Annotated in this window: 106 protein-coding genes and 1 riboswitch (1 of these 107 running past the window's edge); of the genes, 57 read left to right on the top strand and 49 right to left on the bottom strand. The window is 77.6% G+C overall.

What is annotated here, in order from left to right:
* The 4 genes in view from ACI781_RS02040 to ACI781_RS02025 are tightly spaced (each overlapping or abutting the next) and all read left to right on the top strand, a layout consistent with a single transcriptional unit that may run on beyond the window.
* Positions 1 to 491: the 3' end of an FAD-dependent oxidoreductase gene (locus ACI781_RS02040; protein WP_456564410.1), read on the top strand. It extends 1,168 nt beyond the left edge of the window; the window shows 491 of its 1,659 coding nt (coding positions 1,169-1,659); its start codon lies off the left edge, out of view; it ends in the stop codon at positions 489 to 491.
* Positions 488 to 1,933: an ATP-binding protein gene (locus ACI781_RS02035; protein WP_456564409.1), complete on the top strand. Its 1,446-nt coding sequence runs from the start codon at positions 488 to 490 to the stop codon at positions 1,931 to 1,933. Before ACI781_RS02040 ends, ACI781_RS02035 begins: the two co-directional genes overlap by 4 nt.
* Entirely contained in the window at positions 1,930 to 2,412 is a 483-nt protein-coding gene (locus ACI781_RS02030; protein WP_456564408.1) for a GNAT family N-acetyltransferase, read from the top strand. Before ACI781_RS02035 ends, ACI781_RS02030 begins: the two co-directional genes overlap by 4 nt.
* Complete coding sequence (locus tag ACI781_RS02025; RefSeq protein ID WP_456564407.1) at positions 2,409 to 3,065, top strand: nucleotidyltransferase domain-containing protein; 657 nt, start codon at positions 2,409 to 2,411, stop codon at positions 3,063 to 3,065. The genes ACI781_RS02030 and ACI781_RS02025 overlap by 4 nt, the downstream gene beginning before the upstream one ends.
* Before the next feature lie 44 nt (positions 3,066 to 3,109).
* On the opposite strand, the gene ACI781_RS02020 is transcribed toward ACI781_RS02025, so the two are convergent.
* Complete coding sequence (locus tag ACI781_RS02020; RefSeq protein ID WP_456564406.1) at positions 3,110 to 4,303, bottom strand: GAF domain-containing protein; 1,194 nt, start codon at positions 4,301 to 4,303, stop codon at positions 3,110 to 3,112.
* Positions 4,304 to 4,391: 88 nt separating this feature from the next.
* Between ACI781_RS02020 and ACI781_RS02015 the strand changes: the two genes are divergently transcribed.
* The 3 genes from ACI781_RS02015 (at position 4,392) to ACI781_RS02005 (ending at position 8,514) form a co-directional block, all read left to right on the top strand.
* Complete coding sequence (locus ACI781_RS02015) at positions 4,392 to 6,215, top strand: NAD(P)-binding domain-containing protein (protein WP_456564405.1); 1,824 nt, start codon at positions 4,392 to 4,394, stop codon at positions 6,213 to 6,215.
* A 95-nt stretch (positions 6,216 to 6,310) separates the two neighbouring features.
* Positions 6,311 to 6,664, top strand: coding sequence for a VOC family protein (locus tag ACI781_RS02010; RefSeq protein WP_456564404.1), 354 nt, complete (start codon positions 6,311 to 6,313; stop codon positions 6,662 to 6,664).
* A 194-nt stretch (positions 6,665 to 6,858) separates the two neighbouring features.
* A complete protein-coding gene (locus ACI781_RS02005; RefSeq protein ID WP_456564403.1) occupies positions 6,859 to 8,514 on the top strand; it encodes a DUF222 domain-containing protein in 1,656 nt (551 codons plus the stop codon).
* A 689-nt stretch (positions 8,515 to 9,203) separates the two neighbouring features.
* Here ACI781_RS02005 and ACI781_RS02000 read toward each other — a convergent pair.
* Entirely contained in the window at positions 9,204 to 11,054 is a 1,851-nt protein-coding gene (locus ACI781_RS02000; protein ID WP_456564402.1) for a glycosyltransferase, read from the bottom strand.
* Between the two features lie 46 nt (positions 11,055 to 11,100).
* Complete coding sequence (locus ACI781_RS01995; RefSeq protein WP_456564401.1) at positions 11,101 to 12,336, bottom strand: glycosyltransferase; 1,236 nt, start codon at positions 12,334 to 12,336, stop codon at positions 11,101 to 11,103.
* A gap of 285 nt (positions 12,337 to 12,621) precedes the next feature.
* Between ACI781_RS01995 and ACI781_RS01990 the strand changes: the two genes are divergently transcribed.
* From ACI781_RS01990 to sigJ, 8 genes are all read left to right on the top strand, one after another.
* A complete protein-coding gene (locus ACI781_RS01990; protein ID WP_456564400.1) occupies positions 12,622 to 13,686 on the top strand; it encodes a glycosyltransferase family 9 protein in 1,065 nt (354 codons plus the stop codon).
* Positions 13,683 to 14,834, top strand: coding sequence for a glycosyltransferase family 4 protein (locus tag ACI781_RS01985; RefSeq protein WP_456564399.1), 1,152 nt, complete (start codon positions 13,683 to 13,685; stop codon positions 14,832 to 14,834). The genes ACI781_RS01990 and ACI781_RS01985 overlap by 4 nt, the downstream gene beginning before the upstream one ends.
* A 25-nt stretch (positions 14,835 to 14,859) precedes the next feature.
* Positions 14,860 to 16,533 (top strand): glucose-6-phosphate isomerase, encoded by a 1,674-nt coding sequence (gene pgi, locus ACI781_RS01980; protein ID WP_456564398.1) that lies wholly within the window; start codon positions 14,860 to 14,862, stop codon positions 16,531 to 16,533.
* 97 nt (positions 16,534 to 16,630) lie between these two features.
* Positions 16,631 to 17,659, top strand: a complete 1,029-nt coding sequence (locus tag ACI781_RS01975; protein ID WP_456564397.1) for an ATP-dependent 6-phosphofructokinase — start codon at positions 16,631 to 16,633, stop codon at positions 17,657 to 17,659.
* 84 nt (positions 17,660 to 17,743) lie between these two features.
* Complete coding sequence (locus tag ACI781_RS01970) at positions 17,744 to 18,109, top strand: thioredoxin family protein (RefSeq protein WP_456564396.1); 366 nt, start codon at positions 17,744 to 17,746, stop codon at positions 18,107 to 18,109.
* A gap of 80 nt (positions 18,110 to 18,189) precedes the next feature.
* Positions 18,190 to 19,701: an MFS transporter gene (locus ACI781_RS01965; RefSeq protein WP_456564395.1), complete on the top strand. Its 1,512-nt coding sequence runs from the start codon at positions 18,190 to 18,192 to the stop codon at positions 19,699 to 19,701.
* Between the two features lie 94 nt (positions 19,702 to 19,795).
* Positions 19,796 to 20,554: an SDR family oxidoreductase gene (locus tag ACI781_RS01960; RefSeq protein WP_456564394.1), complete on the top strand. Its 759-nt coding sequence runs from the start codon at positions 19,796 to 19,798 to the stop codon at positions 20,552 to 20,554.
* Complete coding sequence (sigJ, locus tag ACI781_RS01955) at positions 20,551 to 21,456, top strand: RNA polymerase sigma factor SigJ (protein WP_456564393.1); 906 nt, start codon at positions 20,551 to 20,553, stop codon at positions 21,454 to 21,456. Before ACI781_RS01960 ends, sigJ begins: the two co-directional genes overlap by 4 nt.
* A gap of 6 nt (positions 21,457 to 21,462) precedes the next feature.
* Here sigJ and ACI781_RS01950 read toward each other — a convergent pair whose 3' ends face one another.
* The 3 genes from ACI781_RS01950 to ACI781_RS01940 are packed head-to-tail and all read right to left on the bottom strand — an operon-like array spanning position 21,463 to position 24,325.
* On the bottom strand, positions 21,463 to 22,083 hold the full coding sequence (locus tag ACI781_RS01950; protein ID WP_456564392.1) for a LutC/YkgG family protein: 621 nt from the start codon (positions 22,081 to 22,083) through the stop codon (positions 21,463 to 21,465).
* Entirely contained in the window at positions 22,080 to 23,540 is a 1,461-nt protein-coding gene (locus tag ACI781_RS01945; protein WP_456564391.1) for a LutB/LldF family L-lactate oxidation iron-sulfur protein, read from the bottom strand. Before ACI781_RS01945 ends, ACI781_RS01950 begins: the two co-directional genes overlap by 4 nt.
* Positions 23,537 to 24,325 carry a (Fe-S)-binding protein gene (locus tag ACI781_RS01940; protein ID WP_456564390.1) on the bottom strand — a complete coding sequence of 263 codons (789 nt, stop codon included), beginning with the start codon at positions 24,323 to 24,325 and terminating at the stop codon, positions 23,537 to 23,539. The genes ACI781_RS01945 and ACI781_RS01940 overlap by 4 nt, the downstream gene beginning before the upstream one ends.
* 150 nt (positions 24,326 to 24,475) lie before the next feature.
* On the opposite strand from ACI781_RS01940, the gene ACI781_RS01935 reads away from it, so the two are divergent.
* A complete protein-coding gene (locus tag ACI781_RS01935) occupies positions 24,476 to 26,719 on the top strand; it encodes a glycoside hydrolase family 3 C-terminal domain-containing protein (protein ID WP_456564389.1) in 2,244 nt (747 codons plus the stop codon).
* A gap of 109 nt (positions 26,720 to 26,828) precedes the next feature.
* A complete protein-coding gene (locus ACI781_RS01930; protein ID WP_456564388.1) occupies positions 26,829 to 27,668 on the top strand; it encodes an SDR family oxidoreductase in 840 nt (279 codons plus the stop codon).
* 7 nt (positions 27,669 to 27,675) lie between these two features.
* Here ACI781_RS01930 and ACI781_RS01925 read toward each other — a convergent pair whose 3' ends face one another.
* Complete coding sequence (locus tag ACI781_RS01925) at positions 27,676 to 28,125, bottom strand: DUF5313 family protein (RefSeq protein WP_456564387.1); 450 nt, start codon at positions 28,123 to 28,125, stop codon at positions 27,676 to 27,678.
* On the bottom strand, positions 28,122 to 28,601 hold the full coding sequence (locus ACI781_RS01920; protein WP_456564386.1) for a MarR family winged helix-turn-helix transcriptional regulator: 480 nt from the start codon (positions 28,599 to 28,601) through the stop codon (positions 28,122 to 28,124). The genes ACI781_RS01925 and ACI781_RS01920 overlap by 4 nt, the downstream gene beginning before the upstream one ends.
* Before the next feature lie 228 nt (positions 28,602 to 28,829).
* Here ACI781_RS01920 and ACI781_RS01915 point away from each other — a divergent pair, with 228 nt between their 5' ends.
* The 4 genes from ACI781_RS01915 to ACI781_RS01900 all read left to right on the top strand — a co-directional run bounded on the left by ACI781_RS01915 (position 28,830) and on the right by ACI781_RS01900 (position 31,413).
* The gene (locus tag ACI781_RS01915) at positions 28,830 to 29,165 is read left to right on the top strand and encodes a YidH family protein (protein WP_456564385.1); all 336 of its coding nucleotides are present in this window, start codon (positions 28,830 to 28,832) and stop codon (positions 29,163 to 29,165) included.
* The gene (locus ACI781_RS01910; protein ID WP_456564384.1) at positions 29,162 to 29,491 is read left to right on the top strand and encodes a DUF202 domain-containing protein; all 330 of its coding nucleotides are present in this window, start codon (positions 29,162 to 29,164) and stop codon (positions 29,489 to 29,491) included. The genes ACI781_RS01915 and ACI781_RS01910 overlap by 4 nt, the downstream gene beginning before the upstream one ends.
* Positions 29,492 to 29,602: 111 nt before the next feature.
* Positions 29,603 to 30,481: an MEDS domain-containing protein gene (locus tag ACI781_RS01905; RefSeq protein WP_456564383.1), complete on the top strand. Its 879-nt coding sequence runs from the start codon at positions 29,603 to 29,605 to the stop codon at positions 30,479 to 30,481.
* Positions 30,478 to 31,413, top strand: a complete 936-nt coding sequence (locus ACI781_RS01900; protein WP_456564382.1) for an anti-sigma factor RsbA family regulatory protein — start codon at positions 30,478 to 30,480, stop codon at positions 31,411 to 31,413. The genes ACI781_RS01905 and ACI781_RS01900 overlap by 4 nt, the downstream gene beginning before the upstream one ends.
* Here ACI781_RS01900 and ACI781_RS01895 read toward each other — a convergent pair.
* Entirely contained in the window at positions 31,398 to 32,477 is a 1,080-nt protein-coding gene (locus tag ACI781_RS01895) for a Gfo/Idh/MocA family protein (protein ID WP_456564381.1), read from the bottom strand. The two genes, ACI781_RS01900 and ACI781_RS01895, sit on opposite strands and share 16 nt — an antisense overlap.
* A 121-nt stretch (positions 32,478 to 32,598) precedes the next feature.
* Here ACI781_RS01895 and ACI781_RS01890 point away from each other — a divergent pair, with 121 nt between their 5' ends.
* The gene (locus ACI781_RS01890; protein WP_456564380.1) at positions 32,599 to 33,606 is read left to right on the top strand and encodes an Acg family FMN-binding oxidoreductase; all 1,008 of its coding nucleotides are present in this window, start codon (positions 32,599 to 32,601) and stop codon (positions 33,604 to 33,606) included.
* A gap of 10 nt (positions 33,607 to 33,616) precedes the next feature.
* Here ACI781_RS01890 and ACI781_RS01885 read toward each other — a convergent pair whose 3' ends face one another.
* From ACI781_RS01885 to ACI781_RS01875, 3 genes are all read right to left on the bottom strand, one after another.
* Entirely contained in the window at positions 33,617 to 34,315 is a 699-nt protein-coding gene (locus tag ACI781_RS01885) for a monooxygenase (RefSeq protein WP_456564379.1), read from the bottom strand.
* A gap of 32 nt (positions 34,316 to 34,347) precedes the next feature.
* Complete coding sequence (locus tag ACI781_RS01880) at positions 34,348 to 35,478, bottom strand: cold-shock protein (protein WP_456564378.1); 1,131 nt, start codon at positions 35,476 to 35,478, stop codon at positions 34,348 to 34,350.
* Positions 35,479 to 35,591: 113 nt separating this feature from the next.
* Positions 35,592 to 36,044, bottom strand: coding sequence for a MaoC family dehydratase (locus ACI781_RS01875; RefSeq protein ID WP_456564377.1), 453 nt, complete (start codon positions 36,042 to 36,044; stop codon positions 35,592 to 35,594).
* Between the two features lie 35 nt (positions 36,045 to 36,079).
* On the opposite strand from ACI781_RS01875, the gene mug reads away from it, so the two are divergent.
* Positions 36,080 to 36,583, top strand: coding sequence for a G/U mismatch-specific DNA glycosylase (mug, locus tag ACI781_RS01870; RefSeq protein ID WP_456564376.1), 504 nt, complete (start codon positions 36,080 to 36,082; stop codon positions 36,581 to 36,583).
* Here mug and ACI781_RS01865 read toward each other — a convergent pair.
* Positions 36,580 to 37,734 (bottom strand): aminotransferase-like domain-containing protein, encoded by a 1,155-nt coding sequence (locus ACI781_RS01865; RefSeq protein WP_456564375.1) that lies wholly within the window; start codon positions 37,732 to 37,734, stop codon positions 36,580 to 36,582. The genes mug and ACI781_RS01865 overlap by 4 nt on opposite strands.
* Complete coding sequence (locus tag ACI781_RS01860; protein WP_456564374.1) at positions 37,731 to 38,672, bottom strand: EamA family transporter; 942 nt, start codon at positions 38,670 to 38,672, stop codon at positions 37,731 to 37,733. Before ACI781_RS01860 ends, ACI781_RS01865 begins: the two co-directional genes overlap by 4 nt.
* 72 nt (positions 38,673 to 38,744) lie before the next feature.
* Here ACI781_RS01860 and ACI781_RS01855 point away from each other — a divergent pair, with 72 nt between their 5' ends.
* Together ACI781_RS01855 and ACI781_RS01850 are read left to right on the top strand one after the other, a co-directional pair.
* On the top strand, positions 38,745 to 39,656 hold the full coding sequence (locus tag ACI781_RS01855) for a LysR family transcriptional regulator (protein WP_456564373.1): 912 nt from the start codon (positions 38,745 to 38,747) through the stop codon (positions 39,654 to 39,656).
* Between the two features lie 15 nt (positions 39,657 to 39,671).
* Entirely contained in the window at positions 39,672 to 40,112 is a 441-nt protein-coding gene (locus tag ACI781_RS01850) for an NAD(P)H-dependent oxidoreductase (RefSeq protein WP_456564372.1), read from the top strand.
* A gap of 15 nt (positions 40,113 to 40,127) precedes the next feature.
* Here the strand turns inward: ACI781_RS01850 and ACI781_RS01845 are convergent, their stop codons facing one another.
* Both ACI781_RS01845 and ACI781_RS01840 read right to left on the bottom strand, forming a co-directional pair.
* Entirely contained in the window at positions 40,128 to 41,156 is a 1,029-nt protein-coding gene (locus ACI781_RS01845) for an LLM class flavin-dependent oxidoreductase (protein WP_456564371.1), read from the bottom strand.
* Between the two features lie 41 nt (positions 41,157 to 41,197).
* Positions 41,198 to 41,995: an SDR family NAD(P)-dependent oxidoreductase gene (locus ACI781_RS01840; protein ID WP_456564370.1), complete on the bottom strand. Its 798-nt coding sequence runs from the start codon at positions 41,993 to 41,995 to the stop codon at positions 41,198 to 41,200.
* Between the two features lie 41 nt (positions 41,996 to 42,036).
* Between ACI781_RS01840 and ACI781_RS01835 the strand changes: the two genes are divergently transcribed.
* On the top strand, positions 42,037 to 43,167 hold the full coding sequence (locus ACI781_RS01835) for a glycerate kinase (RefSeq protein ID WP_456564369.1): 1,131 nt from the start codon (positions 42,037 to 42,039) through the stop codon (positions 43,165 to 43,167).
* Between the two features lie 36 nt (positions 43,168 to 43,203).
* On the top strand, positions 43,204 to 43,734 hold the full coding sequence (locus ACI781_RS01830; protein WP_456564368.1) for a pyridoxamine 5'-phosphate oxidase family protein: 531 nt from the start codon (positions 43,204 to 43,206) through the stop codon (positions 43,732 to 43,734).
* Positions 43,735 to 43,752: 18 nt separating this feature from the next.
* Here ACI781_RS01830 and ACI781_RS01825 read toward each other — a convergent pair whose 3' ends face one another.
* A complete protein-coding gene (locus tag ACI781_RS01825) occupies positions 43,753 to 45,090 on the bottom strand; it encodes a CoA transferase (RefSeq protein WP_456564367.1) in 1,338 nt (445 codons plus the stop codon).
* Between the two features lie 25 nt (positions 45,091 to 45,115).
* Entirely contained in the window at positions 45,116 to 45,910 is a 795-nt protein-coding gene (locus ACI781_RS01820) for a class I SAM-dependent methyltransferase (RefSeq protein WP_456564366.1), read from the bottom strand.
* A 92-nt stretch (positions 45,911 to 46,002) separates the two neighbouring features.
* Here ACI781_RS01820 and ACI781_RS01815 point away from each other — a divergent pair, with 92 nt between their 5' ends.
* Both ACI781_RS01815 and ACI781_RS01810 read left to right on the top strand, forming a co-directional pair.
* Positions 46,003 to 46,413 (top strand): DUF6394 family protein, encoded by a 411-nt coding sequence (locus ACI781_RS01815; protein ID WP_456564365.1) that lies wholly within the window; start codon positions 46,003 to 46,005, stop codon positions 46,411 to 46,413.
* An 11-nt stretch (positions 46,414 to 46,424) separates the two neighbouring features.
* The gene (locus tag ACI781_RS01810; protein WP_456564364.1) at positions 46,425 to 48,242 is read left to right on the top strand and encodes a potassium channel family protein; all 1,818 of its coding nucleotides are present in this window, start codon (positions 46,425 to 46,427) and stop codon (positions 48,240 to 48,242) included.
* Here ACI781_RS01810 and ACI781_RS01805 read toward each other — a convergent pair.
* Both ACI781_RS01805 and ACI781_RS01800 read right to left on the bottom strand, forming a co-directional pair.
* Positions 48,211 to 50,094: a BTAD domain-containing putative transcriptional regulator gene (locus ACI781_RS01805; RefSeq protein ID WP_456564363.1), complete on the bottom strand. Its 1,884-nt coding sequence runs from the start codon at positions 50,092 to 50,094 to the stop codon at positions 48,211 to 48,213. The two genes, ACI781_RS01810 and ACI781_RS01805, sit on opposite strands and share 32 nt — an antisense overlap.
* Before the next feature lie 17 nt (positions 50,095 to 50,111).
* Entirely contained in the window at positions 50,112 to 50,363 is a 252-nt protein-coding gene (locus tag ACI781_RS01800) for a DUF4242 domain-containing protein (protein ID WP_456564362.1), read from the bottom strand.
* A 185-nt stretch (positions 50,364 to 50,548) separates the two neighbouring features.
* Here ACI781_RS01800 and ACI781_RS01795 point away from each other — a divergent pair, with 185 nt between their 5' ends.
* Together ACI781_RS01795 and ACI781_RS01790 are read left to right on the top strand one after the other, a co-directional pair.
* A complete protein-coding gene (locus ACI781_RS01795) occupies positions 50,549 to 52,366 on the top strand; it encodes a protein kinase domain-containing protein (RefSeq protein WP_456564361.1) in 1,818 nt (605 codons plus the stop codon).
* A 1,200-nt stretch (positions 52,367 to 53,566) separates the two neighbouring features.
* Complete coding sequence (locus ACI781_RS01790; RefSeq protein WP_456564360.1) at positions 53,567 to 53,986, top strand: hypothetical protein; 420 nt, start codon at positions 53,567 to 53,569, stop codon at positions 53,984 to 53,986.
* 523 nt (positions 53,987 to 54,509) lie between these two features.
* Here ACI781_RS01790 and ACI781_RS01785 read toward each other — a convergent pair.
* Positions 54,510 to 55,580: a DUF3616 domain-containing protein gene (locus tag ACI781_RS01785; protein WP_456564359.1), complete on the bottom strand. Its 1,071-nt coding sequence runs from the start codon at positions 55,578 to 55,580 to the stop codon at positions 54,510 to 54,512.
* 31 nt (positions 55,581 to 55,611) lie between these two features.
* Entirely contained in the window at positions 55,612 to 56,748 is a 1,137-nt protein-coding gene (locus ACI781_RS01780) for an MFS transporter (protein WP_456564358.1), read from the bottom strand.
* Between the two features lie 197 nt (positions 56,749 to 56,945).
* Between ACI781_RS01780 and ACI781_RS01775 the strand changes: the two genes are divergently transcribed.
* Complete coding sequence (locus ACI781_RS01775; protein WP_456564357.1) at positions 56,946 to 58,052, top strand: glycosyltransferase; 1,107 nt, start codon at positions 56,946 to 56,948, stop codon at positions 58,050 to 58,052.
* The gene (locus tag ACI781_RS01770; RefSeq protein WP_456564356.1) at positions 58,049 to 58,780 is read left to right on the top strand and encodes a GDSL-type esterase/lipase family protein; all 732 of its coding nucleotides are present in this window, start codon (positions 58,049 to 58,051) and stop codon (positions 58,778 to 58,780) included. The genes ACI781_RS01775 and ACI781_RS01770 overlap by 4 nt, the downstream gene beginning before the upstream one ends.
* On the opposite strand, the gene ACI781_RS01765 is transcribed toward ACI781_RS01770, so the two are convergent.
* The gene (locus ACI781_RS01765; protein WP_456564355.1) at positions 58,757 to 59,734 is read right to left on the bottom strand and encodes a patatin-like phospholipase family protein; all 978 of its coding nucleotides are present in this window, start codon (positions 59,732 to 59,734) and stop codon (positions 58,757 to 58,759) included. The two genes, ACI781_RS01770 and ACI781_RS01765, sit on opposite strands and share 24 nt — an antisense overlap.
* Before the next feature lie 40 nt (positions 59,735 to 59,774).
* Here ACI781_RS01765 and ACI781_RS01760 point away from each other — a divergent pair, with 40 nt between their 5' ends.
* Together ACI781_RS01760 and ACI781_RS01755 are read left to right on the top strand one after the other, a co-directional pair.
* On the top strand, positions 59,775 to 60,653 hold the full coding sequence (locus ACI781_RS01760) for a tryptophan 2,3-dioxygenase (RefSeq protein ID WP_456564354.1): 879 nt from the start codon (positions 59,775 to 59,777) through the stop codon (positions 60,651 to 60,653).
* Between the two features lie 26 nt (positions 60,654 to 60,679).
* A complete protein-coding gene (locus ACI781_RS01755) occupies positions 60,680 to 61,708 on the top strand; it encodes an Atu2307/SP_0267 family LLM class monooxygenase (protein ID WP_456564353.1) in 1,029 nt (342 codons plus the stop codon).
* Between the two features lie 55 nt (positions 61,709 to 61,763).
* Here ACI781_RS01755 and ACI781_RS01750 read toward each other — a convergent pair whose 3' ends face one another.
* From ACI781_RS01750 to ACI781_RS01735, 4 genes are all read right to left on the bottom strand, one after another.
* On the bottom strand, positions 61,764 to 61,961 hold the full coding sequence (locus tag ACI781_RS01750) for an Rv0909 family putative TA system antitoxin (RefSeq protein WP_456564352.1): 198 nt from the start codon (positions 61,959 to 61,961) through the stop codon (positions 61,764 to 61,766).
* A gap of 85 nt (positions 61,962 to 62,046) precedes the next feature.
* Entirely contained in the window at positions 62,047 to 63,594 is a 1,548-nt protein-coding gene (locus ACI781_RS01745; RefSeq protein ID WP_456564351.1) for an ATP-dependent DNA ligase, read from the bottom strand.
* A 4-nt stretch (positions 63,595 to 63,598) separates the two neighbouring features.
* Complete coding sequence (locus ACI781_RS01740; RefSeq protein WP_456564350.1) at positions 63,599 to 65,029, bottom strand: sensor histidine kinase; 1,431 nt, start codon at positions 65,027 to 65,029, stop codon at positions 63,599 to 63,601.
* A 121-nt stretch (positions 65,030 to 65,150) separates the two neighbouring features.
* A complete protein-coding gene (locus ACI781_RS01735) occupies positions 65,151 to 68,024 on the bottom strand; it encodes a BTAD domain-containing putative transcriptional regulator (protein ID WP_456564349.1) in 2,874 nt (957 codons plus the stop codon).
* 128 nt (positions 68,025 to 68,152) lie between these two features.
* On the opposite strand from ACI781_RS01735, the gene ACI781_RS01730 reads away from it, so the two are divergent.
* Together ACI781_RS01730 and ACI781_RS01725 are read left to right on the top strand one after the other, a co-directional pair.
* A complete protein-coding gene (locus tag ACI781_RS01730) occupies positions 68,153 to 69,436 on the top strand; it encodes an FAD-binding oxidoreductase (protein ID WP_456564348.1) in 1,284 nt (427 codons plus the stop codon).
* Between the two features lie 27 nt (positions 69,437 to 69,463).
* Positions 69,464 to 70,078 carry a DUF1707 SHOCT-like domain-containing protein gene (locus tag ACI781_RS01725; RefSeq protein WP_456564347.1) on the top strand — a complete coding sequence of 205 codons (615 nt, stop codon included), beginning with the start codon at positions 69,464 to 69,466 and terminating at the stop codon, positions 70,076 to 70,078.
* Positions 70,079 to 70,082: 4 nt separating this feature from the next.
* Here ACI781_RS01725 and ACI781_RS01720 read toward each other — a convergent pair whose 3' ends face one another.
* On the bottom strand, positions 70,083 to 70,469 hold the full coding sequence (locus ACI781_RS01720) for a YchJ family protein (protein WP_456564346.1): 387 nt from the start codon (positions 70,467 to 70,469) through the stop codon (positions 70,083 to 70,085).
* A gap of 125 nt (positions 70,470 to 70,594) precedes the next feature.
* Here ACI781_RS01720 and ACI781_RS01715 point away from each other — a divergent pair, with 125 nt between their 5' ends.
* Positions 70,595 to 70,978 (top strand): PspC domain-containing protein, encoded by a 384-nt coding sequence (locus tag ACI781_RS01715; protein ID WP_456564345.1) that lies wholly within the window; start codon positions 70,595 to 70,597, stop codon positions 70,976 to 70,978.
* Between the two features lie 118 nt (positions 70,979 to 71,096).
* Positions 71,097 to 71,300 (top strand): hypothetical protein, encoded by a 204-nt coding sequence (locus ACI781_RS01710; protein ID WP_456564344.1) that lies wholly within the window; start codon positions 71,097 to 71,099, stop codon positions 71,298 to 71,300.
* Positions 71,301 to 71,309: 9 nt separating this feature from the next.
* Here ACI781_RS01710 and ACI781_RS01705 read toward each other — a convergent pair whose 3' ends face one another.
* On the bottom strand, positions 71,310 to 71,951 hold the full coding sequence (locus ACI781_RS01705; RefSeq protein WP_456564343.1) for a dihydrofolate reductase family protein: 642 nt from the start codon (positions 71,949 to 71,951) through the stop codon (positions 71,310 to 71,312).
* 30 nt (positions 71,952 to 71,981) lie between these two features.
* A complete protein-coding gene (locus ACI781_RS01700) occupies positions 71,982 to 72,374 on the bottom strand; it encodes a VOC family protein (protein ID WP_456564342.1) in 393 nt (130 codons plus the stop codon).
* Positions 72,375 to 72,540: 166 nt separating this feature from the next.
* Between ACI781_RS01700 and ACI781_RS01695 the strand changes: the two genes are divergently transcribed.
* Positions 72,541 to 75,288, top strand: coding sequence for an MGH1-like glycoside hydrolase domain-containing protein (locus ACI781_RS01695; RefSeq protein WP_456564341.1), 2,748 nt, complete (start codon positions 72,541 to 72,543; stop codon positions 75,286 to 75,288).
* 203 nt (positions 75,289 to 75,491) lie between these two features.
* Here the strand turns inward: ACI781_RS01695 and ACI781_RS01690 are convergent, their stop codons facing one another.
* Positions 75,492 to 75,851 (bottom strand): ArsC/Spx/MgsR family protein, encoded by a 360-nt coding sequence (locus ACI781_RS01690; protein WP_456564340.1) that lies wholly within the window; start codon positions 75,849 to 75,851, stop codon positions 75,492 to 75,494.
* Between the two features lie 131 nt (positions 75,852 to 75,982).
* On the opposite strand from ACI781_RS01690, the gene ACI781_RS01685 reads away from it, so the two are divergent.
* Positions 75,983 to 76,339, top strand: a complete 357-nt coding sequence (locus ACI781_RS01685; protein ID WP_456564339.1) for a hypothetical protein — start codon at positions 75,983 to 75,985, stop codon at positions 76,337 to 76,339.
* A 74-nt stretch (positions 76,340 to 76,413) separates the two neighbouring features.
* Here the strand turns inward: ACI781_RS01685 and ACI781_RS01680 are convergent, their stop codons facing one another.
* The gene (locus ACI781_RS01680; RefSeq protein ID WP_113840763.1) at positions 76,414 to 76,617 is read right to left on the bottom strand and encodes a cold-shock protein; all 204 of its coding nucleotides are present in this window, start codon (positions 76,615 to 76,617) and stop codon (positions 76,414 to 76,416) included.
* A 566-nt stretch (positions 76,618 to 77,183) separates the two neighbouring features.
* On the opposite strand from ACI781_RS01680, the gene ACI781_RS01675 reads away from it, so the two are divergent.
* On the top strand, positions 77,184 to 78,842 hold the full coding sequence (locus tag ACI781_RS01675; RefSeq protein ID WP_456564338.1) for a bifunctional 3'-5' exonuclease/DNA polymerase: 1,659 nt from the start codon (positions 77,184 to 77,186) through the stop codon (positions 78,840 to 78,842).
* Between the two features lie 70 nt (positions 78,843 to 78,912).
* Here ACI781_RS01675 and ACI781_RS01670 read toward each other — a convergent pair whose 3' ends face one another.
* Positions 78,913 to 80,760, bottom strand: a complete 1,848-nt coding sequence (locus ACI781_RS01670; protein WP_456564337.1) for a phosphoenolpyruvate carboxykinase (GTP) — start codon at positions 80,758 to 80,760, stop codon at positions 78,913 to 78,915.
* Between the two features lie 450 nt (positions 80,761 to 81,210).
* A riboswitch (cyclic di-AMP (ydaO/yuaA leader) is annotated at positions 81,211 to 81,358 on the top strand.
* A 221-nt stretch (positions 81,359 to 81,579) separates the two neighbouring features.
* Between ACI781_RS01670 and ACI781_RS01665 the strand changes: the two genes are divergently transcribed.
* Both ACI781_RS01665 and ACI781_RS01660 read left to right on the top strand, forming a co-directional pair.
* A complete protein-coding gene (locus tag ACI781_RS01665) occupies positions 81,580 to 82,551 on the top strand; it encodes a hypothetical protein (RefSeq protein ID WP_456564336.1) in 972 nt (323 codons plus the stop codon).
* Positions 82,552 to 82,585: 34 nt separating this feature from the next.
* A complete protein-coding gene (locus tag ACI781_RS01660; protein WP_456564335.1) occupies positions 82,586 to 82,900 on the top strand; it encodes a GNAT family N-acetyltransferase in 315 nt (104 codons plus the stop codon).
* Positions 82,901 to 82,916: 16 nt separating this feature from the next.
* Here the strand turns inward: ACI781_RS01660 and ACI781_RS01655 are convergent, their stop codons facing one another.
* On the bottom strand, positions 82,917 to 84,689 hold the full coding sequence (locus ACI781_RS01655) for a helicase-related protein (RefSeq protein WP_456564334.1): 1,773 nt from the start codon (positions 84,687 to 84,689) through the stop codon (positions 82,917 to 82,919).
* Between the two features lie 351 nt (positions 84,690 to 85,040).
* Between ACI781_RS01655 and ACI781_RS01650 the strand changes: the two genes are divergently transcribed.
* A complete protein-coding gene (locus ACI781_RS01650; RefSeq protein ID WP_456564333.1) occupies positions 85,041 to 85,853 on the top strand; it encodes a sulfite exporter TauE/SafE family protein in 813 nt (270 codons plus the stop codon).
* A 9-nt stretch (positions 85,854 to 85,862) separates the two neighbouring features.
* Here ACI781_RS01650 and ACI781_RS01645 read toward each other — a convergent pair whose 3' ends face one another.
* Positions 85,863 to 86,657 (bottom strand): glycoside hydrolase family 16 protein, encoded by a 795-nt coding sequence (locus ACI781_RS01645; RefSeq protein ID WP_456564332.1) that lies wholly within the window; start codon positions 86,655 to 86,657, stop codon positions 85,863 to 85,865.
* 125 nt (positions 86,658 to 86,782) lie between these two features.
* Between ACI781_RS01645 and ACI781_RS01640 the strand changes: the two genes are divergently transcribed.
* Both ACI781_RS01640 and ACI781_RS01635 read left to right on the top strand, forming a co-directional pair.
* Entirely contained in the window at positions 86,783 to 87,553 is a 771-nt protein-coding gene (locus ACI781_RS01640) for a crotonase/enoyl-CoA hydratase family protein (RefSeq protein WP_456564331.1), read from the top strand.
* Positions 87,550 to 88,491, top strand: a complete 942-nt coding sequence (locus ACI781_RS01635) for an NAD(P)-dependent oxidoreductase (RefSeq protein WP_456564330.1) — start codon at positions 87,550 to 87,552, stop codon at positions 88,489 to 88,491. Before ACI781_RS01640 ends, ACI781_RS01635 begins: the two co-directional genes overlap by 4 nt.
* A gap of 51 nt (positions 88,492 to 88,542) precedes the next feature.
* Here the strand turns inward: ACI781_RS01635 and ACI781_RS01630 are convergent, their stop codons facing one another.
* The gene (locus ACI781_RS01630; RefSeq protein ID WP_456564329.1) at positions 88,543 to 88,944 is read right to left on the bottom strand and encodes a WhiB family transcriptional regulator; all 402 of its coding nucleotides are present in this window, start codon (positions 88,942 to 88,944) and stop codon (positions 88,543 to 88,545) included.
* Between the two features lie 187 nt (positions 88,945 to 89,131).
* A complete protein-coding gene (locus ACI781_RS01625; RefSeq protein ID WP_456564328.1) occupies positions 89,132 to 90,187 on the bottom strand; it encodes a porin PorA family protein in 1,056 nt (351 codons plus the stop codon).
* A gap of 145 nt (positions 90,188 to 90,332) precedes the next feature.
* Between ACI781_RS01625 and ACI781_RS01620 the strand changes: the two genes are divergently transcribed.
* Entirely contained in the window at positions 90,333 to 91,148 is an 816-nt protein-coding gene (locus tag ACI781_RS01620; RefSeq protein WP_456564327.1) for an alpha/beta fold hydrolase, read from the top strand.
* A 356-nt stretch (positions 91,149 to 91,504) separates the two neighbouring features.
* Positions 91,505 to 93,667 carry a DEAD/DEAH box helicase gene (locus ACI781_RS01615; RefSeq protein ID WP_456564326.1) on the top strand — a complete coding sequence of 721 codons (2,163 nt, stop codon included), beginning with the start codon at positions 91,505 to 91,507 and terminating at the stop codon, positions 93,665 to 93,667.
* A 4-nt stretch (positions 93,668 to 93,671) separates the two neighbouring features.
* Here the strand turns inward: ACI781_RS01615 and ACI781_RS01610 are convergent, their stop codons facing one another.
* From ACI781_RS01610 to ACI781_RS01600, 3 genes are all read right to left on the bottom strand, one after another.
* A complete protein-coding gene (locus tag ACI781_RS01610; protein ID WP_456564325.1) occupies positions 93,672 to 94,493 on the bottom strand; it encodes an alpha/beta fold hydrolase in 822 nt (273 codons plus the stop codon).
* A 52-nt stretch (positions 94,494 to 94,545) separates the two neighbouring features.
* Positions 94,546 to 96,075, bottom strand: coding sequence for a flavin-containing monooxygenase (locus ACI781_RS01605; protein ID WP_456564324.1), 1,530 nt, complete (start codon positions 96,073 to 96,075; stop codon positions 94,546 to 94,548).
* Between the two features lie 122 nt (positions 96,076 to 96,197).
* Positions 96,198 to 97,091, bottom strand: coding sequence for a CPBP family intramembrane glutamic endopeptidase (locus tag ACI781_RS01600; RefSeq protein WP_456564323.1), 894 nt, complete (start codon positions 97,089 to 97,091; stop codon positions 96,198 to 96,200).
* 244 nt (positions 97,092 to 97,335) lie between these two features.
* Between ACI781_RS01600 and ACI781_RS01595 the strand changes: the two genes are divergently transcribed.
* Positions 97,336 to 98,541: a globin domain-containing protein gene (locus ACI781_RS01595; protein WP_456564322.1), complete on the top strand. Its 1,206-nt coding sequence runs from the start codon at positions 97,336 to 97,338 to the stop codon at positions 98,539 to 98,541.
* A gap of 191 nt (positions 98,542 to 98,732) precedes the next feature.
* Complete coding sequence (locus ACI781_RS01590) at positions 98,733 to 99,227, top strand: hypothetical protein (protein ID WP_456564321.1); 495 nt, start codon at positions 98,733 to 98,735, stop codon at positions 99,225 to 99,227.
* Between the two features lie 49 nt (positions 99,228 to 99,276).
* On the opposite strand, the gene ACI781_RS01585 is transcribed toward ACI781_RS01590, so the two are convergent.
* A complete protein-coding gene (locus tag ACI781_RS01585) occupies positions 99,277 to 100,251 on the bottom strand; it encodes an Acg family FMN-binding oxidoreductase (protein WP_456564320.1) in 975 nt (324 codons plus the stop codon).
* Positions 100,252 to 100,489: 238 nt separating this feature from the next.
* Here ACI781_RS01585 and ACI781_RS01580 point away from each other — a divergent pair, with 238 nt between their 5' ends.
* Positions 100,490 to 101,164: a response regulator gene (locus ACI781_RS01580; protein WP_456564319.1), complete on the top strand. Its 675-nt coding sequence runs from the start codon at positions 100,490 to 100,492 to the stop codon at positions 101,162 to 101,164.
* A 53-nt stretch (positions 101,165 to 101,217) separates the two neighbouring features.
* Here the strand turns inward: ACI781_RS01580 and ACI781_RS01575 are convergent, their stop codons facing one another.
* The 4 genes from ACI781_RS01575 to ACI781_RS01560 all read right to left on the bottom strand — a co-directional run bounded on the left by ACI781_RS01575 (position 101,218) and on the right by ACI781_RS01560 (position 104,752).
* Entirely contained in the window at positions 101,218 to 102,876 is a 1,659-nt protein-coding gene (locus ACI781_RS01575; RefSeq protein ID WP_456564318.1) for a GAF domain-containing protein, read from the bottom strand.
* Between the two features lie 157 nt (positions 102,877 to 103,033).
* Positions 103,034 to 103,519, bottom strand: a complete 486-nt coding sequence (locus tag ACI781_RS01570) for a pyridoxamine 5'-phosphate oxidase family protein (protein ID WP_456564317.1) — start codon at positions 103,517 to 103,519, stop codon at positions 103,034 to 103,036.
* A 37-nt stretch (positions 103,520 to 103,556) separates the two neighbouring features.
* Entirely contained in the window at positions 103,557 to 104,105 is a 549-nt protein-coding gene (locus ACI781_RS01565) for a flavodoxin domain-containing protein (RefSeq protein ID WP_456564316.1), read from the bottom strand.
* On the bottom strand, positions 104,102 to 104,752 hold the full coding sequence (locus ACI781_RS01560) for a CBS domain-containing protein (RefSeq protein ID WP_456564315.1): 651 nt from the start codon (positions 104,750 to 104,752) through the stop codon (positions 104,102 to 104,104). The genes ACI781_RS01565 and ACI781_RS01560 overlap by 4 nt, the downstream gene beginning before the upstream one ends.
* Before the next feature lie 233 nt (positions 104,753 to 104,985).
* On the opposite strand from ACI781_RS01560, the gene ACI781_RS01555 reads away from it, so the two are divergent.
* Entirely contained in the window at positions 104,986 to 105,915 is a 930-nt protein-coding gene (locus ACI781_RS01555; protein WP_456564314.1) for an ABC transporter ATP-binding protein, read from the top strand.
* Between the two features lie 70 nt (positions 105,916 to 105,985).
* Complete coding sequence (locus ACI781_RS01550; RefSeq protein ID WP_456564313.1) at positions 105,986 to 106,768, top strand: ABC transporter permease; 783 nt, start codon at positions 105,986 to 105,988, stop codon at positions 106,766 to 106,768.
* Between the two features lie 2 nt (positions 106,769 to 106,770).
* Here the strand turns inward: ACI781_RS01550 and ACI781_RS01545 are convergent, their stop codons facing one another.
* Positions 106,771 to 107,442, bottom strand: coding sequence for a hypothetical protein (locus tag ACI781_RS01545; protein WP_456564312.1), 672 nt, complete (start codon positions 107,440 to 107,442; stop codon positions 106,771 to 106,773).
* Positions 107,439 to 108,269 (bottom strand): DUF6544 family protein, encoded by an 831-nt coding sequence (locus tag ACI781_RS01540; RefSeq protein ID WP_456564311.1) that lies wholly within the window; start codon positions 108,267 to 108,269, stop codon positions 107,439 to 107,441. Before ACI781_RS01540 ends, ACI781_RS01545 begins: the two co-directional genes overlap by 4 nt.
* A 174-nt stretch (positions 108,270 to 108,443) precedes the next feature.
* Here ACI781_RS01540 and ACI781_RS01535 point away from each other — a divergent pair, with 174 nt between their 5' ends.
* Both ACI781_RS01535 and ACI781_RS01530 read left to right on the top strand, forming a co-directional pair.
* The gene (locus ACI781_RS01535; protein ID WP_456564310.1) at positions 108,444 to 109,442 is read left to right on the top strand and encodes a universal stress protein; all 999 of its coding nucleotides are present in this window, start codon (positions 108,444 to 108,446) and stop codon (positions 109,440 to 109,442) included.
* 115 nt (positions 109,443 to 109,557) lie between these two features.
* Positions 109,558 to 109,872 (top strand): hypothetical protein, encoded by a 315-nt coding sequence (locus ACI781_RS01530; RefSeq protein ID WP_456564309.1) that lies wholly within the window; start codon positions 109,558 to 109,560, stop codon positions 109,870 to 109,872.
* 258 nt (positions 109,873 to 110,130) lie between these two features.
* Here the strand turns inward: ACI781_RS01530 and ACI781_RS01525 are convergent, their stop codons facing one another.
* Positions 110,131 to 110,685, bottom strand: coding sequence for an Rv1733c family protein (locus ACI781_RS01525; protein ID WP_456564308.1), 555 nt, complete (start codon positions 110,683 to 110,685; stop codon positions 110,131 to 110,133).
* Positions 110,682 to 111,779: an Acg family FMN-binding oxidoreductase gene (locus ACI781_RS01520; RefSeq protein ID WP_456564307.1), complete on the bottom strand. Its 1,098-nt coding sequence runs from the start codon at positions 111,777 to 111,779 to the stop codon at positions 110,682 to 110,684. Before ACI781_RS01520 ends, ACI781_RS01525 begins: the two co-directional genes overlap by 4 nt.
* Before the next feature lie 226 nt (positions 111,780 to 112,005).
* On the opposite strand from ACI781_RS01520, the gene ACI781_RS01515 reads away from it, so the two are divergent.
* Positions 112,006 to 113,637 carry a DUF4389 domain-containing protein gene (locus tag ACI781_RS01515; RefSeq protein WP_456564306.1) on the top strand — a complete coding sequence of 544 codons (1,632 nt, stop codon included), beginning with the start codon at positions 112,006 to 112,008 and terminating at the stop codon, positions 113,635 to 113,637.
* Positions 113,638 to 113,732 lie beyond the last annotated feature (95 nt).

Genomic DNA, 113,732 nt, shown 5'->3' with positions numbered 1-113,732 from the left:
GGCACGCCCGGTCGGTGACGATGCTGGTGCGCGGGCCGTCGCTGGAGGCCTCGATGTCGCACTACCTGATCGAGCAGATCGCCCAGATCCCCACGATCACGGTGCGCACCTGCGCCACCGTCGTCGGGGCGCACGGCAGCGACCACCTCGAGTCGCTGACCATCCAGGACGAGGGCACCGGCGCCCGCGAGACCGTGCCGGCCAGCCACCTGTTCGTCTTCATCGGCGGCGCGCCGCGCACGGCCTGGCTGGACGGCGTGGTGGCCCGCGACGCGCGCGGCTTCATCCCCACCGGACCGGAGCTGCTCACCGACGGCGCCCGGCCGCGCGGGTGGTCGCTGGACCGCGACCCGTGGCTGCTGGAGTCCAGCGTCCCCGGGGTGTTCGTCGCCGGTGACGTGCGGGCCGACTCGGTGAAGCGGGTCGCCTCCGCCGTCGGCGAGGGGGCGCTGGCCGTGACCCTCGTGCACCGCTACCTGGGGGAGCGGTGACCGCGGCCGCGCCGGGGGAGGGCGCCCGGCTCACCCCCGACGAGCTGCGCGGGCTGTTCCTGTTCGAGGACCTGGACGACGAGCAGCTGGCGTGGGTCGCCGCCAACGGCGACGTCGTCGAGTGCGCCGCCGGCACCGAGGTGTCGGTCGAGGGCGAGCCGGCGGAGTGCTTCTTCGTCCTCCTCGACGGCACCATGACGATGGCGCGGCGGGTGGGCGGCAGCGAGGTCGAGACGGTCCGCACCGACTCGCGCGGCGTCTACTCCGGCGCGGTGCAGTTCTACGCCGGCGACCGGATCACCCAGGTCTACCCGGCGACGGTCCGGGCGGTCACCGACTGCCGGTTCCTCGCCCTGCCCGCCGGGCCGTTCGCCGAGGTGTTCCGGCAGTGGTACCCGATGGCGGTGCACCTGCTGGAGGGCATGTTCGTCGGCAACCGCAACGCCGCCGAGCTGGTCGGCCAGCGGGAGCGGCTGCTCGCGCTGGGGAAGCTGACCGCCGGGCTGACCCACGAGCTGAACAACCCCGCCGCGGCGGCCGCGCGGGCCACGGCCGCGCTGCGCGAGCGGATCGCCGGGATGCGGCACAAGCTCGCCATGCTGTCGGACGGGCACCTGCCGGGGGAGATGCTCGCGGCACTGGTCACGGTCCAGGAGGACGTCGTCGCGCGGATCGGCCCCGGCGCCGACCTGTCCCCGCTGGAGCGCTCGGACCGGGAGGACGAGCTCGGCGAGTGGCTCGAGGACCGCGGCATCGACCGCGCCTGGGACCTGGCCGCGGTGTTCGTCGGCGCCGGGCTGGGGATCGCCGACGTCGAGCGCGCCGCCGACGCGGTGGCGCCGTCCTCCCTGCCGGCGGCGCTACAGTGGCTGGCCTACACGGTGGAGACCGAGACGCTGGTCAGCGAGATCGCGGAGAGCACCGGGCGGATCTCGGCGCTGGTCGACGCGGCCAAGCAGTACTCGCAGATGGACCGCATGCCGCACCAGGCCACCGACCTGCACCTGGGCCTGGACGCCACGCTGACGGTGATGAGCGGCAAGATCGCGCCCGGCGTCACCGTCGTCAAGGACTACGACCGGTCGCTGCCCGCCGTCCCCGCCTACGCCGGCGAGCTCAACCAGGTGTGGACCAACCTCGTGCACAACGCGCTCGACGCGATGGCCGGCACCGGCACGCTCACCCTGCGGACGGCGGTGGAGGGCGACTGCGCGCTGGTGGAGATCGGCGACACCGGGCCGGGCATCCCCGAGGAGCTGCGCCGCCGCGTGTTCGAGCCCTTCTTCACCACCAAGCCGGTCGGCCAGGGCACCGGCCTGGGGCTGGACGTGTCGTGGCGGATCGTGGTCAACCGGCACGGCGGGGACCTGCGGGTGGAGTCCCGGCCCGGCGACACCCGCTTCCAGGTGCGGCTCCCCCTGGACGCGCCGCCCGCGCCGTGACCGTCCGGCCCGGGCCGCTCGACCTCGCCCTGGTGCCCCTCGACCCCGCCGCCGACGCGGTGCTCGCGGCCGACCTGCACGGGCTGCAGCGGGAGGCGTACGCGGTCGAGGCCGCGCTGATCGGCGACGACCGGATCCCGCCGCTGCAGGAGGACCTCGCCGCGCTGCAGGCCGCGCCGCTGCGCTGGACGGGGGCGCGGCTGGCCGGCCGCCTGGCCGGGGCGGTGGCGTGGACCGAGGAGGCGGACCTCGTCGACGTCCACCGGCTCGTCGTCGCGCCCGCGGCCGCCCGCCGCGGCCTGGGGACGGCGCTCGTCCGCTCGGTGCTGGCCGCCGCCGGGTCCCGCCCGACGATCGTCGCCACCGGCCGCGACAACGCGCCGGCACGGGCGCTGTACGCGCGGCTGGGCTTCGTGCCCACCGGCGACCGCGAGGTCCTGCCCGGCCTCTGGGTGACCGGTTACCGGCACGGCGGGTGAACGCCCCGGGACCGGCTCCCGACCTGGACTTGGCGCCCGCGCGGCGGGCCGCCGTCGCCGCGGCGGTGCTCCGGGCGCTGGCCGCCGCCGTCCCCGGGTCGCGGGCGGAGCTGCGGGGCTCGCTCGCCACGGGACGCGCGGACCGCTACTCCGACGTGGACGTCCTGTGGGTGGTCCCCGACGGGCCCTTCGCCGGGGCGGTCGCCGGGCTGCCCGGCGTCCTCGCCTGCGTCGGACCGCTGGCCGCGCTGCGGACCGACCCCGACCTGGCCCAGCACCCTCGCCGGCGGGTGCTGTTCGCCCGCTTCGCCCACCTCCCGCTGTTCTGGCGCGTCGACCTCGACGTGCGCGCGGTCTCGGCCGGCACCGGGGAGGGTCCGGCTCCGGAGGACCCCCGCTGGCGCGGGGAGGACCGGGACGCGCCGGCCGGGGCGCTGGCGAACGCGGTGGCAGCACTGCGGGCCGAGCTGCGCGGCCGCCCGGCGGAGGCCGACGGGTTGCTGCGCCGGGCCGCGCTCCGGCTGGGCACCGTCCTCGCCGACGGCGCCACGGCCGACCGGGTGGTCGCGCTCGCCGCCGCCGCGGCCGCCGCCGAACCCGACCTCGCCGCGGAGGTGACGGCGCTCGCGCGGGCGCTCGACGGGCCGCCCTGACGCCCGGCTCGGCCGCGGGGGGTCGCGGCCGGCTCCGCACCGGGTCAGGGTGCGGGGTGCGCCACCGTCAGCCGGACGCCGTCCGCCAGCCGGTAGGGGGTGGTGGCGACGAGCGCGCCGACCACCCGCCGCAGCCGCGACACCTCCGCCCGCACGGTGACCACGTGCTCGGTGTCGCCGAACAGCAGCGCGGAGAGCCGCCCGGCCGACAGCCCGGCCGGGCCCGCGTCGGCCAGCAACCGGAGCAGCTCGGCGTGCCGGGGCGAGAGCGCGGCCCGCCACGGCTCCCCGCCGGCGCGGACCTCGAGCACCGGCCGGTCACCGGGCACGAGGGTCGCGTCGATCGGCCCGCCGGCCCCGCGCGGGCGGACCAGCCATCCCTCGCCGACCCGCTCGGGCGTGCACAGCCCCAGCCCGGGGACGGCCAGCGCCCGCCCGGCCCGCGGCACCTCGATGCGGTCGCGCACCGCGACGCCCGCGTGCGAGGCCACCCAGCCGTGGTCGTCGACGAGCAGCAGCGGGCCGCGCACGGTGGCCAGCAGCGTGCCCGCCGAGCGGCGCAGCCGCTCCAGCCGCTGCTCGTGGTGCCGCCACAGCTGCGCCTCGGCCAGCCGCACCGCCGTCTCCACCAGCGCCGTCACCGCCGGGTGCAGCGTGAGCGCCGGGCCGCTGACGTCGACCACACCGAGCAGCTCGCCGGTGCGCGGGTCGTGCACCGGGAAGGCCGTGCAGTACCAGGGGTGCTGCTGCTGCTCGAAGTGCTCGGCGCTGAACAGCTGCACGGGCGCGCGCTCGGCCAGCGCCGTCCCGATCGCGTTGGTGCCGACGGCGGCCTCGGTCCAGCGGGCGCCCTCGGTGAAGCCCAGGCCGTCGGCCCGCCGCCGGACGGCGGACGCGCCCTCCCGCCAGAGGATCACGCCGTCGGCGTCGGTGACCACGAGCAGGAACCGTGAGGCGTCGGCCGCGCTGCCCAGCACCTGCCGCAGCTCGCCGATGACGGCGTCCAGCGGCGACCCCCGACGGCGCCGCTCGACCTCGCCGGGCGGCAACGGGTCGCGGGCGTTGCCGCCGGAGGGGTCCAGGCCGATGCCGAGCACCCGCTGCCAGGACCGCGCGACCACCGCGCGCGGCCGCATCGGCGGCCGGCCCCCGGCGAGCACCGCGTCGTGCACCCGGCGCAGCGCCCGCGCGTGTGTGCCGAGGTCGGTCCCCGGTGTGATCGCGCCGAAGTCGCCCACGGCGTCCCCTCCTGCAATCGGTTGCAACCCTCCCCGGCGCCGCGCCGCCGGGGGTGTGCTGCCGGTCACACCCTAGTGAGGAGATGCCATGACGCAGACCCTGGACGCGCCTCCCGGCACCGCGGCGACGCGCGCCGACTCCTGGCTCGCCGCGTTCGGTGACGCGCTGCGCGCGCGGGACGTCGCCCGGGCCGCCGGGATGTTCGCGACCACCAGCTTCTGGCGCGACCTGATCGCGTTCTCCTGGAACATCACCACCGTCGAGGACCGCGCCGGGGTGCGCGAGCTGCTCACCGCGACGCTGGACCGGACCGACCCGACGTCCTTCGCCGTCAGCGAGCCGCCGGACGAGGCCGACGGCGTCACCACCGCCTGGTTCACCTTCGAGACGGCGGTCGGCCGCGGCAAGGGCCTGGTGCGCCTGGTCGAGGAGGACGGCGAGCCGCGGGCCTGGACGTTCCTCACCACGCTGTACGAGCTCACGGGCCACGAGGAGCCGCGCGGGCGCCGCCGTCCCCCGGGCGCGGAGCACGGCATCCACCGCGACCGGGAGACGTGGCTGGAGCGCCGCGAGCGCGAGGAGGCCGAGCTGGGCGTCGCGACGCAGCCCTACGTCCTGGTGATCGGCGGCGGGCAGGGCGGCATCGCGCTCGGCGCGCGGCTGCGCCAGCTCGGCGTCCCCGCGCTGGTCGTCGACAAGCACCCGCGGCCCGGCGACCAGTGGCGCGGCCGGTACAAGTCGCTGTGCCTGCACGACCCGGTCTGGTACGACCACCTGCCCTACGTGCCCTTCCCCGACAACTGGCCGGTGTTCGCGCCCAAGGACAAGATCGGCGACTGGCTCGAGTCGTACACGCGGGTCATGGAGATCCCGTACTGGTCGAGCACGGTGGCGCTGTCGGCGTCGTACTCCCCGGAGACGCAGGAGTGGACCGTCGAGGTCGAGCGGGAGGGCAAGCCGCTCACGCTGCGGCCGCGGCACGTCGTCCTCGCGACCGGGATGTCCGGCAAGCCCAACGTGCCCGAGATCCCCGGGCAGGACGTGTTCCGCGGCGACCAGCAGCACTCCTCGCAGCACCCCGGCCCCGACGCCTACGTGGGCAAGCGGGTCGTCGTGGTCGGCAGCAACAACTCCGCCTTCGACATCTGCGGGGCGCTGTGGGAGCACGGCGTCGACGTGACGATGGTGCAACGCTCCTCGACGCACATCGTCAAGAGCGACAGCCTGATGGAGATCGGGCTGGGCGCGCTCTACTCGGAGGACGCCGTCGCCGCCGGGATGACCACCGAGAAGGCCGACCTCACGTTCGCCTCGCTGCCGTACCGGATCATGCACGAGTTCCAGATCCCGCTGTACGAGCAGATGCGCGAGCGCGACGCCGACTTCTACGACCGGCTGGAGAAGGCCGGGTTCTGGCTCGACTGGGGCGACGACGGGTCCGGCCTGTTCATGAAGTACCTGCGCCGCGGCTCCGGCTACTACATCGACGTCGGCGCCGCCGACCTCGTGGCCGACGGCAAGGTGCGGCTGGTGCACGGCCAGGTGGCGCGGCTGACCGAGGACGCCGTCGTGCTCGACGACGGGACCGAGCTGCCGGCCGACCTCGTCGTCTACGCCACCGGCTACGGCTCCATGAACGGCTGGGCCGCCGACCTCATCTCCCCGGAGGTCGCCGACCGGGTCGGCAAGGTGTGGGGCCTGGGCTCGGACACCACCAAGGACCCCGGCCCGTGGGAGGGCGAGCAGCGCAACATGTGGAAGCCCACCCAGCAGGAGGGGCTGTGGTTCCACGGCGGCAACCTGCACCAGTCCCGGCACTACTCCCTCTACCTCGCGCTGCAGCTCAAGGCGCGCTACGAGGAGATCCCGACGCCGGTGCACGGGCTGCAGGAGGTGCACCACCTGCGCTGAGAGTGGCGCTGCTCGACGGTCGGCCCCGCCGCGCGCCAGGATGGGGCCGACCGTCCCGCCGTCCCTCCGTCGTCGTTCCCCTGGGGAGTCGCCTCGTGCGCGCCGTGCGGATCACGCCCAACCTGCAGGTGGCCGACGTCGAGGCGGCGAAGGCCTTCTACACCGGCTACCTCGGCCTGAGCACCGAGGAGTTCGACCTCGGGTGGGTGGCCCGGTGCACGTCGCCCGACACGGGCGCGCACGTGCAGCTGGTGTCGGCCGACGCCACGGCGCCGGCGTTCCCCGTCGTGTCCGTGCACATCGACGACGTCGACGCCGCGTACGAGGAGGCGCAGCGGCTCGGCTACGAGATCGTGCACCCGCTCACCACGGAGGCGTGGGGGGTGCGCCGGTTCTTCGTCCGCGCGCCGGACGGCAACGTGCTGAACGTCGTCGCCCACCGGGGCTGACCTGCCTGACCGGGCACCCACCCACCGCGCTGACCTGGCGCGTCCGAGTCGGCCGCGACTGTGCGGGCGCTCTCCGCACCCTGGGGGTGCGATCGGACCCGCATGGTCGCGAGAACGCCGGCAGAGTGACGGCGGCGGGTGAGTCGGGGCTGGGGAGGGCAGGAACTGTCAGACCTCGAACGTATGTTCGGTCCATGTCGCCGGTGCTCGATCGCGAGTCGCGGGTGGAGCGCGCGCTGGTCGAGTGGCTGATCGAGGTCCCGGGGTCGCGACCGCGGCTGCCGGTGGAGCTGCTGACCCGGTCGGAGAAGGCCGTGGCGCTGGAGCGGTTAGTCGCCGAGCGGGCGCGGCTGGCCGCCTACGAGGCCGAACTGGTCCTCTCGCTGGCCGACGAGTCGCCCGACAGCGCGGACCCGCCCCCGGGCGCGCGCGGCGCGCGCAGCGGCTGGTCGGCGGAGCGGGCGCTGCCGGAGGTCTCGGAGTTCTTCCCCGCAGAGCTGGCGATGGCGCTCAACTGCGGCCGCGGCGCCGCCGCCCGGCTGGCGGCGCGGGCGTGGACCTGGCGGGACAACCTGCCGGGCACGTTCGCGGCGCTGGCGGACGGCGAGCTGGACGAGGCGCGGGCGCGGGTGCTGGCCGAGGTGTGCGAGCACGCCGATCCGGGTGTGGCCCGGCGGGTCGAGTCCGCCCTGCTGGCAGTGGCGGGTGACCTGTCGCTGCGGAAGCTGCGCGAGCGGGCCACGGGTCTGCTGCCCGAGTACGCGCCGGAGCAGGCAGAGCAGGCGCGGCAGGAGGCCGAGCAGGCGGCCGACGTGCGGATCTACCCGGCGACCCGCGAGGGGATGGCCACCGTCGCCGTCGACCTGCCCGCCGACGAGGCGGCCGCCGTCTACGACGTGATCGACCAGCTGGCCGGGCTGGCCAAGGCCGACGGCGACAACCGGCCGGTCGGACAGCTGCGGACCCGGATGTTCGTCGCGACGGTGCTGCGGTTCTGGCAGCCCGAGCTGCCGCCGGTCACCGCGTCCCTGCACGTGACCGCCTCCCTGGCCGCGCTGGAGGGCACCTCGACCGAGGCCGGTGAGGTGTCCGGGCTGGCGGTCACCGCCCGCCACGTCCGCGACCTGCTGCACCGCCTGGACGCGATCGGCCTCCGCGCACCCGCCGGCGGGATGCTCACGCTGTCGCTGACCGACGACGAGGGTGCCCTGCTGGCCACCTGCACCCCCGACCAGCTGCGCACCGTCGCCCGCCGCGGCTGCCCGACCCACCCGGCCGGGGACTGCGGGTGTCCGGTGCTGGGCCGGCCCGAGGCGGTCGAGGGCTACGCGCCGAGCCGGCCGCAGCAGCGGTTCGTGCGCACTCGCGACCGCACCTGCCGGTTCCCGACCTGCGGGCAGCGGGTCGGGTGGGCCGACGTCGACCACGTCGTGCCGCACGCCTGCGGAGGGCCGACCGACTGCGCGAACCTGTGCTGCCTGTGCCGCAGTCACCACCGGCTGAAGACCTTCGCCCGCGGCTGGCGCTTCGAGATGGCGGACGACGGCACGCTGACGGTGACCACTCCGTCGGGGATCACCCGCACCACCCGGCCGCCCGGCCTGCGGCTCCCTCCGGAGCCACCTCCACCCGGGGAGTCGCGAGCGGGAGGAGCCGGACCCGGCGCTGATGCAGCAGCCGAGGCGGACTCCCGGACCCGAGCCGACGCACAGGCCGGCGCCGATCCGGGACCCGGACTCCGGCAGCCGCCGAGGTCACGGCCTCCCGGCATCCGCGAGCTCATCCGACGGGCCCGCCCGGACGCGGGCGGATCGCCACCCGACCACGGGAGCGACCCGCCGCCCTTCTGAGCGACGGGACCGGCGGTGGGACTCGCCGTGGGAGGAGAACGGCGCCGTGCCGTCAGGTCGCGGGTGCCGTGTGGCCGTGCTGTCGGGTGGCCGTGCTGTCGGGTGGCCGTGCTGTCGGGTGGCCGTGCTGTCGGGTGGCCGTGCTGTCGGGTGGCCGTGCCGACGAGCGCCGCGTGCCGCGTGCCGCGTGCCGGGTAGCCGTGTCGTCGAGTGGGCCTGGCGTCATGTCGGCGTGCCGCCGAGTCGCTGTGTTGCCACGTCGACGTGTCGGCCCCGTCCCCGCGCTGCGACGAGGCGGGGTGAGTGACGGCAGAGGCGGGACCGAGTGCCTCGCGGCGCTCGGCGTCGCCTCGCAACGGTGGTCCGGTGGTCCGGTGGTCCGGAGTTGCCTCGCACGCGGCTTCTGCGGCGTTCCTCCGGCTGTTGCGGTGCTGCACCACCGCAAGAGCCGGAGGAACACCGCAACAGTCACCCCCTGCGCCGGCCGAGCGCTGGGACCGGGTGCTCGCATCGGCACCCGGCGGCCCGCCAGGTGAGGAGAGGGGTGCGGGGTGCCTGGTGTGGGGGCGGGTGCGAGGTGTGGGGTTCGGGACGTCAAGCGCGGGTGTGCGGGGTGGCGGGTGCGGGGTGCGGGGTGCGGGTGCGGGTGCGGGGTGGCGGGAGTCGGTTCGAGGCCGGGGCCGGGGGAGTCAGCGCCGGAGCGAGCGGAACAGGGCGACGAGGCGGTCGGCGTGCGCGTCGAAGGTGTGGTGGTCCCGCGCGGCGAGGGCGGCCGTGGCGCCGGCGCGGGTGCGCACCTCGGTGGTCAGCAGGTCGGCGACGTCGTCGGCCGTGCGGTACAGCAGGCCGGTGCCCTCGGCGCGCAGCACCCGCTCGACGGAGACCAGCGAGCCCGGGTTCGCCTGCTGCAGCACCGGCAGGCCGGCCGCCAGGTAGACCGGCAGGCGGGCGGGGGAGTTCAGGTCGTCCCAGCTGGCCGTCCGGAGGTCGCCGCCGTTGGCGCTGTCGAACCGGTGCAGCCAGCCGGCGTCGTAGTGCGACAGCTCGGCCACCCAGCGGTCGGGGCCTATCGGCGGGTGCACGTGCACGTGCTCCGGCGCGCGGGCGAGCGCCTCGCCCAGCCAGCCGGTCCACGACCCGGTCGGCCCCGGCGCCCGCACCTGCCCGTACAGGTGGGTGTGCACCCCGCGGCGGGCCAGCGCCAGCACCCAGTCCAGGTCCAGCCCGGACGGCCTCCCCGCCACCACGGCGTGCGGCTGGCCGTCGGCGTCGGACAGCTTCGGCGACGGTGGGGCGTCCTGCCACTCCCGCAGCGGCAGGTCGCCGTCGAGCACGCCCAGGCGGGCCGGGTCGACGCGGCCGGCCAGGGCGAGCGCGAACCAGTCACGCTCCTCGTCGCTGCAGAACAGGCACGCGTCGGCCGTGCTGACCAGGTCGGCCAGCAGCGGCCACTCTCCGCGGACGATGCTCCGCTGCGGTGCCTCCTTGAAGTGCCACACGAACGGCACCTCCGGGAACGCCGCGCGGACGGCGTGCGCCAGCGGCACCGCCCGCCAGTTCAGCTGCGCCCACACGACGTCGGGCGCGAGACGGCGCACCGCCTCCCGCCACCCGGTGCCGGCGAGGTCGGGCACCGTGCCGAGGTCGGCCACGTGCCCGAACGGCAGCGGCCCGACGGTCGAGTCGCCGAGCCCCGTCGCCGTCCACAACCCGTTGAGCCGGTGCCCGCGCTCGACAAGGGCCAGCACCCGCTCGGGGTTGAACGCCAGCTCGCCGACGACGAGCACCCGCAGCCCGTCCGCCGCCGGCCGGTGGGTGCGGTCCCGGAAGCGGGCGTACCGGGACACCTCGTCGACGTCCGCGCCGTCGGTCGAGGCGAACCGCAGCGGCTGCGCGACCCCGTACCGGGCCCGGAACACGTTCAGCCCGCCGTCGGACGACGCCCGGATCGCTCGTGACCGCTGCGCCGGGTGCCGCGTCCAGGAGCAGGTGACCTGGCCGGTGTCGGCCACCGCACCCCGCGCGCCGAGCCGCCCCCACAGCAGCCGGTCCAGGTCGTCGGTCTCCAGCTCGTCCCGCTCGGTCCACCGGTCCGCCGTCCTCCGGTGCGCCACCTGCACCAGCTGGTCGTAGGCGGTCCCCGACGCCTCGCCGAGCCGCGACCGCGCCCGCACGACTCCCGGGTGTGCCAGGCAGGCCAGCAGCGCCTCCAGGTGGTCGGGCGCCCACACGTCGTCGGCCGGCAGGTAGGCGACCACCGGCGCGGTCGTCGCGTCCAGGGCGGTGTTCAGGGCAGCCCCGAGCCCGCGGTTCCCGTCGTGCCGGACCAGCCGGACCCGCGGGTCCACCGGCAGGGCGGCGGCCACGCCGGCGGGGTCGGTGCAGCCGTCGTCGACGACCACCGCCTCCCAGTCGGCGACCGTCTGCGCGCGCAGCGACCCCAGCGCGCGCGGCAGGAAGGCGGCGTGCGGCGACGCGGGGGAGTCGTGCACGGGGACCAGGACGGCCACCCGCGGCGGCCCCGCGGCCGGGCCGGTCACGCGGCGGGGGTCGCGCGGTGGGTCACGCGGTGGGTCACGCGGTGGGTCACGCGGCGGCGGTGCGGCCGGCGACGACGTCCCGCGCCCGGCCGGCCACCCGCACCCGCACCCGGCCGTAGACGCCGGCCACCCGCGCGGCCAACCGCGGCCAGGCGTAGCGGCCCGCCGCCTCGCGGGCGCCGGCCGCCAGGCGGGCTCGCAGGGCGGCGTCGCCGGCGACCCGGTCGAGGGCGGCCGCGAGCGCGGGCGCGTCCAGCGGCGGCACCAGCAGGCCGGTGACCCCGTCGCGCACCACCGTGGGGATGCCGCCGACGTCGCTGGCCACCACCGGCAGCCCGGCCGCCATCGCCTCGGTCAGCACCGACCCCATCTCCTCGTAGGCCGAGGGCAGCACCAGGACGTCGAGCCCGGCCAGCACGGACGGGACGGCGTCGTGCGCCACGAAGCCGCGCAGCGTGATCCGCTCCCGCGCCGGGCTGGCCGCGACCGCGCGCTCCACCAGCGCCCGGTCGGGCCCGTCGCCGACCACGACCAGCTCCGCGTGCTCCCGCATCAGCCCGAAGGCCTCGACGAGCACGTCGGGCCGCTTCTGCGGCGCCAGCCGGCCCACGTACCCGATCCGCGGCCGGCCGAGCCCCTCGAACACGTCGCGCCCACCGCCGGCGAACAGCGCCGGGTCGAACCCCGACGGGATGACGTGCACCCGGCGCGCGGGGACGCCGTCGGCGCGCACGGCCGCCGCCGTCCGCTCGGTGAGGACGACGACGGCGTCCGCCCGGCGCAGCGCGCCCCGCTCCAGCCACCCGCCGACCGCGCGCAGCAGCCGCGCCCGCGGCGAGCGGCCGGTCAGCGTGTGGCCGACGCTGCAGTGCAGGGTCACCACGAGGGGGCAGCGGTGCCACCGAGCGGCGAGCCGGCCCAGCGGGAGCACCGCCAGGTCCTCGCCCTGGTGGGCGTGCACGACGTCGACCGGTCCGGCGCCGCGGCCCAGCACCCGCGGCAGCGCGGCCGGCGCCCACAGCTGCCGCAACCGGGCGACCGGCAGCCCGGTGCGGTGCACCGTGGCCGCGCGGCCCGACCGGCTGGTGCCGGCGCGGGCCGCCAGCCGCGAGGTCACGACGGTCTGCCGGTGCCCCTGCGCGTCCAGGCACCGGGTGAGCGTCGCGGTGTGGTTCTGCATCCCGCCGATCGGGTCGAAGCGCGCCGTCCGCGCGTCGAGCGTGGCCTCTCGCGGTCCGGCGGCGAGGCGTTCCGGCTCGAAGACGCTGCAGAGACGGAGCACGTGCAGCGGGTCGTCCCCGCGGTCGGCTCGGTGCCGGTCGGCTGGGTCCCGGTCGGCTGTTCCCCGGTCGGCTGTGCTCCGGTCGGTTTCGTGCCGGTCGGCTGGTTCCCGGTCGTCGTCGACGGGGTGCGGCACGCGGGCCTCCGCTTCTGTCGTTGCCGGGAGTGCGCCGGGGATGACCGGGGAGATCGCCGGGAGGACCCGTAGTGCACCACGGGATCGCGCGCCCCGCTCGGGGTCGGCGGGCGGGGTTGGCGGCTGGGCAGGCGGGGCAGGACGCCCCTCGTGCCGCCACCGCTCGCCGATCCCGCCGTCCGCAGCGTGCTCCTGGTGCGGATGCGGGTGGGGCTGGGCGACCTGCTGTGCACGCTGCCGGCGCTGCGCCGGCTGCGCGCCGCCCGCCCCGACGTGCACGTCGCGCTGGCCACGTGGCCGCGGATGGCGCCGGTCGTGGACCGCCTCGGCGCCGTCGACGGCCGCCCGCTGGTCGACGAGCTGGTGCCCTTCCCCGGCGCCGACGGCATCCCCGACGGGCCGGTCGACCCCGCCGGGTGGGCCGCCTTCACGGCCGCGGGCGGCCGCTTCGACCTGGCCCTGCAGGCCTACGGCGACCGGCCGGCGGCCAACCGGGTCACCGCCGCGCTGGGTGCCCGGCGCACCGGCGGCTTCGCCCCCACCGGCTGGCCGGTGCCGGCCGGCGCGGGCGACCGCTACCTGCGCTACCCGCTGGACCTGCACGAGGCGCAGCGGCACGTCCGGCTGCTCGAGCACCTCGGCCTGCCCGGCGGCGGCGAGCTCGACATGGGCTTCCCGCTGCGCCCGGAGGACGAGGCCGAGCACGCCGCGACCCTGCGCCGGCACGGCCTGGCCCCGAGGGGCTACGCCGTGCTGCACCCGGGCGCCTCGGCGGCCACCCGGCGGTGGCCGGTCGCCCGCTACGCCGCGGTCGGCGACGCGCTCGCCGCCGACGGGCTCGCCGTCGTCCTCACCGGCGTGCCGGGAGGGCCGCAGCCCGCCGCGGTGGCCGCCGCGATGCGGGCGCCGGCGGTCGACCTGTCCGGGGCGACCAGCCTGGGCGGGCTGGCCGCGCTGCTGCGCGACGCCGCCGTCCTGGTGGGCAACGACACCGGCTCGGCGCACCTGGCCGCGGCGGTCGGTGGCCGCAGCGTCACCGTGTTCCTCCCCGGCGACCCCGTCCGGTGGGCCCACCGCGGGCCGCGGCACCGCGCGCTGGTCCCCGACGTCGCCTGCGCCCCGTGCCCGCACCTGGTCTGCCCCATCGAGTTCCGCTGCGCGCAGACGATCGGGACGGACGCCGTCCTCGCCGCGGCCCGGGAGCTCGCGGCGTGAGACGCCCGGACCGCGACAGCCCGCGGGTCACGCTCGTCAGCGACACCGAGACCTGGGGCGGCGCCGACGTCCACCTGGCGGCGCTGCTGCGCGGGCTGCCGGCGCTCGGCTGGTCGGTGCGGCTCGTCTGCGCCGAGCCGCTGGCCGCCCGGCACGCCGCGCACGACCCGGTGGTGGTCCCGCTGGCGCGGCACCGCGCCGCGGCCCCCGAGATGCGGACGGCGATAGCGGCGACCCGGCCCGACGTCGTGTGGGTCAACCTCGTGGACCCGGGCTCCAACGCCGCCGCGGTCACCGCCGCGCGGTCGGTGGCGCCCACGGTCGGGGTGCTGCACCTGGTCGGCGACACCGGCACCGGCGAGACCCGGCAGCGGCTGGTCGATCTGTACGCCGGCCTCGCTCTCGTGGTCACCCCGGCCACCGAGATCCGCGACCAGGTCGTCGCCGACCTGCGGGTGCCCGCGAGCCGGGTGCACGTGGTGCCCAACGGCGTGCCGGTCCCCGCGACCGCGTCCGGGCCGGCCGGCAACCCGGTGCCGCGGCTGGGGACCTTCGGCCGGCTCACCCCGCAGAAGGGGTTCGACGTGCTGCTGACCGCGGTGCGGCAGCTCGCCGGCGAGGGCCTGCGCTTCGACGTGGTCGTCGGCGGCGCCGGCCGCGAGGAGGCCGCCCTGCGCGCTGCCGCCGAGGGGCTGCCGGTCACCTTCCCCGGCTTCGTCGAGGACGCCGCCGAGTTCCTCCGCCCGCTCGACCTGTTCTGCCTCTCCTCCCGCCGCGAGGCGCTGCCGCTGGTGCTGCTGGAGGCCATGGCCGCGGGGCTGCCGTGCGTGTCGACCGACGTCGGCGACGTCCGGACGGCGGTGGGCGGGGACGCCGTCGTCGTCCCGGTCGAGGACGCCGGAGCGCTGGCCGCGGCGCTGCGCGGGTTGCTCACCGACCCGGCCCGCCGCGCCGACCTCGGCGCCCGGGCGCGGGCGCGCGCGGTGCGGCAGTTCGACGCCGGCCTGATGGTCGAGCGGATCTCGGCGCTGCTCGCGACCGTCGCCGGGTCCGCGGCCCGCGCGCCCTCCGGCGGGGACCCCTGCGACTGCTGTGGTCCGGCGGGCGACGGCTCGGCGAACGGCTCGGGGGACGGCTCGGCAGGGTGACGCCGGTTCGGGCAGGGTGTGCAGCATGGACGCTGCGGCCCTCACCACCGCCCTCGACATCACCGCGACGCCCGAGTGGGAAGCCCTCGCCACCCACCACGCGCAGCTGGAGCAGCGCACCCTGCGCGACCTGTTCGCCGAGGACCCCGGCCGCGCCCGCCGCCTGACCCGCCGCGTCGCTGACCTCGTCGTCGACCACTCCAAGCACCGGGTCACCGACGAGACCCTCCGCCTGCTGGTGGCCCTCGCCGAGCGCGCCGGGCTGCCCGGGCGGATCGCGGCGATGTTCCGCGGGGAGCACGTCAACGTCACCGAGGACCGGGCCGTCCTGCACGTCGCGCTCCGCGCCCCCGCGGGCACCGAGCTCGTCGTCGACGGGCAGGACGTCACCCGCGACGTGCACCGGGTGCTCGACCGGATGGCCGCCTTCGCCGAGCGCGTCCGGTCGGGGGAGTGGACCGGGCACACCGGCCGGCCGATCCGCGCGGTGGTGAACATCGGCATCGGCGGCTCCGACCTCGGCCCCGCCATGGCCTACACCGCCCTGCGCGCCTACGCCGACCGTGGCATCACCGCCCGCTTCGTCTCCAACATCGACCCGACCGACTTCGCCGAGGCCACCCGCGACCTCGACCCGGCCGAGACCCTGTTCGTCGTCTCGTCCAAGACCTTCACCACCCTGGAGACGCTGACCAACGCCTCCGTCGCCCGCGACTGGCTGCTGGCGGGGGTCGGCGGCGACGAGGGCGCCGTCGCGAAGCACTTCGTCGCCGTCTCCACCAACACCGACGCCGTCCGCGAGTTCGGCATCGACCCCGACAACATGTTCGGCTTCTGGGACTGGGTCGGCGGCCGCTACTCGTTCACCTCGGCCATCGGCCTCTCCCTCATGGTCGCCATCGGCCCCGAGGCCTACCGCGAGATGCTCGCCGGCTTCGCCGCCGTCGACGAGCACGTGCGCACGGCCCCCCTCGCCGAGAACCTGCCGGTCCTGCAGGGGCTGATCAACGTCTGGTACACGAACTTCTCGGGCGCGCAGACCCACGCCGTCCTGCCCTACAGCCAGTACCTGTCCCGGCTGCCCGCCTACCTGCAGCAGCTGACGATGGAGAGCAACGGCAAGTCCGTCCGGTGGGACGGCGAGGCGGTGACGACGGCGACCGGCGAGGTGTACTGGGGCGAGCCGGGCACCAACGGGCAGCACGCCTTCCACCAGCTGCTGCACCAGGGGACGACGCTCGTGCCGGCGGACTTCATCGGGTTCGGCCGCCCCGGCCCCGGCCTCGACGACGACGCCTCGGGGGAGATGCACGACCTGCTGATGGCGAACATGCTCGCCCAGTCCGCGGTGCTGGCCTTCGGCCGGACCGCCGCGGAGGTCGCCGCGGACGGCACCCCGCCGGCGCTCGTGCCGCACAAGGTCATGCCCGGGAACCGGCCGAGCACGACGATCCTCGCGCCGCAGCTGACGCCGTCCACCCTCGGGCAGCTGGTCGCCTTCTACGAGCACACCGTGCTCACCGAGGGCGTGATCTGGCAGGTCGACTCCTTCGACCAGTGGGGCGTGGAGCTCGGCAAGGTCATGGCCCGCCAGCTCGCCCCGGCGCTGACCGGCGAGGAGCCGCCGGAGCTCGACCAGGACGCCTCGACGGCCGAGCTGGTGCGCACCTACCGGGAGCTGCGCGGGCGCGCGCAGTGAGCCGCCGGGTCGCCCTGTCGCCGTGTGGCCCTGTCGCCGTGTCGGCTTGTCGTCGTGTCGCCAGGTCGTCGAGACGTCATGACGTATCGTCGGGCCGATGCGCATCGGAGTCCTCACCGGCGGCGGTGACTGCCCGGGTCTGAACGCCGTGATCCGCTCGGTGGTCCGCACCGCGACCGCGTCCTACGGCAGCCAGGTGGTCGGCTTCCGGGACGGCTGGCGGGGCCTGCTGGAGAACCGCTCGACCCCGCTGGACGTCGCCGCCGTCGACGGGCTGCTCACCCGCGGCGGGACGACGCTGGGCTCGGCGCGCGTCGCGCCGGAGAAGCTGCACGCCGGGCTGGACGAGATGCGCGGCACCCTCGACGAGCACGGCGTCGACGTCCTCGTCCCGATCGGCGGCGAGGGCACGCTGACCGCGGCGCACCTGCTGTCGGAGGCCGGCGTCCCGGTGGTCGGCATCCCGAAGACCATCGACAACGACATCCACGGCACCGACCTGACCTTCGGCTTCGACACCGCGGTCAGCATCGCCACCGAGCTCATCGACCGGCTGCACACCACCGCCGAGTCCCACCAGCGCGTGCTGCTCGTCGAGGTGATGGGCCGCCACGCCGGCTGGATCGCGCTGCACGCCGGCCTCGCCGCCGGCGCGCACCTGACGCTGGTGCCCGAGCAGCCCTTCGACGTCGACGAGGTCGTGCGGCTGGTCACCGAGCGGTTCGCCCGCGGCGACTCGCACGTGATCGGCGTCGTCGCCGAGGGGGCGCAACCGCTGCCCGGGCAGATGGCGTTCCGCGAGGGCGACCTCGACGAGTTCGGCCACCGCCGGTTCACCGGGGTCGCCCAGCAGCTGGGCGCGGAGCTGGAGCGGCGCACCGGCAAGGAGGTGCGGGCGACGGTCCTCGGGCACGTGCAGCGCGGCGGCACACCGACGTCGTTCGACCGGGTGCTGGCCACCCGCTTCGGGCTGCACGCCACGATCGCCGCCCACGAGGGCCGGCACGGCTCGATGGTCGCGCTGCGCGGGACCGAGATCGGGCTGGTCCCGCTCGCCGACGCGGTCGCCCGGCTCAAGACCGTGCCGCCCGACCGCCTCGCCGAGACCCGCGCCTTCACCGGCTGAGGCGCGCCCCGACCAGGCGACCCGCTCGCGAGGGCACGGCCGCTCGCCGGGTCACGGCCCGCGCGCGAGGGGCACACTGGGTGGATGGGCACGGTGACGCTGCACCGGGAGGGGTTCGCGTCCGCCATCGGCGGGCCGGGCATCGTGCTGGTCGACGTCCGCGCGGCGTCGTCGGGCTCCAGCCGCGCCTTCGACTCCGTCTTCGAGGCCGCCGGCGAGCGGCACCCCGACCTGGTCTTCGCGTCCCTCGACACCGAGGCGGACGCCGACCTGGCGCAGGAGCTCGGCGTGCGCAGCGTGCCGACGCTGATGGTCTACCGGGACGGCGTCCTGGTCTTCGCCGAACCGGGCTGGCTGGCCGCCGACTCGCTCGACCTGCTCATCGCCACCGTGCGGGCGCTGGACATGGCCGCCGTCCGCGCGACGTTCCCCGACCCCCCGCCCCGCTGAGCCCCGTCCCCGCTGAGGCCCGTCCCCGCTGGGCCCGTCCCACGCGAGCGCCGGGCGCGGATCCGGCGGACGATCGACGGGTGACCCGCTCCTCCCCGGCTCTCCGCACCACCGACCAGGAGGAGGGGTACGAGCCCGACCCGCGCCGCTGGCAGGCGCTCTGGGTGACCCTCGTCGCCGGCTTCATGAGCCTGCTCGACGTCAGCATCGTGTCGGTCGCGCTGCCGTCGATGACCGAGGGGCTGGACGCGTCCCCGGCGACCATCCAGTGGGTCGTGTCGGGGTACGCGCTGACGTTCGGGCTGATGCTCGTCCCGGCCGGGCGGCTGGGCGACGCCTACGGTCGCCGCACGCTGTTCCTCGTCGGCCTGGCCGTGTTCGTGCTGAGCAGTGCCGCGGCCGGCGCCGCGCCGTCGGTCGGTCTGCTCGTCGCGGCCCGGCTGGTGCAGGGCCTGGCCGCCGGCTGCCTGGCCCCGCAGAACTCGGCGCTGATCCAGCAGCTGTTCCGGGGCGCGGAGCGCGGCCGCGCCTTCGGCCTGTTCGGCGCCACCATCGGCGTCTCCACGGCGGCCGGGCCGGTCGTCGGCGGGGCGATCCTGGCGCTGGCCGGGGACGCGGACGGGTGGCGGTGGGTCTTCTTCGTCAACGTGCCGATCGGCGCGCTGGCGTTCGCGCTGGCCCTGCGGCTGCTGCCGCGCGGCGGCTCCGGCCGCTCCGGGCACATCGACGGTGTCGGCGTCGCGCTGCTCGCGGCCGGGGCGCTCGCGCTGTTGTTCCCGCTGGTGCAGGCCGAGTCCGGGGGGCTCGCGCAGCTGTGGTGGCTGTTCGTCGTCGGGGCGGCGCTCATGGTGGCCTTCGCCCGGTGGGAGCAGCGCGTCGTCCGCCGCGGCGGGGAGCCGGTGTTCGACCCGCGGCTGGTCACGCGCACCCGCGGCTACGCCGCCGGCGCGGGCCTGGGCACGGTCTACTTCCTCGGCTTCAGCGGCATCTGGCTGGTCCTGGCCCTGTTCTTCCAGACCGGCCTGGACTACACGCCGCTGCAGTCGGGGCTGTCGGTGACGCCGTTCGCGCTCGGCTCGGCCTGCTCGGCCGTCGTCGCGGGCCGGCTGGTGGAGCGGTACGGCCGCGCGCTGACGGTGGTCGGTCTCGCCGGGGTGGCGGTGGGGCTCACCGCGGCCGCGGTCGTCCTGCTGCTGGCCCCGGCGCGGTCGGCGGGCTGGGCGATGGCGCCGGCACTGCTGGCCGGCGGCCTCGCCGGCGGCTTCGTGATCTCCCCGAACATCACCATGACGCTGCGCAACGTGCCCGTGCACATGGCCGGGGCGGCCGGCGGCGGCCTGCAGACGGCGCAGCGCTTCGGCGCCTCGATCGGCACGGCCGCCCTGCCCGGCCTGTTCTACGTCGTCCTCTCCTCGTCCGGCGAGGACTACGCGGTGGCCGCCGCGGCGGGACTGGCCGTCGCGGTCGCGACCACCCTGGCCGCGCTGGTCCTCGCCGTCCTCGACTGGCGGCGCGACCGGCGGGAGACCGCCCGCGACCGGGAGGCCGACGCCCCCGCGGGCGCGCACGGGGCGCACGCCTGGCACGGCTGACCCGCCCTCCCGCCCGTCCCCGGGGTCGTGTCACGTTTCCCCGTGCCGTCTCGTCACACAGGTGTCGGGACGTCGCACGAGCGGGAGGCAGCAGATGAGGACAGCGGTCGTCGGGGGTACCGGGGTGGTCGGCCGGTACGTGGTGCAGGAGCTGGCGGCGGCGGGCCACGAGCCCGTCGTGCTGTCGCGCGGCGCCGGGGTCGACGTCGGCACCGGCCGCGGGCTGGCCGGGGCGCTGGACGGGGTGGACGCCGTGATCGACGTCGGCAACGTGACGACGCTGCGCCGGGCGGTGTCGGAGGAGTTCTTCGGGACGGCGACGCGGAACCTGCTGGCGGAGGAGGAGCGGGCCGGCGTGGGGCACCACGTCGTGCTGTCGATCGTGGGCATCGACCGGGTCGACCTCGGCTACTACGCGGGCAAGCGGCGCCAGGAGGAGCTGGCGCTGGCCGGCCCGGTGCCGGCCACGGTCCTGCGGGCGACCCAGTTCCACGAGTTCGCGGGCCAGGTCCTCGGGCGGGTCCGCGGGCCGGTGGCGCTGGTGCCCCGGCAGCGGATCCGGCCCGTCGCCGCGCGCGACGTGGCGGCCGAGCTGGTCTCCCTCGCGGCGGGCCCGGCGCGGGGCATGGCGACCGAGATCGCCGGCCCCGAGGAGCACGACCTGCCCGATCTCGCCCGCCGGGTGCTGCGGGCGGACGGGTCGCGCCGGGCCGTCGTCGGGGTGCGGCTCCCGGGCGCGGCCGGGCGGGCGCTGGCCACCGGCGGGCTGCTGCCCCGCGGCGACGTCGTCGTCGGCCCGGAGACGTTCGGGGAGTGGCTGGCCGCGCGCACCGCGCAGGGCGCGCCGGCGTGAGCCGGGAGGACGAGCTCGCGGCCGCCTGGACGGCGGCCCGGCCGCGGCTGGTCCGCGTCGCCTACGCGGTGCTGGGCACCCGCGCCGAGGCCGAGGACGTCGTCTCCGACTGCTGGCTGCGCCTGGTCGAGGCCGACGGCGGGCCGGGCGGCCCCGTGCTGGACGTCGACGCGTGGGCCACCGTCGCCGTGGCCCGGCGCGCCCTGGACGTGCTCCGGTCCGCGCGGGTCCGGCGGGAGGACTACGTCGGGCCGTGGCTGCCCGAGCCGCACGTGGAGTCGCTGCCGCCGGGCTCGCCGGCCGCCGACCCCACCGACCGGGTCACCCTCGACGAGTCGGTCGGCTTCGCCCTCCTCGTGGTCCTGGAGAGCCTCAGCCCCGCCGAGCGCACCGCCTGGGTGCTGCACGACCTGTTCGGGATGCCGTTCGCCGAGGTCGCCCCGGCGGTCGGGCGGAGCCCGGCGGCGGTGCGCCAGCTGGCCGCCCGCGCCCGGGCGCACGTCGCCAGCCGGACGCCGCGGCACGTGGTCGACGGCGGTGAGCACCGGGCGGTGGTCGACGCCTTCGTCCGGGCCGCCGGCACCGGCGACCTCGCGGGCCTGGTGGCCCTGCTCGACCCCGACGTCGTGTGCACCAGCGACGGCGGCGGCCGGGTCAGCGCCGCCCGGCGGCCGGTCCACGGCGCCGACCGGGTGGCCCGCTTCCTGCTCGGGGTCGCCGCCAAGGGCGGCGGGGCGGTGCGGGTGCAGGAGGTCGCGGTCAACGGCGTGCCCGGGCTGGTCTTCCTGGCCGGGGACGAGCCGGTCGTCGTCGTCGCCCTCACGGTCGTGGAGGGCGGCCGCATCGCGCGCGTCGACCTGGTGCTGGCGCCGGACAAGATCGCCCGGTGCGTGCCCGGGTGAGTGCGGTCAGCCGGCCAGGACGACGAGCAGGGTCCGCGGGCCGTGCACGCCCTCGACGCGCTGCAGCTCGATGTCGCTGGTCGCCGAGGGGCCGCTGACCATGGTGAGCGGGCGGCGCGGGTCGAGGCGGGCCAGCGCCTCGGGCACGCCGCCCACCACCTGGTCGGGGGTGACCACGCAGACCAGGACGTCGGGCAGCAGCGACAGGGCGCGGCGGCCGCACACCGGCGAGGCGTCCAGGACCAGGGTGCCGGTCTCGGCGACCGCGACCGTCACGCCGGTGAGCGTGGCGGCGAACGCGGTGAGCCCGGTGGCGGGTCGGCCGTCGTCCTCGGTGCTGCCGGGCGGGCGCCAGGCCTCGGGGACCCCCGGGGCCACCACGACGTCGCCGGGGACGTCCGCGAGGGCGGTGGTGACGGTGGCGCCGACGGCGTCGGGGGCGCAGCGCAGGACCGTCGCCCGGTAGTCGGTGAGCCGGTCGGTGAGGACGTCGAGCAGCGCGGGCAGCGACCGCTCGTCGGTCGTGCGGTAGGTGCGGTAGGTGCGGGGCACCGCGGGGACCGGGCCGCGATCGGGGCCGAGCGCGGTGCGGATGCGGGCGAGCACCTCGTCGCGGGCCCCGCTCATCGGCTGTGGTCCCGCGCCCAGGCCTGCGTGAAGGTCTCCCGGGGCGGGGTGGGGAGGTCGCGGGTGCGGGTCCAGGCCCGCGCCGGCGGCGGCAGCGCCGCGGGGAGCGTGGGCCGGCCGCGGGCGAGGAACCGGCCGAGGCCGGCGGCGCGCTGGGCCAGCCGCCACAGCCGGGGGTGCGACATGGCGCGGGCCAGCGCGCGGAAGGCGAGCGCCTCCGCCGTCGGCCGCTGCTGCGCCTCGACGTGCTCGCCTCGCAGGTGCACGAGGATCGAGGGGATGTCGATGGCGACCGGGCAGACGTCGTAGCAGGCGCCGCACAGGCTCGAGGCGTACGGCAGGGAGGCGTTGTCCTCGACCCCGGTGAGCTGTGGGCTGAGCACCGCGCCGATCGGGCCCGGGTACACCGAGCCGTAGGCGTGGCCGCCGGTGCGCTCGTAGACCGGGCAGACGTTCAGGCAGGCCGAGCAGCGGATGCAGTGCAGCGCCGGGCGGCCCACCTCGTCGGCGAGCACCGCCGTCCGCCCGTTGTCCAGCAGCACCAGGTGGAACTCCTGCGGCCCGTCGCCGGGGGTCACGCCGGCCCACAGCGAGGTGTAGGGGTTCATCCGCTCGCCGGTGGAGGAGCGCGGCAGCAGCTGCAGGAAGACCTCGAGGTCGCGCCAGGCCGGCACGACCTTCTCGATGCCCATCACGGTGATCAGCGTCTGCGGGAGGGTCAGGCACATCCGGCCGTTGCCCTCGCTCTCGACGACGGCCAGCGTGCCGGTCTCGGCGACGGCGAAGTTGGCGCCGCTGACCGCGACCCGCGCGCGGAGGAACCGCTCGCGCAGGTGGGCGCGCGCGGCCATGGCCAGCCGGCGCGGCTCGTCGGTGAGGTCGGGGTCGACGCCGGGGATGGTGCGGGCGAAGATCTCCCGGATCTCGGCGCGGTTGCGGTGGATGGCCGGGACGAGGATGTGGCTCGGCCGGTCCTCGCCCAGCTGCACGATGAGCTCGGCGAGGTCGGTCTCCAGCGCCTCGATGCCGGCGGCCGCGAGCGCCTCGTTGAGGCCGATCTCCTGGGTGGCCATCGACTTGACCTTGACCACCTCGTCGGCTCCGGTCGCCCGGACCAGCCCGGTGACGATCGCGTTGGCCTCGGTCGCGTCGCGGGCCCAGTGCACGGTGCCGCCGCGGGCGGTGACCTGGCGCTCGAGCTCGACGAGGTGCTCGTCGAGGCGGGCCATCGTGGCGGCCTTGAGCGCGGCGCCGGCCGCCCGCAGCTGCGCCCAGTCGGGGACCTCGCCGACCACGGCGGCGCGCTTGGCCCGGATGGTCGTCGTCGCGTGGCCGAGGTTGGCCCGCAGTTGACCGTCGCGCAGGGCGTCGCGGGCGGCGTCGGGGAAGGGCCGGTCGCCGCGCAGGGCGCCGACGCCGGGAGGCGCCGTGGGCATCCCGAGGTGGACGGCGGTCACGCCGGCACCCCCGGCCGGGTGCCCTGGTGCGGGGTCACGGCCTCCTCGGTGGAGGCGAGGATCTCGGCCAGGTGCACGGTGCGGGTGCCCGACCGCAGCCGGGAGAGCCCGCCGCCGATGTGCATCAGGCAGGACGCGTCGCCGGCGGTGCACACCTCCGAGCGGGTGGACAGCACGTCGGTCATCTTGTCGGTCAGCATCGCCGTCGACGTGTCGGCGTTCTTCACCGCGAAGGTGCCGCCGAAGCCGCAGCAGGACTCGGCGCGCGGCAGCTCGACCAGCTCCAGCCCCCGCACCGCGCGCAGCAGTCGCAGGGGGCGGTCGCCGACCCGCAGCAGGCGCAGCGAGTGGCAGGTCGGGTGGTAGGTCACCCGGTGCGGGTAGGACGCGCCGACGTCGGTCACGCCCAGGACGTCGACGAGGAACTGCGACAGCTCGTAGGTGCGCGCCGCCAGTGCCTGCGCGTCGTCGGCCAGGCCGTGCTCGCCGGCCCGGCGGGCGACCATCGCCTGCTGGTGGTGGATCGAGGCGACGCAGGACCCGGAGGGGGCCACGATCGCGTCGTAGGCCGACGGGCCGTCGCCGGTGAAGGCGCGCACGTGGTTGGCGACGACGGGCACGGCCTCGCGCCGGTACCCGGTGTTGACGTGCATCTGGCCGCAGCACGCCTGCCCGGGCGGGACGACCACCTCGTGGCCCAGCCGCTGCAGCAGGGTCGCCGTGGCCCGCGCGACCTGGGGGACGAGCGTGTCGACCAGGCAGGTGACGAACAGCGCGACCCTCATCGGACCCCCGCGCGGCCCGTGCCCCCGGTGCTGCTCGTCACCGGGGCACCGTAGCGGCTCCGCGGGCACCGGCGCGGGGCCCGCGGCCCCCGCCGACCGGCGCGACCGGCAGTCTGGGGGCGTCCCGCGCGGCCGCCCCCGAGGAGAGCCATGACGACGCACGACCCGATGTCCCCGGCCGAGGCCGCCGCGCTCAGCAGCGGGGCCTCGCACTGGACGACGGAGCGCGCGGGGGGAGCCGCACCGTTCTGGCTGGCCGACGGCCCGCACGGGGTCCGCCGGCAGGCCGGGTCGCCGGACCACCTCGGCCTGGGCGCCAGCGAGCCGGCGACGTGCTTCCCGCCGGCCGTGGGCCTGGCGCAGTCCTGGGACGCCGACCTCGCCGCGGAGGTCGGCGCCGCGCTCGGGCGGGAGGCGCAGGCGCTGGGCGTCGGCGTGCTGCTGGGCCCCGGCGTGAACACCAAGCGCGACCCGCGCGGTGGCCGCAACTTCGAGTACCTCTCCGAGGACCCGGTGCTGGCCGGGACGCTGGCCGCCGCCTGGGTCCGCGGCGTGCAGGGCCAGGGCGTGGGCGCCTCGCTCAAGCACCTGGTGGCCAACGACGCGGAGCACGACCGCCTGCGGGCCAGCTCCGACGTCGACGAGCGGCCGCTGCGCGAGGTCTACCTGCGCGCCTTCCAGCGGGTCGTCGAGGAGGCCCGCCCGTGGACGGTGATGGCGGCCTACAACCGGGTCAACGGCGTGCCGGCCGCCGCGGACCCGTGGCTGCTGACCGACGTCCTGCGCGGCGAGTGGGGCTTCGACGGCGCCGTGGTGAGCGACTGGGGCGCGGTGGCCGACCGGGTCGCGGCCGTCGCGGCGGGGCTGGACCTGACGATGCCCGGCCCCGACGCCGCGGGCGACGCGGCCCTGCTCGACGCCGTCGCCGAGGGGCGGCTGGACCCGGCGGCGCTGCAGCGGGCGGGGCGGGCCGTCGCCGGCCTCGCCGCCCGGGTGGCCGCGGGGCGCCGCCCGGGGGCGACGTTCGACGTCGACACCCACCACGAGCTCGCCCGCCGGGTCGCGGCCCGCTGCGTGGTGCTGCTCAAGAACGACGGCGACGTCCTGCCGCTGCCGGCGCACGCCACGGTGGCGGTCGTCGGGGAGTTCGCCGAGGTCCCGCGCCACCAGGGCGGCGGCAGCTCGCACGTGAACCCGACCCGCCTCGACGTGCCGCTGGACGAGCTCCGCTCGCGGCTCGGGCAGGTGAGCTTCGCCCGTGGGTTCCGCACCGACGGTTCCGGGGAGGGCGGTGCCGGGGAGGGCGGTGCCGACGGGGGTGCGGCCCTGCGCGCCGAGGCCGTGCGGGTCGCGCGGGAGGCCGACGTCGCCGTCCTCTTCGTCGGGCTGGCCGCGCGGCAGGAGTCCGAGGGCTTCGACCGCGACGACATCGAGCTGCCCGCCGACCAGCTCCGGCTGGTGCGCGAGGTGGCCGCCGTGCAGCCGCGCACGGTGCTCGTCCTCTCCCACGGCGGGGTGGTGCGGCTGGCGCCCGTGGTCGACCTGGTGCCGGCCGTCGTCGACGGCGCCCTGCTCGGGCAGGGCGGCGGCGCGGCGCTGGCCGACGTCCTCACCGGCGCGGTCGCCCCCTCCGGGAAGCTCGCCGAGACCGTGCCGCGGCGGCTGCAGGACGTGCCGGCGTACCTGGACTTCCCCGGCGAGTTCTCCCGGCACCGCTACGCCGAGGGCCTGTACGTCGGTCACCGCTGGTACGACGCCCGGGAGATCGAGGTGACCTTCCCCTTCGGGCACGGCCTGTCGTACACGACGTTCGACGTCACGGGCCTGGAGCTGTCGGCCGGCGAGGACGGCGTCACCGCCGCCGTGACGGTCACCAACACCGGCGCGCGGGCCGGCCGCGAGGTCGTCCAGTTCTACGTCGGCGTCCCGGGGTCGGCGGTGCGCCGCCCGCTGCGCGAGCTCAAGGGCTTCGCCTCGGCGGACCTGGAGCCGGGGGAGAGCCGGCGGGTGTCGGCGCTGCTGCGCCGCGCCGACCTCGCGTACTGGCACCCGCGGGCGCAGCGGTGGGTGGTCGAGCCGGGCAGCTACACGGTGTGGGCCGGGGTGTCCAGCCGGGACCTCCGCGCGACGGCCACCGTGGACGTCGAGGGCGAGGTGGTGCGCCTCCCGGTCACCGGGGAGACGACCCTCGGCGAGCTCCTGGCCGACCCCGCGGCCGCGGCGGTGCTCGCGCCGCTCCTGGCCGCGTTCGGCGGTGGGGACCAGGGAGCCGACCACGGTGGCGGGCTCGGCACGGACGTGGCCCGGATGATGGCGTCGTTCCCGCTGGGGAGGCTGCGCGCCTTCGGCGTGGGGCCCGAGGACCTCGGCGGGATCCTCCCGGCGGACGACTGAGCCGGACGACTGAGCCGGACGACTGAGCCGGACGACGGGGCCGGGCGGCTGCGCCGGGCGGCTGCGCCCGGCCGGGAACGCGGGTGCCGGTGGCGGGGTTGGTCCGACCGTGACCGCACCCGCCCTCGCCATCACCGGCTCGACCGGACAGCTCGGCGGCCGGATCGCCCGCCGCCTCGCCGCGGCGGGGGTGGCGCAGCGGCTGCTGGTCCGCGACCCGGCGCGGGCCCCACAGCTGCCCGGCGCGGACGTCGTCCGGGCGCCGTACGCCGACGGGGACGCCGTCCGGGCCGCGCTGACGGGTGTCGCGACCGTGCTCATGGTGTCGGCGTCGGAGACGCCCGACCGGGTCGACCAGCACCGGTCGTTCGTCGACGCGGCCGCGGCCGCCGGCGTCGGCCACCTGGTCTACGTCTCGTTCCACGGCGCCGCACCGGACGCCACGTTCACCCTCGCCCGCGACCACTGGGCCACCGAGGAGCACGTGCGGGCCGCCGGCCTGCCCCACACCTTCCTGCGCGACGCCCTCTACGCCGACTTCGCCGTGCACCTGGTCGGGGACGACGGGGCCATCCGCGGCCCGGCCGGCGACGGGCGGGTGGCGATGGTCGCGCAGGACGACATCGCCGACGCCGCGGTGACGGTGCTGCGCGACCCGGCGGCCCACGCCGGGGCCACCTACGACCTGACGGGGCCGGAGGAACTGACGCTCCCCGAGGTCGCGGCGACGCTCACCGCGGTCACCGGCCGGACGGTCACCTACGTGCCGGAGACGGTCGAGGAGGCGTACGCCTCGCGGGCGTCGTCCGGCGCCCCGGGGTGGCAGGTCGACGCCTGGGTGTCGACCCACACCGCGATCGCGGCGGGGGAGATGGCCGGCGTCAGCAGCGCCGTCCCCGACCTCACCGGGCACCCGGCCCGCACGCTGGCGCAGGTGCTGCGGGGCTGAGCCCCGCTCACTGCCCCTGGCGGGAGCGGTAACGGGCGGCCCGCCGGGCGGCCGCGTCCCGGCGGCGCCGGGCCGCGGCGGCCTCCCGCTGCGCCGAGGCGCGGTCGCGGCCGGCCTGCGCGCTGCCGATCGGGTAGCCGGCCTTGCGGACCCGGTTCTCGACCGTCTCGGTCATGTAGGCCATCGAGAAGGCCATCCCCAGGATGACGCCCAGCAGCGCCATCCCCAGCCGCAGCCCCAGCGGACCCGGGACGAGGACGACGATCAGCAGCACGGGGACGGCGAGCTGGACGAGCGTGCGCGCGGCGTGCCGCAGCACCCAGGTGCCGGTCGTGACGTCGTGCAGCACCCAGCCGTGGTGCCGCTCCGGCAGGGCCGCGCCGAAGGCGTAGGCCAGCCACCGCAGCGGGTTCGGCCGGACGACGGGCCCGGCGGTGGCCGGGACGGGGCGGTTCACGAGGCACCCTCCGGCACCCGCGTGAGCGCGTCCTGGGCGGCGGCGTTGACGCGGGTGAGCGCCTGCTGCAGGGCCAGCAGCTCCTCGAGCGGCAGGCCGAGGTGATCGACGATCCCCTCGGGGATCCGCTCGGCCCGCTCGCGCAGCGCGCGGCCGGAGTCGGTGAGGGCGATGGCGAGGTTGCGCTCGTCGCGGGCGTCCCGGTCGCGGCGCACGTACCCGGCCGCCTCCAGCCGCTTGACCAGCGGGGACAGCGTGCCCGGGTCCAGCTGCAGCAGCCGGCTCAGGTCCTTGAGCGCCAGCGGGCCGTGCTGCCAGAGGGCGAGCATCACCAGGTACTGCGGGTGCGTCAGGCCCATCGGCTCCAGCCAGGGCCGGTACACCGAGACGACGGTGCGGGCGGCGACGGAGAGCGCGAAGCAGACCTGCCGCTCGAGGGCCAGCGGGTCGACCGCGGTGTCGGCGGAGGAGGTCACACGGCCACGGTACGCCAACCGTTGGCGCACCAACCATTGGTGCACCGTGACATCCGTCGCCGGAGGGTCGGGAGCGGCCGGCGCGGCGCGCACGGGCCGGAGGGCGGCCGCGCGTCCCCCGTCCGCCTGCGTCGCCCCGGTGACCTCGTCTGCGACGATGCGGCCGTGGGGAGCGACCTGGCCGCGGGGCGGCGTCCGCGTCCTGATCGGGGCCGGTTCCCCGGGTGGGTGTACGCCGCCGGCGAGGAGCCCGACGCGCGCGCCAGCCTCGCCAACGAGCGCACCTTCCTGGCCTGGGTCCGCACGGGCCTGGCGCTGGTCGCCGGCGGTGTCGCGCTCGAGGCCCTGGACCTGCCGGTGCGGGCGGGCCTGCGGCTCTCCGCGGCGCTGCTGCTGGTCGCGCTGGGCACCGCCGCCCCCGCGCTCGGGTGGCTGCACTGGGCGGCGGTGGAGCGCGCGCTGCGGCTGCGCCGGCCGCTGCCCGCGTCGCTGCTGGGGCCCGTGGTGGCCGGCGGCGCGGCCCTGTCCGGCGTGCTCGTGCTCGTCGGCCTGCTGACCGCGTGACGAGCGGCGCGCCGCCCGAGTTCGCCGCGCAGGCGGAGCGGACGGCGCTGGCCTGGCGGCGCACCGCCCTGGGCGTGGGCACCGGCGCCGTCGTCGCCGCGCGGCTCACCGCGCCGGTCGCCGGGGTCGTCGCCGTCTCCCTCGCGGTGCTCGGCGGTGTCGTCGCCGCCACGGTGTCGGTTCTCTCCCGGCGGCGCTACCGGGCCGCGCTGGCGGCGCTGGCCGGGGAGGCGGCGCCCGGGGGCCCCGGGGTCCCCGCGGTGCTGCTGGCCGCGCTCGCCACCCTCCTCGGCCTGGCCGGGCTGCTCGTCGTCCTCGGCGCGTGAGCCGGGCGGCCGGGGACCCGCCGGCGCCCCGTCGACCGTGCCGCGGACCTGCAGAACGAAACGGGGCAGGAACTCTCGTGCCCGGCCGCCGGGGCGCGTAGCGTGCACGGGGTGACGGCCCCGCGGCAGCTCGGGTCCCCGACCGGCCTCGCGCCCGGGGACCACGTCTGTTGGAGCTTCGCCGACGAGGCGGAGCTCGGCGCGGCCGTGCTGCCCTTCCTCGGCGAGGGGCGCCTGCGGGGGGAGAAGCTGCTGCTCGTCGGGCCGTCCCGCCCGGCGCTGCTGGACGCGCTGGCCGGCCTCCCGGACCGCGACCGGATGCTCGCCGACGGCCGGCTGGAGATCCGCGGCACCGCCGACGGCTACGCCGCCGGTGCCGTGTCGCCCGCCGACCAGGTCGAGCGCTACCGCCGGGAGACCGCCGCCGCCGTGGCCGAGGGGCACACGGGCCTGCGCGTCGCCGCCGACATCAGCTCCCTCGCCCGCGCCGACGCCGCCGGGCTGGCCGCCCTGCACGCCTACGAACAGCGTGCCGACGTGCTGATGGGCGGCGTCCCGATGACCGCCCTGTGCCTCTACGACGAGGCCCTGGGTGCGGACGTCGTCGGCCCGATCGTCGTCCTGCACCCGGCGCAGCACCACGGCGACCGGTACCCGCTGGCCCACCTGTCCGCGCGCGGCGGCGTGCTCGCCCTGCACGGCGAGGTCGACGTCTCCCAGGCCGAGGCGGTCGGCCGCGCGCTGCGGGCCGTCGCCGCGGACGCGGCCGGTGGCATGGCCGCGGACGCGGCCGGTGGCATGGCCGCGGACGTCGTGCTCGACCTGGCGGGCCTGCAGTTCCTCGACGTGGCGGGCGCCCGCGCGCTGGCCGGTGCGCTCGCCGACCTGGCGGAGCGCGGCGTGCGGGTGCGGCCGGTCGGCGTCCGGCGCGCGCCCCGCCGCGTGCTGGAGCTGTTCGGCCTCGCCGTCGTCCCCGCGGAGGACGGGTGACCCTCGTCCGTCCCACCGGGGAGTGGGACGGCACCCGCCTCGCCCACGAGGGGTTCGTCTTCGACGGCGACCAGGCCCTCGTGCGCCGCCTGGTGCCCTTCGTCCTCGAGGGTTTCTCCCGGGACGAGCCGGTGCTCGTCGTCGCGGGCGAGCGGGTCCGCAGCCTGCTCGCCGCCCACCTGGGCGCCGACCTCGGCCGGCTCGCGGTGTTCGCCGCCGCCGAGACGTGGTGGCGGGGTGGTCACCGCACCCTGCAGACCTACGACCAGCGGCTGCGCGCCCTGCGGTCGGAGGCGCCGCGCTGGCGGCTGGCCGGCGAGCCGGTGTGGCTGGCCCGCGAGGACGGGCGGCGGTGGAGCCGCTACGAGTCCGTCGCCAACCGCTGCTTCGGCGACCTGCCCTACTACAGCCTCTGCCTGCACGACCGGCGCCGGCTGCCGGCCGAGGTGCTCGCCGAGGTGGCCCGCACGCACCCGCTCACCTGGGGCGACGGCGCGCCCGTCCCGGCGCCCGCGTACGAGGAACCGGCGCGCTACCTGCGCTCGGTGCAGCCGTCCTGGCGCGAGCGGCCCGCCGCCGCCGACGTGCTGACCGTGACCTCCCCCTGGCAGGCGCGGCGGGACGTGTCCGCGACGGTCCCCGGGGACCGTCGGGCGCGCCTCGGCGACGTCGTCCTGGCCGCGCACGAGCTGGTGCTCAACGCCCTCTCGGTCGCGCCGTACGCGGAGCTGGCCACGTGGCTCGACGGGCCCACCTTCGTCGTGGAGGTGTCCGACCGCGGGCCGGGCCTGCCCGACGACACGCTCGGCTACGTGCCCCCGGGGTCCGACGAGGGCCCGCACGGGCTGTGGTTGGCCTGGAGCCTGGCCGACGACGCCGCCGTCCGATCCGGCCCGGAGGGCACCGCCGTCCGCCTCTACTTCGGCCCCTGAGCGGGCGCGCCGACGTCCACCCACGAGCCCGAGGCCGCCGACGCGAGCACCGCGGCGGTGACTTCCGCGGCCCGGGCGCCGTCGGCGAACGTCGGCAGCCCGTCGGGCGCCGCGCCGCCCACGGCGGCGTAGGTGTCGGCCACGAAGGCGTCGAAGCAGTCCTGGTAGCCCTGCGGGTGCCCGGCCGGCACCCGGTCCAGCCGGGTCACCGCCGGGTCGGTGGAGCGGCCGCGCGGCAGCAGGTGGCCGCCCTCGCGGTCGCCGCGCCACAGCACCTCCTCCCGCTCGGAGTCGAAGGCCCAGGCGGCGTCCCGCGCGTCGACCTCCAGCGAGATCCGGCTGGCCCGCCCCCACGACACCTGGCTGACGGCGAACTGCCCGGTCACCCCGTCGGCGGTCTCGAACAGCACGCCGGCGAGGTCCTCGGTGCTGGTCTCCTGCCCGCCGCGGTGCGGGACGACGGTGCGGGTGACCGCGACCAGCCGGGCGATCCGGTGCCCGGTGACGAACTCGGCGAGGTCGGCCCAGTGCACGCCGATGTCGCCGAAGGCGCGGGAGGGCCCGCCGACGGCGGCGTCGACCCGCCAGTCGGTGGCGTCGTCCTCGGCCAGCCAGTCCTGCAGGTAGCTGCCGCGGACCTGGACCAGCGGGCCACCGGCGCGGACGAGGGCGCGCATCTGGCGCACCGAGCCGTAGTAGCGGTAGGCGAAGGGCACGGTGGCGACCCGGCCGGCGGCGGCCGCCTCCGCGGTCAGGGCGCGCGCGGTGTCGACGTCGGGGGCCAGCGGCTTCTCGCAGACGACGTGCGCACCCGCGGCCAGGACCGCCCGCACCTGCCCGGCGTGCAGGGCGTTGGGGGTGCAGAGGTGGACGACGTCGACCTCGCCCAGCAGCTGGTCCAGCCGCTCGACGGCGCGCTCGGCGCCCAGCCGCGCGGCGACGTCCGCCCCGCCGGCGCGGGTGGCGACCGCGACCAGCCGCGCGCCGGCCCGCGACGCCGCGCGGGCGTGCACGGTGCCCATGAAGCCCGACCCGACGATCCCCACCCGCAGCGGCTGCGCCATGCGGCCAACCTAGGGGCGGGCCGGTGAGGTGGCCGGAGGTGCTGCTGTCGCCGGCGCCGGGATGGGGTAGGCAGGGGACCGACAGGTGCGAGGCCCCGCCGGGGCGATGAGGGGGTGGCCCGTGGACCGGGAGCAGTGGAGCGGCGTGGTGGCGGCGGCGACGAGGGCGCCGTCGATCCACAACACGCAGCCCTGGTCGTTCGTCGTGACCGGGGACCGCCTCGACGTGTACACGGACCCGGCGCGGGCGCTGCACGCGCTGGACCGCAGCGGCCGCCAGCGGGTCGTGAGCTGCGGCGTGGCGGTGGAGTTCGCGCTGGTCGCGCTGCGGGCCGCCGGTGCCGAGGTGGCGGTCGAGCTGCTGCCCGACCCGGCCGACGCCGACCTGCTGGCGACGCTGACCGTCACCGGCCCGCGGGAGGTCTCCGAGGCCGACCGGGCACTGGCGGGGGCCATCGGCAGCCGGCACACAGAGCGGGCGCCGTTCCTGCCGCGGGCCGTGCCGACCGAGGTGCTGGAGGACCTCCAGCGCGCCGCCGGCGCCTTCTCGGTGTGGTCCAAGCCGATCGCGGAGTCCGACGAGGAGGTCGCGACGGCGTTCCTCGTCGCCCGCGCGGAGGAGATGGAGCAGGACGAGCCGGAGTACCTCGCCGAGCTGCAGCAGTGGCTGCGCACCGACCCGGCGGCGGTCGACGGCATCCCGGTGGGCGCCGTGCCGGAGGAGGACCCGCACACCCGGCCGTCGAACTGGTTGGTCCGCGACTTCGTCGTCGGGTCCCGGCCGGCGGCCCGCTCGCCCTTCCTCGACCCGCAGGACCCCGAGGCGCCCCCGCCGCCGGTGGAGCGGCCGACGGTCGTGCTGCTGGGCACCGACAACGACGACTCGATGGCCTGGCTGACCGCCGGCCGGGCGCTGGGCCAGGTGCTGCTGCGGGCCACGGTGGCGGGGCTGGCGGCCTCGCCGCTCACCCAGGCGCTGGACTGGCCGGCCGCGCGCACGCAGCTGCGGTCGAGGCTGTCGCTGATCGGCCACCCGCAGATGCTGCTGCGGCTGGGCTACCCGTCCGACGACCGGACGCCGGCCACCAACCGCCGTCCGGTCGCCGACGTGCTCACGTTCGCGGGCTGACCGGCCCCGCTCAGGTCAGCGGGTCGCGCCCGCCGACGGTGCCGGTGGTGGAGAGGACGGCGAGGCGGGCGAAGAGCTCCTCGGCGTACCAGCCCTCGGTGGCGGTGCGCCGGACGACGTCGGCGTGCGGCGCCCGGTCGTAGGCGAAGGCGTTCAGCGCGGCACCGGACTCCCACACGCTGAACGTCCCCTGCAGGCCCAGCGGTGCCTCGCCGATGCCCAGCGCCATCCGCAGGCCGGGGGAGCGGTGCAGGTCGGCCGACACCGGCGGCACGGCCGACCAGAAGCGCACCGCCTTGCGGGGCACCAGCCGGGCGCGGGTGACCGCGGCGACCGGGCCCTCCCACCGGGTGGGCGCCGGCCGGCCGAACGGCTCGCGGCGCGACCACAGCCCGCGCGCGGTCAGCGGCCGCAGCCGCGCCGACCACTCCTCGTCGGCGAACCGGCGCCAGCCGGGCGGGACGGGGCTCGCCGCGGCCGCCTGCTCGCCGTCCCACACGGCGAGCAGGCCCCAGCGGTGCGGGTCGGCGTCGCGGACGGTGAAGGTGCGCCCGCTGCCGGTGCCCAGCAGCTTGGCGAACCGCAGGCCCGGCGTCGGCCGCAGCCGCAGCCGGTCGGTGGCCATGCGCGCCACGGCCCGGGCGACGCCGGCGCCGGACACCCCCCACAGGTGCAGCGTCACCAGCGGGGGGACGGGATCGGCCGGCACGGGGCCGAGTGTGCCCCGTGCCGGCACGGGGGTCAGAGCGGGTCGACCGAGTCGGCCTGCATCCCGCGCTGACCGCGGCTGGCCTCGAACTCCACCCGCTGGCCCTCCTGCAGCTCGCGGTAGCCGCCGCGGTCCGGGATCGCGGAGAAGTGCACGAAGACGTCGTCGCCGCCGTCGTCGGGCGTGATGAACCCGAAGCCCTTCTCGGCGTTGAACCAGTTCACCGTGCCCTGGCCGCGGCCCCCGCCGCCGCCTCCGCCGCGCCGGGCGGGCCGCTCGTCGCGACCGCCGCGGGCCGGGCGGTCGTACCCGCCGCCGGCCGGGCGCCCGCGGTCCTGCCGCCCGCCGCGGCCGCCGCCGTAGCCGCCGCCCCCGCCGCCGACGACGCGCACGCCCTCGGCCTGCATGCCGCGCTGGCCGCGGACGGGCTCGAACTCGACGCGCTGACCCTCCTGCAGCTCGCGGTAGCCGGACTCGTCGATGGCCGAGTAGTGCACGAAGACGTCGTCGCCGCCGTCGTCGGGCTGGATGAAGCCGAAGCCCTTCTCCGCGTTGAACCGGGCCACGGTGCCCTCGACGCGGTTGCCGCGCCCGCCGCCGTACCCGCCGCGGTCGGAGCCGCCGCGGTCCTGCCGGCCGCCGCGGGCGCCGCCGTAGCCGCCGCCCCCGCCGCCGACCACGCGCACGGCCTCGGCCTGCATGCCGCGCTGGCCGCGGACGGCGTCGTACTCGACGCGCTGGCCCTCCTGCAGCTCGCGGTAGCCGGACTCGTCGATGGCCGAGTAGTGCACGAAGACGTCGTCGCCGCCGTCGTCGGGCTCGATGAAGCCGAAGCCCTTCTCGGCGTTGAACCGCGCCACGGTGCCCTGCGACCGACCCCCGGACGGGCGTGCCCCGCCGCGGTCGGTGCGCTCCCGGCGCTCGCCGCGGTCACCGCCGGCGCGGCCCCCGCCGCCACCGAGGGACCGCACCCGGTCGGCCTGCGGGCCGCGCTGGCCCTGGCTCGCCTCGTACTCCACCCGCTCGCCCTCGTCGAGGCTGCGGAACCCGCCCGACTCCTCGATCGCCGAGAAGTGGACGAACACGTCGTCCCCACCGTCCTCGGGTGCAATGAACCCGAAGCCCTTCTCGGCGTTGAACCACGTGACCGTGCCCTGCGGCATCCTGCGCTCCTGCTCTCCACGACGTCCTCAGACGGGGCATACCCGCCGTCGGCCGGTTGCACCCGACACGACGGTGCCAGGTCGGTGCAACCCCGTCGACGGCGGGCCCGCGCTCAGCCGGCCGGGCGGGTGCGCACGAGGGTCATCGCGAGCATCGACAGCACCACCGTCCCGCCGCCGTCGACCAGTTCGACGCGAGTGCGCAGCAGGCCCCGGTCGGGCTTGCTGCGGGAGACGCGGGCCTCCTGCACGGTGGTGCGCAGGGTCAGCTCGTCGCCCGGGCGCACCGGCGCCAGCCAGCGCAGCTCGTCGACCCCCGGCGAGCCGAGGCTCGAGGCGGGGGAGAGGTACTCGGTCGCCAGCAGCCGCATCATCAGCGCGCAGGTGTGCCAGCCGCTGGCGATCAGCCCGCCGAACGGGCCGGCGGCGGCCGCGGCCTCGTCGACGTGGAACGGCTGTGGGTCGTACCGGCGACCGAAGTCGACGACGTCCTCCGCCGTGACCGTCAGGGGGCCGTACTCGCCCGTCGCCCCCACCGGGTAGTCCTCGAACCAGCGCTCGGTCACCCGCCCGACGCTAGCCCCGCGGGCACACTCGGGCCGTGCCGCACCGCAAACCGCTGCCCGACGTCGTCGCGCCGGGCCTGGACGTGCTGTTCTGCGGCATCAACCCGTCGCTGCGGTCGGCGGAGGTCGGGCACCACTTCGCCCGGCCCGGCAACCGCTTCTGGCCGGCGATCCACCTGGCCGGCCTGACCCCGCGCCGGCTCGCCCCGGCCGAGGACGGCGAGCTGCCGCGGTACGGGCTGGGGTCGACCAACATCGTCGACCGCCCCACCCGCACCGCGGCCGAGCTCTCGACCGAGGAGCTGCGCGCCGGCCTCGACGCGCTCGCCGCGCTGGTCGCCGAGCACCGGCCGCGGGTGCTGGCCGTCCTGGGCGTGACCGCCTGGCGGCTGGCGACCGGCCGCCCGCGGGCGGCGCTGGGCCGCCAGCCCGAGCCGCTGGGCGGGGTGGACACCTGGGTGGTGCCCAACCCCAGCGGGCTCAACGCCCACCACCAGCTGCCCGACCTCGCCCGCTGGTACGGGCGGCTGAGGAGCTAGCCGCGGGCGGCGGCGACCGCCTCGGCGAGCCGGCGCACGCCCTCGTCGATCACGTCGGCGGTCACCCCCGAGAAGGCGAGCCGGAACGCGTTCTGGCCACCCTCGAGCAGGAAGTCGGTACCCGGCACGATGGCCACGCCGCGCGCCGTCGCCTCGCGCACGATGGCGGCGACGTCGTGGCCCTCGTCCTCGGGGAGCGACACCCACAGGAAGTAGCCGCCCTCGGGACGGCGGAACGTCGCCTGCGGCAGGTGCGTGCGCAGCGCCTCGTCGAGGACGCCGACCCGCTCGGCCAGCGCGCTCTTGACCCGCTCCAGCGCCGCGGGGAAGCGGTCGCCGGTCACGTACTGGTACACGGTGGCCTGGGCGACCATGTTCGGGGCGATGTAGGTGTTGGTCGCCCGCACCCGGATCCGGTCGATGACCGCGGGCGGCCCGACGAGGTAGCCCACGCGGATGCCCGGGCACACGGTCTTGGAGAACGAGCAGGCGTAGACGACGTGCCGGCTGTCGGGGCCGCCGTCGAGCTCCAGCATCCGCGGCAGCGGCTCGCCGGTGAACCGGACGTCGACGTACGGGTCGTCCTCGAACAGCAGGACGTCGTGCTCGCGGGCCAGGGCCAGCAGCCGCTCCCGCTTGGCCAGCGACAGCGTGTACCCGGCGGGGTTCTGGAAGTTGGGGATGACGTGCGCCAACGCCGGGCGCAGCCCGCCGGCCAGCAGCGCCTCCACCTCGTCGACGTCGATGCCGTCCTCCTGCAGCGTCACCAGGTGGACGTCGCCGCCGCGCTGGCGCAGGCCGAGCAGGGTGCGGTCGTAGGTGGGCCGCTCGGTGATCACCGACGTGCCCGGGGTGACGTACTCGTCGAAGAGGAACGCGTCGGCCTGCATCGAGCCGTTGGTGACCAGCACGTGGTCCTCGGGGACGCCGTGCTTGTCGGCGATCCAGCGGCGCAGCGGCACGTAGCCGATCGCCGTGCCGTAGCCGGTGACGCCGGCCGGGTCGCGGTCGAAGGCGGCGACGGCGGCCTGCTTGAGGCCCTCGACGTCGACGATGTCGGTGGAGGGGGCGCCGCGGGCGAAGGAGATCGCGGCGGGCGGCGCGGGGCGCTGCGTCTGGCCGGTGTCGGAGTCGGTCGGCGAGTGCGTCACGGTGTCGATCCTGCCGTGTGCGCCCGGACGGTGTCGCCCGGGTTCCCGACCGCCGGGACGGCGGGCCGCGGCAGCCACGACCCGAGCAGCACCCCGGCCACCACGAGGGCGCCGCAGGCCAGCTCCACCGCGGGCGTGGCCTCGCCGAACAGCAGCCACGCCGACGCCGTCCCCACGACCGGGACGAGCATCGAGAACGGCGCGACGACACCGGACGGGTGCCGGGCCATGAGCGCCGTCCAGATGCCGGAGCCGCCGAGCGTGGCGACGACGACGGTGAACGCCAGGCCGGCCAGCGCCAGCAGCCCCTCGCGGGTGCCCAGCCCCGTGAAGGACGCCCCGATCCGGGCCGGGCCCTCGACCAGCAGGGAGACGGCCAGCATGGGCAGCGGCGGCACGACGGTCACCCACAGCGTCAGCCGGAACGGCCGGGTGGGACGGGCCTGCCGGTTGCACAGGTTGCCCAGCGCCCAGCCGAGGCCGCCGCACAGCGTCAGCACGACCGGCAGCAGCGTGGCGCCGCCGTCCAGGCCGGCCCGGTGCACCGCGATGCCGCCCAGCCCGGCGACGGCCAGGCCGGTGCCGGCCAGCTGGCGGGCGCTCAGCCGTTCGCCCAGCAGCAGCCCGGCCAGCACCACCGTGAACGGCGCCGAGGACTGCAGCACCAGCGAGGCGAGGCCGGTGGGCATGCCGGCGTCCATCGCCGCGTAGAGGAAGACGAACTGCAGGACGCCGAAGCCCAACCCGTAGCCGAGCAGCCAGCGCAGCGGCACGTCCGGGCGGGGCACCAGCAACACGGTGGGGACGGCGATGACGGCGAAGCGCAGGGCGACGAGGAGGAAGGGCGGGAAGTGCTCCAGCGACAGGTGGATCGCCGGGAAGTTGAGGCCCCAGGCGACGGCGACGAGCAGGGCGAGGAGGCGGTCGCGCGCGGGCACGGCGTCCAGCGTGCGGCGTCCGGTCGTGCAGCACCAGCGAACGTTGCTGATCCGTCCTTGTAGCGTTGCTGCATGGACGTGCGGGCGCTGGAGACGCTGCGGGCGGTCCGCGGTCAGGGCGGGGTGAGCGCGGCGGCGGCCGTGCTGCACCTGACGCCGTCGGCGGTGTCGCAGCAGCTGGCGGCGCTCACCCGGGACGTCGGCGTGCCGCTCACCGAGCGGGTGGGCCGCGGCCTGCGGCTGACCCCCGCGGGCGCGGCGCTGGCCGACGCGGCGGTCGACGTCGCGGTGGCGGTGGAGCGCGCTCGGGCGGCGTGCGCGGTCTTCCTCGACCGGCCCGAGGGCACGGTGCGCGTGTCGGCGTTCCAGAGCGGGGCGAAGCTGCTCCTGCCCGGGCTGCTCACCCGCGTGCGGGCCCTCGGTGGCATCGACCTGGTGTGCTCGGACGAGGACGTCGCCCAGGACGCGTTCCCCGGCCTCACCGACCGGGTCGACGTCGTGGTGGCGCACCGCCCCGACGGCGGCGCCGGCTGGCCCGGGGCGGGGTCTCGGCTGCGCGTCGTCCCGCTGCTGCGCGAGCCGCTGGACGTCGCCGTGCCGGCCGGGCACCCGCTGGCCGCGCGCGACGCGGTGACGCCCGCGGACCTCGTGGGGGAGGAGTGGATCGCCGTCCGCCAGGGGTTCCCGGTGGCGACCGTCCTCGACGCGGTGGCGGCGGCCGCGGGGTCGGCGCCGCGGATCACGCACCGGATCAACGACTTCTCCGTGGCCGAGGCGCTGGTGGCGGCCGGGCACGGCGTCTCGCTGCTGCCGCGGCACACCGGCGGCGCGCAGCCCGGGGTCCGGCTGCTGCCGCTGGCCGGGGTGCGGGCCGGGCGGTGGGTGGAGGCGCTGCTGCGGCCCGACACCGCCGAGCGGCTGGTCGTGCGCCGGGTGGTCGACGAGCTCGTGGCCGAGGCCGGCCGGTTCGGCGCCGCGAGGTAGGGGAGGATCCGGTCCGTGCCGCGCCTGCTCGTCGTCCACCACACCCCCTCGCCCGCGCTGCAGGCGGTGCTCGAGGCGGTGCGGGAGGGCGTCGCGATGGTGGAGGAGGCGGAGCTGACCGTGCGGCCGGCGCTGTCGGCGGGTGCGGCGGACCTGCTCGCCGCCGACGGCGTCCTGCTCGGGACGCCGGCCAACATCGGCTACATGTCCGGGGCGCTCAAGCACTTCTTCGACACCGTCTACTACCCGTGCCTGGACGCCACGGTGGGGTTGCCGTTCGGGGTGTACGTGCACGGCAACGACGACACGGCCGGCGCGCTGGCCAGCATCGCGAAGGTGACCGGGGCACTGCGGTGGAAGCAGGTCGCCGCGCCGCTGAGCCTGACCGGCGCGCCCGGACCGGCCGACCTGGAGGCGGTCCGGGAGCTCGCGGCGACGGTGGCCGTCAGCCTGTAGGAGGCGGCCGGGCCCTCAGCCGGCCGGGCGCCAGCCCAGTGCGGGCCCCAGGCGGGTCGCGATGTCGGTGAGGATCTGCTCGTAGTCGGCGTCGGCGAGGCTGAAGGGCAGCGCGAACACCACCTCGTCGACCTCGCGGAACCCGGCGTGGGCGTACAGCTGCTCGGCGATCGACTCCGCCGGCCCGATCAGGTCGCGGGCGAACAGCAGCCGCCCCGGGCCCTGCGGCGCCGCCGTCCGCGGTGTGCGCGCCGCGACGTAGGCCTCGTAGCGGGCCCGCTGGTCGGCCGTGGCGGAGTCGGTGGGGAGGACGACCAGCCCCTGCGAGGCCCGCCCCGCCGGGTGCGCGGCGCGGAACGCCCGCAGGTGGGCGGCCTGCAGCCCCGCGAAGTCGGCCGGGGCCACGCCCTCGACCTCCTCCGCGCGCACCACGCTGCTGGTCAGCAGGTTCATGCCGTGCTCGCCGGCCCAGACGGCCGACCGCAGGCTGCCACCGCCGTACCACATCCGCTCCCGCAGACCGGGCGAGTGCGGCTGCACCCGGTCGGAGAACTCCTCGACCACGCCCTCCCGCCCGGAGAAGGTGCTGGCCGGTTCCCCGGCGACCAGCCGCAGCAGCCGCAGCACGCGCTCGTAGGAGAAGTCCTCGAGGTCGGCGGTGTCGGGGTAGAGGGCGCCCCGGACGTCGTCCCAGTGCATCGGCGGCCCGACGCTGACGCCCGGCTGCAGCCGGCCGCCGGACAGGACGTCGACCGTCGCCCAGTCCTCGGCCAGCCGCAGCGGGTTCTCCCACGCCAGCGGGGTGACGGCGGTGCCCAGCCGGATCCGGCTCGTCCGCTGGGTGGCGGCGGCCATGACGGCGACCGGCGAGGAGATGCCGTGCTGCAGGTGCCGGTGGCGGAACCAGGCGCTGTCCAGGCCCAGCCGCTCGCCGAGCTCGACGATCCGCAGCGTCGCCTCGTGGCCGGCCGCGGGGTCGGCGGGGTCGAACGCGCCGATGGTCAGGAAGCCCAGCTCCCGCAGCGGGGTGCCCGGCAACGGCATCGGTGCTCCTCGGTGGTGGGGGACGGTGGTGGGGGACGGGGTCAGTAGTGGATGACGCCGCGGCTGCCGCCGCCGACGGCGATCGACTCGCCGGTGACCCCGGCGCTGCGCGGGGAGGCGAGGAAGGCCACGAGGTCGGCGACCTCGGCGGCGGTGACCAGCCGGCCGATGCTGGTGCCCGCCGCCAGCCGCGCCGCGGCCTCCGCCTCGTCGACGCCCTCGCGGGCCGCGCGGTCGGCCACCACCGACGCCGTCCGCTCGGTGACCGTCGTCCCCGGGTGCACGCAGGTGACGGTGATGCCCGACGGGCCCAGCTCGTCGGCCAGGTTGGCGGTCATGGCGGCGACGGCGACGTTGCGCACCGAGCCGACCAGGGAGCCGGTGCGCCGCGCGTTCAGGCCGCTGACGTTGACGATCCGGCCCCACCCGGCGGCGGCCATGTGCGGGGCGACGGCGCGGGCACAGCGCAGGTAACCCAGCACCTTGGTCTCCAGCTCGACGCGGACGGCGTCGTCGGCCAGCTCTGCCAGCGGCGGGGTCGGGCCGGCGGAGGCGGGGCGGGCGGCGCAGTTGACCAGGACGTCGACGCCGCCCCACTCGGTGACCACGCGGTCGACCATGGCCCGGACCGCGGCGTCGTCGGTCGTGTCGGCCGACAGCGGCAGCACCGGCCGCCCCGCCCGCGCCACCCGGTCGGCGGCCGCGGCCAGCCCCGCCGCGTCCCGGGCCACCAGCGCCACCGAGGCGCCCTCCGCGGCCAGCGCCTCGGCGACGGCCAGCCCGATGCCGCGGCTCGCGCCGGTCACGATCGCGCGCCGGCCCTCCAGTCCCAGGTCCATGCGGCCATCCTGCCGGTCGCGCGGGCGGGCACCCTGGGGGCATGGCAGGTGCGCGGGTCGTCGTCGCCCCGGACTCGTTCAAGGGCTCGCTGACCGCCGCAGCGGCCGCCGCCGCGCTGGCCCGCGGGCTGCGCCGGGGCGCGCCCGGGGCCGAGGTCGTCGAGCGGCCGGTCGCCGACGGCGGCGAGGGCACCGTCGAGCTGGTCCTGCGGCACGGGTTCGCGCCGGCCGGGGTCCGCGTCACCGGGCCGCTGGGGGAGCCGGTGAAGGCGGTGTACGCCGTCCGCGGCGACACGGCGGTCGTCGAGATGGCCGCCGCCGCCGGGCTCGGCCGGCTGCCCGGCCCGCCGGACGACGCCACCGCGCGGGCCGCCTCGACCGCCGGCGTCGGGGAGCTGCTGGCCGCGGCGCTGGACGCCGGGGCGAGCCGGGGGGTGCTGGGCATCGGCGGCAGCGCCACCACCGACGGTGGGGCGGGCGCGGTCGCGGCCCTCGGCGCCCGGCTGCTCGCCGCGGACGGGACGGCGGTCGGGCCCGGCGGCGCGGCGCTGCTCGACCTCGACCGCCTCGACCTCGCCGGCCTGGACCCGCGGCTGCGCGACGTCGAGCTGCTGGTCGCCTGCGACGTCGACAACCCGCTCACCGGACCGGCCGGGGCCGCCGCGGTCTACGGCTCGCAGAAGGGCGCGGGCCCCGGCACCGTGGCGCTGCTGGACCGGGCGCTGGCGCGCTGGGCCGACGTCGTCGCCGACGCCACGGGGGAGGACATGCGCGCGGTGCCCGGGGCCGGCGCGGCCGGCGGGCTGGGGTTCGCGGCGGCCGCGCTGCTCGGCGCCCGGATCGTGCCCGGCGTCGACCTGCTGCTGGAGCTGACCGGGTTCGACGACGCCCTCCGCGACGCGCGGCTGGTCGTCGTGGGGGAGGGGCGGCTGGACGCCCAGAGCCTGCGCGGCAAGGGCCCGCTGGGCGTGGCCGCCCGGGCGCGGGCGGCCGGGGCGGCGGTGGTCGCGGTGGCCGGGGCGTGCGACCTCGCCGACCCGGTCACGGCGGGCCTCGACGCGGTGTACGAGCTGCGCGACCTCGAGCCCGACCCCGCGCGCAGCATGCGCCGCGCGGCGGAGCTGCTGGAGGCCGTCGGCGAGCGGATCGCGGCCGACCGGTTGCGGCCGTAGCCGATGAGTCCGGCGACGCCCGGGGGTCGGAACCGCATGGACGCGACGAACCTCGCCGACCTCTACGGCAGCCCGCTGGTGGACTGGACGCTGGTCCGCGACCGCCTGGACCGCGGGCTCGAGCAGGCCCCGGGCACCACCGGCCCGGGCCGGCACACGTTCTGGCTGGCGACGACGAACCCCGACGGCAGCCCGCACGTCACCGGCATCGGCGCCCTCTGGGTGGACGACGCCCTGTGGTTCGAGACGGGCGAGACCACGCGCAAGGGGCGGAACCTGGCCCGGGACCCGCGGTGCTCGATGAGCGTGGCCACCGAGGAGTTCGACCTCGTCGTCGAGGGCGAGGCCGAGGTCGTCGACGACCCCGCGACGGTGGCCGACATGGCGCGCCGCTGGTCCGCCGACGGCTGGCCGGCGCGCGTGGACGACTCGGGCACCGCGCTGACGGCGGAGTTCAGCGCGCCGTCGGCGGGGCCGCCGCCGTGGCGGGTCTACCGGCTCACCCCGGGGCGGGCGACCGCGCTGCTCACGGTCGACCCCGGCGGGGCCACCCGCTGGCGGTTCTGACCGGCCACGACCCCGTCCTCACCCGAGCCAGGCCGGCGTCGAGGGCAGCGCCGGGTGCGCCCACGGCGGGCAGCCGGGCGGGCCGACGACGGTGACCGGGCCGTCGCCCGCGGGCAGGTCCACCAGGTACGGCGCCGGGTCCCCACCACCGCGGCCAGAGGTGTCCCCGCCACGGGCGGGGTGGCGCACGGCGGCGAGCAGCCAGGCCGCGGTGCGGGCCAGTGCGAGCTCGGCCGACCAGGTGCCGCCCCCGGCGCGGCGGCGGGCCAGGGCCCGCAGCGCCGCGGCGGCGGCGAGGTGACCGGTCGCATGGTCGAGCACCTGGGCGGGCAGCACGCCGGGGGCGTCCGCGCTCCCGCAGGCGGCTGCGATGCCGGTCGCGGCCTGGACGAGGGAGTCGAAGCCGCGGCGCCGTCCCCACGGTCCCGCGGTGCCCCACGCCGACAGCCGCACCACCACCAGGTGCGGGTGCCGCGCGGCCAGCTCGGCGGGGTCGAGGCCGAGGGCCTCCAGCGCGCCCGGGCGGTACCCGAGCAGGACGACGTCGGCCCCGGCCAGCAGCTCCTCCACGGTCGCCCGCCCGCCCCGGGAGGCGAGGTCGACGACGGCGGTGCGCTGCCCGGAGCCGGTGTCGGCGAGCGTCCCCGGGTCCTCGGGCAGCCGCGGGCTCTCCAGGCGCAGGACGTCGGCGCCGTGCGCGGCCAGGGTGCGGGCGGCGACCGGGCCGGCGATCACGCGGGTCAGGGCGAGCACCCGCGGCCGCGGGGTGTCGCGGGCGGGCGCGTCGCCGACGCGGTCCAGGGAGAGCAGCGGCAGGCCGGCGAGCGCGCGCCCGGGGGCCGAGCCGGTCCACTGCTGCTCGGTCCGCACGGCCGCCGCGGCGCCGCCCGCGGCGACCACCGCCTCCTCCAGCGCGGTCGCGGGCAGGGCGGCGGCCGCGGCGTCCGGGTCGCGCTCGCCGAGCACCGCGAGGACCGCGGCGCGGTGGTGCGGGTAGTTCGCGTGCAGCCGCACCCAGCCGTCGGCGGCCCGCCAGAAGCGGGACATCGGCGCGAACCCCGTCCCGACCGGCGCGCCGGCGCGGCGCACGTACCGCTCGCTGCGGACGGCGAGGCCGACGTGCCGGGCGTCCAGCTCCAGCGGGTCCCCGGCCTCCCGCGGGTCCGTCCCGCCGGCGAGCTCTCGGGCGGCCAGCAGCTGCGCGGCGACGGCGGCCAGCGACGCCTCCCCGGCCGCCAGCGGCCCGGCCAGGCCGGCGTCCCCGCGGACGGTCACCGCGGGCACCGGGCCGCCGCCGAGCGCGGCCCACGCCTGCGCGAGCAGGGACTCCGTCGTCGCCGGGCGGGGAGGGGCCACCCGGCCAGCATGCCGTGCCCCCGCGTCAGGCGGGGTGCGCGGTGACGACGTGGGCGGCGAGCCCGCCGGTCAGCGGGCCCTCGCCCAGCAGCGCGGTCATGCGGTCGGCGACGGCCGAGGTCAGCTCGTCCAGCGGGCCGTGCAGCTCCAGGGCGAACCGCAGCGGGGTGCCCAGGCAGAACCCCTCGGCGAGGTCGCGGGCCGAGGAGGCGTGCCCGGTCAGCGAGACCGTGACCAGCTCGGCGACGGCGAGACCCCCGGCGGCGAGGTCCGCGGTGATCCGCGCCGGGTCGGCGTACCCGTGCGGCACCCGCTCGATGAACTGCGGCGTCCGGTCGGGGAGCACCTGCGCCAGGGCCTCCACCAGCGCGGTGGGGAAGGTGGAGGCGCGGACGTCGTCCCACACGGAGAGCAGCAGCGTGCCGCCCGGGGCGAGAACCCGGGCCGCCTCGGCGGCGGCGGCCGGCCGGTCCGGGACGAACATGATCCCGAAGCTGCACACCACCAGGTCGACCGAGGCCGCGGGGACGCCGAGGTCGAGGGCGTCGGCGGCCCGCCACTCGACGCCGGGGACCCGCTGCGCGCCGGCGGCCACCATGCCGGGGTTGAGGTCGGTGGCGGTGATCGCCGCCTCCGGCAGGGCCTCGCGCAGCCGGCGGGTGACCCGCCCCGTCCCGGCCGCCACCTCCAGCACCCGGGCGGGGTGCAGGCGGGCGGCGCGGGTGGCGAGCTCGGCGGCGTAGGGCTCGAAGAGCGCCGGGCCCAGGCAGCGGTCGTACACCGCGGGCATGGAGTCCAGCCAGGTCGCCTCGGTGGTCATGCCCGCCGAGGGTGGCCCGGCCGGTTACCGCCGTCCAGGGCCGCACGACCCCGCCGGTCGCGCTACCGTCGGCGTCGGTCCAGGTCGGGCCGGTGACCAGCCCCGGAGTCGCGCGGATGAACCTCGAGAAGGTGGTGTTCGGCTTCTTCGTGCTGCTCGCCGCCACCCTCAACTTCGGGTTCTTCATCGGCGACATCGCCGACCCGGCGCTGCACAACCCGTGGGAGCTGTACGCCGCCGTCGTGGTCAACCTGGTGGCCACGGTGCTCAAGTTCGGCGACCGCACCCAGATCGGTGCCGTCCACCTGGCGACCAGCCTGGTGGCCGACCTGCAGCTGCTCGCGGCGACCGTCGTCTTCGTCTACGCCGAGCACGTCAGCAGCGCCGGCCTGGACGCCCACGCCACCTCCAGCGTCGTCTCCCTCTCCGGCGGGGCGCTGCTGGCCAACACGGTGTCCCTGGTGCTGCTGGTCGTCGAGACCGTGTCCTTCCAGCGACGCTGACGGCGGCCGGCGTGGGCGGGGTGCTGCGGGCCTTCTGGCGGCTGTTCGCCGGATCGGGCCCGGGCCCGGTCACCCCGCCGGAGAAGCGGATGCGCCGCCGGCACCCGGTGGTGGTCCGCGCCCAGGAGTCCGGCGCCGTCCTGGTCGTCCTGCGCCGGCTGCGGGCGCCGCTGATCACGCTGATCCTGGTCTTCACGGTCAGCGTGGTGGGGCTCGCGCTCATCCCCGGCCGGGACGCCGCCGGCGACCCGGTGCGGCTGAGCGTCTTCGACGCCTTCTACTTCATGAGCTACACGGCGACCACGATCGGCTTCGGCGAGCTGCCGACGACGTTCACCTACGCCCAGCGGATGTGGGTCACCGGCGCCATCTACCTGACGGTGGTCGGGTGGGCATACGCGATCGGCGCCGTCCTCACGCTGCTGCAGGACCGGGCCTTCCGGCGTGCGCTGACCACCGGTCACGTCACCCGCAAGGTCGCGCGGCTGCGCGAGCCGTTCCTGCTGGTCGCCGGCTACGGCCAGACCGGGGAGCTGCTGGGCGGGTCCTTCGACGAGCTCGGCCGGCGCTTCACCGTCGTCGACCGGGACGAGGGACGGATCGACGCCCTGGAGCTGAACACCTCGCACGCCGACGTGCCGGGCCTGGTCGGCGACGCGCGGGACCTGCACGCGCTCGTCGTGGCCGGGCTGGACCACCCCTGGTGCGAGGGGGTGGTCGCGCTGACCAACGACGACCAGGTCAACCTCGCCGTCGCGATGAGCGCGGCGCTGCTGCGGCCGGAGCTGCCGGTCGTCGCGCGGACCACGTCGGCGGTCGTGGCCGAGCGGATGCGCGCGTTCGGCTCGCCGACCGTCATCAACCCCTTCGACCTGTTCGGCGACCGGCTGCGGCTGGCCCTGCGGGCCCCGGCGTCCTACCAGCTGACCACCTGGCTGGAGAGCGGGCCCGGCGCGGAGCTGCCCGAGCCCACGCACGCGCCCGCGCGCGGCCGCTGGGTGGTGGCCGGCTACGGCACCTTCGGCCGGCGCTTCGCCGCCGACCTGCGCGCCGAGGGCCTGGAGGTCGTCACGGTCGACCCGCGGGACGGCGACGGCGAGGAGGGGCCCACGGTCGTCGGTGACGCCTCGGACCCCGACGTGCTGGTCCGCGCCGGGCTGGTCGGCGCGGTCGGGTTCGTCGCCGGCAGCGACGACGACGTGACCAACGTGTCCCTGGTGGCCGAGGCGCGGCTGGTGGCGCCCGGGGTGTTCGTCGCCGCGCGGCAGAACTCGCCGGCCAGCGCCCCGCTGTTCGCCGCGCTGCACGTCGACGCGCTGCTGGTGCCCACCGCGGTGGTGGCGCACGAGGCGTACGCGCGGCTGTCGACGCCGCTGCTGTGGCGCTTCCTGCGCGGCCTGCCGGAGCGCGACGACGCCTGGGCGGCCGCCGTCACCGACCGGCTGGTCCAGCAGTGCGGCCGGCACCTGGACCCGCTGTGGAAGGTGTGCCTGGACGAGGCGGAGGCGCCCTCGCTGCGCGGCTGGCTGGACGGCGGCCGGCTGCGGCTGGGCGACCTGCTGCGCAACCCCGTCGACCGCGACCGCCGGCTGGCCGCGGTGCCGCTGGTGCTGCGGCAGGGCTCCGAGCACCTGCTGGCGCCCGGCGACGACGTCGTCCTCGGGACCGGGGACGAGCTGCTGCTCGCCGGCCGCCCCGCCGTCCGCCGGGCGCTGGAGGCGACCCTGCTGGACGACGCCGTCCCCGAGTACCTGGTGAGCGGGCGACGGGTGCCGTCGGGGTGGCTGTGGCGCCGGCTCAGCCGGCGGGTGCCGACGCCGTCGGCCTGACCGCCTCCGCCAGGGCGTGCAGGCGCGGGCTGTCCACCTCCTCGGCGAGCAGCGCGGCGGCCGCGGCGTCGCCGGGGCGGCCCAGCGCGGCGCCGTGCAGCAGCGCGCGGACGGCCAGGTCCCGCATCCCCGTCCGCGAGGCCCGCGTGCGCATGGCCGTCACCCACCGGCCGGTGTCGGGGTGGGCGTGCCGGCGGCCGAGGGTGCACAGCGCGTCGAGGACGTGCACGTCCAGCCACGCGTAGGAGTCGGCGTACCGGGTGCCGCGGGCGCGCGCGTCGGCGAGCACGGCGAAGGCGCGGCCCGGGTCACCGGCCGCCTCGGCGACCAGCGCGAGGCCGCGGGCGGCCAGCCCCTCCCAGCACGGGTCGCCGAGCTCGCAGGCGCGCGCGAACGCCGGTTGCAGCACGCGGGCCGCGCGGGCCGGCTCGCCCGCGGTCAGGTGCACCTCGCCGAGCAGCGCCTGCGGCCAGGGCAGGAACGACAGCCAGCCGGCGGAGGCGGCGAGGTCGGCGGCCGCGGCCAGCCGGGACGCCGCGGACCCGAGGTCGCCGCGGAGGAGGTCGACGCGTCCGCGCATGGCCAGCGCGTAGGCCTCCCGCCGGGGGTCGCCGGCCTCCCGGGACAGCCGCTGCGCCGCCGTCAGCAGCCGGGCGGCCCGCGGGTAGTCGCCCCGGTCGCTCTCGACGGCGCCCAGGTAGGTCGTCGCCATCGCCGCCACGGCCGGCGCGGGCCCCGCCTCCAGCGCGCGGGTGAGCCAGCGGGTGGCCCGGCTGTAGCGGGCCCGCAGGAAGTCGACGTAGCCCAGCTCGGCGCGGGCCGCGGCGGCCGCGCTCCCGTCCCCGGCGGCCGCGGCGATGCGCTCGGCCTCGTGGAGCAGCCCGAGGCCCTCGTCGTCCAGGCCGCGCAGCGTGTGCACCAGAGCCTCGGCCAGCACCAGGCGGGCGCGGGTGCGGCCCGGGGGAGACCCGGACCGGTCGGCGAGCCGGACGCCGGTGCGCAGCGAGGCGAGGCCGGCGTCCACGGCGCCGGCGGCGACGGCGGCCGCCCCGGCCTCGACGACGGCACCGATCGCCTCGTCGTCGGGGGCGCGGGGTGCCCCGGCGCCGGCGTCCCGGTCGGCGCGGGGTCGGGCGAGGGCCGCGGCCAGCGCCGGCCCGGGGGCCACGCCGAGCTCGGCGCGCAGGGCGCGCGCGAAGGCGGCGGCGGACCGCTCCGCGGCGGCGTCCTGGCCGGCCTGGCGGTACAGCCGGACGACGAGCGCCTGGTGCTCCTCGTCCAGCGGCGCGAGGTCTGCCGCCCGCCGGGCGTGGGCCAGGGCGACGTCGAGCCGGCCGGCCGACGCGGAGGCGAGCGCGGCCTCGTGCAGGACGGACTCCGAGGCGGCGGTCAGGCGCTGGCGCTCGGCCAACAGCCAGGCGTCGAAGGCCGGCGCCGCGCGGACGTCCACGCCCTCCAGGAGCTCCCCGCCCAGCCCCGGCAGCCCGACGGCGTCCTGCCAGGCGCCGGCGGTCACCACGACGGCGTCGACGGTGGCGCCCGGGCCGGGGTCGACGACCACCGGGTCACCCGCCACGCAGCCGCCCGGGCCCAGCCCGCGGCGGATCTCGGCCAGGGACCAGCGCAGCGCCCCCAGCGGGTCGTCGGCGCCGGCGAACAGCAGCTCGGCCAGGCGGGCGCGCGGGGGCGGGCGGTCGGCCAGCAGCAGGTAGGCCAGGGTCGCCCAGCTCTTGCGGCTGCGGAAGCGGTACGCCGCCCCGCCCGGCAGCTCCAGGCGGGGCGGCCCGAGCAGCTGGACGACGAGGCCCCCGGGCGCGGTGGGGCGCTCCCGGGGGCCGCGTCGTCCGGTCATGCCGCTCGGCCGCCGGCTCAGGCGTGCTCGGTGACGGTGTAGATCTCGTCCGCGACCAGGCCGTGCGCCTCGCGGTGCACCGTGTTGGCGGACTCGGCGTCGGGCGCCTGCACCAGGCAGAAGATCTTCCCCGCCTCCTCGTCCACCCAGTAGCGCAGGTACTCGACGCCGTGCGCGCCCTGGACGGCCAGGTCCGCGCGGTGCGCCGCCGCGACGTCGTCGCTGGAGACCCCGGTCTCGATGGTGTGCACGTCCATGAAGAGTGGCATCGCTCGTCCCTCCTGTGTCGGTCCGGCGTCCTCCCGCCGGCTGCCCCCATCCGACGGGGCCGGCGTGTGACGGGACGTGTGACGGCGGGACGCGCGGCGGGATCGGGGTGTGGGCGGCGTCCCGGATGGGGACTCATCCGGGGAGCGGGACGAGGCCCGCGCACGAGGAACGAGGGTGATCAGCGGTGGGCGGCGAGCGGGAACGACGGCTCCTGGGGGGCCGGTACGAACTGCAGGACCGCATCGCCTGCGGCGGGATGGGCGAGGTCTGGCGGGGACGCGACGCCGTCCTCCACCGCGACGTCGCGGTGAAGGTGCTGCGCAGCGAGTACGCCGACGACCCGACGTTCGTGGAGCGGTTCCGCGGCGAGGCCCGGCACGCCGCCGCGCTCAGCCACCCCAACATCGCCGCCGTGCTCGACTACGGCGAGGCGTCGGAGGCCGAGGCCGGCGAGCACCTGGCGTTCCTGGTCATGGAGCTCGTCGACGGGGCGCCGCTGTCCACCCGGCTCGCCGCGGACGGCCCGCTGGGACCGGAGGCGGCGCTGTCGGTGCTGCAGCAGACCGCGGCCGGGCTCGCCGAGGCCCACCGGCGGGGGCTGGTGCACCGTGACGTGAAGCCCGCGAACATCCTCGTGCGCCGCGACGGGGCGGTGAAGCTGACGGACTTCGGCATCGCCCGCTCCGCCGACAGCATCCCGCTGACCGGCACCGGCCAGGTGGTCGGGACGGCACAGTACATGTCGCCCGAGCAGGCCAAGGGCGAGCCCGCGACCCCGGCCAGCGACGTGTACGCGCTGGGCCTCGTCGGCTACGAGACCCTGACCGGCCACGCCGCCTTCGAGGGCACCAACCCGGTCACCGTCGCGCTCAAGCACGTCGTCGAGGAGCCGCGGCCGCTGCCCTACGACCTGCCCGACGACGTCCGCGGCCTGATCGGGTCGGCGCTGGCCAAGGACCCGGGCGACCGGCTCCCGGACGGCGCCGCCTTCCTGACCGCGGTCGAGGAGACCCTGGCCGCGCACCCGCACGCCGCCGACGGCGACGCGGTGGGCGCCACTCGGCCGGCGCGCATCCCGGCTCCCGCCCCGGTCCCGGCTCCGGCGCCGGCCCCGGCCGGGGCGGTGCGCGCGCCGGGCGGCGCCTCCCCGTCGCGGCGGCGGACGCTGGCGGTGCTGGCCCCGCTCCTCGTGCTGCTGGTGGCCGCCGGCGCGCTCGTCCTCGTGCTGGGCGGGGCCGGGGGAGCGGAGGACCCGCCCCCGGGTGAGGGCGCCGCCGCGGCCGGTGAGGGAGCCGCGGCCGCGGACGGCCCGTCGGCGGCGGCGGACCAGCGGGTCCTGCTGTCCGCCGCCGACCACGTGGGCAGGCCGTTCCCCGAGGTGCGGGCGGAACTGGCCGGGCTGGGGCTGCGGGTCGTCCGCGTGGACCAGGTGACCGGCGACCAGCCGGCCGAGACGGTGCTGGCCGTCGCTCCGGCGGGGGCCCGGCTCGACGACGGCGACGAGGTGCGGGTGACGGTCGCGGTGTCCCCGCCCGCGCCAGCCGCGGCGCCGGCACCGGAGGCGCCCGAGGTGCCGTCCGGTCCCGCTGCCGACGTCCCCGCTCCCGGTGCCGGGGAGGCTCCGGGCTCGGGCGCGGCACCCGGGACCGAGGCCGGCGCCGGGACCTCGACCGGAGCCGGCGGTGGGGCGTCGGCTCCCGCGGAGCCCTCGGCGGACGATCCGGCCGTGACCGACCCCGGCTCGTCGGGGGCCGCGCCGTCCGACCCCGGGCCGTCCGACCCCGCGCCGTCCGACCCCGCGCCGTCGGACCCCTCGGGTTCCAACCCGGCGCCCTCGGACCCGGCGCCGTCCGAGCCGTCGGGGTCCGAGCCCGCGCCGTCGGACCCGGGCACGACGCCGTCCACGGCACAGACCACGGCGTCGACCTCGACGCAGACCGGCGGGCCGTCGGTGGGCGACACCGACGGCACGGCGACCGGGCAGGGGACCGCAGCCGGCTGACGCGGCCACTGGCCAGACCGCGGATCCCCACCGCACCGACCGGGAGAGCGCGCCGCAGCCCAACCCTGACCCGCCTCCGCGGCGGCGGGTCCGGGGTGGGCGGGGTGGGGTGGTGCGGTCTCGTCGAGCCAGGGTGGGTCGGGTTCGGGATCGTGGCACCAGCCGGGTGGGCGGGTGGTGCGGGTGGCGCCGGCGGGTGTGGTGACGGTGAGGGTGGCGTCGGGGTGGAGGGTGAAGGTCCAGCCCGGCGCGTGGGTCTTGATGCGGTGGTGGCGGCGGCACAGGCAGCACAGGTTGTGACAGGCGGTGGCCCCGCCGGCCGCGTGCGGGGTGACGTGGTCCAGGTCGTGGCGGCCGGGCCGACGGCGGCAGCCGGGCATGCGGCAGCGCCGGTCGCGGGCGTGGACCAGGCGGCGTTGGGCGGCGGTGGGCCGGTAAGCGCCGGTGGGGGGTGGCGGGCGCAGCCCCGGCCCGTCCGGCGGCGGCCCGTCGGGCGGTGACTCGGCCCGGTCCCGGTCGGTGGCGGGGTCGGTCTGCGCTCCGGTGCGGCGGCTGGTGCGGCGGCCGGTGCCGGCGGCGCGGGCGAGTTCGGCGCGGGTGGCCACGGCGATCGTCTGGCCGGTGGCCGGGTCGTCCAGAGCGATCAGGATCGACCCGCCGACCGGGGGCTGCAGGTCCAGCACGTCCAGGTCGGTGAGCACCTGCCGGCACTGCGCGGCGGTGATCACCTGCCCGTCCAGCTCGCCCGGCGCCACCCCGCCCGGGCGCAGCCCGGCAACGGCGGCGTGCACGGTCAGCTGCGCGGTCACCGGCGGGCGGCGGCTGTCCCAGGGGCGCAGCACCAGGTCCAGCGCCACCTGCGCGCGCAGCCGCCCGATCGGCGTCCGGTCCCCGTCGGCGCGCAGCCAGCGGGCGTACTGGTCCACCGCGTCGCGGGCGGCGTGCACCTGCGGCAGCGGCCCGTCGATCACCAACCGCCCCAGCCCCTCCGGGGTGCGCTCCACGTGCACGTCGGCGCGGGCCTCGGCGCGCCGCCGGCGCCGGTCGCGCGCGGCGGCGTCCAGCCGGTACAGGTGGTAGCGGGCCCGATCGGCCAGCCGATCCGGCGTGCAGTCGGCGGCCGCGGGCAGCACCCGCGCCAGCACCCCGGCCGCCACCTCCGGACCGGCGTCCCCCAGCAGGTCGATCAGGATGTGCGCCTTGCGCACGCTGAGCGCGCCGGTGAACAACTCCGACCACACCCCGGCCAACGCGCCGGTCAGCAGCAGCGACTGCGCCAGCAACCGCGCCGCCTCCGGCTCCGTGCAGCCGCGCACCACCGCCAACTCGGCCACGAACTCCTCCGCCGGCGCCACCGCACCCACCCGGCCCGCAGCACGCTCACCCCCGACCCCGCGGCGGCGGGCCAGCTCGGCCACCGTCGCCGTCTGCACCGCGAACTCCTTGGCCATCCGCGCGTCGGTGGACCAGATGTCGGCCACCAGGTCGACGTCCCCCACCGCCGCCGACACCACCTCCGACGGCAGCACCGGGACAGCCACGCCCCTCCCCGCCGCCGTCGTCATGACCCGCACGCTAGGCCGCAGGTACGACAGTTCCGCGAGCTTCGACGGAGCGTGAGTACGGCGGGGGAGCATCAGAGACGGGTTCCCTCCCGCGCCCGACGCGATGGGCCGGTGAGCCGGGGACAGTGGACCGCATGAGCGCTTCGGACCCCACCGGCGTCCTCGATGAACTCGTGGCCCGCGAACCGCTGTTCCACCGGACGGAGCGAGGAACGAGCAGGGCCACGTTCGAGGCCATGACCGCCGAGGACTTCTGGGAGGTCGGAGCATCCGGCGCCCGCTACGACCGCGAACTCGTCTGGTCTGTGCTCGAGCGGCGCTACGCGGACGGCACGCCCGACATCTGGGAGACCAGCGACTTCGCCTGCCGTCCCCTGGGGGCTGACACGTTCCTGCTGACCTACGAGCTCCGGCAGGGTGCCCGGTTCACACGTCGGGCGACCGTCTGGGAACGCGCGGCCGGCGACTGGCGCGCGATCTACCACCAGGGCACCGAGGTCGCCCCCCGGCTGACCCAGCGGAACGCGAGGCTCCGCGGCCGGTCCACCGAGCCCACCTCGCAGGCTCGGGACGCCGGCTCACGACCGGGCGGGCAGGCGGACGACGTCGGCGGTCACGCCGCCGTGCTCGTCCAGGCGGGCCGGCGACGGGCTGTCGTAGACGACCAGCAGCCGCGTGCCGTCCGCGCCGAGCAGGCCGATGCCCTCGGCGTGGTCGTCACCGTCGCCGAAGGGGAGGTCCACCTCGCGGGTCAGGGCGTCCCCGCGCACCACCTGCGGCGTCTCCGTCGCGCACGCCCCGTGCCAGCGGTACACCCGCACCGGCCCGTCCAGGTCCATCGTCGGGCCGGCGAGCACCAGCAGGTCCGACCCGTGCGGGCACAGGTCGCGCACGCCCAGGCCGTCCATCCGCAGCACGTGCTTGCGGTAGCCGCGGCCGTCGGGGAAGGGGCGCAGCCGCAGCCGGGTCGGGTCCCGCTCGTCGACCTCCGGCCGCAGCTCCAGCACCACGGCCCACCCGCGCAGCACCGGCCCGCGCAGCCCGAGGTACACCCGGTCGCCCGCGACGGCGACGCCCTCGACGTCCAGGCCGTTGTCCTTGCCGGGGATCGGCAGGAACGGCGCGAGGTGCTCGTCGTCGGCCAGCAGCTCGCGCAGGTCGGCCCCGAGGACGGCGGCGTGGTGCCGGACGCCGTCCACCTCGAGCTCCCGCACCGGCGTGGGCAGGCCGTCGACCTCGGCCACCGGGATCCGCGCCAGCAGCTGGCGGTTGGCCTGGCCGGTCACCCGCGCCAGCCGGCGCAGCCCCTTCTCGCCGTCGTGGCGGTCCTTGACCTGCCGCCGCCGCAGGCTGTGCGAGCCGACCACCCACAGGAACGGGCCGGTCCGCGCCAGGCCCTCGACGTCGGCCTCCTCCTCGGCGTCCTCGCCGGGCAGGTCCACCAGGTCGGCCAGCGCGACGGTCGTCTGCCGCCCGAACTCGCGCGGCTCGGCGGGGTCGTCGGCGACCAGCCGCTCGACCGTCGCGGTCTCGTCGCCGGCCACCCACAGCACCGGGCCGTCGCTGCGGACGGCGGACAGGTTGGTGTGCGTCCGCGCCTCCCGCGACGCCGCGGTGAAGGAGAGGCGGACGGTCCGCTCGATCGGCACCGCCCGATCCTGCCGGTCGCGGCGGCGGGGCTCAGCGGCGGGGGAGCCCCAGCGCCGCCACCAGCCCGGCGGCGACGACGGCGGTGCTCACGCCGAACGCCACCTGGAAGGAGGCGACGTCGGTGAGCCACCCGGCGACCAGCGGCCCGATCACCGCGCCGAGGTCGCCCGACATCTGGAACACCGCGACCAGCCGCCCGCCGCGCGCCGGGCTCAGGTCACCGACCAGCGCGGCGGGCACGCTGGACAGCAGGGACGCGGCGAGCCCGAACGTGGCCATGGACAGCAGGAACAGCCCGGTCGCCGGCGGCAGCACCAGCAGCGTCATCGCCGTCGTCCCCAGCGTGGCCCCAAGGACCAGGGCCGGGCGCCGCCCCCACGAGTCCGCCAGGCGGCCGGCGCGCAGCAGGCCCAGCGCCTGCGCCGCGGAGCCGGCGAGCAGGCCGGCGCCGGCCCAGGCGGCGCCGCGGCCCAGTTCCTCGGTGACGTACAGCGGCACCAGGGAGTTGCGGACGCCGAACAGCACCCAGCCGATCCCCAGGTTGACCACGAGCGCGGCGACGTAGACCCGCGACCGCAGCGCGGCGCCCAGCCGCACCGGGCCCTCCGCCAGGTCGGGGGTCGCCGCGGCCGCACCGGCGCCGGGGCGCCCCGCCGGCTCCCGGAGCAGCACCAGCGCCACCGCGCCGGCGACCAGGAGCATGACGGCGTAGAAGAAGAAGGGCAGCCGCGGCGACAGCTCGGTCAGCAGGCCGCCGACCGCGGGCCCGGCGATGCCGCCCAGGATGAAGCCGCCCTGGTAGGTGGCCGCGGCCCGGCCCCGGGCCGTCGCGGGCGCGACCCGCAGCAGCAGCGCGAGCGCCGACACGGTGAACATGGCGCTGCCGATCCCGCCCACCGCGCGCAGCGCCAGGAACACCGGGAACGACCCGGCCAGCGCCGCCAGGCCGCTCGTCACGGCGACCACGGCCAGGCCGGCGGCGAGCACGGTGCGCTCGCCCAGCCGCTCCACCAGCGTCCCGCCGCCGAACGCCGACGCGAACCGGAAGAACGCGAACGCGCTCACCGCCAGCCCGACGGCGGTGGTGCCGACGCCGAAGTCCCGGGCGAACAGCGGGATGGCCGGGGCCACCACCCCGAAGCCCAGGGCCACGACGAAGGCGACCACCGCCAGGACGCGGACCTCCCGGGGGAGGGGCTCCGGACGAGGACCCCCGTCCCCCGATCCGTTCGCCGCACGTCGCACGAGGGCCGATGCTCGCACGCGGCCGTGGGCCGGGGCCGCACCTGCTGTTCGCCGGGGCTTCAGCCGGTGATCGTCCCGGGGGACGCCCGCGCGTGCCCCGGGGTGTCCAGGCTGGCCGGGTGCGGATCGTGCAGGCGGCCAACTTCGTCAGCCCCACGTCCGGCGGCCTGCGCACCGCGATGCGCGCGCTCGCCGCGGGCTACGCGGCGCACGGCCACGAGGTCGTCCAGGTGCTGCCGGGCCCCGAGGACGCCGAGGTCGTGACCCCCTGGGGCCGGCAGGTGGTGCTGCGGGCCCCGGCCCTGGCGGTGGCGCCGGGCTACCGGCTGCTGCTGGACCTGCGCCGGGTGCGCCGCGTCCTCGACGCCGCCGCCCCGGACGTGCTCGAGGTCCACGACCGCACCACGCTGCGCGGCCTGGGCCGGTGGGCGCGCGGGCGGGGCGTGCCCGCCGTGGTGGTGAGCCACGAGCGCCTGGACCGCTGGCTGGCCCAGTGGACCCGCCTGCCGCTGCGCGCCGCCGCCGACCGGTCCAACGCCGCGCTTGCCCGCGACTTCGGCACCGTGGTGTGCACGACGGAGTGGGCCGCCGAGGAGTTCCGCCGCATCGGCACGCGCGACCTCGCCGTCGTCCCGCTCGGGGTGGACACGGCGGCCTTCCCCGCCCGCACCGGCCCGCGGCCCGGCGCCCCCGACGGCGCCGTCCACCTGGTCATGGCCAGCCGGCTGTCGGTGGAGAAGCGGCCCGCCGTCGCCGTCGCCGCGCTGCGCGAGCTGCGCCGCCGCGGCGTCCCGGCGCGGCTGGTCGTCGCCGGGGAGGGGCCGCTGCGGCGGTCGCTGCAGGTCGCCACCCGGGGCCTGCCGGTGCAGTGGCTCGGCTTCGTGCCCGACCGCGCCCGGCTGGCCGCCGCCCTCGCCGACGCCGACGTCGCGCTGGCCCCCGGCCCGGTCGAGACGTTCGGCCTGGCCGCGCTGGAGGCCCTCGCCTGCGGCACGCCCGTGGTCGCCGACGCCGGCTCCGCCCTGCCCGCGGTGCTCGGCCCGGGAGCCGGCCGCGCCGCCCGCGGCACCGGCGCGGCCGTCGCCGACGCCGTCGAGGACCTGCTGGCCGTACCGGAGGGGGTGCGCCGCCGCGCGGCCCGCTCGCGCGCCGAGGAGTACTCGTGGGACGCCACCGTGCGCGGCTTCCTCGCCGTCCACGCGGCCGTGCCGGGGCGCGCCGCGTGACCGTGGTGGCCGCCCTCGGCGACAGCCTCAGCTGCGGCGAGGGCGTGGGCCTGCGGATCCAGCCGGCCCGCACCTGGGTCGGGCTGCTGGCCGCGGCGCTGCCCGGGGCCCGGCTGGTGCGCCTGGCGGTGGCCGGCGCGCGGGTGGGCGACGTGCGGACGCGGCAGCTCCCGCAGCTGCCGGGGGACGTCGACCTGGCCACGGTGCTCGCCGGGCTCAACGACGTCGGCCGCGCCGGGTTCGACCCCGACGCCGTCGCCGGCGACCTGCGGGCCGTCGTCGCCGCGGCGCACCGTCGCGGGGCGCAGGTGCTGCTCGGCCGGCTGCACGACCCCGCCGCCGTCCGCCCGGTGCCCCGCCGGGTGGCCACCGCCGTGCGCGCGCGGGTGGCCGCGGTCAACGCGACCGTCGACGAGCTGGCCCGGCAGCCGGGCGTGCACGTGCTGGACCTCGGCGCCGTGCCGGTCCTCGCCCGGCCCGGGGGCTGGGCGGCCGACCGCATCCACCCGGCCGAGGCCGGCCACCGCGGCATGGCGGCGGCTGCGGCCGGCGTGCTGGCCGCGACCGGCCGCTTCGCGCCGGCCGCGCTGCCCGCGGGACCGGAGCCGCGCGGGCCGGGCCGCGCCGAGCGGGCCTGGTGGACGCTGCGGCACGGGCTGCCGTACGCGCTGACCCACGCCCGCGACCTGGGGCAGCCGGTCGCCTCAGCCCTGCTGCGCCGCCGCTGACACCCGGTCGCCGTGCGCGGCCAGCCACGCCGCGGTGACCGCGCGACCGGCCTCCAGCAGGCCGACGCAGGCGGCGACGTCCCGCGGGCCCTGCGGCACCCGGTCGAGCAGGCCGGCGGCCCAGGCGTCGGCGATGTGCGGCAGCACCTGCACCCGCGGGTCGTCCAGGGCGTCGCGGACGGCGGCCCGGTTGGCCACCGCCCGGGCGACGGTGAACGCCTGCAGCACCGAGTCCAGCGCGCCCGGGCCGGCCTCGACCGGCGGCACGTAGGGGTCGCGGCCGGCGACCGGCACGCCGCAGGCCGACGTCGGCACGCCCGCGGCGGTGGCCGCGCAGACGTCCACCCGGCCGGTCACCGGCGCCAGCCCGCAGTCGAGCACCAGCACCCGGTCGTCGGGCCCGGCGTCGGCCAGGGCGGCCCCGATCGGGACGCCGTCGACGATGCCGCCGTCGACGTGCAGGTGCCCGTCGGCCAGCCGGACCGGCCGGAACAGGCCGGGCAGCGCGCAGCTGGCGGCCAGCGTGTCGGCGAGCCCGCCGGAGTCGTGCCGCCGGGCCGCGCCGCAGTCCAGGCACGTGGTGGTGACCGTCAGCGGCACGCTCAGCTCGGTCAGGTCGTGAGCCGGCACGTGCGCGGCGATCAGCGCGCGCAGCGGCCGCTCGTCCAGCAGCGCGCCCCCGCGGCGCAGCGCCCGGGCCACCCCGCGGAACCGGGCCGGCCAGGCCGGCCGCAGCACCCGGGTCATCAACGGGTCGCACCACAGCTCGGCCAGCTGCGCGGCGCGCCCGGCGTCGGGCCGGACGGAGAGGAACGCGGCGTTGACGGCCCCGACCGAGCAGCCGTGCAGGACGTCGACGCGGACCCCCGCCGCGAGCACCGCCTGCAGCGCCCCGACCTGGAAGGCCCCCATCGCCGCGCCCCCGCCGAGGACGAGGTGGGTGCGCGCGGACATCCGGCCATCTTGCACCACCGGACGGGTCTACGGTGCGGTCGTGGCGGAGCAGGGGGAGCGGGGGCACGACGACGGCGGGTCGGTCCGGCCCCTGGAGGAGTCGATCCGCACCGACCTCGGCGGGCGGATGGACTACGCCGGCTACCTGGAGCTCGACCGGCTGCTGGGCGCCCAGCACCCGCGCAGCAGCCCCGAGCACCACGACGAGCTGCTGTTCATCGTGCAGCACCAGACCAGCGAGCTGTGGTTCAAGCTGGTCCTGCACGAGCTGCGGGCCGCCTGCGCCTACCTGGCCGCCGACGAGCTCGGCCCGGCGCTGAAGTCGCTGGCCCGCGTCAAGAACGTGCAGCGCACCCTGACCGAGCAGTGGTCGGTGCTGGCCACCCTGACCCCGCGGGAGTACCTGCAGTTCCGCGGCGCGCTCGGCGGGGCGTCGGGCTTCCAGTCCGCGCAGTACCGGGCCGTGGAGTTCGTGCTGGGCAACAAGGACGCGGCGGTGCTGCCGCTGTTCGCGCACGACGAGGCGGCCGCCGCGCTGCTCGGCGAGCTGCTGGCCGCGCCGACCCTCTACGACCAGTTCCTGCGGCTGCTGGGCCGGCTCGGCTTCGCCGTCCCGGCCGCGGTGCTGGAGCGCGACGTCCGCGAGCCGTGGACGTTCCAGCCCGACCTGGTCCCGGTGTTCCGCCGGGTCTACGAGTCCGACGACACCCCGTGGGGCGTCTACGAGGCCTGCGAGAGCCTGGTCGACGTCGAGGACGCCTTCCAGTTCTGGCGGTTCCGCCACCTCCGCACCGTGCAGCGGACCATCGGCTTCCGCGGCGGCACCGGCGGCTCGTCGGGCGTGGGTTTCCTGCGGCGGGCGCTGGACCTCACGTTCTTCCCGGAGCTGTACGCCGTCCGCACGGAGATCGGCACCTGATCCGGCGCGGTGGTTGACTGCTCAACATGCACGTGGGCATCGACAGCTTCGTCGCCGCGGTGACCGACCCGGCGTCGGGACGGCAGATCGGGCCCGGGGAGCGGCTGGCCGACCTGCTGGAGGAGATCGAGACCGCCGACCGGGTGGGGCTGTACAGCTTCGGCATCGGCGAGCACCACCGGCCCGAGTACTACGACTCCGCGCCGCCGGTGATCCTGGCCGCCGCGGCCGCCCGCACGCAGCGGATCCGGCTGGGCAGCGCGGTCGCCGTCCTCAGCGCCGCCGACCCCGTCCGCGTCTTCCAGCAGTTCGCCACCCTCGACCTGCTCTCCGGTGGCCGCGTCGACCTCGTCGTGGGCCGCGGCTCGTTCACCGAGGCGTTCCCGCTGTTCGGGCTCTCGCTCGCCGACTACGACGAGCTGTTCGACGAGAAGCTGGACCTGCTGCTGCGGATCCGCGACTCCGAGCACGTCACCTGGTCCGGCCGGCACCGCGCGCCGCTGACCGGCCAGGGCGTCTGGCCGCGGCCGCTGCAGGACCCGCTGCCGGTGTGGGTCGGCGTCGGCGGCAGCCCGGAGTCCTTCGCCCGCGCCGGCCTGCTCGGCCTCCCGCTCATGGTCGCGGTCATCGGCGGCGAGCCGCGCCAGTTCGCCCCGCTGGTCGACCTGTACCGCCGGGCCGGTGAGCACGCCGGGCACGCCCCGGAGGCGCTGCAGGTGGGCCTGCACGTGTTCGGCTTCGTGGCCGAGAGCACGCAGGCCGCGGCCGACACGATCTACCCGGGCTGGCACGAGATGTTCACGAAGGTGTCGGCCGAGCGGGGCTTCGCCCCGCCCAGCCGGCGGCAGTTCGACGCCACCAGCGGCCCGGACGGCGCCTTCTTCATGGGCGACCCCGACACCGTCGCGACCAAGCTGCGCCGGGTGTCCGAGCAGCTCGGCGGCGTGCAGCGGGTGTCGATCCAGATGACCAACCCGCGGCTGGCGCACGCCGACCTGCTGCGCGGCATCGAGCTGCTGGGCACCGAGGTGGCCCCGCGGGTCGCGGACCTCTGACGGCGGCGGGCGGGCCCCCAGGGGGCCCGCCCGCCGCGGTCGTGCGGTGCGGCCGTCAGGCGCCCGCGTCGTCCTGCTGGCCGATGCGCTGGTCGGCGAGGTCGCCGGCCTTGTCGGTCTGCGCGTCGAACCGCCCGCCGGTCCGGTCGTCGGCGAACTGCTCGCCCTTCTCCAGGGCCGAGTCGCTCATCTTCTCGCCCTTCTCGCTGTCCAGGGCCTTCTTGGCCTTGTCGCCGAGTCCACCGAGGTCCATGGCTGCTCCTGTCCGTCGTCCCCGTGCCGGGACGGCCTACCCGCGACGCCCCGCGTTCAGGCGCCCCGTCCTCAGGCGCCCGTCATCAGGCGCCGGGCAGCAGCGCGCGGACGGCGTCGAGGGTGTCGGCGTCGGCGGCGGCCTTGTCCGGGCGGTACCGCAGCACCCGCGCGAACCGCAGCGCGACCCCGCCCGGGTAGCGGGTGCTGCGCTGCGCGCCGTCCAGCGCGACCTCCACGACCAGCTCGGGCCGCAGCCGCAGGCCCCACTCCGGCGACTCGACCGCGTACCCGGGGAAGGTGGCCGTCTGCCACGCCAGCAGCTCGTCGGTCATGCCCTTGAAGGTCTTGCCGACCATGACCGGCTCGCCGGTGGCGGGGTCGCGGGCGGCCAGGTGGATGTTCGACAGCGACCCGGTGCGCCGCCCGTAGCCCCACTCGGCGCCGACCACCAGCAGGTCGAGGGTGTGCACCGGCTTGACCTTCTGCCACGCCCGCCCGCGCCGGCCGGCCGCGTACGGCGCGTCCAGGGCCTTGACGACGACGCCCTCGTGCCCGGCGGCCAGCGCCGCGGCCAGCACGTCCGCGGCCTGCTCCGGGGTGGGCCGGCGGGCGCCGGGCATCCGCAGCGGCGCGTGCTCCTCGGCGGCCAGCAGCCCCGCGAGGGCGTCCAGGCGCGCGGACAGCGGCTCGTCGAGCAGGTCGCGGCCGTCCAGGTGCAGGACGTCGAACAGGAACGGCGACAGCAGCACCGCCGCGTCCTCCCCGCCCGGGCCCGGAGCCTCGCTGCCGAAGCGGCTCATCGTGTCCTGGAACGCGCGGGGGCGGCCGTCGTCGTCGAGGGCGAGGGTCTCCCCGTCGAGGACGGCGGAGCGGCACGGCAGCGCGCGCACGCGCTCCACCAGTTCGGGCACGCCCCCGGTGACCTCGCGCAGCGTGCGCGTCCACACCCGCACCTCGTCGCCGTCGCGGTGCACCTGGATCCGCGCCCCGTCGAGCTTGTACTCGACGGTGACCTCCGCGCCGAGGTCGGCCAGCGCCGCGTCCAGCGACGACCCGGGCGAGGCGAGCATCGGCCGCACCGGGCGCCCCACCCGCAGCGTCTCGGCCTCCAGCGCGGCCTCGCCACCGGTCAGCGCGACCGCCGCGGTCGCCGGCACGCTGCCGGTGAGCATCGCCGCCCGGCGGACGGCGGCGGGCGGCACCTGCGCGGCCGCGGCGACCGCGTCCAGCAGCAGCCCCTCCAGCGCCCCCTGCCGCAGCTCCCCGGCCAGCAGCCGGACCAGGAAGCGCTGCTCGTCGGCGGTCGCCGCGCCCAGCAGGCCGGTCAGGAGCGCGTCGCGCCGGGCGACGGAGCCCGGGCCCTGCGTGCCGGCCAGGTCGCCGAGCGCCGCGTCGACGGCGGCGACGGTCAGGCCCGGCTCGGGCGCCGGCGCGTGGGCGGCCCGCGTCAGGGTGCGCCAGCCCAGGCCCAGCCGGCCCTGCCGGGGCTCGCCGGCCAGCCACGCGGCGACCGCCTCGACCTCGCCCGGGTCGGCCGCACGCAGGGCCTGCGCGAGCGCGGCCGCCTTCGCGGTCCGGGAGCGGGTGGCCGCCACCGCGGCCGACGTGGCGACGACCTCGGCGAGCAGCACCCGCTCATCGTGGCAGCGCGGGCTCCGGGCCGAGCGGCAGCCGCACCCGCAGGACCGTCTCCTCGGGCCGGACGTCGATCTCGATCTGCCCCGAGTGCCGGGCGACGATGCGGCGGGCGACGTCGAGCCCGAGCCCGATGCCCTGGCCGACCGGCTTGGTGGTGAAGAACGGGTCGAAGGCGTGCGCCTGCACCTCGGGCGGCATCCCGCCGCCGGTGTCGCCGATCTCGACCACGACGCCGCCGCGGTCGGTGCGGGTGGCGACCCGCACCGTCCCGGCGGTGGCCGGCCCGCCGCGGGCGATGGCGTCCAGCGCGTTGACGAGGAGGTTGGTCCACACCTGGTTGAGCTCGCCGGCCGAGGCCTCGATCGGGGGGACGTCGGGCGCGTGGTCCCGGACGACGGTCACCTCCGGCGGGATGCGGGACCCGAGCATCGTCAGGGTGCTCTCCAGCCCCTCCACCAGGTCGGTCCGCTGCACGGCCGCGCGGTCCAGCGCCGAGTAGGAGCGGACGGCCGCCACCAGGCCCGAGATCCGGCCGGTGGACTCCTTGAGCTCGGTGAGCAGCGTCGACGCGACCAGGGTGCTGGCCACCCACCGCAGGCCGGGCTCCAGCGCGGCGCCGGGGAGCACCGCGGCGGCCCGGTCCACCCAGTCGAGGTCGACCCCGGCCGCGGCCAGCGGCGGCGCCAGCGCCCACTCGGCCCCGGGGACGACGTCGGCCAGCCGGTCGGCCAGCTCGTCCTCGCGGTCGGCCAGGGCCATCCCACCCAGCGGGGGCACCGGCACCTCGATCGCCCGGCGCAGCGCGTCCAGCGCCGCGAACTGCTCGGCCGAGATCGACTCCGAGGCGAGCCCGCCCAGCGTGGACAGCAGCACGTCGCACACCCCGGCCAGCTCGTCGACGGCCCGCGCCGCCGCCGCCGCGGGGTTGTTGATCTCGTGGGCCAGCCCGGCGGCCAGGGTGCCGAGGGCGACCAGCGGCTCGCGCTGGCGGGCCACCAGCTCGAAGGTCCGGGCCGTGCGGACGAAGCCCTCGATCAGGTGCACGCCCAGGGGGAAGCGGTCGCTCGACCACTCACGCAGGGCGGGGGCCGGCACCCGCAGGACCCGCCCGGCGGTGGCGGCCCGCCCGGTCGCGACGTAGACCCCCTGCTCGTCCCAGGCGCGGAACCCGCCCGCCCACCGGCCCGGCACGTCCATCGCCCCGAGCACCATCTCCTCGCGGCCGACGTGGCGGACCAGGTCGATGCTGCCCTCGATCAGGACCAGCCACGCGTCCGCGGGGCGGCCCTCGGTGAACAGCACGTCGCCGGGGGCGAACGGCACCTCCGCGCCGACGGCGAGCAGCTCGGCCAGCTGGTCGTCGGTGGTGCCGTCGAAGAGCGGGAGCGGGCGCAGGTCGGCGACCTGCAGGCCGGCGGTGCTGGTCATGGGCCGCCTTCCGCGAGGACCCGCCGCGCACGTCCGCGCGGCGGGTGGAGGAGTCGAGCCGGGCCGCCGGAGCCTATGGCCGCCGGGACCGGCGCGGGTAGGTCACCGCCCGCCCCGCCGGTCAGCCCGCGGCCAGCCGGCCCACCAGCGCGACGGCGCCACCCAGGTCCAGCTGCGCCCCCTCGGCGACGGCGGCCGCGCGCCCGGGCTCGGGCAGCGCCGTCTCGGTCGCGGTGACGTACCGCTGCCCGTCCGCCGGGTCCATCCGCAGCGGGTCGTAGCCGACCAGCCGGGCGGCGGTCCGCACGGCGCCCAGCAGGACGGCGGCCTCCCGCGGGTGCCCGCCCGCGGTGAGCGCCCCGACCGCGGTGAGCAGCCCGGCCAGCGTGCCGGTGGCGTCGCCCTCGCGGTGGGTCAGGTCGACCATCCGCCACAGCGCCGCCAGCGCCTCCGGTGCCCGCCCGAGGTCGGTCAGCACCTTGGCGCGGATCCACAGCACCGAGGAGTGCGCCCACGAGTGGCCCAGCGCCACGGCGAGCCGCTCGGCCCGGTCCAGGTGGTCGAGGGCGCCCTCGGGGTCCCCGGCGACGCGGGCGAACTGGCCCAGCGTCATGGCGATCTCCGCCTGCACCCACTCGATGCCCGACGCCTCGGCGAGCTCCACGCCGCGGGCGATGTCGCGCTCGGTGCCGCCGTCGGGGTCGGCGTGGCCGATCAGCGCGCCCACGAACGCCCGCAGCACCAGGGCCAGCGCCAGGTCGCCGTCAACCTCGTCCCCGGCGGCCGACACGATCTCGTTGGTCCGGGCCCAGATGGAGGCGACGTCGCCGGAGAGGTAGGCCAGCAGCGCGTCCCCCAGCAGCGCGCCGCTGCGGACGACGGCCGGGGCGTCGGGCGTGGCGTCGAGCGCGGCGGCCAGCCAGCGGCGGCCCTCCTGCACGTGCCCGCGGCGGTACCACCACCAGGCCACGGCCGAGCCGATCCGCAGGGCCGCCTCGCCCTGACCGGTGCCCAGCGCGTGCGCCAGCGCCGCGCGCAGCCCCGGCTGCTCGGCGTCCAGCCGGCGGGCGCTGTCGGTCCACGCCGGCCGGCGCAGCGTCGCCTCCAGCTCCTCGGTGAGCGCGACGAGGAAGGCCAGGTGCCGGTCGCGGAAGCGGCGGTCCTCCTCGGCGGTGAGCCCCTGCTCGGCGTACTGCCGCAGGGTCTCCAGCATGCGGTAGCGGCCCGTCTGGTGGTCCAGCTCCACCAGCGACTTGGCCACCAGCACCCGCAGCAGCGGCAGGGTGGCGCCGTCGACCTCCGGGGCGGCGACGGCGGCGACGGCGTCCGGGCCGAACGTGCCCGGCAGCACCGACACCGCGCGGAACACCGCCAGCTCGGCCGGCTCCAGCAGGTCCACGCTCCACTGCACCGTGGCGGCCAGCGTGCGCTGGTGCGGGGCGGCGGTGCGCCAGCCGCCGGACAGCAGCGCGAACCGGTCGTCGACCCGCGCGGCGACCTCGGCCAGCGGCAGGGTGGTCAGGCAGGCCGCGGCCAGCTCGACGGCCAGCGGCAGGCCGTCGAGCGCGGTGCACAGGTCGCGGACCTGCGCCAGCTCCTCCGCCGAGGGCGTGGCCAGGTGCGGCGCGGCGAGCCGGGCGCGGTCGAGGAACAGCTCCTCGGCGTCGCTGCCGGGCGCGCCGGCGGGCATCGGGCCGCAGGGCACCACCGCCTCGCCGGGGACGCCGAGCGGCTCGCGCGAGGTGGCCAGCACGCGCAGCTCGGGGCAGCGCGCCAGCAGCGTGGCCGCCAGCGCGGCCGCGGCCTCGACGACGTGCTCGCAGTTGTCCAGCACCAGCAGCAGCGGACGGTCCTGGACGGCGGTCGCCACCGCCCCCACCGGGTCGCCGCCGGACAGGCTGACGCCCAGCACCGTGGCCACCTCCGCGGCGACCAGGTCCGGGTCCTCCACGCCGGCGAGCTCGGCCAGCGCGGCCGGGGGAGCGCCGGCCGGGCGGCGGCGCGCGGCCTCCAGCGCCAGCCGGGTCTTGCCGCTGCCGCCGGGGCCGACCAGCGTGACCAGCCGCCGGCCGTCGAGGGCGCCGGCCAGCACGCCCAGCTCCTCGGCGCGGCCGACGAACGCCGTCAGCGGCACCGGCAGCGCGGCGATCGGCAGGGCGGCGGGCGCCGCCGGGGCCGGGGGCGCCGCGGCGGGGACCGGGGTCGGCGGCGCGGCCGGGCGGGCCGGGGCGGCCAGCGCCGGGTCCTGCCGGAGGATCTGGCCGTACAGGTCCTGCAGCGGGCGGCCGGGGTCCACGCCCAGCTCGTCGGCCAGCAGGGCACGGCCCTCGGCGTAGCTCTCCAGCGCCTCCGCCTGCCGGCCCGAGCGGTACAGCGCGAGCATCAGCGACGCGCGCAGCCCCTCGCGCAGCGGCTTGCCGCGCACCAGCTCCTGCAGGTCGTCGACGATCTCGGCGTGCCGGCCCAGCCGCAGGTCCAGCTCGGCGGCGAGCTCCCGGGCGTCCAGCCGCAGCTGCTCCAGCCGCTCGGACTCCTCGGTGGCGAAGGTGGCCGACACGTCGGCGTAGGCGGGGCCGCGCCACAGGGCCAGCCCCTCGGTGACGGCCTCGCGCGCCCCCTCGACGTCGTCGCGGGCGGCGCACTCGCGGGCCGCGCGCAGCAGCCGCACGAAGCGGACCGCGTCGACGTCGTCGGGATCGGCGGCGAGCACGTAGCCGGGGTCGCGGGTCAGCAGCAGCGACCACCGGCCGGCCGAGGCGTCGGGTTCCAGCTCGCGGCGCAGCCGGGAGATCAGCGCCTGCAGCGTGCCCGACGCCGAGGCCGGTGGCTCCCCGCTCCACACCCGGTCGGCCAGCACGTCGACGGGCACCGTGCGGCCCACGTCGACGAGCAGCGCGGCCAGCGTGGCGCGGTGGCGCGCGGTCTGGCCGGGCAGGAGGCGGTCGTCGCGCCGGATCTCGAGCGGGCCGAGGACCCGGAAGGAGGTGCCGCTCATCGGGACGCAGCCTAGGGCCCGCAGCGGCGCCGACCGGCGCGACCTGCTGCGCAAGCGCCGGGCAAGGTCCCGGCAAGGACCCCGGCCGAGGCTCGCCGTGTCCCTCCCCGCACCACCCTGGAGCGCCCGTGCCCCCCGCCGAAGCCCCCGCTGTCGCAGCTCCCGCCGAGCCCGTCCTGCCGCCCGACCTCGCCGCCCGCCTGCGGGCCCGGCTGTCGCCGGGCGCCGAGGTCGCGGGGTCGGTGGTGCGGGTGGCCACGCCCGAGGACGTCGTCGCGGTGGTGCGGCTCGCGGGCCGCAGCGGGCTCGCCGTCCGGGAGGGGACGGCGCCCGCGAACGGCGTGCGGGCCGTCGTCGTCGACACCGGCGCGCTCGACGCGACGGCGGTCCGGCCGTCGGGCTGGGCGCGGACCGGCGCCGGGGTGCGCTGGCCCGCGCTGCTGGACGCCGCCGCGGCGCAGGGGCTGGTCGCCGTCACCGGCGCCTCGGCGGGGGAGCGGGTGGCCGACGCGGTGACCGGCGGCGGCGTGGGCCCGGTCGCGCGGACCTACGGCCTGGCCTCCGACCGCGTCCGCGCGGTCGAGCTCGTGACCGGCGACGGCGTGCTGCGGCGGGCGACGCCCACCGAGGAGGCGGAGCTCTTCTGGGCCGTGCGCGGCGGGGGGCCGGGGCTGGGCGTGGTCACCGCGGTCGAGCTGGAGCTGCTGCCGGGCACGCCGCTGGGGACCGCGTTGCTGCGCTTCCCCGGGGAGGCCGCCCGGCCGGTGCTGCAGGCGTGGCGCGAGTGGGCCCCGGCCCTGCCGCCGCACGCGGGCACCTCGCTGCTGCTGGCCCGGGAGCCAGCCGGCGGCTGCTCGGTGGCGGTGTCGGTCAGCTGGACCGGTGAGCCCGAGGACGGCCTCGAGGTGCTCGCGCCGCTGCGGGACCGCACCCGCCCGCAGGCGCAGGCCCTCGGCGTCCGGCCCCTCGGCGACCTGCGGCCGGCGCCGGTGGGGCCGCCGTCGGCCCGCGAGTCGTCGCTGCTGCTGGACCGGCTGCCGGCCGACGGCGTCGACGGCGTGCTGGCCGCCCTCGGCGGTGGGCTGCCGCGCCGGGTGGAGCTGCGGCTGCTGGGCGGTGCGGTCGGCTGGGCGCCGGCGGTGCCCAGCGCCGTCGGCTCCCGGGACGCGGCCCTGGCGGTGCGCCTGGTCGGCGGCGGGGGAGCCGAGGACGTCGCCGCGACCACCGCCTCGGCGGAGGTGCTGGCCGCGGCTCTGGGCGCGGCCACCGCCGGCCGGGCGGCCGCCCACGGCCGGCCGGCGAGCCCCGACGTGCTGGCCCGCGACCACGCCCCCGCCGTCCGGGACCGGCTGGCCGCGCTGGCCGCCGCCACCGACCCGCACCGCATCCTCGCGGGCGTCGCGCGCCGCTGAACCGCCGCCGGTGGCTACCGTCCTGGCATGACGAGCAGCGGCGACCCCGACGGCACGGCAGAGCAGGGGGTCCGCGCCTCGGACGCCGAGCGGCACGCCGTCGTCGAGCGGCTCGAGGCGGCCGCCGCGGAGGGGCGCCTGGACCCCGAGGAGCTGCGGACCCGCACCGGCGCGGCCTACGACGCGCGCACCCTCGCCGACCTCGCGGCGCTCACCGCGGACCTGCCGCGGGTCGAGGGCCTGGCGGTGCGCCCGGCCGGGCCGCCCGCCGTCCCGTCGGCCGCGCCGGACTCGGCGCCGCCCGTGGTGGCCGTCTTCGGCGGAGCCGAGCGCCGGGGACGCCGCCAGCCGGCGGAGCGGGAGTCGGCGCTGGCCGTCTTCGGCGGGGTCGTCCTGGACTACCGGGAGGCCGAGCCCTTCCCGCCGGTGCTGCAGCTGCGGGCGACCGCGGTCTTCGGCGGCATCGACGTCGTCCTGCCCGAGGGCGCGACCGTGGAGATGACCGGCTTCGCGCTGTTCGGCGGTCGCAGTGCGAAGGTGGCCCCCGCCGCGCCCGGGGCGTCGCCCGGCCCGGTGGTGCGGCTGCGCGCCGTCGCCGTCTTCGGCGGCGTGGCCGTGCGCAGCGCCCGCCCCGGCGAGTGACCGCTCAGGGCAGCGCGACGCCGTCCAGGTAGGACCAGCGGCCGCCCTCGCGGACGAACCGGCTGTCCTCGTGCTGGGCACCGCGCCGGCCGTCGCGCACCCACGACGCCCGGAACTCCACCGTGCCCTCGGCCGCCAGCATCGACCCGCCGCCGGTGGCCAGCACCTCCAGCCCGGTCCACCGCACCTGCGGGTCCAGCTCCAGCGACGTCGGCCGGGTCGAGGGGTGCCAGGTGGCCAGCAGGTAGGCGGCGTCCCCGACGGCGAAGGCGCTGTAGCGCGAGCGCATCAGCTGCTCGGCGGTCGCCGCGGACGCCGTCCCCTCGTGCAGCCGGCCGCAGCACTCGGCGAGGACCAGGCCGGTGCCGCAGGGACAGCGTCGGGGAGTCACCCGGCCAGTCTCCCCGGCCGTGTCCTCCCGGTGTGGCGCCGGGGGATCCCCCCACCCGCAGGACCGGGGACGGATCCGGGCGTTCCCGGATGGGCAGGGGACCGGCGGCCGGACAGGCTCGTCCCATGACCTCGACCGCCCCTCCCGCCGCCCAGCTGCCCCCCACCCCGCCCGCTGAGCTGCCCCCCGCCCCGCCCGCTGAGCTGCCCCCCGCCCCGCCCGCCGGGCCCGGGTCGCGCCCGCCGCTGCAGCGCGCCCGCACCGGCACGATGCTCGGCGGCGTCTGCCGCGGGCTCGCCGACGCCACCGGCACGGACGTCGTCCTGTGGCGGGCCGGCGTCCTGGTCCTCGCCCTCACCGGCGTGGGCCTCCTCGCCTACGGCGTGGCGTGGGTGGCGCTGCCCGCCGCGCCCCTGCCGCCCGGCGGGCGCCCCGCGCCGCTGGACCCGTGCGTGGAGCGCCTGCACGGCGGCCTGTCCCGGCTGCTCTCGGGCTCGCGCCGCGGCTGAGCGTGCCCCCATCGGGGGAGCGCGCGGCGCGCGGCGGGAACGCCGCGCGCCGCGGTGGGCGTTGGACCGGGTGCGCGGCGCCCTCCCGGTGTGCCCGGCGCCCGACCGAGGGGGAGCGATGGAATACCTGAAGCGCCTGCAGTACGAGCGGCCGGTGCTGTACTGGATCGTCCTGCTGGTCGGCTTCTTCGTGGCCTTCCAGCTGCTGCTGTTCGTGGCCCGGCTGCTGCTCGGCGGCTTCGCGCTGCCGGCGTGGGCGCCGATCGCGCTCGTGGTCGGCGCCCTCGTGCTCGTCGCGCGCCGCCAGCAGCGCTCCCGCTGACCGGTCCCGTCACGGCCTCGTGAACGTGAGGTGGACGACGCCGCCGGGGGAGGCGACCGCCTCCACCGTGTAGCCCGCCTCCACCGCCTCGAGCCCGTCCCACAGCCGCACCCCGCGGCCGAGCACGATCGGCACCTGCACCACGTGGACGTGGTCGACCAGCCCCGCGGCGATGAAGTCGCGGGCCACGGTCGGCCCGCCACCGATGCGCACGTCCCGGCCGCCCGCCGCCTCGCGGGCGACCGCGAGCGCCTCGGCGGGCGAGGCGTCCAGGAAGTGGAACGTCGTCCCGCCCTGCATCTCGATCGGCGGCCGGGGCCGGTGGGTGAGCACGAACGTCGGGGTGTGGAACGGCGGGTCCGCACCCCACCAGCCCGTCCACGCGGGGTCGTCCTGCCAGCCGGGCGGGCCGAACTTGTTCGCGCCCATGATCTCGGCGCCGATCCCCGGCTCGTGCTGCTGGGCGAACGCGTCGTCCACGCCGGCGGTGCCGCCCTCCCGGCCGATCATGGGCGCGCCGAAGCGGGTGGCCATCATCCACTCGTGCAGCCGGTGCCCGGCGTGCCCGAACGGCGTCTCCAGCGACTGGCCCTCCCCGGTGGCGAACCCGTCCAGGGACACCGAGAGGTTGTGGATGCGGGTCCGGCTCATCTGCGTGCTCCTGTCGCTCGACGGGGGTGGTCAGTACGTGTCGCCACGGCGCCAGCTCATCTCCTGCAGCGTGAGCGTGTTGCCGTCGGGGTCGGCGAACCCCGCGTACCGGACCCCGCCGCCGACGTCGAGCACCTCGCCGACCTCGATGCCGCGGCCGAGCAGCTCGCGGCGCGCGGCCTCGACGTCCTCCACGACGAGGTGCAGCGCCTTCACCGAGCCGGGCGGCGCCTCGTCGTAGGCGGGCAGCCCGGTGCCCAGCCCGATCGAGCAGCCCGAACCCGGCGGGGTCAGCTGCACCACCCGCACCCCCGGGGCGGGCGTCACGTCGACGTCGGCCACGAACCCCACCGCCAGGTAGAACTCCTTGGCGCGGTCCACGTCGGTGACCGGGACCGGCACCAGCTCGAGCTTCATGTCCATGGGGGGACTCTCCTCCGTCGTCGGGAACCGGCAGTCAGGACCGCCGGAGGGCGCGGAACCCATCGGTCGCCGTCCCGTCAGTGACGCTCGCCCCCTCGACCACAGGAGACACGGGGGCAACCGGGGGCGTGCCAGGACGGTCCGGCCGCCGTGTCACTGTGGGGCGGTGACAGCCGCAGCACCCGGCGTCCCCGCCGCTCCGCGCACCCCGGCGGACCGGCCCCCGGACGCCCCCGCCCCGGAGGGCACGGCACCCCGCACCGCCGAGCACGCCCGGCTGGCCGAGTCGGCCGGCATGACCGCGCCCTGGCGGACCTGGGGGCCCTACCTCGCGGGCCGGCAGTGGGGGACCGTCCGGGAGGACTACTCCGAAGACGGCGACGCCTGGGCCTCCTTCCCGTTCGACCACGCGCACGCCCGCGCCTACCGGTGGGGCGAGGACGGGCTGGGCGGCATCTGCGACCGCTTCGGCTTCCTCAACTTCTCCGTGGCGCTGTGGAACGGGCGCGACCCGATCCTCAAGGAGCGGCTGTTCGGCCTCACCAACGAGGAGGGCAACCACGGCGAGGACGCCAAGGAGCACTGGTGGGCCGTCGACGGCACGCCCACGCACTCCTGGATGCAGTGGCTCTACCGCTACCCGCAGGCCGAGTACCCCTACGCGGAGCTCCGCGAGGAGAACGCCCGCCGCTCCAAGCTCGAGCGCGAGTACGAGCTCGCCGACACCGGCGTGCTCGACGAGGACCGCTTCTTCGACGTCCAGGTCACCTACGCCAAGGCCGGCCCGGAGGACGTGTGCATCGTCGTCACCGCGACCAACCACGGCCCGGAGGCGGCCCCGCTGCACCTGCTGCCGCAGGTCTGGTTCCGCAACACGTGGTCCTGGGGCGGCGACAAGCGCCAGGGCGTCATCACGCAGCTGCTGGCGCCCACCCTCACGGTCTCGGGCCTGGAGGCGGTCGAGTGCGAGCACGGCTACCTGGGCCGGTACGTGCTGGCCGCCGAGGGGGCGCCCGACGTCCTGCACTGCGACAACGAGACCGACGCCGTCACCCTGTTCGGCGCGCCGCAGAACACCACGAAGTACCCCAAGGACGGCATCGGCCGCCGGGTCGTCCAGGGCGACCGGGCGGCGGTCAACCCCGCCGGCACCGGCACCAAGGCCGCGTTCTGGTACCGGTGGGACGCCGTCGCCCCGGGGGAGACGGTCACCGTCCGGCTGCGGCTGCGGCAGGCCGACCCCGACGACGAGGTGTTCGGCGCGGAGTTCGACGCGGTGCTCGCCACCCGGGCGGCCGAGGCGGACGAGTTCTACGGCACGGTCATCCACCCGGACCTCGCCGACGAGGACCGGCACGTCGCCCGCCGCGCCTACGCCGGCCTGCTGTGGACCAAGCAGCTGTACCGCTTCGACGTCTCCCAGTGGCTCGACGGCGACCCGGGGTCGCCGGCGCCGGAGTCGCGACGGAAGCGGGGACGGCGCAACTCCGGGTGGCGGCACCTGGCGCTGGCCGACGTCATCTCGATGCCGGACGAGTGGGAGTACCCGTGGTTCGCCGCGTGGGACACCGCCTTCCACTGCATCCCCCTCGCCCACGTGGACCCGGACTTCGCCAAGGAGCAGCTGGTCCTCATGTGCCGGGAGTGGGCCATGCACCCCAACGGGCAGCTGCCCGCGTACGAGTGGGCCTTCGGCGACGTCAACCCGCCGGTGCACGCCTGGGCGGCCTGGCACGTCTACCGGATCGACGGCTACCGGGACCGGCAGTTCCTCATCCGGGTGTTCACCAAGCTGCTGCTGAACTTCTCCTGGTGGGTCAACCGCAAGGACGCCACCGGCTCGGGCCTGTTCGAGGGCGGCTTCCTCGGCATGGACAACATCGCGCTGTTCGACCGCTCCGCGCCGCTGCCGCCCGGCTACCGGCTGGAGCAGTCCGACGCGACCAGCTGGATGGCGTTCTACTGCCAGCAGATGTTCAAGATCGCCCTGGAGCTGTCCCGGTTCGACCAGGCGTGGGACTCGACGGCGACCAAGTTCCTCGAGCACTTCCTGTCGATCGCGCAGGCCATGAACTCGTTCGGCTCGCACGAGGAGTCGCTGTGGAACGAGGAGGACGGCTTCTTCTACGACGTCCTCGTCGGGCCCGAGGGGTCCGCCGAGCCGCTGCGGGTGCGCTCGATGGTCGGGCTGCTGCCGATCCTGGGCGTCACCGAGGTGCCGTCGTGGATCCAGTCCGAGTGCCCCGACGTCGCCAACCAGCTGCGCTGGCTGCAGCGGCGGCGACCGGAGCTCATGGGTCCGCTGCGCAGCCGGTCGGCGCCCGAGGGCCGCAAGATGATCCTGTCGCTGGTCGACCGCGAGCGGCTGGAGCGCATCCTGCGCCGCATGTTCGACACCGACGAGTTCCTGTCGCCGTACGGGATCCGGTCGCTGTCGAAGTCCACCGGCCACGTCGTCGCGCAGGTCGGCGGCCGGGACGTGTCCATCGAGTACGAGCCGGGGGAGTCGCGCACCAAGCTGTTCGGCGGCAACTCCAACTGGCGCGGCCCGGTGTGGTTCCCGGTCAACGTGCTGCTGGCCGACAAGCTGCGCACGCTCGGCCGGTTCTACGGCGACTCGTTCACCATCGAGATCCCGACGGGCTCGGGCGAGCACCGGACGCTGGTCGAGGCCGCCGACCTGATCGACAGCAGCCTCACCGCGCTGTTCCGGCCCGTCGACGGCAAGCGCCCGGCCGACGGCAAGCGGATCGAGGCCACCGAGTCGCCGCTGTGGAGCGCGCACCCGACGTTCAGCGAGTTCTTCGACGGCGACACCGGCGAGGGCCTGGGCGCCTCCCACCAGACCGGCTGGACCGCGCTGGTCGCGCACCTGCTCAACCCGCGGCTGCCCGTCGACCCCCGCTTCGCCTGACCCGCCCCGCCGTCCCCGCCCGCTGCCCCTGCACCCCGCCGTCCCCGCCCGCTGCCCCTGCACCCCGCCGTCCCCGCCCGCTGCCCCTGCCGAGATCGGCGATCTCGGCGGTGTGCGGGGCTGATGCCGCCGAGATCGCCGATCTCGGCGTCGGGGGCGTCCGGGGGTGCGGGGCGGGCGGCGGGTCGGGAGTGCGGGGCGGGTCAGCCGCGGGCGGCGGCGACGACCTCGGCGAGCGTCTCGCCGTCGCGGGCGATCCAGGCGCGGCCGTCGTCCCCGAGGACGATCGGGCGCTGGATCAGCTCGGGGTTCTCCACCAGCACGCGGATCCACGCCTCGGGGTCCCGCGGCGCGTCGGCCAGCCCGAGCTCGCGGGCGCGCGGCTCGGCCAGGCGCGTGACGTCCCACGGCTGCAGCCCGAGGGCGCTCAGCGCGGCGCGCAGCTCGTCGGCGGACGGCGGCTCGTCGAGGTAGCGCCGCACGCGGTACTCGACGCCGGCCTCGTCGAGCCGGGCCGTCGCGGTGCGGCACTTGGAACAGGACGGGTTGGACCAGACCTCCACACGCCGACCCTAGGCAACGGGCGGGGACCCCGTCGCCGGCGGACCCGCGGGCCCGCCCCGCGGGCGGGGGTTAGGGTCGTCGGCGACGAGGAACGGTGCCTGTCGGGTGCCACGACGGGGAGGAACGACCAGTGACCGACGGAGGGCCCGGCCATACCGAGGACGAGGGCCCGGTCGCGCCGCCGATCCCGTCGTTCGAGTCGCTGCGCGCGCCCGCGCGCCGGTCCGCCATCGACCTGCTGCTGCCCGCGGCCGACCCGGCCGACCCGGACACGGGCGCGGACACCGCTCCGGCTCCCGACGCCGTCCCGGCCCCCGACGCCGTCCCGGCCCCCGAGGCCGCCGCGGCGGCCCGGCCCGCGCCTGCGGTGACCCCGCGTCCCGCCGAGTGGGGGGACCTGCTCGCGTTCGGCGCCCGGCTGGGCGGCTGCGCGGCGCGGCTGGTCTCCGACGGGCTCGGCGAGCTGCGGTCGCTGCTGCGCGGCTGACCCCGCGGGGCGACCCCGGGAACGCGAGAGGGGCCACGGCGCGTCGCGCCGGGGCCCCTCTCTGCGTCGTCGGATCAGACGGCGCGGACGTTCTCCGCCTGCGGGCCCTTCTGGCCCTGCGTGACGTCGAACTCGACCTGCTGGCCCTCGTCGAGGGACTTGTAGCCGGTGCCGGTGATGGCGGAGTAGTGGCAGAAGACGTCGGCGCCGCCGCCGTCCTGGGCGATGAAGCCGAAGCCCTTCTCCGCGTTGAACCACTTCACAGTGCCGGTAGCCATGCTGTTCTCATTCCGTGCTGGAGGTGTCCGGCCCGGTACGACACCGGGTCGGGGTCGCCGCACCGACCGGCAGGACCGAGAGGAACGTCAGGCACAGAGACGACTGCGGACGTCCGAGAACGAAGCAGAGGTACGACAGCGACCGTCGCCCACTGTAGGCGATGACGGACGCGCCGTCGACGCCCTCCCACCGCGCCCCCTCCCCGGGCAGGGGGTCACCAGCGCAGCGGGTGCGTCTCCCGGGACTGCGCCGTCCGGCAGGCGCGGCAGTTGCCCCACGAGGCGATGGCCAGCGGCGTGGTGGGTCCGCCGCACTCGGGGCACTCCACCGCCTGGTCGCCCTCCGCCCGGGCCCGGGCGATCTGGTCGGCGCGCTCGACGTGCCGGGCGGCGTCCCCCCGGCAGGGGCAGCCCAGCTCGGCGTCGGCGCAGAGTCCGCGGTGTACGGCGATGGGGCCCTCCTCGGGTCACGACGACGCTACCCCGGCCCGGCCCCGCCGGACCCGGGCTCCGGGGGCAGCGCGCCGTGCGCCGTGCGCGTCGGTGCCCTCGGCGAGACTGCGGGGGTGCACCGCGTCCTGCTCCGGCGGCTGCCGGGCGGCGGCGTGTCCGCCCAGGAACGGCCGGACGACGGCGCCCCCGGGGTACCGACGGCGATCGACCCCGGCGACCTGGCCGGCTGGGTCCGCGACCGGGAGGCGGGCGGGGTCCGCTGGGTCTGGGACGACACGACCCGCTGGTATCCCGCGCTGCTGGCGGCCGGGGTCCGCGTCGAGCGCTGCACGGACCTGCGGCTGTGCCACGCCGTCCTGCGGCGCTCGCCCTTCGCCGACCAGGCGCTGCTCGCCGGCCCCGACACCGCCGGCTGGGACGCGCTCGCCCCCGTCGGCGACCCCGACGCCGCCCTCTTCCCGCTCGCCGACCCCGCCGACGCGCTGGACCCGGCCGCGGAGGACGACCGGCAGCGGGCGGTGGTGGCCGCCTCCCCGCAGCGGGGCCGGCTGGCGCTGCTGCTGGCCGCGGAGTCCTCCGGCGCCCTGGTCGCCGCCGAGATGACCGCCGCCGGGCTGCCCTGGCGCGCCGACGTGCACGACCGGCTGCTCACCGGGTTGCTCGGCCCGCGCCCGCCGGCGGGGCTGCGCCCGGCCGTCCTGGAGCGGCTGGCCGGGGAGGTCCGGGTCGCGCTGGCCGCCTTCGACCTCAACCCCGACTCCCCGGCCGACCTGCTGCGGTCCCTGCAGGCGGCCGGACTGCCCGTGGCCGACACCCGGTCCTGGACGCTCGAGCGCCTCGAGCACCCCGTGGTCCCGGCGCTGCTGGAGTACAAGCGGCTGGCCCGGCTGCTGGCCGCCAACGGGTGGGCGTGGCTGGACACGTGGGCCCGCGGCGGCCGCTTCCGGCCGACCTACCTGCCCGGCGGGGTGGTCACCGGCCGCTGGGCGTCCTCGGGCGGCGGCGCCCTGTCGGTGCCCGCGGTGGTCCGCCCGGCGGCCGTCGCCGACGCGGGGCACCGGCTCGTGGTGGCCGACGTCGCGCAGCTCGAGCCGCGCGTGCTGGCCGCGATGAGCGGCGACACCGCGATGGCCGAGGCCGCCCGGGCCGCCGACCTCTACGAGGGCATGGTCGCCGGTGGCGCCGTGGCGACCCGGGCGGAGGCGAAGCTCGGCATCCTCGGCGCGATGTACGGCGGCACCCGCGGCGAGAGCGGGCGCATGCTGCCCCGGCTGGCCCGCCGCTACCCCCGGGCCGTCGGGCTGGTGGAGGAGGCCGCGCGGGCGGGGGAGAGCGGCCGGGTGGTGCACACCCTGCTGGGCCGCGGGTCACCGGCTCCCGGCGGGGCCTGGGCGCAGCGCCCGGTCGACCTCGGCGAGGCGCCGGAGGAGTCGGGCCCGCGCGCCGACCGCGACCGCGAGCGCCGCGCCTGGGGCCGGTTCACCCGCAACTTCGTCGTCCAGGGCACCGGCGCCGAGTGGGCGCTGTGCTGGCTGGCCGACCTGCGCAACCGGCTGTGGCGGATGGGGGAGGGGCGCCTGGAGGACCGCCCGCACCTGGTCTTCTTCCTGCACGACGAGGTCGTCGTCCACACCCGGGAGGAGCTGGCCGGCGCGGTGGTCGAGGAGGTCCGCGCCGCCGCGGCCACCGCCGGGCGGCTGCTGTTCGGCGACTTCCCGGTGGACTTCCCGCTCGACGTCGCCGTCGTCCGTTCCTGGGCCGACGCCGGCTGAGCCCGCAGACGGCGGGACCCCCGCAGCCGGTCGGCTGCGGGGGTCCCGGGTCGTGCTCAGGCGGGGCCGGTCACTGCTCCCGCTCGGCGTCGAGCGCGGCGGCCACCCGGCGGTGGGCCTCCCAGATCGGCTCGGGCATGCCCGGGAAGAGCTTCAGGTGCTCCTCGCGGTGGCCCATCTCCTGGCACCAGCGCTCGGTGTCGATGGTGAGGAGCTTCTCCAGGTCGCCGTCGCGCAGGTCGACGCCGTCGAGCTCGAGCTCCTCGGGCAGCGGCACGATGCCGACCGGGGTCTGCCGGCCGGTGACCTCGCCGTTCTTCAGCTGCATGAGCCACAGCAGGGGGCGCAGGTTGTCCCGGTACCCGGGCCACAGGAAGTGGCCGTCCTGCGGGTCGCGCTGGAACCAGTTCACGTGGGCGAAGAGCGGCTGCTCCTTCGCCGCCCCGATGACCTTCAGCCAGTGCGCGGCGTAGGTGGCCTCGGGGGTCGCCATGAACGGGCGCATCGACATCGGGTCGTAGCGCAGCACGCCCTCGGTGCCCTCGGCGGCGAAGGTCGCCTCGGCGCCCAGGGTGAGACCGTCGTAGACGCCCTCGGCGAGGTCGGTGATCGCGCGGATCAGCGGCTCGCGGTCGCGGGTGCGGCCACCGAAGATGATGGCGTCGACCGGCACGCCCTTGGGGCTGTCGAAGTCCGGCGCCAGGTTGGGCACGTTGGCCAGCGTGGTGGTGAACCGGCTGTTCGGGTGCGCCCACGGGGCACCGCGGTCGGCCTCGGACCGCTCGCTGATGAGCGCGCCCTGCCAGTCGCGCCAGCCGGTGACGTCGGCCGGCGGCTCGGGCGTCTTGCCCTCCCACCAGACGTCGGCGGTCTGCTCGTTGTAGGCGACGTTGGTGAAGATCGTGCCGGTGCCCTCGGTGATCGCCTCGACCGCCGTGGGGTTCGTCGCCTCGTTGGTGTCCTTGGCGACGCCGAACACGCCGTACTCGGGGTTGATCGCGTAGATCTTCCCGTCCTCGGGGTCGACCCGCAGCCAGGCGATGTCGTCGCCGTAGAACGTGACGTGGTAGCGGTCGCCGAGGACGTCGGGGGCCAGCGTCATCGCCAGGTTGGTCTTGCCCGAGGCGCTGGGCATGCCGCCGCAGACGTGGTACTTGCGGCCGGTCTGCTTGTCGGTGATCCCCAGGAGCATGAACTGCTCGGCGAGGAACTCCCCGGACCGCCAGCCGTCGTAGGCGCCCTGGCGCAGGCCGTGGGCGATCTTGCCCAGCAGCGCGTTGCCGCCGTAGGACGAGCCGTAGTGCAGGATCGTGCGCTCGTCGGCGACGGTGACGAAGTACCGCTGGTCGTCGGCGGTGCCGTGGCCGAGCTCGTCCAGGTTCCCGGTGACGTGCACGCCGCGGACGAAGCTGTCCTGGTCGGCCAGGTCGTTGACGTACTGGACGCCGACGCGCGCCATGCGGTTCATGTGCAGCACGACCGTGCGCGTGTCGGTCAGCTCGACGCCCGTGGCGTACTGCTCGAGCGGCGACCCGGGCGGGGCCATGAGGTAGGGGACGACGTACATCGTCTTGCCGGCCGAGGCGCCCTTCATGCGCTCGGTCAGCAGCGGGCGCATCTCCGACGCCGGCTTCCAGTTGTTGTAGACGCCCTTGTCCGCCTCGTCGTTGGTCGCGACGACGGTGCGCTCCTCGGAGCGGGCGGTGTCCTTCGGGTGGCTGCGCGAGTAGTAGCGGCCCTCCCCGGCCGGCAGCAGCTCCCCGGCCTCCAGCGCCTCCTGGATCAGCCGGGCGTCGTCGGAGGCGTTGACCACCTCCACCCGGGCGGCACCGGTGTGCTCTGCCCACTGGCGGACGAAGTCGCGGACGCGACTGTTCTTCACCCCTGCTTCGTCGAGCACGGCGTCAACGGCTGCCACGACTGCACCTCTCCCTCGCGGGACATCCACTGAGCGCGCCTCCCGACGTGCGCGCTGCGGCCCGCTGGGTCGGCAACTTACCGATCCCGTCGCGCCCCGTTGACAGCAGTGGCCCGCCCGTCACCCGTTCCGGAGCGCAGCGCGGGCCCGCCGGCCACCCGGACGGGTCCGCGCTGTGATGCTCCGCACGGCCCCGGCCGTCCGGCGGGGGTGGTCGGGCGCCGGTCGCGGCGGTCGTCCCGCCGCTGCCCGCCGGTCGCACGGGGCGCCGGGGCGGCTGGTCACGGCGGTCCGGCCGGGGTGTGGGGGCCCCGCCGGCCGGGGCCGCGGCGGCGTGGCCGGGAGTGGTGCCCGCGGTCCCGGGCGCGGGCCGCCGCGATTGTCACGACCCGGTAACGCGTCTACGGTGGCCGCGTCCCTCCGGCCCCAGGGGCCCCGTCCGGGGTCTACCGGAGGACGCCGCCGAGTCGCCCTCCGGGGCGAGCCGGGGACCCACCGCAGTACTGGGGTGAATCCCGTCCCGCACGTCCGGGGACGGGTAGGGCCGCTTCCCGCCCGAACCCGTCAGCTAACTCGGTAGGCGGCCGACGGAAGAAACGGAGAGCCGCCACGTGGCGCGCTTGAGTACCCCCGCACGACCCCGCCGCACCCCGTACTCCCGCAGCCGGGTGCGCCCGCGCGGCTGAGGCCCCGCGACCCGCCGACCGCCACCGCCCCGCCCTCCGCCCGGAGGCTGCCGGGGTCGTGCGCCGGTCCGGTCGCCGCTGCCCCCGCACATCCGCAGCTCGCCGCTGCCCGCGCACCCCCGGAGCCCTCCCCGTGTCCCACCCTGCCCAGCCCAGCACCGCCCCCGCCGCCGCCTCCACCGAGGACGCGGTCACCGAGACCGCCGCCGTCCCGACGGAGGTGCTGCCGGCCGCTCCCGACCGCGCGGCCCGCCGCGCGTCGGCCCGCCGCCGCTCCCGCGCCGTCGTCGGCCGCCGACCGGGGGTCTACCTCGGGGTGGCCGCGGCCGGGGCCGTCCTGGTCAACGTCCTGATCGGCGTGGACCCGGCGGCGCACGCCGAGGCCGACGCCGACGTCAGCGGCTCGGTCAGCGTCGCCCAGGCCCTCGGCCTCACCGCGCACAGCACGCCCGCCGCCGCCGAGCCGGACCTGCAGCCGCTGTCGGAGCTGGCCGCCAGCCGCGGCACCCGCGAGGCCGAGGCGGTCGCCGCCGCGCAGGCCCAGGCCGCCGCCGACCAGGCGGTCCTCGACCAGCAGCGGGCCGCCGCCGAGGCCGCGGCGGCCGCCGCGGCCGCCCAGGCGCAGGCCGAGGCCGAGGCGGCCGCCGCCCGCGCCGCCGAGGCCGCGGCGGCGCAGTCCCGCGGGACCGCCGGCGGCAGCGGCGGGGGGTCGGCGGCCGTGGCGGCCAGCACCGCCGCCACCGCGGTGGCGCGCATCAACAACACGGCCGGCCCGGTGTCCTCGCGGGTGCAGGCTGCCGCGGACGTCGTCGTCAGCAACGTGCCGGGCGCCGGCTCGATCACCCTCGGCGGGACCCGGCCGAGCGCGACCGACCCGCACGGGCACCCGTCGGGCAACGCGCTGGACTACATGGTCCTGACGAACGCGTCGCTGGGCGACGCGATCGTCGCGTACCACGTCGCGCACTGGGACGAGCTGGGCGTGGAGTACATCATCTGGGAGCAGCGGATCCTGCAGTCACCGGGCGGCTCGTGGTCGACGATGGAGGACCGCGGCGGCGCCACGGCCAACCACTACGACCACGTGCACGTGAACTACCGCTGACCCGGCGGGCGGCGGACGACGGAGAGGGCTCCCCGTGCAGGTGGACGTGACGGAGGCGCCGGACCGGCGCCGCTTCGAGGCGCGGGTCGACGGCGAGCTCGCGGCGATCGCGGAGTACATCCGGACGCCGGAGCTCGTCGTCCTCACCCACACCGAGGTGCTGCCCGGCTTCGCGGGGCGCGGCATCCCCTCGGAGCTCGTGCGCCGCGCCCTGGACTCGATCCGGGGCGAGCAGATGCGGGTGCTGCCGCTGTGCCCGTTCGTCGCCGCCTGGATGGGCCGGCACGCCGCGGAGTACGGCGACCTCGAGTACCGCTCCCGGACGACGATCACCCCCGACACGGCCTGACCGCCGGGCGCCGGGGTCAGCCCCGGCGCGACCGGCCCCGCGGCCCGCCCTGCCGCCCGCCGAGCGCCCGGCCGGCGGCCCGACCGGCGGCGCGGCGGCCCCCGGGACGGCGGTCGTCGTCGCCGCGGCCGGCGGGCGCGCTGCACGGCCGGCAGGTGGTGAACTGCGGGGCGACCGGGCGGCCGCAGTCGCGGCAGGCGGCCGCCCGCACCGAGGAGATCGCCCGCGGGAGCAGCAGCGAGATGCTCTCGGCGCACTCCTCCTCCACCCAGGCGGCGTCGTCGCTGTCGAGTCCGGCCACGCCGGGGAAGCGGCGGAGCAGCGTCTGGGCGTCCCGGGCGGCCGCGGCGGCCTGCTCGAAGTCCTCGACGGTGCCCCCGCGCGGGACGTCGGGCAGCACGGTCTCCGGCGGAACCGGCAGCCCGACGGCGTGCTCGAGCGCGGCGCGGGCCAGCGTGAGCCAGCGGGTGCGGCGCGGCGGGTCGTAGTCGATGGCGAGGCTGACCAGGCGCCACACCGTGTCCAGGTCGCCGGCCGCGCCCAGCGGGCCGCGCAGCAGCGGGAGCAGGGCCTGCACCCGCAGCACCAGGCTGCTGACGTCGTCGGCGGTCATCGCCTCGTCGCGGGTGGCCGCCCGCGCCCACGCCATCCAGCGGGTGAGCGCCTCGGGCAGGTCGGCGGGCTCGGACGCGCCGAGGTCGTCGAGCTCCGGGCGCAGGCGCGGCGCGCGCCGGGGAAGGTCGCTGGGAGCGTCCCCGCGGGCGACCGCGGCGCCCTCGGCCAGCAGCCGCTGGTCCGGGCGCAGCCCCACCACGCCGGTGAGCACGCCGACCTGGCCGTGGCCGGTCAGCCCGTACCGGCCGGCACGGCCGGCGATCTGCGCGGTCTCCCACGAGCGCAGCGGGCGCACCCGCTCGCCGTCGAACTTCGTCGTCTCGGCGAACAGCACCGTCGTCGCCGGCACGTTGATGCCGTGACCGATCACGTCGGTGGTCACCAGGACGTCGAACTCGCCGTCGGTGAACTGCTCGATGACCTCGCGGCGGGTGGCGGGGGGCAGCGCGCCGTAGAGGACGCCGACCCGGCCCGGCCGGTGCGCGTGCAGCGCGGCGGCGACGGCGTAGACGTTCTTGCGGCTGAAGGCGACCACGAGCGTCTGCGGCCGGACGGTCTCCGGGCGGACCGGGGCGCGCAGCACGTCCAGGCGGGACAGCCGCTTGTGGTTGACCACCGTGAGGTGCTCGGCGTCGGACACCAGCGGCCGCAGCAGCAGGTAGGCCTCGGCGGCGGAGATCAGGTGCATCTCCCGGTACTCGCCGGTGAGCAGCAGCCGCGCCCAGTGGTGGCCGCGCTCGGGGTCGGCCACCCAGTGCGACTCGTCGAGCACCAGCAGCTCGCCGCGCATGGGCGCCTTCTCCACCGTGCAGCACACGATCGGGGCGCCCGGGTCGATCTCCTCCTCGCCGGTGGACAGCCCGACCGTGCCCGGCGGCAGCCCGGCGGAGAGCTTGGCGTAGGCCTCGTGCGCCAGCTGGCGCAGCGGCGCGGCGTAGACGCCGGAGCCGCTGGCGGCCAGCGCCTGCAGCGACTCGTAGGTCTTGCCGGAGTTGGTGGGGCCGAGGTGGAACACGACCTCCTCGGGGCGCACCGACCGCACCGGCAGGCTCGGGGCGGCGCCCTCGACCCAGCTCTCCTGGGCCAGGCGCTCCTCCCGGGCGGCGGTGCGGGCGGGGGAGTCGCGCCGGGAGCGGTCGCGGCGTCGGGCGGTGGCGGACTGGGGTGAGCTCACGGGCGGGGCGGGTCCTTCGCAGGCGGGGACGTCGGGTGCACGGGGCGCGCGGGGGTCGACGCCCTGGGGTGGGCGGACCGCGCTGCGGCGCGGGGCCAGGTCGTCCGGGCCGGGGTGATCCGGGCCGGGCCCGTGCCGGTCCAGGGTACGGCCCGGGCGGGCGCGGCCCGGCGCGGGCGCGGGGCGACCACCCCGGGCCGCCCCGGGCGGGGCCTGCCGGGAGACTGGTCCGAGGAGGGTTCACCGCCCTCTCGCGGGGTAGCACCGGGCCACCGGTCCCGGCGTGGCCGTCGATCCCCCGCGCCGGGGCCGTGTCGTGTCCGTGGGAGGGCAGCTGGTGAGAAGGCGCGGATGACCGACGTCCTGCTGCCCGACGGGCTCACGGGGACCACGCTCGCGCTGCTGCTGCTCGCCGCGCTCGCGGCCGGATGGATCGACGCCGTCGTGGGCGGCGGCGGCCTCCTCCAGCTGCCCGCGCTGCTGCTGGTGCCCGGGCTGAGCCCGGTGCAGGCGCTGGCCACCAACAAGCTGTCGTCGGTGTTCGGCACCACCACCAGCGCGGTCACCTACGCGCGCCGGGTGCACCCCGACCTGCGCACGGCGCTGCCCATGGCGGGGCTCGCGCTGGTCGCCAGCGCGGCCGGGGCCTCGGTGGCGGCGCTGCTGCCGGCCGCCGTCTTCAAGCCGGTGATCGTGGTGGCGCTGGTGGGCATCGGCCTGTTCACCGCGCTGCGCCCGGCGCTCGGCGAGGCGACGGCGCTGCGGTACGCCGGCCGCCGTCACCACGGCACCGCCGCCGGCATCGGCGCCGTCATCGGCTTCTACGACGGGGTCCTCGGGCCCGGCACGGGCTCGTTCCTGGTGTTCGCGATGGTGTCCCTGCTGGGCTACGACTTCCTCGCCGCCAGCGCCAAGGCCAAGATCGTCAACGTGGCCACGAACGTCGGGGCGCTGCTGGTGTTCGCCTCGCACGGGTCGGTCCTCTGGGGCCTGGGCCTGCTGATGGGGACGGCGAACGTGCTGGGCGGCTACCTCGGCTCGCGGACGGCGACCGCGCGCGGCAGCCGCTTCATCCGCGTCGCCTTCCTCGTCGTCGTCACCGCGCTGGTGGTGCGGGTGGGCGCCGACGTGTGGACCGAGAACCTGCGGCCGCTGCTCGACTGAGTGCCGGCGTCAACGGGCCGGCTCGCCGCGGATCCAGTCGACGACGAGCTCCGGCTCGGTGTACGGCTCCCCGGGCACCGCCCGCTCCGGGAAGTCGAAGACCGCGAGCATCGTCTGCATCGGGTAGTCGGGCGTGACGTGCACGGTGCGCACCACCTCGCCGTCGACCAGCACGTCGGCGCGGTCGGGGTGCCAGTCGAGGGCGTAGGTGTGGAACTGCGTGACGTCGATCTCCAGCCGCGGGGCCGCGAAGTCCTCGACCATGCGCGGGTCGCGGAAGGCGTGGGCGCCCATGCCGACGGCGGCGGTCGGGCGGCCCTCCGGCGTCCGGCCCAGCGCGTCGCCGAACACCTCCATGACGCACAGCTCCGCGCAGCGCTCGGGCCGGTCCTCCAGGCCGACGAGCCACCAGGCGGCCATCGACCGCGGCGTCAGCGTCGCCCGCGCCCGCATCTGGAGGCGCCCGTAGCGCGGCGTCCACCCCCAGTGCGCCGGCTGCTCCTCGCGGACGACCGCCCCCGGCCGGACGGGCTGCTGGCCGACGGTGCTGCCGACCGGCCCGGAGAAGACGCCGGACTGCACGCCCGACACCCGTAGCGGCGGGTGGTCGTCGGGGCACCACAGCGGGTGCTCCTCGGGGAGGTACAGCCGCAGGCCGGAGCCGGTGACCTCGTAGGCGGCGGCGGAGGCCGCCCGCGAGCTCCACTGCGGCAGGTAGTGCGGGACCCAGACGGCGGGATCGAGGTCGCTGCCGTCGAAGTCGTCGGCGAAGGGAGCGTCGGCGGGGGGCGGCGCGTCGGACACGGGGCTCCGTTCTGCGTCGGGGACGGTCCCGCCATCGTCGGGCACGCGCGGCGACGGCGCCGCGGATGCCCCACGATGGGCCCGCCGGGCGCGGCCGCGTCCCGGGTCGAGGAGGGAGGTCCCGCGTGGTGGACGACGACGTGGTGCTGGTGGAGCGCCGGGACGGCGTGCTGGTGGTGACGCTCAACCGGCCGGCGGCGAGGAACGCGCTCGACGCCCGGGTCGCCCGCGCGGTCGCCGCGGCCGCCGACGAGCTGGACGCCTCCGACGACCTGCGGGTGGGTGTGCTGACCGGCGCCGGGGGGACGTTCTCCTCCGGCATGGACCTCAAGGCGTTCCTGCGCGGCGAGAGCCCGACGATCGAGGGCCGGGGGCTGTGCGGCATCACGATCACCCCGCCCCGCAAGCCGCTGATCGGGGCGGCCGAGGGCTGGGCGCTGGCCGGCGGGTTCGAGCTGCTGCTGGCCTGCGACCTGGTCGTGGCGGCCGAGACCGCCCGCCTGGGCGTGCCGGAGGTGACCCGGGCGCTGGTCGCGGCCGGCGGGGCGGCCCTCGCGCTGCCGCGGCGCATCCCGCAGGCGCTGGCCATGGAGCTGCTGCTCACCGGGCAGCCGGTGACGGCGGCGCGGGCGGCGGAGATGGGGCTGGTCAACCGGGTGACCCCCGAGGGCGGCGCGCTGGCGGCGGCGCTGGAGCTGGCGGCGACGATCGCCGCCAACGGCCCGCTGGCGGTGGCGGCCACGAAGGCCGTCGCCCGCGGGGCGGCGGACTGGCGCTGGGACGAGGGCTGGGCGCGCCAGGCGGAGCTGACCCGCGGCGTCTTCGACAGCGAGGACGCCCGCGAGGGCTCGTCGGCCTTCGCCGAGAAGCGGCCGCCGGTGTGGCGGGGCCGGTGAAGCTCCTGCTGCCCGACTCGCTGCCGCTGGCCCCCGAGCTGCCGGCCGGGGTGACCGCGGTGACCTACCCGGTCGCCGCGCCGGTCCCCGCCGGGCACCGCGATGCCGAGGCCCTCGTGGTGTGGGGCAACCGGCCGGCGGACCTGGCCGCCGTGGCGGGGGAGATGCCGCGGCTGCGCTGGGTGCAGTCGCTGGCCGCCGGGCCGGACGCGGTGCTGGCGGCCGGCTTCCCGGCCGGCGTCGCCGTCACCTCGGGGGCGGGGCTGCACGACGCGCCGGTCACCGAGCACGCCGTGGCGCTGGTGCTCTCCCTGGTGCGCCGGCTGCCGGCCGCCGCGCGGGCGCAGGCGGCGCACCGGTGGGCGCGGGAGCTCGGTGGCCTCCAGCCGCTGCACCCCGAGGGCCCGGTGACCACGCTGCTGGGCGCGCGGGTGCTGGTGTGGGGCTTCGGGTCGATCGGCGCGACGCTCGCCCCGGTGCTGCGGGCGCTGGGCGCCTCGGTGCGCGGCGTGGCCCGGAGCGCGGGGGAGCGGGCGGGGTTCCCGGTGGTGGCCGAGGACGAGCTGGAGGCCGAGCTCGCGTGCACCGACGTCCTCGTCATGGTGCTGCCGGCCACCGGGGCGACCCGGCACGCGCTGGACGCCCGCCGGCTGGCCGCGTTGCCGGCGTCGGCGTACGTGGTGAACGTGGGCCGGGGGTCGACGGTCGACGAGGCGGCGCTGGTCGACGCGCTGGCCGCGGGGCGCCTGGCCGGGGCCGCGCTCGACGTGACGGAGACCGAGCCGCTGCCCCCGGGCTCCCCCCTGTGGGACGCGCCGGGGCTGCTGCTCACCCCGCACGCCGCCGGTGGCCGGCCGGTCGGCGCGGACGCGCTGGTCGCGGAGAACGTGGCGGCGCTGCTGGCCGGCCGCCCGCTGCGCAACCTCGTGGAGCGCTGACCCGGCGGGTCGGGCGGTGCGGGTCGGGCGCTGCGGGTCAGGCGGTGCGGATCAGGCGGTGAGGCCCTCACGGCGCTGCAGCCGCACCCGGCGGCGCTCGCGCTCGGACAGGCCGCCCCAGATGCCGAACCGCTCGTCGTTGGCGAGGGCGAACTCCAGGCACTCGGCCTTGACGGTGCAGCCGCTGCACACGCGCTTGGCCTCGCGGGTCGAGCCGCCCTTCTCGGGGAAGAACGCCTCGGGGTCGGTCTCGGCGCACAGGGCGTCCATCCGCCACGGCTCCTCGCCGGCGTCGGCGTCGGTCCAGGTGCTCGCGGGCAGCTCCCCGGTGAGGGAGAACGCGGCGCCCTGGGTGCGGGTGTCGAACTCCGGCGCGGTCCAGGCGGCCTCGGCCGGCGCGGCGCCCCAGCCGTCGGTGATGAGGCTCAGGTGGGCGCGGGAGAAGGAAGACACGGGGAGCTCCTCGGTCGGTCGTTGCGGCACCCCGGTCTGTGACGGAGGGGTACGCACTGGCTGCTGACCGCGACGTTACGTAACCGAGACCCGGCTCCACATCGCCACGAATCAACGAAACCGGCCCGTCCGGTTGTCGGATCCTGCACCTGGTCCCTCGCGTCGCCGACTCCCCGGCGCGGCGCGCTCAGGCCGCCCGCGCGAGCGCCTCCTCGCCACCGCGCGGCGGGGTGCCGCGGGGGCGGCGCGCGGCTCGGACGGCGAGCGCGACGGCGGCCAGCAGCAGCAGGACGCCGAGCACCAGCGCGACCAGCGGCAGGACCGTGCCGACCGTCGTCAGCGTGCTCGCGTCGTCGGCGACGTCGGCCCCCCGCTCGTCGATCGAGTCCTCGGTCGAGGAGAGGTCGATCGTGGCGAACGGGACGTCGACCGTGGTGAGACCGAGGTCGAGCGTGCCGGTGATCTCCTGCGTGCTGCCGCCGGCGACGGTGGCGCCCAGCTCCTGGTCGGCCGCCACCCGGGTCGTCGTCCGCGACGTCCAGGCGATCGGGATCTCGGCGGGCAGCGAGGGCAGCACCGCCGGCAGCGCGGCCAGCAGCTCGGGGTCGACGACGCCCGCCAGTCCGGGCGCCAGCGCCGCCAGGGTCTCCTTGGGCAGCGCGGCCGGCAGGCCCAGCGCCGCCGGGTCGGCGAGCTCGCCGTCGGCGACGGACGTGTACAGGTACACGTCCCGACCGCCGAGGGTGTCCTCGCCCTCGTAGGTCACCGGGGCGGCCTGCAGCGTCGCCTGGTCCCAGTAGACGTAGGCGTCGTCCTCGGTCGACGGGTCGACCGGCAGCGTGAAGACCAGACCCTCGGCCGCGGTCACGTCCTCGGCGCCGTCGGGCGCGGGGCCGCCCTCGGCGGTCTCGCGGTCCACCGCGAAGCGCACCTCGGTGACGGTGGGGTCGGCGTCCCCGACGCTGCGCTCGTCGGTGCGGGTGACGATCGCGGTGTCGTCGTCGCTGGACTCGGCCTGCACGCGGCGGGTCGCCTCGATCGGCACCCCCGACAGCAGGGCCTCGCCACCGGCGCCCGTGAGGACCCCCGGGTTCAGCCCGTCGTAGGTGCCCTCGAAGCGGAGCGTCACGTCGAGGTCGTCGGGGAGCTTCGTCGCCGACGGGACGACGACGAACCGGACGACCGCGGCGGCGGCGATCAGCAGCACGCCGACCAGGGCCAGCAGGAGGGCGGGACGGGTCACTCTCACGGCGAGGGCACTCCGGGTCTCGGGGGTCTCCGAACTCCCCGAGTGTGCGTCCTCACGTGCGGGTTCGCCGCCCGGAGCGGCCGGGCCCGGGCGCCGGCGCCGGGTGACAGCTCGCGGCGGACGTCCGTAGCGTGCGGGCGTGGACATCGATCACGTGGTGGTGGACGGCCGGCGGGTGGCCGCGGAGGTGCGCGGCTCGGGCCCGCTCGTCGTGTGCTCGCCCGGCATGGGCGACATGCGCGACGCGTACCGCCCGCTGGCCGACCACCTGGTCGGGCACGGGTTCCGCGTCGCCGTGCTCGACCTGCGCGGGCAGGGCGACAGCGACGCCGACTTCCCGCGGTACGGCGACGAGGCGATCGCCGACGACCTGCTGGCGGCGGTCGACGCCCTCGGCGACGGCGGGCCGGCATACCTGGCTGGCGCCTCGATGAGCGCTGCGGGCGCGGTGATCGCCGCCGGCCGCCGGCCCGAGGCGGTGACCGGCCTGCTGCTGTTCGGCCCGTTCCTGCGCAACCGTGGCGGCCGGGCCGCCCGGCTGGGCATGCGGGTGCTGCTCCGCCGGCCGTGGGGGCCGGCGGTCTGGCGCCGCTACGCGGCCACCCTGTGGCCGGGCCTGGGGGCCGGGGCCGCCCCGCGGGCGGCCGAGTCGGCACGGCAGCTGACCCGGCCGGGCCGGTGGGCGGCGTTCACCGCGGCCGCCCGCGCCGACCACGCCGTCGTCGCCCCGTGGATGCCGCGGGTCACCGCGCCCTCCCTGGTGGTCATGGGGGACGCCGACCCGGACTGGCCCGACCCGCGGGCTGAGGCCGACTGGATCGCCGGCCGGCTGGGCAGCGAGGTGCTGATGGTGCCCGGGGTGGGCCACGCGCCGATGCTCGAGGCCCCCGACGCGGTGAACCCCCGCGTCCTCGCCTTCCTGCGGCAGGCTGCGGGCGCCCCGCGCCGGGTCTGACCGGGGACGCCACGCCCGGTCCCTCCGGACGGGCGCGGCGCCGGCGCAGTACGATGGGCCGGTCCACACCGCGGGGTCGCCGTCGGGCGAGCTGTCCGGTCACCCGCCGGAGCGGGTCCCTCGCGGAGCGGGCCGTCCGCGGCCCGGCGGAACCGGGGCGGCATGCCGCGCCCCACCCCGCGTTGACACGAGCAGGGCACCGGCCGCGCGAGCGGCGTCCCGAGGCCCCGGCGCCGGTCCCCACGCCGGCCGGTCCGGCGCGCGGGCGGCGGGCCCGCCGCTCACCGGTCCCCGCACCCGCGGGCCGGTGCTGCACGCGCCGCGGCGACCACGCCGGGGCAGCAGAGGAGGAGCCCGTGGCCCGACCAGGCCAGCGCCACAGCGGCGCGCGCCGCACCGCCCGCACCCAGGGGCGCGGCCGGCAGCGCGGCGACGTCGTCTCCGAGCTGGCCCGGACCGTCCGCGAGGTCGAGACGGCCGCCCAGCGCGGCCGGGTCGACGCCGGGGTGCGGGCCACCTTCCAGGCCGTGGCGCTGCTGCTGCGCGAGGAGCGCGCCCGCGTCCGCACCGACGTGGAGCTGGGCGAGGGACGGCGCACCGAGCAGCTCAAGCGGCTGGACGGCGTCGCCGCGGTACTGGCCCGCACCGCCGTCCGCGACGCGGGGCTGCTGGCGCTGCTGGCCGAGGACGCCTCCGTCTCCGACGCCGCGCGGTCGCGCCGCCGGGAGTTCCTGCGGCAGATGGGCGTGGAGCCCGAGCCGGAGCCGGCGCCGCCCGCGGAGCCGGCGGTCGCCGCGGTCCCCGAGCGCCGCGTCGTCCCGCAGTCGGTGATCTCGCGGCAGCTGGCCAACCCCTTCCTGGCGCCGGACTTCTCCGCCGTCGCCCCCGCCCGGGCCCCGCGCCCGCGCCGGCTGGCCGGGTGGGAGCTCATCGGCCCGCTGCTGACCTCCTTCGAGCGCGCCGCCGGCGGGGCGCCCGCCTGCATGCCGCTGCCCTTCCCGACCGCGCGGTTCACCCCGCCCGGGCTGGAGCTCATGCCGCACCAGGGCCAGCTGGTGGCCGCCGCCGCGGAGGGCCACCGCACGTTCCTGCTGGCCGACGAGCCGGGCCTGGGCAAGACCGCCCAGGCGCTGCTGGCCGCCGAGGCCGCCGAGGCCTATCCGCTGCTGGTCGTCGTCCCCAACGTCGTGAAGACCAACTGGGCGCGCGAGGCCGCCCGCTGGACGCCGCACCGTCCGGCCACCGTGGTGCAGGGCGACGGCGGCAGCGTGGACGGCTTCGCCGACGTCGTCGTCGTCAACTACGAGGTGCTGGACCGCCACGTCGGCTGGCTGGGGGACTTCGGGTTCCGCGGCATGGTCGTGGACGAGGCGCACTTCATCAAGAACAAGAGCTCCCAGCGCTCTCAGCACGTGCTCGCGCTGTCCGAGCGGCTGCGGCTGCGCACCACCCGGCCGCTGCTCATGGCGCTGACCGGCACGCCGCTGATCAACGACATCGAGGACTTCCGGGCGATCTGGCAGTTCCTCGGCTGGATCGACGAGGACGGCCCGCGCGAGCTGCTGGTGGACGCGCTCGAGGACACCGGCCTCACCCCGGCCGACCCCGGCTTCTCCGCCGCCGCCCGCCAGTGCGTGATCGACCTGGGCATCGTGCGCCGCCGCAAGGTCGACGTCGCCGCGGACATCCCGGCGCGCCGCATCGCCGACCTCCCGGTCGACCTCGACGGGGCGGCCGGCCGCTCGATCCGCGCCGCGGAGCGCGAGCTGGTCCGCCGGATGGTCACCCAGTACGACACCGCGCACGCCGCCCGCCGCACCGGCGCGGTCGTGCACGAGGACGCCGACGGCGGCCCGGCCCTCGACCTGGACCTGGTGCGCCGCGTGGCGCGGTCCGAGCTCAAGGACGCCGCGACCAGCACCGGCGAGAACGTGTTCGGGATGATGCGCCGGATCGGCCGGGCCAAGGCCGAGCTGGCCGCGGACTACGCCGCCCAGCTGGCCCGCAGCGCCGGCAAGGTCGTGTTCTTCGCCAAGCACGTGGACGTCATGGACGCCGCCGAGGAGTCCTTCACCCGGCAGGGGATCCGGTTCTCCTCGATCCGGGGCGACCAGACGCCGTCGGCCCGCCAGCGCCACATCGACGCCTTCGTCACCGACCCCGGGGTCGCGGTGGCCGTCTGCTCGCTGACGGCGGCCGGCGTGGGCGTGAACCTGCAGGTGGCGTCCAACGTGGTGCTGGCCGAGCTGTCCTGGACCGACGCCGAGCAGACCCAGGCGATCGACCGCAGCCACCGCATCGGGCAGACCGAGCCGGTCACCGCGTGGCGGATCATCGCCGCGCAGACCCTCGACGCCCGGATCGCGGAGCTCATCGACAGCAAGGCGGGGCTGGCCGCCCGCGCCCTGGACGGCTCGGACGAGGAGGTGTCGTCCTCGACCGACGTGCAGCTGGAGGCGCTGGTCGCGCTGCTCACCGACGCCCTGGCGGAGCGGTCGCTCGGCGGCAGCGCGGCCTGAGCGCTCACCCCACCGGCGCGGCGCCCTGCCCGGCGAGGAAGCCGGTCACGATCCGCAGCAGGTCGTCCGGGCGCTCCAGGTGCAGGCAGTGGCTGGACCCCGGGCCGGTGACCAGCTCGTAGCGCGCGCCGGGGATCGCGTCCGCGACGGCCTTCGCCTGCCACGGCGGGGTGAGCAGGTCCTGCTCGCCGACGACGACCAGCGTGGGCGCGGTGATGCCGCCGAGCCGGTCGAGGCTGTCGTGGGCCAGGTCGGCGTCCCACTGCTCGACGGTGACCTGCATCTGCGCCTCGTCCTGCGGGAAGGCCGGCAGCATCGGCCCGAGCATCGCCTCGAACTGCGGGTCGTCCAGGGCCTGCGGGGAGAACGCCAGCCCGGCCGTCGCCAGCGCCGACTCCAGGTCGCGGTGGACGTAGGGGAGGCGCAGGGCGGCGAGCACCGACCGCTGGAAGCCGTCGCAGCGGCCCCAGGTGGCGTAGAGGACGGCCGAGGCGACCTGCTCGGGCCGGGCCAGCGCCATCTCCTGCGCGATCGCCGAGCCCAGGGACCAGCCCAGGACGTGCGCCCGCGGCACCTCGAGCGCGTCGAGCAGGGCCGACGCGTCCGCCGCCAGCGAGGCCACCGAGATCGCGCCCTCGCCCCGCTCGCTGCCGCCCAGGCCGCGGTTGTCGAACGCGATCACCCGGTGGTGCTCGGCCAGTCGCGGGACGACCTCGCCCCAGAGCGCGATCGAGCCGGAGGTCCCCATCACCAGCAGCAGCGGGTCGCCCTCGCCGCTGGTCTCGTACTCGAGCGTGACTCCGGTCGCGACGGCGGTCTGCGGCATGGGGACTCCTCACGGGGGTGGGGCCGGCGGTCGGGGCTCCCGCCGGGGCAGGTCAGCGGAAGACGAGCGTCCCGTCGTCCAGGTCGGCCTTTGGGAGCGTCTCCGCCTCGACGGCGTGCTCGTGCATGTGGGTCCAGGGGTCGCGGTCGCCCTGCCGGAAGAGCACGTGCTGGGAGCGCATCACGTAGCCGGCGTTGAAGTCCTCGGGGTCCGACCACGGGCGCAGCTGCATGCCGGCGTCCTCGGCGCGCAGTGTGGGCACGACCATCGTCGCGTCCTCGCGCTGCATCTTCTCCATCAGCCGCAGGACCAGGTCGCAGACGAGGTCCACCCGCAGCGTCCAGCTGTGCCGGAAGTAGCCGAACACGTAGGCCATGTTCGGGATGCCGTCGATCATCAGGCCGCGCCAGGTGACGTGGTCGGGGAAGTGCACCGCCTCGCCGTCGACGGTGAACGCGATGCCGCCGAGGACCGACAGGTCGAAGCCGGTGGCGGAGACGACGACGTCGGCCTCGAGCACCTCCCCGGAGCCGACCCGGATGCCGGTCTCGGTGAACGTCTCGATGGTGTCGGTGACGATCGAGGCCCGGCCCTCGCGCAGGGCGGCGAACAGGTCGCCCTCCGGCACGATCGCGATGCGCTGCTGCCACGGCCGGTAGCGGGGGGTCAGGTGCTTCTCGACGTCGAAGCCCTCGGGCAGCAGCGGCTTCATCGACTCCATGAGGAAGGCGTGCAGCTCGTCGGGGGCCTCGTGGGCCAGCCGGGCCAGCTCGCCGAACTCGGCGCTGTAGGCGCGGCGGAGGATCTCGTGCGTCCATTCCTCGGGGACGTCCAGCCGGCGCAGCGTCGTCGCGAGCTCGTTGGTCAGCGGCGGCGCGAGGAAGTACGACGGCGACCGCTGGAGCATGGTCACGTGCTCGGCCTCGGCGGCGATCGCGGGGATCAGCGTCGCGGCGGTGGAGCCCGAGCCGATGACGACGACGCGTCTGCCGGCCAGGTCGAGGTCCTCGGGCCACTGCTGCGGGTGCACGACCCGGCCGGTGTAGCGCTCCATCCCCGGCCACTGCGGGCGGTGCGGGCGGGTGTGGTCGTAGTAGCCCTGGCACATCCACAGGAAGTCCGTGGTGAGGGTGAGCTCCTCCCCGGTGTCCAGGCGGGTGACCCGCACGGTCCAGCGCCGGTCGGCCGTCGACCAGGAGGCCGACGTGACCTGGTGCCGGTAGCGGATGAGCGGTGCCAGGCCGTCCTCGGCGATGACCTCGTCCAGGTACTCGAGGATCGCCCCGCCGGCCGCGATGGACGGCCCGCGCCAGGGCTTGAAGCGGTAGCCGTAGGTGAACAGGTCGCTGTCGGAGCGCACCCCGGGGTAGCGGTGGGTCCACCATGTGCCGCCGTGGTGGTCCTGCGCGTCGAGGAGGACGACGGAGCGCTCGGGGAAGCGCTCCCGCAGGTGGTGCGCGGCGCCGATCCCCGAGACCCCGGCACCGACGACGAGGACGTCGACGTGCTCGGGCGGCGCCCCGGCCGTGTCGGGCGCGGCCGCGGGCTGCGTCGGGGCCGTGCGCTGCTCGGTCGCCGTCATGTGCGTCCCCCACCTCCGACTGTGGCCTGGGTCACCGACGCTACCGATCGTGGGGCGCTCCGCACAGCCCTCCGGGTGGTTCCGCGGGCAGCACGCGGCCACACCGGCGGCCGCGGTCGCCGTCAGCGCCCGCGGGGGGTCGCGGGCGGACGGTCGGCGGGCACCGGGCCGGCGGACCGCCCGGCGGCCAGCAGCCGGCGCAGGACGACCAGGCCCACGAGCGTCATGCCGGCCCCCATCGCGGTGGGCAGGGCGGCGGGCCCGAGGGGGGAGGTGGTGACGACGTCGAACCAGGCGTGGAAGACGGCGACCACCAGGAGGCTGCCGCGGCCCACCCGCAGCAGCCAGGCGAACACCCACGAGGCCACCCAGATGCTCGCGGCGAAGCCGACGAACCCGACGGCGGGCATCGCCCGGTAGCTCGGCGTGATGCCGAACAGCGGGAGGTGCCAGGCGGCCCAGACCACCGCGACGAGGTTGGCCGCCGGCACCGGCGCGCGCCGCCGCTCCAGGGTGGGCTGGAGGTACCCGCGCCAGCCGACCTCCTCGCCGAAGCCGAAGAACACCAGGTTCGCCAGCCAGAAGACGCCCGGCGGCAGGCCGGCGAACTCGTCCGAGCGGCCGAACGCCGACCAGTCCAGGTCGCCGGGGGAGCGGCCCTCCGCCAGCGCCGCCGGCACCGCGGCGGCCAGCAGCAGCAGCGGGGGCACGGCCAGCACGAACGCCCAGGCCCGCCGCCGCCCGCGCCAGGCGGTCGCCCGCCGGGCGAGGCCGGCCAGACCCGCCCGGCCGTCCGTCGCCGCGACCACCACGACCGCGGCGGCGGCCGGCCCCAGGCTGCCCAGCAGGTGCAGCGCCGGCCACGGGCCACCGGGCAGCCAGCCCTGGGTCTGCGCCAGCAGCGGCAGCCACGCGGTCCAGCTCAGCCCCAGCGCCAGCGCGACGAAGGCGGGCACGGGCCGCCGCGCGACGGCCGCGCGCAGGGACACCAGGACCGGGGGACGGGGCAGGGGCACGGCACCCAGCCGACCCCGGCGCCGCCGCGTCCGGGCAGGGGCGGAGGTCCTCCGGCGGAGGGACCAGGGCCCGTCCGCGCCCCGGTGACGGGCGGGGACGGGTGGTGCGGATGCGCCCCGGCCGGGACCTTGGTCCCGCGGACCGGAGCCGTCCGCCTACGGCCCGCAGTCGTCCGGGCGGGGAGGGTGAGGACCGGCGGCGCCGACCGGCCGGCCGCCCCCCGAAGCACAGGAGCCCGCACCGATGCTGTCCGAGCAGTCCACCGCCGTCGTCCGCGCCACCGCGGGGGTGGTGGCCGAGAACGCCGCGGCGATCACCGCCGTGTTCTACCCCCGGATGCTCGCCGAGCACCCCGAGCTGCGCCGCGTGTTCAACGCCGGCAACCAGGCCAACGGGGAGCAGAGCCGCGCGCTGGCCGCGTCCGTCGTCGCCTACGCCGTGCAGCTCATCGACCCGGACGCGCCGTCGTTCACCCCGGTGCTCGAGCGGATCGCGCACAAGCACGTCTCCCTGGGGATCCGGCCGGAGCAGTACACGATCGTCGGGCACCACCTGATCGCGGCTGTCGCCGAGGTGCTCGGCGACGCGGTCACCCCGGAGGTCGCGGCGGCCTGGGACGAGGTCTACTGGCTGTTCGCCGTCTCCCTCATCGCCGAGGAGGCGCGGCTCTACGAGCGCGGCGGGATCGACCCGGCGCACCCCTTCACGCCCTGGCGGGTGGCCGAGCGGGTGGAGGAGACCGCCGACGTCGTCTCCCTGCTGCTGGAGCCGGCCGACGGCCGCCCGCTGCCGGCCCACCTGCCCGGCCAGTACGTCACCGTGGCCGTCGACCTGCCCGACGGCGGCCGTCAGCCGCGCCAGTACACGGTGTCCGGCACCACGGACACCGGCCTGCGGATCACCGTGCGCCGCGTGGCCGCCGCCGAGGGCCGTCCCGCCGGCGTCGTCTCCACGCACCTGCACGACGCCGTGGGTGTCGGGGACGTGCTCGACGTCAGCGCCCCCGCCGGTGACCTCACCGTGCCGCCCGGCGACGGCCCGCTGCTGCTGGTCAGCGCCGGCATCGGCATCACCCCGGCGGTGGCCGTGCTGGAGGAGCTGGCCGCCGCCACCCCGGCGCGGCCGGTCGTCGTGGCCCACGCCGACCGCAGCCCGCAGGCCCACGCACTGCGCGCCGACGTCACCCGGCTCGGCGCCGCGCTGGCCGACTTCGCGGCGCTCACCTGGTACGAGGACGCCGCGGAGGGTGCCGGCGGCGTGCGGGCGGGCCGGATGGACCTGTCGGAGGTCCCGCTGCCCGAGGGCGTGCAGGTCCTGATGTGCGGCCCGCTGCCGTTCATGCGCGACGCCCGGGCGACGCTGATCCGCCGCGGTGTGCCGGCGACCGCGATCCGGTACGAGGTGTTCGGGCCCGACCTGTGGGCGCAGTCCCCGCCCGACGCCGCCTGATCCGCCGTCCCTCCCGGGCACCGGCCCCCGCAGCCACCGGCCGCGGGGGCCTCGCGGCGTCGGCGGGCGACCGTCGCGGCGGCGGTCCCGGCCGGACGGCCCGCACCCCTCGGGACCTCCGGCCCCGGCGCCGCCCGCCGCCGCGGTGCCAGCGTGTGGGGGAGGGTTCCGCCGAGGCAGGGAGACCACCGATGACCCAGACCGGTGCGGCCGCCGACCGGGTGCGGCAGGTGCTCGCGTTCGACCGGCCGGTGGAGCGCGACGGCGCCACCGTGATCCCCGCCGCGGCCGTGCGCACCCACACCGCGACCCGAGCGGGCGGCGGCGGGGAGGACGGGCGCGCGCTCGACGCTGCGATGTCGGGCGGGCGACCGCTCGGCGCCTTCGTCGTCCGCGACGGCCGCGTGCGCTGGCACCCGGTGGTCGACGCCACCCGCGTGCTGACGACGGCCGAGCTGGTCGTCGGGGCCGTCCTCGTCGCGCGGCGGCTGGCCGCCCGCCCGCCGGGGCCGAAGGCCGCGGTCTCGATGGGGCCGGGCGGCTGGGTGAGCCTGCGGGGCGGCGCGCTGGCCGTCCGCCCGTCCCGCCGCCTGTGGCGGCGGCGACCCCCGCCGGCCCCGGCACCGCGGCGCCCGTGGTGGGCGCGGCTGCTGGCGGCCGTGCCGCTGGAGCGGCTCGCCGGCTGAGGGCGCCCGCGGGCGTCACCCGGGGGCCGGCGTCACCGGGGGGCCGGCGTCACCAGGGGGCATCGAGGGCGTCGATGGTGTCCTCGACCGGTCGCCGGCCCGTCTCCGGGACCGCCGGCCCGCCGACCGGGCCCCAGCCCAGCCGCAGCAGCACCTGCGGCCGGTGACCGGCGGGCAGCACGCCCGCGGCCAGGCGTTCCCGGGTCGCGGCCACCTCCAGCGCCTGGCTGACCGGATCGGTGGCCAGGCCGGCCGCGGTCGCGGCGAGCAGCACGGCGCTCAGGGCCTCGCCGGCGCGCAGCCGGTCGGCGGCCCGGTCGCCGTCGGTGGCCAGGACCGCCAGCCGGGTCCCGCCGGACCCGCCACGGGCCGGCACCTCCGGGGCCGGGTCGTGGACGGCGCGCACCGGCAACGCGGGGAGGTCCCCGGGCACCGCGGGGAGGCCGTCGGCGCCGCGCGCCCGGCCGCTCCACCGGGCCACCTCCGCGGCGGCGCCCGGGAGCAGCGCCTGCTCGGCCGCCGCCCGCTCGACCAGGCGGGCGACCTCCCACTCGCGGGCGGCGTCCAGCCCGACCAGGGAGGCTCCCTGGCCGGCGGCGGCGCGGCGCAGGTCGTCGAGGAGCTCCGCGGGCAGGGGCCAGGTGGAGAAGAGGCGGCGGTCGCTGCGGCGGCGCGCGATCGCCCGGGCCAGGGCCCGGTCGCCGGCGGTCGGCTCCGCCGGGGAGAGCTCCAGCGCCGCCAGGTGCCGCGTGCCCGCGGGGTCGGGCAGCCGGTGCACCCGCGTCGCCCAGCCGGCGGCCCGCAGCGCCACCCGCAGGTGGTGCAGCGCGGCGCCGCAGCTGAGCAGCAGCCCCCGCCCGTCCGGGTCGGTCACCGGCAGCGCCCGGTCCGGGTCGGCGAACAGGTGCACGGTGGACTGCCCGACCCGCCAGCGCCAGGGCTGCGAGTTGTGCACGGACGGCGCGCGGTTGGCCAGCGCGACGGCGGCGCGCACGGTCTCCCGGTCGAGGTGGGCGGTCAGCACGGTGGTCTCCTGGGTCCTCCCGGCACGGGGCCGGACGCTGCGAGCCTCCGGTCCGGCCGCGGGCGCGGGCAGGGACGGAGGTCCCGTTCCCGCAGGTCCCACGTCCGTCGGCGCCGGGCGGGGGAGCCCGGCCCCGCACCGCGGCGCCCGGCCGCCACCTAGCCTGGGGGCAGGCACGTCGCCGGTCGCCCGGTGACCGACCACGGCCGCCCCGGCGCGGCAGGACGGAGCGAGAGCAGTGGACGACGACCGGGCCCCCATCCGGGTCTTCCTCCTCGACGACCACGAGATCGTGCGCCGCGGCGTCGCCGACCTGCTCGGCAGCGACCCCGGCATCTCGGTGGTCGGCGAGGCGAAGAACGCCGCGGAGGCGCTGGCCCGCGTCCCGGCGCTGCGCCCGGACGTCGCCGTCCTCGACGTGCGGCTCCCCGACGGGGACGGCGTCTCGGTGTGCCGGGAGCTGCGGTCCCGGATGCCGGAGCTCAAGGTCGTCATGCTGACCAGCTACAGCGACGACGAGGCGCTGTTCGAGGCGATCATGGCCGGCGCCTCGGGGTACCTGCTCAAGCAGATCCTCGGCCAGGACCTGGTCAGCGGGGTGCGGACCGTCGCCGCGGGCGGGTCCCTGCTCGACCCGACCGCGACCACCGCCGTCCTGGAGCGGATGCGCCGCTCCGCCGAGCCGAGCGGGCCGCTGGCCAAGCTCAGCGACCAGGAGCGGACCGTGCTCGAGCTCATCGGCGAGGGCCTGACCAACCGGCAGATCGGCGAGCGGATGTTCCTGGCCGAGAAGACGGTCAAGAACTACGTGTCCCACCTGCTGGCCAAGCTGGGGCTGGAGCGGCGCACGCAGGCCGCCGTCCTGGCGACCGAGCTGCGCGCCTCCGGCTCGTCGTCGACCCCGGGCCGCTAGGCGGCCGGCTCTCGGCGCAGGGTCCTCGGCGCAGGGTCCTCAGCGCAGGGTCCTCAGCGCAGGGGCGCCCACCAGCGCAGGCGGGTGCCGCCCTCGGGGGGGGCCTCGGCGCACGCGCCGCCGCCGCGCCGCTCGGCGCGCGCGGTCACGTTGCGCAGCCCGCTGCGGGCGGCGCGGGGGTCGATGCCGCGCCCGTCGTCGAGGACCTCCAGCACGACCTCGTCGGCGACGTCGAGGGTGACGGTGACGTGCCGGCCGCCGGAGTGGCGGGCGGCGTTGCTGACCGCCTCCCGGGTCACGGCCTCCAGGTCGGCGGCCAGCTCAGCGGGAACGAGGCTGTCGACCGCCCCGGACATGCGGACGGCGGTGGCGAGGTCGGGCCCGGCGGTCTCGGTGACGACGTCGAGCAGGCGGCGGCGCAGGCTCCGGCCGGCGTCGGCGTCCTCGGCGGTGTGCAGGTCGAAGATCGTCGTCCGGATGTCGCGGACGGTCTCGTCGAGCTGGTGCACGACGTCCCGGACCCGGCGCTGCGCCTGCAGGTCCGAGACCCGGGGGAGCACCGACTGCAGGCTGAGGCCGGCGGCGAACAGCCGCTGGATGACCAGGTCGTGCAGGTCCTGGGCGATGCGGTCGCGGTCCTCGAACACGTCGAGGCGGCGGGCGGTCCGCTGCTGGGTCGCCAGGTCCAGGGCCACCGCCATCTGGTCGGCGAAGGTGCCGATCAGGGCGGCCAGCGCGGGCTCGAACGGACGCCCGCCCGCGCGACGGGCGACCACCAGCAGCCCGTCCTCGGCCTGGCCACCCGGCAGCGGGACGCCGATGCACGGGCCCCACGGCACGTGGGCGTTGGGCCCGTCGTAGGCCAGGCCGCTCACGTCCACGGTCACCACCGACTGGACCTCGGCGAACGCGGCGAGCACCGGGGCCTCCTCGGGCAGCAGCCGGGAGCCGGTCACGTCGTCGAGGTCGTCCCCGGCCTGGGCGCGCACCTCGAACCGGCCGTCCCCGGCGTCGGGCCCGACCAGCAGCCAGGCGGCGTCGGCGTCGGTCAGCTCCCGCACCCGGCGCACGATCAGCTCGAGCGCGGCGGCCGGGGACGCGTCGCCGAGCAGCCGCTCGCGCACGTCCCCGGCGGCGGAGACCCAGCGGCGGCGCAGCTCCGCCTCCTCGAACAGGCGGGCGTTGTCGATGGCGATGCCCGCGGCGCCGGCCAGGGCGGTGAGCACCGCCTCGTCCTCGGCGGTGAACGCGCCGTCGCGCTTCTCGGTGAGGTACAGGTTGCCGTAGACCTCGCCGCGGACGAGCACGGGGACGCCGAGGAAGCTGCGCATCGGCGGGTGCCCCTCGGGGAAGCCGACCGACGACGGGTGGGTGGACAGGTCGGCGATCCGCAGGGCGTGGGGCTCGGTGATCACCTGGCCGAGCACGCCCTTGCCCTCGGGCAGGTGCGGCATCCGGGCGGCGGTCGCGTCGTCCAGGCCGGTGTGGATGAACGCCGACAGGCCCCCGTGCGCGCCCAGGACGCCGAGCGCCCCGTAGCGGGCGTCGACCAGCCCGACGGCCGCCTCGACGATGCGGTGCAGCGTGCTGTCCAGGTCCAGCCCGGTGGAGACGCTGAGGAACGCGTCGAGCAGGCCCTGCACCCGTTCCTGGGTGCGGGCGACGGCGCTCAGTCGCTCCTGGACCTCGTCGATCAGCTCCGTGAGCCGCATGCCCGCGAGCACGTCCCGGCCCGGTGACGTCCCGGCTCGTCTCTGGTCGCCCATGCTCCCGTCCCCGCCGGTCGATCACCGCTGATCCGGCGACGCTGGCACCGGGCGGGGCGCCGGTCAAGTCTCCCCGGGGCCCGTCCCGCGACCGTGCGGGAGCTCACCCGCCGGCGGCGAGGCGGGGCGCGGGGACCGCGCCGGGGGTGGCGCGGTCCGGGCCGCCCGGCACGTCCAGTCGCCGGCTCAGCCGCCGGCCGGTGATCCGGCTGATCCGCACCGCGACCACGCAGGCCTGCCCCGCCGGCACCCAGGGTGCCAGACCGGCGGCGTGCAGGGCGGCCACCTCGCCGGCGTCGGACAGGACGCGGCTGGGCCCGACGACCGTGACGCTCCAGCCGGTGCGGGTGGCGACGTCGACGTCGTCGACCTCGAACGCGACGACCGCCCCCCGGCTGGCCGCCTGCACCTTGCTGCCGCGGCGGGTGGGGATCAGCACCTCGTCGTCGCGGACGGCGAAGTGCACCGGCTCGATCGTGGGCAGCGCGCCGACGGTGAAGGCCAGCCGGCCGATGGGCGCTGTGCCGAGCAGCCGGTGGCACTCGCCCGGCGTCAGCGGCACGAGCACGGGGTCGGGCGTCGTGGACATGGGCATCCTCGTGTTCTCGTCCGGGCGGGGCGCCGGCTCAGGACCCCGCCGCGGGCGCCGGCGTGGACGGGACCCCGGCGAGCGCGCCCACCAGTTCGTCGGCGCAGGCCCGGACGAGGGCCCAGTCCCGGGCGTCGCCCACGGGCGCGCGCATGGCGGTGACGACGGCGCGCTCGGCGAACGAGAGCCGCGCCGGGTCGAGGCGGCCGGGCAGCACCCAGTGCCCGCGCGGCGACAGCAGGTCCCGCAGGGTCGCGGCGTCGTAGGGCTCGGAGTCGGGGAACGGTGGGGCGCCGATCGGGCCGCTGGACAGCAGCCACAGGGGGGTCGACCGCAGCACCGCCGCGGAGGCGGTGGCGAACTCGCGCGCGGCCGGCAGCCACCCCCCGGCGTACACGGCGCTGCCGAGGACGACGGCGTCGTGGCCGGTGGGGTCGGGGTGGTTCTCCACGGGCACGGCGGTCGCGCGGACCTCCCGCCCCGCGGCGGCCCCGGCCGCGACCAGGTCCCGGGCCAGGGCCGCGCCGATCTCCCGCGTGGACCCGTGCCGGCTGGCGACGGTCACGAGCACCCGCAGCCGGCTCACCGGGCACCGCCCAGGGGGACGGCGGTGGGGACGACGTCGACCGCGACCACCCCGCCGACCGTGCGGGCCAGGGTCGCGAGCGTGCGCTCCTCGGTGCCCGGCGCGTCCGGGGACCGGCCGCGGGTGCGCCGGATCCTGGCGACGCCCTCGGTCACCTCGACGTCCCAGGCGCCCGTCTCGCCGGTGTAGCGCTCGACGAGGTCGAGGAGGTCGTCGCGGATGCGTTCGTCGGTGCGCACCAGGGCGCGCAGCAGGTCGCGCCGGCTCACGATGCCGACGAGTCGCCGCGACCCGTCCAGGACCGGCACGCTGCGCAGCCGGTCGTCGACGAACAGCCGGGCCACGTCGGACAGGTCGGCCTCCGGGGCGACGGTCTCGACGTCCGCGGTCATCACCCCGCGCACCAGCAGGGGCAGCACCCGGCCCGGCTCCGGCCCGGGCTCGCGGCGCAGGTGCAGCCGCGGGTCGCGGGGGAGGCGGTCGCGCAGCACGTCGGCCTCCGCCACGATGCCCACCAGCGACCCGTCGGCGTCCACGACCGGCAGGGCGGCGAACCCGCGGTCGGCGAGCACCTCGCCGGCGTACTTGGCGGACGTGTCCGGTCCCACCGTGACCACGTCGCGCGTCATGACGTCTCGGACCTGCACGTTCTCCTCCTCGGGCCGGCTGGGACCGACGCTAGGCACCGGGCCGGGCGGGTCCCAGGGTCGCCGGACCGGGCGGCGCGGGACCTCCGTCCCTCCGCCGGGGGCCGTGCCGGGCCGCTGGTCCCTGCCCGGCGGGACCTCCGGCCCCGGGACGGCGCCGGCGCGGGCGGGCACCGTGGAGCCGCCCGGGCGCGCCCCGCCGGACCGGGCCGGGAGCCAGCGGACGGAGAGACGTGGAGCAGCACGGGCGAGGGGCCGCCGACGTCGTCGTCTCGTGTGCCGGCCTGACCAAGCGCTTCGGCCGCACGGTCGCCCTGCGCGACGTGGACCTGCAGGTGCGCCGCGGCGAGGTGCTCGGCTACCTCGGGCCCAACGGCGCGGGGAAGACGACCACGCTGCGGGTCCTCATGGGCTTCGTCCGCGCCACGGCGGGCACCGTGCGGGTGCTGGGCCGCGACCCCTGGCGGGAGGCCGCCCGGGTGCACCGCGACGTCGGGCACCTGTCCGGCGAGCCGGCCCTGCACGACCGGTTGACCGGCCGCGAGCACGTGCGCGCCACCGCCCGGTTGCGCGGGCAGGACGACCTGCGGCCCGCGTGGGACGTCGCCGACCGCCTGGACCTGGACCTGGACCGCCCGGCGCGGACCCTGTCGAAGGGCAACCGGCAGAAGCTCGCGGTGGTGCTGGCCTTCATGTCCCAGCCGCTGCTGCTGGTCCTGGACGAGCCGACCAGCGGGTTCGACCCGTTGGTGCAGCAGGAGTTCCAGGCCATGCTCGCCGAGCACACGGCCGGCGGCGGGAGCGCCCTGCTGTCCTCGCACGTGCTCGGCGAGGTGCAGCGCAGCGCGTCCCGCATCGGCGTGCTGCGGGCCGGGCGGCTGGTCGCGGTGGAGGAGATGGACGTGCTGCGCGCCCGGTCGCTGCACCGGGTCCGCGCCCGCTTCGCCGACCCCGTGCCGGCCGACGGGTTCGCCGCCGTCCCCGGGCTGCGCGGGGTCCAGGTGCGCGGCACGACGCTGACCTGCAGCGCGCCGGCCTCGGCCCTGGACGGGCTCGTGGCCCGGCTGGCCGGCCACCGCCTGCTCGACCTCGAGGTCGCCGAGGCCGACCTCGAGGAGACGTTCCTGGCCTACTACGGCGCGGAGGCCCCCGGTGCTGCCTGACCTGCTCCCCGCGCCGACGGGGCCCGTGGCCGGCCCGCGCGTCGCGCTGCGGGGGCCGCGCCCGGGAGCCGTGGCCGCCCAGACGCTGCGCCTGCAGCGCCGCCGGCTGACCCTGTGGGCGCTGGGGCTCGCGGCGATGGTCACCCTGTACGGGTCGCTGTGGCCCAGCATCCGCGGGCAGTCCTCGGTCGCCGACCTGGTGGACCGGCTGCCCGAGGTGCTGCGGTCGCTGCTGGCGGTCACCGACATCTCGACGCCGGTGGGCTACGTGCAGGCGGAGTTCCTGGGGCTGACCGGCCCGCTGCTGGTCATCCTGTTCGCGGTGCTCGCCGGGGCCGACGGCATCGCCGGCGAGGAGGAGCGCCGCTCGCTGGACCTGCTGCTGGCCGACCCCGTCAGCCGCACCCGGGTCGTGCTGGAGCGGATGGCCGCGATGGTCGCCGGGGTCGCCGTGCTGGCGACGGCGGCGGGGCTCGCGCTCGTCGGGGCCGGTGTGTTCGCCGGGCTGGACCTGCCGGTCGCCCGGGTCGCGGCCGCGACGCTCCACCTCGGCCTGCTCGGATGCGTCTTCGGCGCGCTGGCGGCCGCGGTCGGCGCCGCCACCGGCCGGCCCGCCGCCGCCCGCGCGGTGGCCGCGTCGGTCGCCGTCCTGGCCTACCTGGTCAACGGGCTCGCGCCGCTCGTGGCGTGGCTGCGGCCCCTGCGCGACCTCTCGCCGTTCGCGCAGTACTCCGGCCACGTGCCGCTCGTCACCGGCGTCTCCTGGCCGGGGGTCGCGGTGGCGGCCGGCACGGTCGCCGTCCTGGCCGCGCTCGCCGTCGCGGCCTTCCGCCGCCGGGACGTCGCCGGGTGAGCTCAGCGGGCGCCGGGGGCCACCGCGGCGACGGGCGGTCCCTCGGCGGCGCGCCGCTCGGCGCGCTCGGCGATCCCGTGCAGCATCCGGCGGGTCATCACGAGGGTCACCGGTTCCAGGACGCGGGTGGCCACGCGCAGCCCGCGCGTCGGGGGCCGGTGCGTGCGCGAACGCGACAGCAGCCGGCACCGGCCGGGGCCGTGCGGCACGAGGTGGAACGACCACACCGAGTCCCAGGGGTGCTCGGGCGGGGCCTGGCGCAGCACGAGTGCCCGCCCGGGCACGACCTGCGCCACGCCGAAGGCGTACCCCTCGGGCATCGGCCCGTAGCCCCGGGGGACCACGACCACCCGGTCACCGGGTGCCAGGTGCTGCCACTCCTCGCGGACCTCGTCGGTGGAGTGGATGCCCAGCCCGAGCAGGTCCTCCACCCGGTCGTAGCTGTACATGCCGCCGCGGTCCTGACCGATCTGGACCAGCCACGGCCAGACCGCCTCCGCCGGCGCGTCGACCGTGACGGCGAGGGTCGTCTCCTCGGCCGGGCCGGGCACCAGCTCGTCCCCGGGCAGCGTCCGGGCGGCCTCGCCGTGGGTCGCGCCCCAGTTCCGGGTCGCGTGCAGCAGTTCGGAGGCCAGCGCGGCGGTGCCCGCCGCGGTCAGCAGCGCGGGGATCACGAGGCGGCCCTCCCGGCGGAGACGTCGGGCCAGAGGTCGACCAGGGCCAGCTCGGCGTAGCGCAGCTCCCGCCCGTCGGGCAGGTGCCACACCGCGCAGGCGCGACCCAGCCGGGGGACCCCGCCGACGTCGGCCCACTCCAGCACGGGGGTGCTCCAGGTGGCCCGGACGAGTCCCTCGGGCAGGTCGGCCCAGCGGTCGTCGGTGCGGACGTCGGTGGGACGGGCGTCGGCGTCCAGCAGGACGTCGGCGCCGACGGTGGCGCCACCGTCGGTCACGGTGACGCGGAAGGAGTCCTCCCCGGTGGCGTCCCACGTGACCCGCGGGTCGAGCAGCATGCCCGGCGCCATCAGGAGGGCGTCGTCGAGCCAGGTGACCAGCTCGCCGGTGTCGAGCTCCGGACCGGAGCCGTCGGCGACGGGCACCAGCCCCAGGAGCCTCCCGCGCATCCGGCCGGAGCCGCGGCGGTAGGTGTCCCAGCCCCACATAGGGACCACCCCGCCCAGCAGCAGGCGCATGCGGAACAGCCGCGCGACCTCGTCGGCGGTGTTGTACTGCCAGGCGTCGCACGGCATCCACGGGCCGCCGGGACGGCGCCGGAACCGTCCGCGCAGGTGCGCCCGGAACGAGCGGGTCCGCGGCCGGCCGACGACGCCCATCGCGTGCAGGTACCGCCGCACCGGGTGCGGGAGGCCGGCGAGGTCGGCCTCGCCGACCGGGACGGGGTCCGGGGCGGGGTCGGGCAGCCCGGCGGCGGCGATCCCGCGGCGGAACGCCGCCGGCGGCCGTGCGGTCCGCGGTGCGTGCACCCGCGTGGTCGTCGTCACCGTGCCGACGCTAGGTCCGCCGCCGCGGCCCGGACCCGGCCCGACGGCCCACCCCGGGTGGGCCGAAGGTCCCCGGCCCCGGGGACGTCGGCCCACCTCCGCGCACCCCGGTGCGCCGCGACGCTGGGACCGGGGCCCGGCGACCGACCGGGCGGGGAACCGAGGAGCGCCGTGGTGACGGAGCAGGCACAGTCGGACACCGGCCGGGCGGCGGACGGGACGGGCGCCGCGCGCGTGGTGGTCGGCGTCGACGGGTCGCCGGGCGCGCGGGCCGCCCTGGTGTGGGCGCTCGGTGCCGCGGCGCGGGCCGGGGCCACCCTGGAGCTGGTCAGCGCCTACCCCGTCGACCTCTACTGGGCCGACCCGTACCTGGTGGACCCGCGCCGGCTGGACGACCTGCGCGCGGACACGGAGTCCCTGGCGCGGGAGCTGCTCGACGAGGTGCGCGCCGACCCGGCCGTGACCGCGTCGCCCGGCGCCGCGGAGGTCCCGGCCGAGGTCACCGTCTGCGCCGGTGCGCCCGCCGAGCACCTGCTGGCCGCCGCGCGCGGTGCCGCCCTGCTGGTGGTGGGCAGCCGGGGGCGCGGGGGCGTGCGCAGCACCCTGCTGGGGTCGGTCGCCCTGCACTGCGCCGCGGCCGCGCCGTGCCCGGTCGTGGTGGTGCACCCGGCCGCGGTCCAGCCACCGCCGCGCGTCGTCGTCGGGGTCGACGAGTCGGACGTGTCGCGCGCGGCGCTGCTCCGCGCGGCGGAGGAGGCGCGGCGGCTGGGCGCCGAGCTCGAGGTCGTCGCCGTCCACCAGGCGGCGGAGTACTGGAGCGACCTGTACGCCGTTCCCGTGCCGCCGGTCCCGGAGACCCTCGGGCAGGCCGGGGCGCGCCTCGGCCGGCTCGTGACCGAGGCGCTGGGCCCGGATGCCGCGGCGCGGGTGCTGGTGCTGACCGGGGCGCCCGCCGAGGTCCTGGTGCAGCAGGCCGACGGGGCGGCGTTGCTCGTCGTCGGCAGCCGCAGCACCGGCCGGCTGGCCGGCATGCTGCTGGGCTCCGTGGCGCTGCACGCGGCGGTGCACGCGCCCTGCCCGGTGATGGTCGTGCACCTGCCGCGGGCGCGCGCCGCCGAGCCCGACGGCCCGGCGCCGGCGGCGCGGCCGGCGCCCGCCCCGGCCGCGGGCTGAGCACCGCCCGGGCCGTTGGTCCCGCCGCCGTGGACCGTTGCGCTCTCGACGGGGCGGGCGACCGGCGGGACCGTGGGCCGGTCAGCCGGACAGCCGACCCGAGGAGGACCGAGCCGTGACCGAGCCCGCGAAGCGGCAGCACGCCGTCCCACCGGCGGACATGACCACCGCCGAGAAGCTCGCGGCCGAGTGGGAGGCCCGGCACGACGTCGTCGCCCGGGGGCACGCCGCCGACCCGCTCGCGCTGCAGCACTACCTGGCGCACGCGCGCGCCGACGAGAGCGCGCACCGGTCGCCACCCCCGGCCCCGGCGACCCCGGCCGCGGCCGCCCGGCCGGTGCACGACGAGCCCGCGCCCCCGCCGGCGCCCGGGCCCCCGTCGGCGCCGGCCCGCACCCCGTGGTGGCGCCGGCTGTTCGGCCGCAGCTGACCGCCCGGGGGCCCCGGCTCCCAGCCGACCCACAGCCACCTCCCGGCGAGGGCGGAGGAGCACCCGCGACCGTGGGACTCCCCGCCCCCGGAGGTCGCCGTGAACCGCCAGCCGCCCGGCCGGTGCCGATCGCGGCTGCGCCGATGAGCGCGCTCGCGCCGCCCGCGCCGCGTCCCCTGCTCGCCGTCCCCTCGACCCGGGCGCGGGTCGACGACGACCATCGGACCGGTCGTCGTCGACCCTGAGACCGGCCCGCGCTCAGGGGTCGCCGTACGAGGCGCGGCCGGCCCACAGGGGCTCCACCCGCGCCCAGCCGGCCGTCCACTGCCGGTCCCGGCGGCGGTCCAGCGCCCGGCAGACGGCGGCGTGCGCGCCCGCGCCGAGGGCGCCGGCGAACCCCACGACCAGCAGCCCGGCGACCACCCCCTGGACGGGCGCGAGGCCGGCGGGCAGCGGCGCCGGCACCAGGTCGCCGTGGCCGTCCACCCAGATGCTCAGCGACCGGCCCCGGTGGGCGTCCGACCCGGCGCGGACCTCGCCCTCCCGCCGGCTGCCGTCCGGCGCCGTCCACGTCGCCGGGACGGCGACCCCGGTCGGCGGCGCCAGACCCTCCCGCGCGTCCTCCAGCAGCACGGCGGTCACCCGGGTGCGCTCGGCCGCCTCCTCGGCGGTCCGGGCCCGGATGCCGTCGGCCGCCGCCGCACCGAGCACCCAGGCCAGCGGCACGGAGAGCACGACGAGCAGCACGGCGGTGCGCCGGGACAGCGCCTGGACGCGGTCGGTGCCGCGCGTCAGCGTGCCCGGGCGGGTCACCGCCACGTCGTCCCGCCGCGGCCGTCGGGCACGGGCCGCCGCTCCCGGTCCCGCGGGGGGCGCTCGGAGCGGACCGGCGGCGGCGGGGGTGGCGGCCGGGTGCTGTTGTCGACGACGTCCTGGCGCGGCCGCCGGGGCGTCCCCGCCGTCGACTCCGCCCGGCCGATGCGCAGCAGGCTCTGCGGGTGCCCGTGCCAGGCCAGCGCGGCGCGCAGCCGGGTGCGGGTCAGGGGCACCTCGACGGCCTGGGTGAGGGGGCTGGCCACCCAGTGGTCGCGGGTGAGCACGAGCAGCAGCCGCTCCAGCGCCTCGCCGGCGTGCAGCCAGGCCCGCTGGTCGTCGCGCGGGGTGGCCAGCAGCACGACGGTCTGCTCGGCCGTCGAGTGCGTCTGCGCGGGCAGCGCGCCGGCACCGGCGACGTCGAAGTCGCGGATCGGCAGGTCGTCGTGCCGGCGGCCGGGGACGTGCGGCACCACGACCGCCGGCACGCCGTCGCCCTGGCCGGGGGTGCGCGTCGTCCAGTGCCGGAGCTCGGCCCGGTAGGCGGGGTCGGCGTTCTGCAGGGCGTCGGCCTGCCGGGTCAGGCGTGCCACCAGCTCGCGGTGCCGGGCGGCGCGGACCGGGACGAGCTCGGCCCCCTCGGCGGCCACCGCGGCCGCGAACGCGTCCAGCAGCTCGTCGGGGACCGTCTCGCCCGTGAAGGGCCGCCGGTTGGTGTGCCGGTCCCGCGCGTACGGGGCCAGCGCGGCCAGCGCGGCGTCCGCCGGGCCCTCGACCGGGCGGACCACGGCCACGAGGTCGGGGTCGGCGAGGTCGGGCCACCGCTGGACGTGGACGGCCCACCCGGCCGCCGCCAGCGCCACCCGGGCGTTGAGGAGCGCGGCGCCGACGCTCTGGCCCAGCTCGCGCCCCAGCGGGTCGAGCGACAGCAGCTGCCGCGTGCGCTCGGCCCGCAGGTCGAGCCGGTCGGGGCGCAGGACCAGCCGCCACGGCTGGGTGTTGTGCACCGACGGGGCCAGGCGGGCGAGGTCGGCGGCCTCCTCCAGGGCGTCGGTCGGCGTCCGGCGGTGCGCTGTGCGGGTGGTGCTGGGCATGGCAGCTCCTCGGTGCGCGCTGGTCCCAGCCTCGGGCGGCGGCCGGTCCGCCACCCGGGGACCGCCGTCACCACCCGCGGTGACGAACGTCCCGGGGGTGATGCGCCCTGCGGACGTACCGGGCCGGCCGCGGCGGTCGCGAGGCTCGAGGAGGACTGCTGGCTGCCCGGGCGCGGACGTCCGGGCGCAGCCGTCCCCGGTGCAGCGGGGCGGAGAGGAGGACGACGTGACCGAGGTGGACCGACACCGGACGCCGTACCCCGTGCGGGTCGACGCGTCGCTCGAGGAGCCCCTGTCCCGGGGGCTGTGGCTGGTGAAGTGGCTGCTGCTGGTCCCGCACTACGTGGTGCTGGCGTTCCTGTGGCTGGGCTTCGTCGTGGTCTCGGTGGTCGCGTTCTTCGCGATCCTGGTGACCGGGCGCTACCCGCGGGCGCTGTTCGAGTACGGCGTCGGGGTCCTGCGCTGGACGTGGCGGGTCCACTACTACGGCTACGCGGCGCTGGGCACCGACCGGTACCCCCCGTTCACCCTCGCCGACGTGCCGGACTACCCGGCGCACCTGGACGTGCCCTACCCCGAGCGGCTCTCCCGGGGCCTGGTGCTGGTCAAGTGGTGGCTTCTGGCGCTGCCGCACTACCTGGTGCTGGCGGTGTTCATCGGCGGCGGCCTCTGGCTCGGTGCCGGCGGGGACGGCGCCTGGGACGACGGCTGGGGGTTCGGGGGCCTGGTGACCCTGCTCGTCGTCGTCGCCGCCGTCGTCCTGCTGTTCTCCGGGCGCTACCCGCGGGCGCTCTACGACTTCGTGCTGGGCATGGACCGGTGGGTGCTGCGCGTCGCCGCGTACGTCGGCCTGATGACCGACGCCTACCCGCCGTTCCGGCTGGACATGGGCGGCGCCGACCCCGGCTCGCTGCCCGCCGGTCCCGCGCCGGCCGGCCCCGGGGGCGGCGGCGCGGTGCTCCCCGCGGGCCCCGCTCCCGCACCCGTCGCCGGCCCGGCCGCGGGTGCCGCACCCGCGCCGGCCGCGGGCCCCGCACCGGCGCCGGCCGCACGGTCGGGCTGGTCCGCCGGCCGCGTCGTGACCCTCGTCGCGGGGGCGTTGCTGCTCGCCACGGCCACCGGGTTCGTCGGCGCCGGCGGCACCCTGCTGTGGGCCGACCAGACGCAGCGCGAGGACGGCTGGCTGCTCTCCCCGGACGCGGAGCTCGTCAGCGCCCGGTACGCCGTCACCAGCGACGGCATCCGCCTGGAGGGCGACGGCCTGGACTGGGTCGTCGACGACGTGCTCGGCACCGCCCGGCTCGAGGTCGCTCCCGTCGACCCCGGCACCGAGCTCTTCGTGGGCCTCGGGCCGACGGCCGACGTGTCCGGGTACCTCGACGGCGTCGGGCGCAGCCGGCTGGACCACCTGGCCGTCCGCGACGACGACGACCGCGACCTGGTGCGGGGGCTGCGCGACGTCCCCGGCGACGCCCCGGCCGTGCCGCCGGCGGAGGCGGACGTGTGGACCGTGTCGGCCTCGGGCAGCGGGACCCGGACCCTCGACTGGGAGCCGACCGAGGGCGACTGGACGCTCGTCGTGATGCGGGCCGACGGGACCGCGGGCATCGACGCGCAGGTGCGGGTGGGGGCCACGCTGCCGGGGCTCACCTGGTTCTCGTGGACGCTGCTGGGCATCGGTGCGCTGCTGGCGCTGGCCGGTGGGCTCCTCGTGGCGCTGGCCGCCCGCGGGGCCCGGTCCGTCCCGCCGTCCGGCGGAGCCCCGGCGCAGCCCACGCCCCCGCCCCCGTACGGCGGCCCGGCGGCCGGCGGGACGGAGCCGGCGGGCACGTCGACCCGGGCGGGACACCTCGCCTGACGGGCCCCGCTGCCCCCCGGCGGGGGGGGGGGGGGGGGGGGGGGGGGGGGGGGGGGGGGGGGGGGGGGGGGGGGGGGGGGGGGGGGGGGGGGGGG

The organism is Blastococcus sp. SYSU D00695, assembly GCF_054050555.1.
The sequence above is the reverse complement of the archived record's forward strand: the minus strand, read 5'-3'. Positions and strand labels throughout refer to the sequence as shown.

Excerpts from the sequence above, each read along its gene's own strand:
- ACI781_RS01880 (WP_456564378.1), bottom strand. The coding sequence starts at position 35,478 with ATGCCGCAGGGCACGGTCACGTGGTTCAACGCCGAGAAGGGCTTCGGG.
- ACI781_RS01820 (WP_456564366.1), bottom strand. The coding sequence starts at position 45,910 with ATGACCACCGAGGCGACCTGGCTGGACTCCATGCCCGCGGTGTACGAC.
- ACI781_RS01740 (WP_456564350.1), bottom strand. The coding sequence starts at position 65,029 with ATGACCAGCACCGCCGGCCTGCAGGTCGCCGACCTGCGCCCGCTCCCG.
- ACI781_RS02015 (WP_456564405.1), top strand. The coding sequence starts at position 4,392 with ATGACGCAGACCCTGGACGCGCCTCCCGGCACCGCGGCGACGCGCGCC.
- ACI781_RS01725 (WP_456564347.1), top strand. The coding sequence starts at position 69,464 with ATGACGAGCAGCGGCGACCCCGACGGCACGGCAGAGCAGGGGGTCCGC.
- pgi (WP_456564398.1), top strand. The coding sequence starts at position 14,860 with ATGGACGCTGCGGCCCTCACCACCGCCCTCGACATCACCGCGACGCCC.
- ACI781_RS01895 (WP_456564381.1), bottom strand. The coding sequence starts at position 32,477 with ATGGCGCAGCCGCTGCGGGTGGGGATCGTCGGGTCGGGCTTCATGGGC.
- ACI781_RS01590 (WP_456564321.1), top strand. The coding sequence starts at position 98,733 with ATGACCCAGACCGGTGCGGCCGCCGACCGGGTGCGGCAGGTGCTCGCG.
- ACI781_RS01700 (WP_456564342.1), bottom strand. The coding sequence starts at position 72,374 with ATGGACATGAAGCTCGAGCTGGTGCCGGTCCCGGTCACCGACGTGGAC.
- ACI781_RS01650 (WP_456564333.1), top strand. The coding sequence starts at position 85,041 with ATGACCGACGTCCTGCTGCCCGACGGGCTCACGGGGACCACGCTCGCG.
- ACI781_RS01970 (WP_456564396.1), top strand. The coding sequence starts at position 17,744 with ATGGGCACGGTGACGCTGCACCGGGAGGGGTTCGCGTCCGCCATCGGC.
- ACI781_RS01750 (WP_456564352.1), bottom strand. The coding sequence starts at position 61,961 with ATGGACCTCGGTGGACTCGGCGACAAGGCCAAGAAGGCCCTGGACAGC.
- ACI781_RS01710 (WP_456564344.1), top strand. The coding sequence starts at position 71,097 with ATGGAATACCTGAAGCGCCTGCAGTACGAGCGGCCGGTGCTGTACTGG.
- ACI781_RS01715 (WP_456564345.1), top strand. The coding sequence starts at position 70,595 with ATGACCTCGACCGCCCCTCCCGCCGCCCAGCTGCCCCCCACCCCGCCC.
- ACI781_RS01835 (WP_456564369.1), top strand. The coding sequence starts at position 42,037 with ATGGCAGGTGCGCGGGTCGTCGTCGCCCCGGACTCGTTCAAGGGCTCG.
- ACI781_RS01830 (WP_456564368.1), top strand. The coding sequence starts at position 43,204 with ATGGACGCGACGAACCTCGCCGACCTCTACGGCAGCCCGCTGGTGGAC.
- ACI781_RS01575 (WP_456564318.1), bottom strand. The coding sequence starts at position 102,876 with ATGCGGCTCACGGAGCTGATCGACGAGGTCCAGGAGCGACTGAGCGCC.
- ACI781_RS01735 (WP_456564349.1), bottom strand. The coding sequence starts at position 68,024 with ATGAGCGGCACCTCCTTCCGGGTCCTCGGCCCGCTCGAGATCCGGCGC.
- ACI781_RS01805 (WP_456564363.1), bottom strand. The coding sequence starts at position 50,094 with ATGACCGGACGACGCGGCCCCCGGGAGCGCCCCACCGCGCCCGGGGGC.
- ACI781_RS01705 (WP_456564343.1), bottom strand. The coding sequence starts at position 71,951 with ATGAGCCGGACCCGCATCCACAACCTCTCGGTGTCCCTGGACGGGTTC.
- ACI781_RS01855 (WP_456564373.1), top strand. The coding sequence starts at position 38,745 with ATGGACGTGCGGGCGCTGGAGACGCTGCGGGCGGTCCGCGGTCAGGGC.
- ACI781_RS01610 (WP_456564325.1), bottom strand. The coding sequence starts at position 94,493 with ATGCCGCAGACCGCCGTCGCGACCGGAGTCACGCTCGAGTACGAGACC.
- ACI781_RS01960 (WP_456564394.1), top strand. The coding sequence starts at position 19,796 with ATGAGGACAGCGGTCGTCGGGGGTACCGGGGTGGTCGGCCGGTACGTG.
- ACI781_RS01680 (WP_113840763.1), bottom strand. The coding sequence starts at position 76,617 with ATGGCTACCGGCACTGTGAAGTGGTTCAACGCGGAGAAGGGCTTCGGC.
- ACI781_RS01840 (WP_456564370.1), bottom strand. The coding sequence starts at position 41,995 with ATGGACCTGGGACTGGAGGGCCGGCGCGCGATCGTGACCGGCGCGAGC.
- ACI781_RS01605 (WP_456564324.1), bottom strand. The coding sequence starts at position 96,075 with ATGACGGCGACCGAGCAGCGCACGGCCCCGACGCAGCCCGCGGCCGCG.
- ACI781_RS02005 (WP_456564403.1), top strand. The coding sequence starts at position 6,859 with ATGTCGCCGGTGCTCGATCGCGAGTCGCGGGTGGAGCGCGCGCTGGTC.
- ACI781_RS01845 (WP_456564371.1), bottom strand. The coding sequence starts at position 41,156 with ATGCCGTTGCCGGGCACCCCGCTGCGGGAGCTGGGCTTCCTGACCATC.
- ACI781_RS01570 (WP_456564317.1), bottom strand. The coding sequence starts at position 103,519 with ATGTCCACGACGCCCGACCCCGTGCTCGTGCCGCTGACGCCGGGCGAG.
- ACI781_RS01765 (WP_456564355.1), bottom strand. The coding sequence starts at position 59,734 with ATGTCCGCGCGCACCCACCTCGTCCTCGGCGGGGGCGCGGCGATGGGG.
- ACI781_RS01975 (WP_456564397.1), top strand. The coding sequence starts at position 16,631 with ATGCGCATCGGAGTCCTCACCGGCGGCGGTGACTGCCCGGGTCTGAAC.
- ACI781_RS01950 (WP_456564392.1), bottom strand. The coding sequence starts at position 22,083 with ATGAGCGGGGCCCGCGACGAGGTGCTCGCCCGCATCCGCACCGCGCTC.
- ACI781_RS01595 (WP_456564322.1), top strand. The coding sequence starts at position 97,336 with ATGCTGTCCGAGCAGTCCACCGCCGTCGTCCGCGCCACCGCGGGGGTG.
- ACI781_RS01935 (WP_456564389.1), top strand. The coding sequence starts at position 24,476 with ATGACGACGCACGACCCGATGTCCCCGGCCGAGGCCGCCGCGCTCAGC.
- ACI781_RS01755 (WP_456564353.1), top strand. The coding sequence starts at position 60,680 with ATGCACGTGGGCATCGACAGCTTCGTCGCCGCGGTGACCGACCCGGCG.
- ACI781_RS01520 (WP_456564307.1), bottom strand. The coding sequence starts at position 111,779 with ATGCCCAGCACCACCCGCACAGCGCACCGCCGGACGCCGACCGACGCC.
- ACI781_RS01940 (WP_456564390.1), bottom strand. The coding sequence starts at position 24,325 with ATGAGGGTCGCGCTGTTCGTCACCTGCCTGGTCGACACGCTCGTCCCC.
- ACI781_RS01800 (WP_456564362.1), bottom strand. The coding sequence starts at position 50,363 with ATGCCACTCTTCATGGACGTGCACACCATCGAGACCGGGGTCTCCAGC.